Source organism: Streptomyces sp. ML-6 (assembly GCF_030116705.1).
Classification (GTDB): Bacteria; Actinomycetota; Actinomycetes; order Streptomycetales; family Streptomycetaceae; genus Streptomyces.
The window spans coordinates 2132050-2247392 of the sequence record NZ_JAOTIK010000001.1 but is presented as its reverse complement, the minus strand read 5'-3'; the positions used below and the strand labels follow the sequence as shown (position 1 = coordinate 2247392).

Here is a 115343-nt window from a genome sequence, read left to right as displayed (position 1 = left end):
GCCCGCCGGAAGGCACCCCGATGTGATCTGGGTAACATTTGCGTTTGTGTTCCGAACGTTCGGGTAGCAGCGCACGTTTATGCAGGTCAGTGTCTGTGTGCGCGGGCCGGGGCAGCCCCCGGGAAGCTGCGGCGCGGACCCTCCGGCGGCGGGGGTGCATCGGGCACACTGGCCTGATCCGCCACGACCGGGGAGTGCAAGGTGAGCACGGACATTCCAGGCGTCGACCCACTGGACGGGCTGCGCGCCCCGCAGGACCCGGACTGCGACGTCTTCCTCACCGGCACGGTCTTCCTCGACATCGTCTTCACCGGCCTGGACAGCGCCCCCGTGCGCGGCACCGAGTCCTGGGCGCGCGGCATGGGCTCCAGCCCCGGCGGGGTCGCCAACATGGCCACCGCGCTGGCCCGGCTGGGGCTGCACACCTCACTGGCGGCGGCGTTCGGCGACGACCACTACGGGGAGTACTGCTGGGACGCCCTGGAACAGGGCGAGGGCATCGACCTGTCCATGTCGCACACCGTCCCCGGCTGGCACTCGCCGGTGACCGTCTCGATGGCGTACGAGGGCGAGCGGACGATGGTCTCGCACGGCCACGAGGCCCCCGGCCCCGTGGTCCCCGACGGCGGACCGGCGTTCCCGTGCTGCCCGCCCCGGGCCCGCGCCGCCGTCGCCTCGCTCTCCCCCGGCCGCAGCGAACCCTGGGTCGCCACCGCGGCTCGCAACGGCGCCCGGATCTTCGCCGACGTCGGCTGGGACGAGACCGGCCGCTGGGACCTGGACGCCCTCGCCGACCTGGAGCACTGCCAGGCGTTCCTCCCCAACGCCGAGGAGGCGATGCGCTACACCCGCACCGACTGCCCCCGCGCCGCCGCCCACGCCCTGGCCGAACGGGTGCCGCTCGCCGTGGTCACCCTGGGCGCGGAAGGCGCGTACGCGGTGGACTCCGCGACCGGGGCCAGTGCCGAGGTGCCCGCGATCGAGGTCGAGGCGCTCGACCCGACCGGGGCGGGGGACGTCTTCGTCGCCGGTTTCGTCACCGGCACCCTGGCCGACTGGCCGCTGGCCGACCGGCTGGCCTTCGCCGGACTGACCGCGGCGCTCTCGGTCCAGGAGTTCGGCGGCTCGCTCTCGGCGCCGGGCTGGGCGGAGATCGCCGCCTGGTGGCAGCGGATCCGCACCTTCGCCGACCAGGACCCGGCGGCACTGCGGCGCTACGCCTTCCTGGAGGAGCTGCTCCCCGCCGCCGCCCGCCCGTGGCCGCTGCGCCGGGCCGTCCCGACCATCGGCTTCCGCCACCTGGCCTGAGAACCTGTCGGCCTGGGAACCACCCGGCCCGAGAACCTGCCGGTCCGAGCGCCTGCCGGGTGCGACGCGGCCCGTGCCGGGCACAGGTGTTCGCGACGGGCACGAAAAAGCCCTCGGTCTTGTCGGTGGGGAGTCGTAGGCTGGGTAATCCAGAGGTTGTCGATCGGCGAGAGCCTCGCAACGGGAGGTATGTGCAGGCCACAGAGCCGGCCCATGACTCAGACACCCACAGCCCAGACCCCTGCGCCCGGGCAGGCGCGAGCCCACTTCACGGTCCCCGCCAAGCATCCGATGGTGACCGTACTGGGCTCGGGTGACGCCCTGCTGCGCGTGATCGAGACGGCCTTCCCGGCGGCCGACATCCATGTCCGGGGGAACGAGGTCAGCGCGGTCGGGGACGCGACGGAAGTCGCCCTGATCCAGCGCCTGTTCGACGAGATGATGCTGGTGCTCCGCACCGGTCAGCCGATGACGGAGGACGCAGTGGAACGCTCGATCGCCATGCTCAGGGCGACTGAGAGCGGCGAGGGGGACGGCCAGGAGACCCCGGCCGAGGTGCTCACCCAGAACATCCTCTCCAGCCGCGGGCGCACGATCCGCCCCAAGACGCTCAACCAGAAGCGCTACGTCGACGCGATCGACAAGCACACGATCGTGTTCGGCATCGGCCCCGCCGGTACCGGCAAGACCTACCTCGCCATGGCGAAGGCGGTCCAGGCCCTGCAGTCCAAGCAGGTCAACCGGATCATCCTGACCCGGCCCGCCGTCGAGGCGGGCGAGCGGCTCGGCTTCCTGCCCGGCACGCTCTACGAGAAGATCGACCCGTACCTGCGCCCGCTCTACGACGCCCTGCACGACATGCTCGACCCCGACTCGATCCCGCGGCTGATGGCGGCGGGCACGATCGAGGTCGCGCCGCTGGCCTACATGCGCGGCCGCACGCTCAACGACGCGTTCATCATCCTCGACGAGGCGCAGAACACCAGCGCCGAGCAGATGAAGATGTTCCTGACCCGGCTCGGCTTCGACTCGAAGATCGTCATCACCGGTGACATCACCCAGGTCGACCTGCCGAACGGCACCAAGAGCGGTCTGCGCCAGGTCCAGGAGATCCTGGACGGCGTCGAGGACGTCCATTTCTCCAAGCTCACCTCCCAGGATGTCGTCCGGCACAAGCTGGTCGGCCGTATCGTCGACGCGTACGAGAAGTACGACAGCCGGGACGGCCACCGCGGCCGGGACAGTCACAACGGGAAGTAGTCGCAGCGCACCATGTCGATCGACGTCAACAACGAGTCCGGAACCGAGGTCGACGAGCAGGCGATCCTCGACATCGCCCGCTACGCGCTCGCGCGGATGCGGATCCACCCGCTCTCCGAACTCTCGGTGATCGTGGTGGACACCGCCGCCATGGAGCAGCTCCACATCCAGTGGATGGACCTCCCGGGCCCGACCGACGTCATGTCCTTCCCGATGGACGAGCTGCGTCCCCCGGCCAAGGACGACGAGGAGCCCCCGCAGGGGCTCCTCGGCGACATCGTGCTCTGCCCGGAGGTCGCCGAGAAGCAGGGCCGGGAGGCCCCGACCCAGCACTCCATGGACGAGGAGCTCCAGCTGCTCACCGTCCACGGGGTGCTCCACCTCCTCGGGTACGACCACGAGGAGCCGGACGAGAAGGCCGAGATGTTCGGCCTCCAGGCCGCGATCGTCGACGGCTGGCGCGCCGAGCACGGTCTGACCGGTCCGTCGCCCGCCCCCACCGTCTCGTGAGCGTTCCCCTGCTGACGGGCGCCGTGCTGCTCGTCGTCGGCGGCTGGCTGGCGGCCTGCGCGGAGGCGGGCATCGCCCGTACGTCGAGCTTCCGGGCCGCCGAGGCGGTCCGCTCCGGGCGGCGCGGCAGCAAGAAGCTGGAGCAGGTCGCGGCGGACCCGACCCGCTACCTCAACGTCGCCCTGCTGGTGCGGGTCGCCTGCGAGATGTCGGCGGGCGTGCTCGTCACGTACGCCTGCCTGAAGGAGTTCCCGGAGACCTGGGAGGCGCTGGCCGTCGCCATGGGAGTGATGGTCCTCGTCTCCTACGTCGCCATCGGCGTCTCGCCGCGCACCATCGGCCGCCAGCACCCGCTGAACACGGCCACGGCGGCGGCGTACGTCCTGCTGCCGCTGGCCAGGGTCATGGGCCCGGTCCCGCAGCTGCTGATCCTCATCGGCAACGCGCTCACCCCCGGCAAGGGCTTCCGCAAGGGGCCGTTCGCCAGCGAGGCCGAGCTGCGGGCGATGGTCGACCTCGCCGAGGCCGAGTCGCTGATCGAGGACGAGGAGCGCCGCATGGTGCACTCCGTCTTCGAACTCGGCGACACGCTGGTGCGCGAGGTCATGGTGCCGCGGACGGACCTCGTCTGCATCGAGCGCTACAAGACGATCCGGCAGGCGCTGACCCTGGCCCTGCGCTCCGGCTTCTCGCGCATCCCGGTCACCGGGGAGAACGAGGACGACATCGTCGGCATCGTGTACCTCAAGGACCTGGTCCGCAAGACGCACATCAACCGGGAGTCGGAGGCCGATCCGGTCTCCACCGCGATGCGGCCAGCGGCCTTCGTGCCCGACACCAAGAACGCCGGGGACCTGCTGCGCGAGATGCAGCAGGAGCGCAGCCACGTCGCCGTCGTGATCGACGAGTACGGCGGCACGGCCGGCATCGTCACCATCGAGGACATCCTGGAGGAGATCGTCGGTGAGATCACCGACGAGTACGACCGCGAACTGCCGCCCGTCCAGGAGCTGGAGAACGGCTGCTTCCGGGTGACGGCCCGCCTCGACATCGGCGACCTCGGGGAGCTGTTCGGCTTCGACGAGTACGACGACGAGGACGTGGAGACCGTCGGCGGGCTGCTGGCGAAGGCGCTGGGCCGGGTCCCGATCGCCGGCGCCTCGGCGATCGTCGACCTGCCGGACGGCCGCAGCCTCCGGCTGACCGCGGAGTCCCCGGCCGGCCGGCGGAACAAGATCGTCACGGTGCTGGTGGAGCCCATGGAGCCGCAGGAGGAGGCCGGGTGACCCCGGAGCGACTGAGGGCGTTCTGCCTGGAGTTCAACGAGAGCGTCGAGGAGTTTCCGTTCGGGCCCGAGACGTCCGTCTTCAAGGTCCTGGGCAAGATGTTCGCGCTCAGCGCGCTGGACGGGCGCCCGCTGACGGTGAACCTGAAGTGCGACCCGGACGAGGCGGTGCGGCTGCGGGAGCGGTACGACGCGGTGGTGCCGGGCTGGCACATGAACAAACGGCACTGGAACACGGTGACGGTGTCCGGGGTGCCGGACCAGGTGCTCCGCGAAATGGTCGAGGACTCCTACGACCTGGTGGTGGCGGGGCTGCCGAGGGCGGACCGGCTGCGGCTGGACCGCTGACGGCGGCCCGGCCGCGGTCACGGCACCCGGTCCGGCGCGTGGCCCCGGCCGGGGGGAAGGGCGGGGCGGGGGACGGGCCGCCCGGTTCGTATGCTCGGCACATGACTGAGAGCACCGACCTCGGCCCCGAGGACCGCAAGATCGTCACGCTGGCACGCAGTGCCCGCGCCCGCAACGGTGTGCCGGAGGGCGCGGCCGTACGGGACGAGACCGGCCGCACGTATGTCGCGGGCACCGTACGGCTGGAGTCGCTGAGGCTCAGCGCGCTGCAGACCGCCGTGGCGATGGCCGTGGCCAGCGGTGCCACCTCCCTGGAGGCGGCCGCGGTCGTCTCCGAGGCGCAGACCCCGTCCGACGAGGACCGCGCCGCCGTCCGGGACCTGGGCGGCCCGGACACCCCCGTCCTGCTCGCCGGACCCGACGGCGTGCTGCGGGTCACCGTGACGGCCGGCTGACACCGTCCCGTACGGGTACGACGGACCGTACGGGTACGACGGACCCGTACGGATACAACGACCCGTACCGCACGATGGACCCGGTACCGCACGATGGATCCGTACGCCCCGCGCCCACCCGGAGCGGGGCGTACGCGCGCCCGGGGCGACGGGGCGGAACGCCGGATCCTGCCAGCATCTGATGGGCCATCAGTCGGTGTTCCCCGCTTGCCTTGACTTCTTTCGGGCCGGGGCCGTCAATGAGCCACCGCCGGCGCACACGAGCCGCTGCGCCGCATCCGGCAGGAGGGGGCTCCATGCGTCCGACCGTCCGAAGAACCGCCGCCCGGGGCCGCCCCCGGACCGGCTGCCGCTGGGCCGCGGTGCTGGGGGCCGGGGCGCTCCTGGTCACCGGGGGCGGCGTACTGGCGGCCCCGGCACAGGCCATGCCGACCGCCTCGGCGCCGGTGGACTTCCCCACCCACTGCATCCCGCCGGACATCGCGGGCATCCCGCCGATCGACGGGACGACGAAGGCCGAGATCACCGTCGACAACTCCGCCCCCGAGGTGGGCGACACGGTCACGGTCACGTACACCGTCGTCGCACCGGCCGCGAGCAACCCGGTCGACCTGGCGCTGCCCGCCGACATCATGACGCCGACCGGCAAGGTCGTCGTCGGCGGGGCGCAGACCGCGAGCGTCACCGTCGCGGGCCCGCGGAAGAACGACCCGGTGCCCGGCAAGGGGGCCTTCCCGTCGTTCTCGATGACCGGCACCTTCGAGGTCACCGCGCCCGGACACATCACGCTCTCGCCCGGCGACTACAACATCCACACCAGCTACATCATGGAGCTGGACACCCCCTGCACGGTGACGGACCCGCCCGCCCCCGTCTCCCAGACGATCATCGCGACGGACGGCGGCGGACAGGTCAACGAGCGCACCATCCGGCTCGGCGCCGCGTCCGGCGGCGCGGGCGAGGCGGTCACCGTCACCGGCTCGAAGTTCACCCCGGGCGCGACCGTCACGCTCGCGGGCACGGCCGGTGACACCCGCACCGCCGACACCGCCACCGTCGAGGCGGACGGCTCCGGCGGCTTCAGCGGCCGGCTCACCGTCACCGACCCCGCCACCACCGGCATCGTCGCCCACGAGGGGGACACCTGGGATCCCGACCGGGGCGCGGGCCCGCAGCCCTACACCGTCACCGGTGGCGGCGGCGAGGGCCAGGAGGGCAGCCAGCGGCTCGGCACGTCCGTCGAGGCGGGCACGCTCTCCATGGTCCAGGACGGGGACGCCGTCGAGATGTCGGCGGTCGACTTCGGCCGGGGCGGCGCCTCGCGCGGCACCCTGCGGACGGTGACGGTCGAGGACTTCCGCGGCGGCCCCGCAGGCTGGTCCCTGACCGGAAAGGTCACCGACTTCACGGGCCCGGGCGGCGCCACGATCGACGCGTCCGCACTCGCCTGGACCCCGGTCTGCGCGACGAGGACCGGCAGCCCCAGCACCTGCGCGGCCGGTTCCGCAGGAACGGTCGGTTCCGGGGGCGCCACGCTGGCGTCCACCCCCGACGGCCCCCTCACCGGCGGCGTGTTCACCGTCGATGCCCGGCTCGCGCTGGACGTACCGGCGTACACCGCCCCCGGCGCGTACTCCGGCGTGCTCACCCTCACCCTCACGTGACCGAGCGCTCCCGATCGACCGGCGGTCCGGGCGCGCACCCGCCCGGACCGCCCCGTCCCGAGACCACCCGGGGGTTCCGCACCATGCGCAAGCTCTCCGTACTCCTGCTGCCCCGCGTCCTCCTGCTGTCCGGAGCCTTCCTGCTGTCCGGCACCCTCCTGCTGACCGGCGCCCACGCCGCGGACAACGGCAACTGGTCGGTCTACCCCGCCACCACCCGGGCCGGTCAGCGCCCGTACTTCTTCCTCTCCGCCGACCCCGGCGCCACGCTCACGGACCAGGTGACCGTCACCAACCGGACGGACCGGCCGCGGACCTTCCGGCTGTACGCCGCCGACGCCTACAACACCGCGCGCGACGGCGGCTTCGCCGTCCGGTCCCGCGACGAGAAACAGCGCTCGATCGGGGCCTGGGCCCGTCCCGGCCGCGACCGGATCACCGTGCGGGCGCACGGCTCGGTCACCGTCCCGGTCACCCTCACCGTCCCCGAGGACGCCGAACCGGGCGACCACCCCGGCGCGCTCGTCGCCCTGGACGAACACGTCGACCCCGCGGGCGGCGGAGCCGTCGCCGTGGGCATCCGGCAGGCCGTCGGCGCCCGCATCCACCTGCGGGTGAACGGGCCGACCATGCCCGCGCTCTCCGTGGACGACATCCGGATCGAGCACACCCGGCCGCTGGTGCCGGGCACCGGCCGGAGCCGGGCCGTCATCTCGTACACGCTCCGCAACCGGGGCAACGTCACCCTCGCCCCGAAGGTCGCCCTCCGGGCCGAGGGCCTCTTCGGCCGCACCCTGCTCGCCCGCGACCTGGAGAAGGTGCCCTCCGAACTGCTGCCCCGCCAGGAGGTCCGGCTGACCGAGCGGTGGGACGGCGCGCCGCAGCTGGAATGGGGCGAGGTCCGGCTGACCGCGACCGCCCGCGACACCCGCGGATCGGCCACCGCCACGTACTTCGCCGTGCCCTGGGCGGTCGCCGGGGCCCTGCTGGTGGCCGTCGGCGCGGCGGCGGCCCTGTGGCTGAGGGCCCGTCGGCGCCGCGCCCGCACGGCCCGGGAGGAGGCCCGACAGGCCCCGTGACCTCCCTCGGTGCGGCGGGACCGCCGGGATCGGGGACAATGGGCGCCATGAGCGTTCGACCTGACACAGAAGCCGCTGCGCAGAAGGGCGCGGACCGCGCCCCCCACCGGGCCGGTTTCGCCTGCTTCGTGGGCCGCCCCAACGCGGGCAAGTCCACCCTCACGAACGCTCTGGTCGGCAAGAAGGTGGCGATCACCTCCAACCGCCCCCAGACCACCCGGCACACCGTGCGCGGCATCGTGCACCGCGAGGACGCGCAGCTGATCCTGGTCGACACCCCCGGCCTCCACAAGCCGCGCACCCTGCTGGGCGAGCGGCTCAACGACGTGGTGCGCACCACCTGGGCCGAGGTCGACGTCATCGGCTTCTGCCTGCCGGCCGACCAGAAGCTCGGCCCCGGCGACAAGTACATCGCCAAGGAACTGGCGGCCATCAAGAAGACGCCGAAGATCGCCATCATCACCAAGACCGACCTGGTCGACTCCAAGCAGCTCGCCGAGCAGCTGCTCGCCGTCTCCCGCCTCGGCGAGGAGCTCGGCTTCGAGTGGGCCGAGATCATCCCGGTCTCCGCGGTGAAGGCGGAGCGGGAGGGCGGCGCCGGCACCGCCAGGGACGGGGGCCGGGGAGCCGGGCAGGTCGCCCTGCTGGCCGACCTGATCGCCCCGCTGCTCCCGGAGAGCCCGCCGCTCTACCCCGAGGGCGACCTCACCGACGAGCCCGAGATGGTCATGGTCGCGGAGCTCATCCGCGAGGCCGCGCTCGAAGGCGTGCGGGACGAGCTGCCGCACTCCATCGCGGTCGTCGTGGAGGAGATGCTGCCCCGCGAGAACCGCCCGGCGGACAAGCCGCTGCTCGACATCCACGCCAACGTCTACATCGAGCGACCCAGCCAGAAGGGCATCATCATCGGCCCGAAGGGCAAGCGGCTGAAGGACGTCGGCACCAAGTCGCGCAAGCACATCGAGGCGCTCCTCGGCACACCGGTCTTCCTGGACCTCCATGTGAAGGTGGCCAAGGACTGGCAGCGCGACCCCAAGCAGCTGCGCAAGCTCGGCTTCTGAGCCGCAGAGCCGTGCGGTCCTCGTCGGGCCGCGGAGCCGTCGGGCCGGGCCGGACGGGGCGGGCGTCGCCGCTCCCGCCCGGCCCGGCCCGACGGCGTCAGCCGGGAGGAGCCGACCCCGTGCCGCCGGGAGGAAGCGGCCCCGTGCCGCCGGGAGGAACCGGCCTCACGCGCCCTCCTTCAGCACGCGGGAGACCAGCGCCCGCTGCGCGTCGGTCAGCTTCGGGTCCGCGCAGTGGACCGTCCGGTCGCCGACCGTGATCCGGTACCGGAAGCCGTCCGGCACGCCCTCGGGCGGGGTCTCGTGGCCCGAGGCGAGGGCCGACTCGGCCAGCGCCTCCCACTCCGGCGCATCGGACAGTCCGGCGGTGTCGACCTCGCGCCGCCGCGCGACACCGGTGAAACCGCCGGTCCTGCTCACCTGAATCCGCATGTGCTGTGTCCTCCGTCGCCGGGCGGGGCCGCGCGGGCCGGATCGCCCTACGCGGTCGGGACGCCCACCTCCGACCACGCCTTCAGGACGGCCTCGGTCTCGTCGCCCTCCCCGAAGCGGCTGCGGGCCGCGGCGACCGTCAGCCGGGCGAAGTCCGCGAAGTCCGCGTCCACGGCCAGTTGACCACCTGTGAGCACATCGAACCAGAGCTGCCCGGCGCGTTCCCACGCATTGCCGCCGAGCGCCGTCGCCAGCAAGTAGAACGCGCGGTTCGGGATGCCGGAGTTGAGGTGCACCCCGCCGTTGTCGTCGCCGGTGTGGATGTAGTCCTCCATCGACGCCGGCTGCGGGTCCTTGCCGAGCACGTCGTCGTCGTACGCGGTGCCCGGCGCCTTCATCGAGCGCAGGGCGACGCCCTGGACGTCCGGCGCCAGCAGCCCGGCGCCGATCAACCAGTCGGCCCGGTCGGCGGTCTGGCCCAGCGTGTACTGCTTGACCAGGGAACCGAAGACGTCGGACATCGACTCGTTGAGCGCGCCGGGCTGGCCGTAGTAGCTCAGGTTGGCGGTGTACTGGGTCAGGCCGTGGGTCAGTTCGTGGGCGATCACGTCGATGGCGACGGTGAAGTCCACGAAGATCTCGCCGTCCCCGTCGCCGAAGACCATCTGCTCGCCGTCGAAGAAGGCGTTGTTGTACTTCTCGTCGTAGTGCACGGAACCGATCAGCGGCAGCCCGTTGCCGTCGATCGAACGGCGGCCGTACGCCTTGAGCAGCAGCTCGAAGGTGGAGCCGAGGCCCGCGTACGCGCGGTTGACGCTGGCGTCCTGCGTCGGGTCCTCGCCCTCGCCGCGGACCTTGGTGCCGGGCAGCCGGGTGCTGTTGCGGCAGTCGTAGAGCGTGCGGTCGGGCTTGTCGGAGACCTCGCGCTCGGCCGCGGGGGAGGCGGGCACGGTGACGACCGTGGCCATCTGGCGCCGGGTGCGGCGGGCCGCGTCGGCCTCCAGGGTGCGCCGGGCGGGATTGGCGAGATCGGGGTTGTCGGACTGGGACAGCTTGTCGAGGAGGTGGGGCGGAACGATGGTGCAGAAGACGGGGTGGAACCCGTGCTGAGTCTGAGTCGGCATACGTTCGACTGTGACACCGCGTAACGGTCATGTCACTGGAACGGTGCAAGATTGACGAAATGGAGTGATCCATCACTGTTGGACGTTTCCTGCCGCCGGTCCCGCATACTGATACGGGACCGACGCATCAGGAGCCTCTCGGCTAACCTCGTCGCATCATGCGTTTCGGGCTGCTTCTTCTTAGCTGCCGCGGCGAGGGCCTGTAGTCGTAGGCCGACCCCCTCCCCGCGGAGTCTGGTGCTGCAGCGACACAGTCGGCCGTCCCATTGGTTGGACCCCGAGGAGCCGTACGCCATGACCGCCGCAGATCCCGCCCAGACCGCCGCCGCAGCCCCTGTCGGACGCCCCACGCCGATCACCAACGCGACCCGGCTGCAGAAGCCCTCCGGGATGCCGATCCACAAGTACGGCGTCTACGAGGCCGTCGACATCCCCGACCGCACCTGGCCGGACAACCGGATCACCGTCGCCCCCCGCTGGCTGTCCACCGACCTGCGCGACGGCAACCAGGCCCTGATCGACCCCATGTCGCCGGCCCGCAAGCGCGAGATGTTCGACCTGCTCGTACGCATGGGCTACAAGGAGATCGAGGTCGGCTTCCCGTCCTCCGGCGAGACCGACTTCGCGTTCGTCCGCTCCATCATCGAAGAGGGCGCGATCCCCGAGGACGTGACCATCTCCGTCCTGACCCAGGCCCGCGAGGACCTGATCGAGCGGACCGTGGAATCCCTGGTCGGCGCCCACCGCGCCACCGTCCACCTGTACAACGCCACGGCGCCCACCTTCCGCCGGGTCGTCTTCCGCGGTTCGAAGGACGACATCAAGCAGATCGCCGTGGACGGCACCCGGCTGGTCATGGAGTACGCGGAGAAGCTGCTGGGCCCGGAGACGATCTTCGGTTACCAGTACAGCCCCGAGATCTTCACCGACACCGAGCTGGACTTCGCCCTGGAGGTCTGCGAGGCCGTCTGCGACGTCTGGCAGCCGGAGGAGGGCCGCGAGATCATCCTCAACCTGCCCGCCACCGTGGAGCGTTCGACGCCCTCCACGCACGCGGACCGGTTCGAGTGGATGTCGCGCAACCTGTCGCGCCGCGAGTTCATCTGCCTGTCCGTCCACCCGCACAACGACCGGGGCACCGCCGTCGCCGCCGCCGAACTGGCCCTGATGGCCGGCGCGGACCGCGTCGAGGGCTGCCTGTTCGGCCAGGGCGAGCGCACCGGCAACGTCGACCTGGTCACCCTGGGCATGAACCTGTTCTCGCAGGGCGTCGACCCGCAGATCGACTTCTCGCAGATCGACGAGATCCGCCGCACCAGCGAGTACTGCAACCAGATGGAGGTCCACCCGCGCCACCCCTACGCGGGCGACCTGGTCTACACCGCCTTCTCCGGCTCCCACCAGGACGCCATCAAGAAGGGCTTCGACGCCATGGAGGCCGACGCGGCCGCCCGGGGGAAGACGGTCGACGACATCGAGTGGGCGGTGCCCTACCTGCCGATCGACCCGAAGGACGTCGGCCGCAGCTACGAGGCCGTCATCCGGGTCAACTCGCAGTCCGGCAAGGGCGGAATCGCCTACGTCCTGAAGAACGACCACAAGCTGGACCTGCCGCGCCGGATGCAGATCGAGTTCTCCCGGATCATTCAGGCCAAGACGGATGCCGAGGGCGGCGAGGTCACCCCGACGCAGATCTGGGCCACCTTCCAGGACGAGTACCTGCCGAACCCGGAGAACACCTGGGGCCGGGTGCGCATCCGCAGCGGACAGATCACGACCGGCGCCGACGGCCGGGACACGATCACCGTCGAGGCGACGGTCGACGGCGCGGACACCGTGCTGACCGGCACCGGCAACGGCCCGATCTCCGCCTTCTTCGAAGCGCTGCAGGCCATCGGCATCGACGCCCGCCTGCTGGACTACAGCGAGCACACCATGAGCGAGGGCGCCAGCTCCCAGGCCGCCTCGTACATCGAGTGCGCGATCGACGGAAAGGTCCTGTGGGGCATCGGCATCGACGCCAACACCACCCGCTCCTCGCTGGAGGCGGTCGTCTCCGCGGTCAACCGCGCGGCCCGCTGAGCCGGTTCCTCCGGCGGCGGTGAGCCGCCCGGCCCGAACCCCGTCCACCCGTGTCCGGTGGGCGGGGTTCGGCCATCTCCGGGCGGTTGTCGTGATCGGGGTACTGACGCCACATCATGACTGTGGTTAACATCACGTTCACGCGGCAATGTTGCCGGAGGGGGCACCTCCCGTGCCCATGGGGCCACGGGGGAGTTACGGAGGTGTTCGACGTGCGGTCAGCCCTGGGACGACGTGCCATGAAGCTGCGCATCTGCGGCATCCGCACGGCCTGGGACCCCGTGGGCGACGGCGAGTTCTTCTGCCCCGGCTGCGGTGGCGACCGCAACTACCGCCGGGTCGTCGGCCGGCGCCGCTTCGCGGTCCTCGGCGTACCGGTGCTGCGGCGCGGCACCGTGGGCCCCGTCGTCGAATGCGCCGCCTGCCGGGACCGCTTCGGCACCGACGCCCTCGACCACCCCACCACCACCCGGCTCTCCACCATGCTCAGGGAAGCCGTCCACACCGCCGTGCTCGGCGTCCTCACGGCCGGCGGCGCCACCTCCCGCCCGGTCCTGGAGACGGCGGCGGCCATCGTGCGCGGCGCCGGATTCGAGGACTGCACCGAGGAGCAGCTGCGCACCGTCGTCGAGGTCCTCGCCGCCGACATCGGCCCCGCCCTCGACCCCACGGCCGAGGCGTGCGGAGCGGCCCTCGTCATCGAACTGCACGAGGCACTGGGCCCCCTCGCCCCGCACCTGGCCGCCGCCGGACGCGAATCGATCCTGCTGCAGGCCGCCCGGGTCGCGCTCGCCGACGGCCCCTACGGACCGGCCGAGCGCGAGGTGCTGACCACGATCGGCGGCGCGCTGCGGATCGGCGCCGAGGACACCGCCCGGCTCCTCGCCGAGGCGGCCCGCACCCCCTCCTGAGGCCCCGCCCGCCCCCGGCCTCCCCGGCCGGGCGGAGGACGGGCCGGAGAACCGTTTCCGTACCGGACAATGGACCCATGAGCTTGTTCCGGGACGACGGCGTGGTGCTGCGCACGCAGAAGCTGGGCGAGGCCGACCGGATCATCACGATCCTGACCCGCGGCCACGGCCGGGTGCGGGCGGTGGCCCGCGGGGTGCGGCGCACGAAGTCCAAGTTCGGGGCGCGGCTGGAACCCTTCTCCCACGTCGACGTGCAGTTCTTCGCCCGCGGCAGCGAACTGATCGGCCGCGGCCTGCCGCTGTGCACCCAGAGCGAGACGATCGCCCCGTACGGCGGCGGCATCGTCACCGACTACGCCCGCTACACCGCGGGCACCGCGATGCTGGAGACCGCCGAGCGGTTCACCGACCACGAGGGCGAACCCGCGGTCCAGCAGTACCTGCTGCTCGTCGGCGGACTGCGCACCCTGGCCCGCGGCGAGCACGAGCCGCACCTCGTCCTCGACGCGTTCCTGCTGCGCTCCCTCGCCGTCAACGGCTACGCCCCCAGTTTCGAGGACTGCGCGAAGTGCGGAATGCCCGGACCCAACCGGTTCTTCTCCGTCGCGGCGGGCGGCGTCATATGCGCCGACTGCCGGGTGCCCGGCAGCGTCGTACCCTCGGCTGAGGCCGTCACCCTGCTGAGCGCCCTGCTCAGCGGCGACTGGGACACGGCGGACGCGTGCGAGCCGCGTCATGTCAGGGAGGGGAGCGGACTGGTGTCCGCCTATCTGCACTGGCATCTGGAGCGCGGGCTGCGCTCACTGCGGTACGTAGAGAAGTGACACAGGCAGATCAGGCACAGGGAGCGAGACAGTTTCATGGCAGTACGCGGGATGCTCGGCGGCCGTAACCGGCGCGACTACAAGACCCCGGAGCCGCACCCGTCCGGTGCCACGCCCCCGAAGATCCCCGGCGAGCTGGTGCCCAGGCACGTCGCCGTCGTGATGGACGGCAACGGACGCTGGGCCAAGGAGCGCGGCCTCCCGCGCACCGAGGGCCACAAGGTCGGCGAGGGCGTCGTCATGGACGTCCTCAAGGGCTGCATCGAGATGGGGGTCAAGAACCTCTCGCTGTACGCGTTCTCCACCGAGAACTGGAAGCGGTCCCCGGAAGAGGTGAAGTTCCTGATGAACTTCAACCGGGACGTCATCCGCCGCCGCCGCGACGAGATGGACGAGCTGGGCATCCGCATCCGCTGGGTGGGCCGCATGCCCAAGCTGTGGAAGTCCGTCGTCCAGGAGCTCCAGGTGGCCCAGGAGCAGACCAGGGACAACGACAGGATGACGCTGTACTTCTGCGTCAACTACGGCGGCCGGGCCGAGATCGCCGACGCCGCGCAGCGCATCGCGCGGGACGTCGCGGCCGGGAAGCTGGACCCGTCCAAGGTCAACGAGAAGACCTTCGCGAAGTACATCTACTACCCGGACATGCCGGACGTCGACCTCTTCGTCCGCCCCAGCGGCGAGCAGCGCACCTCCAACTACCTGATCTGGCAGAGTGCCTACGCCGAGATGGTCTTCCAGGACGTGCTCTGGCCGGACTTCGACCGCCGCGACCTGTGGCGGGCCTGCCTGGAGTACGCCCGGCGCGACCGCCGCTTCGGCGGCGCGGTGGAGACGTCGCAGCAGCCCGCGGGGTGAAACGCGAAGGAGCCCGGGGCATGCCGCCCCGGGCTCCTCGGCGGTGTCCGCGCCGTCACTCCTTCGTGGCCGCGCACTCCGCGCACGTACCGAAGATCTCCACGGTGTGCGCGACGTTCACGTACCCGTGCTGGGAGGCGATCGTCTCCGCCCACTGCTCCACGGCGGGACCCTCGACCTCCACGGCCTTGCCGCACATCCGGCACACCAGATGGTGGTGGTGGTCCCCGGTCGAGCAGCGGCGGTACACGGACTCGCCGTCCGTGGTGCGCAGCACGTCCACCTCGCCCGCGTCGGCGAGGGACTGGAGCGTGCGGTAGACGGTGGTCAGCCCGACGGAGTCGCCGCGGTGCTTGAGCACGTCGTGCAGCTCCTGGGCGCTGCGGAACTCGTCCACCTCGTCGAGCGCCGCCGCCACCGCCGCCCGCTGCCGGGTGGACCGGCCACGTACCGGGGCCGCGTTCGTTCCACTGATCGGCGCCGTCGCCACAGCAGCCTCCTCGTGTCGCCCGTACCTGTGTCGGGCCATTGTGCCAGCCCGTCAGGGACTCAGGGCCCGACCCGGAGATCGTCCGTGGCGGGCCGGGACCCCGGTGCCTCCGCGGCCGACACCTCCAGGGTGCACTCCCGCGCCGCCGCGTCGCCGAGACGGGCGCGCCTCCTGGCCAGCGGGGTCGCGAGCGCCGTCAGGGCGACGAAGACCGCGATGGCCAGCAGCACGATCGTCGCGCCGGGCGGGACGTCCTGGTAGTACGAGGTCACGGTGCCGGCCAGGGTCACCGCCGTACCGATGGCGACCGACAGCACGAACGTCACCTTGAAGGACCGGGAGATCTGCTGGGCGGCCGCGACCGGCACCACCATCAGCGCGCTGACCAGCAGCAGCCCGACGACCCGCATCGCCACGGTGACGGTCACCGCAGCGGTGACGGCGATCAGCAGGTTCAGCGCGCGCACCGGAAGCCCGGTGACCCGGGCGAACTCCTCGTCCTGGCTGACCGCGAACAGCTGCCGCCGCAGCCCCAGCGTCACCAGCAGCACGAAGGCGGCCAGCAGGCAGATCGCGGTGATGTCCTCGGGGGAGACGGTGGCCAGGGAGCCGAAGAGGTACGAGGTGAGGTTGGCGTTGGAGCCGGTGTCGGAGAGGTTGATCAGCAGCACGCCGCCCGCCATGCCGCCGTAGAACAGCATGGCCAGCGCGATGTCGCCGCGGGTGCGCCCGTACCAGCGGATCAGCTCCATCACCACGGCGCCCGCGACGGCGACGGCCGTGGCCATCCACACCGGGCTGGTGGAGAGCAGGAAGCCGAGGCCGACACCGGTCATCGCGATGTGCCCGATACCGTCGCCCATCAGGGCCTGGCGGCGCTGGACGAGGTAGACGCCGACGGAGGGGGCGATGACGCCGACCAGTACGGCGGCGAGCAGGGCCCGCTGCATGAAGGGAGGGTCGAGGAATTCCATGATCAGCTCAGCAGTCCCGTCCGGACGGGCTCGGAGGCCGCGTGGGGGTGTACGTGGTCGTGGCCGGGCAGGGCGTGCTGGCCCAGCGCCTTCGGGGGCGGCCCGTCGTGCATCACGCAGCCGTCGCGCAGCACGACCGCGCGGTCGATCAGCGGCTCCAGCGGGCCCAGCTCGTGCAGGACGAGCAGGACCGTGGCGCCGGCCGCGACCTGTTCGCGCAGGGTCGAGGCGAGGATCTCCTGGCTGGCCAGGTCGACGCCGGCCATCGGCTCGTCCATGATCAGCAGCTCCGGCTCGGCGGCCAGCGCACGGGCGATCAGCACCCGCTGGTGCTGTCCGCCGGAGAGCGCGCCCACCGAGTCCCTGGCCCGGTCGGCGAGGCCGACGAGCTCGATGGCCCGGTCGACGGCGGCCCGGTCCGCCTTGCGGAGCAGGCCCAGCCGCGCCCGGGACAGCCGCCCGGAGGAGACGACCTCGTGGATCGTGGCGGGGACGCCGCCGGCCGCCGTGGTGCGCTGGGGCACGTAGCCCACGCGCGCCCAGGAGCGGAAGCGGCGCAGCGGGGTGCCGAACAGTTCGACGGAGCCGCCGGTGAGCGGGACCTGGCCGATGGCGGAGCGCACGGCGGTCGACTTGCCCGAGCCGTTGGCGCCGAGCAGGGCGACGACCTCGCCGCGGCGGACGGTCAGGTCGATGCCGCGCAGCACCGGGCGCGCGCCGAGCGTGGCCGTGGCGCCCCGCAGGGCTATCACGGGGTCGGACGTGGTGCTTCCGGGCTCGGGCATGGACGCCTCCGATGCTGCTGTGGCGGGAGTTAGGGGGGTCACTTCGCGCCGAGCGCCTTCTGCAGGGCCGCGAGGTTGGCCCGCATGACCTCGGTGTAGTCGTCGCCCGCGGACTTGTCCGTGATTCCTTCGAGCGGGTCCAGGACGTCGGTCCTCAGGCCGGTGTCCCGGGCGAGGGTCTTCGCGGTCCGGTCGCTGGCGAGCGTCTCGAAGAACACGGTGGTGGCCTTGTCCTTCTTCGCGATGGTGTGGATCTCGTCGATCCGGGCGGGGCTGGGCTCGGCCTCGGGGTCGACGCCGGCGATGCCCTCCTGGACGAGGCCGTAGCGCTCGGCGAGGTGGCCGAAGGCGGAGTGGGTGGTGATGAAGGTCTTGGTGGCGGTGTTCCGCAGCCCGTCCTCGAACGCCTTGTCCAGGCCGTCGAGCTCGGTGACCAGGGCCCGGGTGTTCTTGCGGTAGTCCGCGGCGTGGTCCGGGTCGGCCTTCTCCAGGGACTTGCCGACGCCCTCGGCGACCTCGGCGTACTTCACCGGGTCCAGCCAGATGTGGGGATCGCCCCCGTGTTCGTCGCCGTGTTCGTGACCGTGGTCGTCGCCCTCGGCGCCGTGCTCGTGGTCGTGACCGTCGGCGTCGGCCCCGGTGCCGTGCTTCTCCGGCGTGGTGAGCTTCGCTGCGTCGACGGCGTCCTTCGCCCCGGCCTGCTCGATGGCGTCGTCCACGGCGGGCTGGATGCCCTTGAGGTACAGGATGTAGTCGGCGTCGGTGAGTCCGCCGATCTGCCGCGGGCTGAGCTCCAGGTCGTGCGGTTCGACGCCCGGCTTGGTCAGCGTGGTGACGGAGACGTGGTCGCCGCCTATGCGCTCGGCCAGGAACTGCATCGGGTAGAACGAGGCCACCACGTCCAGTTTGTCGCCGTTCTTGCGGTCCGCGGCGTCCGAGGAGGAGCAGGCGGTGAGGGCCGTGAGCCCGAGGACGACCGCTCCGGCGACGGCGGCGGTGGGTATGAGGCGGCTTACGTTCATGACAGTCATTTTCAACAAAACTGGAAACGATTGTCAACAAGCCCGATGAGATGACCATGTGACCGGACGTGGTGACCGGCCGTGCCGGTACCGATTTGATCGGAGGGGCGGGCCCGCCGGTAATCTGAGGTATTCGCCCACCGCCTCCCGAACACCACCCCCCACCGAGGCGCTTCGCGTCACCCTTGTCCGTTTTCGTCGTCGTAATGAAGAGAGCACCGTGGCCGCCGACAAGATCGACTCCATCGTCAGCCTGAGCAAGCGCCGTGGCTTCGTCTACCCCTGCAGCGAGATCTACGGAGGCCAGCGGGCCGCCTGGGACTACGGGCCGCTGGGCGTCGAGATGAAGGAGAACCTCAAGCGCCAGTGGTGGCGCTACATGGTCACCGCGCGCGAGGACGTGGTCGGCATCGACTCGTCGGTCATCCTGGCCCCCGAGGTCTGGGTCGCCTCCGGCCACGTCGCCACGTTCACCGACCCGCTGACCGAGTGCACCTCCTGCCACAAGCGCTTCCGCGCCGACCACCTGGAGGAGGCGTACGAGGAGAAGCACGGTCACGCGCCCGCCAACGGCCTGACCGAGCTCAACTGCCCCAACTGCGGCAACAAGGGCACCTTCACCGAGCCCAAGCAGTTCTCGGGCCTGCTCTCCACCCACCTCGGCCCCACCCAGGACTCCGGCTCGGTCGCCTACCTGCGTCCCGAGACCGCGCAGGGCATCTTCACCAACTTCGGCCAGGTCCTGCAGACCGCACGCAAGAAGCCGCCGTTCGGCATCGCCCAGATGGGCAAGTCCTTCCGCAACGAGATCACGCCGGGCAACTTCATCTTCCGCACCCGCGAGTTCGAGCAGATGGAGATGGAGTTCTTCGTCAAGCCGGGCGAGGACGAGGAGTGGCAGCAGTACTGGATGGACCAGCGCTGGAACTGGTACACGGACCTCGGCATGCGCGAGGAGAACATGCGCTGGTACGAGCACCCGAAGGAGAAGCTCTCCCACTACTCCAAGCGCACCGCCGACATCGAGTACCGCTTCCGCTTCGGCGGCAGCGAGTGGGGTGAGCTGGAGGGCGTCGCCAACCGCACGGACTACGACCTCAAGGCGCACTCCGAGGCATCGGGCACCGACCTGCTCTACTTCGACCAGGAGGCCGGCGAGCGCTGGACCCCCTACGTCATCGAGCCGGCGGCCGGTGTCGGGCGCGCGATGCTCGCCTTCCTCCTCGACGCCTACATCGAGGACGAGGCGCCCAACGCCAAGGGCGTCATGGAGAAGCGCACCGTGATGCGTCTCGACCCGCGCCTGGCGCCGGTCAAGGTCGCCGTCCTGCCGCTGTCGCGCAACCAGCAGCTGTCGCCGAAGGCCAAGGGCCTCGCGGCCGACCTGCGGAAGAACTGGAACATCGAGTTCGACGACGCGGGCGCCATCGGCCGCCGCTACCGCCGTCAGGACGAGATCGGCACCCCGTTCTGCGTCACCGTCGACTTCGACACCCTCGACGACAACGCGGTGACCGTGCGCGAGCGCGACACCATGAAGCAGGAGCGCGTCTCCCTGGACCAGATCCAGGCGTACCTCGCCGCCCGCCTCATCGGCTGCTGATCCACCGCACACGCACCACGTACGAAGCCCCGGTTCCCGCGCGGAGCCGGGGCTTCGGCGCGCCCGCACCCGCCTCCGCGCCTGGGCTCACGTCCGTGCCTGGGCTCACGCCCGCACCCGCGTCCGAGCCTGCGTCCGACCGGGCGAAAAACGGGTGCGACGACGGAGCGGGCCGGGGTACGGTGCCGCCATGTCTTCGTTCTTCCAGATCTACGAGTGAGAGCGCGGCGGGTCCGACCACCCGCCGCCCACCGGACTGAACCCAGGTCGCCCCAGACCTCACTTCGCACCATGAACGGGAGAACACCGTGGCCAAGAGCCGCAACAACCTCCTCGGCGTGGGCGGACAGCGCAAGAAGCTGTCCCGCGCCGACCAGCAGGGCGTGGGCTCCGCCCGCCTCACCGACCGCAAGGCGGCGGCCGACCAGAAGCAGGAGCTGCTGCGCAGGATGCGTGAACGCGCCCAGTCGGGCACGGCCCCCGCGTCGCCGGAGGCGCAGCCGGACACCGCGGACGCCTCCGCGCAGCCGGACGCCGCCGGACAGGACCCGGCGGACCGGGGCTGACGCCTCCGCACCACCCGTACGACCGTGGGCCCGGATCACTTGATGATCCGGGCCCACGCCCTTTGCGCGGCGTTCCGCTTGCCCGACGTTCCGGGTTCACGCCACCCGGCGGACTCTCAGGACCTGGAGTCCGCCGCGGTCCGGTCCCCGGCCGGGGAGGACTTCGGTTCCAGCCGCTCCGCGGTCCGGCGGGCCGTCTCCAGCGCCCGGGGCCCGCTGGTCAGCGCCCCCACCAGCAGCACGCACAGCCCGCATCCGCTGATGATCCACCAGGCGGGCCCGCTCGCGGCCGTGAAGGCGGTGGCGTACGCGGCGCCGCGCGGCGACCCGGTGCCCGCCACCCCCGCCGCCAGCACCGCGCCGATCACGGCGACCCCGAGCGTCCCGCCGATCTGCCGGCTGGTCGAGGCGACCGCGGCCGCCACCCCGGCCTGTGCTCGCGGCATCCCGGAGACGGCGGTGTTGGTGATCGGCGCGTTCACCATGCCGAAGCCGAGCCCGAACAGCACGAAGCCGGTGAACAGCAGGGCGTCGTCCGTCTCCGCGTCGAGCACGGCGAACAGCACCCCGGACGCCGTCATGGCCACGCCCGCCACGAGCAGCGGCAGCCGGGGCCCGCGGCTGCCGACGAGCCGCCCCGAGAGCGGCGCGCAGACGAAGGTGAGGGCCGCCATCGGCAGCATGTACAGACCGGCGTGCAGGGCGCTCAGCCCGCGCACGTTCTGCAGGTACAGGGTGTTGAGGAAGAGGAACCCGCTCAGCGCGGCGAACGAGCAGACCGCGATGGCGGTGGCGCCGCTGAACGGGACGCTGTGGAAGAACCGCAGGTCGATGAGGGGTTCGGCGCGCCGGGGCTCGTACAGCAGCAGTCCGGCGAGCGAGCCCGCGGCGAGCGCGGCGAAGACCAGGATGCGGGCCGAGGTCCAGCCCGCCGAGGGCGCCTCGATGATCGCGTACGTCAGCGAGCCGAGCAGTCCGATCACCAGCAGCTGCCCCACCGGGTCGGGGCGGCGCGGACGCGGGGCGCGGGACTCCGGGACGTAGCGCCAGGTGAGCAGGAACGCGACGATCCCGACCGGCAGATTGACCCAGAAGATTGACCGCCAGCCGACCGAGTCCACCAGCAGACCGCCGACCAGCGGCCCCGCGGCCATGGAGATGCCGACGACACCGCCCCACACCCCGATGGCCCGGGCCCGCTCGCGCGGGTCGGTGAAGGTGTTGGTGATGATCGACATCGCGACGGGGTTGAGCATCGAGCCGCCCACCGCCTGCACCATCCGGAACGCCACCAGCGACTCCAGGTTCGGCGCCAGCGAGCAGAGCAGCGAACCCAGGGTGAACAGGACGAGCCCGGCCCGGAAGACCTTCCGGCGCCCGATCCGGTCGGCGGTGGAGCCCGCGAGCATCAGCAGCGAGGCCAGGACGAGGGTGTAGGCGTCGATCGTCCACTGCATGCCCGCGACGGTGGCGTGCAGCTCCTTCTGCATGGCGGGCAGGGCGACATTGAGCACGGTGTTGTCGAGGCTGACGATCAGCAGGCTCATGCAGCAGATCGCCAGTACCAACTGCCGTCGGCGGGGGCTCAACTCAGGCATACATGGATAGTACGTTTAACTAACGAACTCCGCCGGTGGGACGCGTCGCCCGGTACGCGACAATGGAGCAATGACCACGCTCGCCCCCTCGCTCCCGCAGCTCCGGATCGGCCCGCACACGGTGCAGCCGCCCGTGGTGCTGGCCCCCATGGCCGGCATCACCAACGCCCCCTTCCGCACCCTGTGCCGGGAGTTCTCCGGCGGCAAGGGGCTGTTCGTCAGCGAGATGATCACCACGCGGGCGCTGGTCGAACGCAACGAGAAGACCATGCAGCTCATCCACTTCGACGCGAGCGAGACCCCGCGTTCGATCCAGCTGTACGGAGTGGATCCGGTCACCGTCGGCAAGGCCGTCCGGATGATCGTCGACGAGGACCTCGCCGACCACATCGACCTGAACTTCGGCTGCCCGGTCCCCAAGGTGACCCGCAAGGGCGGCGGCTCGGCCCTCCCGTACAAGCGGCCGCTGCTGCGCGCGATCCTCAACCAGGCGGTCTCCAACGCGGGCGACCTGCCGGTCACCATCAAGATGCGCAAGGGCATCGACGACGACCACACCACCTACCTGGACGCGGGCCGGATCGCGGTCGAGGAGGGCGTCACGGCCGTCGCCCTGCACGGCAGGACGGCCGCCCAGCACTACGGCGGGACCGCCGACTGGGACGCCATCGCCCGCCTCAAGGAGCACGTCCCGGAGATTCCCGTCCTCGGGAACGGCGACATCTGGTGCGCGGACGACGCGCTGCGGATGATGCGCGAGACCGGTTGTGACGGCGTGGTCGTGGGGCGCGGCTGCCTGGGCCGGCCCTGGCTCTTCGGCGACCTGGTGAACGCCTTCGAGGGCCCGGGGGCGGCGTCCGGCCCGGACGCGCCCCGTACCGGCGCGGCACCGGGGCTGCGCGAGGTCGCCGACGTCATGGTGCGGCACGCGACGCTGCTGGGCGAGTGGATCGGCGACGAGGCGCGGGGCGTGATCGACTTCCGCAAGCACGTGGCCTGGTACCTCAAGGGCTTCTCGGTCGGCTCCGAGATGCGCAAGAAGCTCGCGGTCACCTCCTCGCTGGAGGAGCTGGCCGGGCAGCTCGCGGAGCTGGACCTGGACCAGCCGTGGCCGGACGGCGCGGACGGGCCGCGCGGGCGCACCTCGGGCAACAACCGCGTGGTGCTGCCGGACGGCTGGCTGAAGGACCCGTACGACTGCGCGGGCGTCAGCCCGGACGCGGAACTGGACACCTCGGGCGGCTGAGGCTCCTGGGGCGGCTGAGGCTCAGTCGAGGCTGAGGACGGCCGGGAGACGGCTGGGAGACGGCCGGTCCCGGCTGGGATCGGCTGAGATCGGCCGGGCCCCGACTGAGGCTGGTCGGGACCGGCCGAGACCGGGCCGGGAGGCAGTGTGCGGCAACGTCTCCCGAGCCTCTTCCTCCGGACCTTCTCCGGGCCTTCTCCGGGCCTTCTCCGGGCCTCCTTCTCCGGACCTTCTCCGAGCTCCCTCCGGGCCTTCTCCGGCCCCTCTGGGCACGCGGCGCCCTGGGCACCGCGTGCCTCTTCTTTTGCCCCGCTCATCTGAGCGCTTAATTCGGCTGGATTCGGCGATGGTTCGGTCCGAACGTGGCCCGAACCCGTCGGGAATGAGCATCGCACCCTGGAATCCCTCACGCTCGGCTCATTTCTGGTGATCGTTGCGTGACCTCCGCCTGTCGATCAGGCGTCCGGATGGTGACATCTGAGCATCGCCCGTAGAGTGATTCTCGCCACCCTGAGGGCTTCATTGCTCAGATGAGCGCAATTTTGAGAGCTGCATTTCTCAAATGATGGCACTGGGTGCCAGGAGGTCTCACTTTGATCGATCGACGCTTCCACTGCGTACAGTGATCAATATGCGGGAGATCGGTGACGTCACGCGTTCATGCATTCAAGAGTTGAATGCATGTCGCCGATCAGGAGGAAGATCGCGTCACTTTCGATCTGCTGGCGGACGGGTGGTTGAGACCTCATGACGCGCAAGTGGACGTACCCAGACACCTTCGATCTGGGTATGTTCCTCGCCGTCAGGGCAGCCACCGCGTCTTCGAGGAGTCGAGACCCGTGTCGGAAAACAAAGATCCCCAGGTAACCATCCCGGAGACCCAGGGCCAGAAGTTCGTCTACGACTTCACCGAGGGCAACAAGGATCTGAAGGATCTCCTCGGCGGCAAGGGCGCGAACCTCGCCGAGATGACCAACCTCGGTCTCCCCGTCCCTCCGGGCTTCACCATCACCACCGAGGCCTGCAAGGTCTACCTGGAGAGCGGCGTGGAGCCGGCGGAGCTGCGCGACGAGGTCAGCGCGCACCTCGACGCCCTCGAGACGCGGATGGGCAAGAGGCTCGGCCAGGCCGACGACCCGCTGCTGGTCTCGGTCCGCTCCGGCGCCAAGTTCTCGATGCCCGGCATGATGGACACGGTCCTCAACATCGGCCTCTCGGACGAGTCCGTGGCCGGTCTCGCCACGCAGGCCGGTGACGAGCGGTTCGCCTGGGACTCCTACCGCCGGCTCATCCAGATGTTCGGCAAGACCGTCCTCGGCGTCGACGGCGAGCTCTTCGAGGAGGCGCTGGAGGCGGCGAAGGAGGCCAAGGGCGTCACGGTCGACGTCGACCTGGACGCGGCCGACCTCAAGAAGCTGGTCGAGCAGTTCAAGAAGATCGTGACGCGGGACGCCGGGCGCGACTTCCCGCAGGACCCGCGCGAGCAGATGGACCTGGCCATAAAGGCGGTCTTCGACTCGTGGAACACCGACCGGGCCAAGCTCTACCGCCGCCAGGAGCGCATCCCCGGCGACCTCGGCACCGCCGTCAACGTCTGCTCGATGGTCTTCGGCAACCTCGGCCCCGACTCCGGCACCGGTGTCGCCTTCACCCGTGACCCGGCCAGCGGCCACCAGGGCGTCTACGGCGACTACCTGCAGAACGCGCAGGGCGAGGACGTCGTCGCCGGCATCCGCAACACCATGCCGCTCGCCGAGCTGGAGTCGATCGACAAGAAGTCGTACGACCAGCTGATGCAGATCATGGAAACCCTCGAGACGCACTACAAGGACCTGTGCGACATCGAGTTCACCATCGAGCGCGGTCGGCTGTGGATGCTCCAGACCCGGGTCGGCAAGCGCACCGCCGGTGCCGCCTTCCGGATCGCCACCCAGCTCGTCGACCAGGGCCTGATCGACGAGGCCGAGGCGCTCCAGCGGGTCAACGGGGCGCAGCTGGCGCAGCTGATGTTCCCGCGCTTCGACGAGGACGCGAAAACGGAGCTGCTGGGCCGGGGCATCGCCGCCTCGCCGGGCGCCGCCGTCGGCAAGGCCGTCTTCGACTCGTACACCGCGGTCAAGTGGTCCCGCTCCGGCGAGAAGGTCATCCTGATCCGCCGCGAGACCAACCCCGACGACCTCGACGGCATGATCGCGGCCGAGGGCATCCTGACCTCGCGCGGCGGCAAGACCTCGCACGCCGCCGTCGTGGCGCGCGGCATGGGCAAGACCTGTGTCTGCGGCGCCGAGGACCTGGAGGTCGACACCAAGCGCCGCCGGATGACGGTGGGCGGCCGGGTCATCGAGGAGGGCGACGTCGTCTCCATCGACGGCTCCACCGGCAAGGTGTACCTCGGTGAGGTCCCCGTCGTGCCGTCCCCGGTCGTCGAGTACTTCGAGGGCCGGATGCACGCGGGCGCCGACGACGCCGACGAGCTGGTCGCCGCCGTGCACCGGATCATGGCGTACGCGGACCGGGTGCGCCGGCTGCGGGTGCGGGCCAACGCCGACAACGCCGAGGACGCGCTGCGGGCCCGTCGCTTCGGCGCCCAGGGCATCGGCCTGTGCCGCACCGAGCACATGTTCCTCGGCGAGCGCCGCGAGTTGGTCGAGAAGCTGATCCTCGCGGACACCGACGTCGAGCGCGAGGCGGCGCTGGACGAGCTGCTCCCGCTCCAGAAGGCCGACTTCATCGAGCTGTTCGAGGCGATGGACGGGCTGCCCGTCACCGTGCGGCTGCTCGACCCGCCGCTGCACGAGTTCCTGCCGGACATCACGGAGCTGTCGGTGCGCGTCGCGCTCGCCGAGTCCCGCAAGGACGCCAACGAGAACGACCTGCGCCTGCTCCAGGCCGTGCACAAGCTGCACGAGCAGAACCCCATGCTGGGCCTGCGCGGCGTGCGCCTCGGCCTCGTCATCCCCGGCCTGTTCGCCATGCAGGTGCGGGCGATCGCCGAGGCCGCGGCCGAGCGGAAGAACGCCAAGGGCGACCCGCGCGCCGAGATCATGATCCCGCTCGTCGGCACGGTCCAGGAGCTGGAGATCGTCCGCGAGGAGGCCGACCAGGTCATCGCCGAGGTCGAGGCCGCCACCGGCACCCGGCTGAAGCTCACCATCGGCACGATGATCGAGCTGCCGCGCGCCGCGCTGACCGCCGGTCAGATCGCCGAGGCCGCGCAGTTCTTCTCCTTCGGCACGAACGACCTGACCCAGACGGTGTGGGGCTTCTCCCGCGACGACGTGGAGGCCTCGTTCTTCACCGCGTACCTGGAGAAGGGCATCTTCGGGGTGTCGCCGTTCGAGACCATCGACAAGGACGGCGTCGGCTCGCTGGTCCGCAGCGCCGTCGCGGCCGGCCGGGCCACCCGCCCGGACCTGAAGCTCGGGGTCTGCGGCGAGCACGGCGGCGACCCGGAGTCGGTGCACTTCTTCCACGAGGCGGGTCTGGACTACGTGTCCTGCTCCCCGTTCCGCATCCCCGTCGCCCGCCTCGAGGCGGGCCGGGCGGCGGCGGAATCGCAGGGCAGCGACAGCCGCTGACCCGACACCGCGGTCCCTGACCCGGAGCCCCGCCGGAACGCCGCCCTCACCGGCCCGGCGGCGGCTCCGGAACCCCGGAGGCGGCGACACCCTGTGCGGGGGTGTCGCCGCCTCGCTTTGTCCCGGGGCAATGCCTGTTCGGCGGTCGGCCTTTTCCCCGTCCATTCCCGGGGTTCGTTCAATCGTCGGCTCGTTCAATCACTGATTCGTTCAATGCGCAAAGACATGGGCGGGAAGGGGCCGGGACGCGGTCCATGGATCCCCACCCATGGACCGCCCCGGGGTTACCCCCGCCGGGTACGGAGCCGCACCGTCGCGCACCGCCGCCGAACGAGCAAAACCCCCCACGGCCTTCACTCGCTCTTCCGGTGGCTCCGGATACGCACCCGACGTCGTACAGCTTTTCGGGTGACATGCCCCGGGGGCGAGGCGTTTCACCTGTGGCCGAAACCCCGTGGTGACGTGCTGTTACGGGTCGCATACCCTTGGGTGGGGGGTAATTGCAGGTGCAACAAGTGGGGGCCCGGTGCTGCGTATCCATATGTCCGGAGTGGACCTTTCCAAGGTGCGGATGGCCACCCGGCCGGACGCCCTGTGGGAAACCATTCTGAGTTTTCACCGGTTGCGGGACCGTCGCGGTTCCGCGGTGTTCGGGAAATGGCGCACGGAAACCCGGCCCCGGCTGAGTGGTGAAGTACGCCTGCTGGCCGCCATGATTCCACCCCGCGGCTATTTCCCGGATTTCCTGACGCCTTCTCAGGAAGGCAGTGAGCCCTACGGCATCGACGCCGGAATGGAGGCCCTGCGCGGCACGCCGCCCGCCCGGGTCCGCGCCGAGCTCGCCCTGTTATCCGCCGAACGCCGCGACGCGGCCCGCTGGCCGGGCGGTGACGACGGGGAGCTCGCCCGGCTCGTCCGCGCCCTGCGCGGCTACCACCGCGCCGCGATCGAGCCGTACTGGCCGCACATCCGGGCCAGCGTCGAGGCCGACCGCGCCATACGCGGCCGCGCGCTCCTGGACGGCGGCGCGCACGAACTGCTCGCCTCCCTGCCGCCCATGATCCGCTGGCGGGCGCCCGTGCTGGAGGCGGACTACCCGGTGGACCGGGAGATCCGGCTGGACGGGCGGGGGCTGCTGCTCCAGCCCTCCTACTTCTGCCGCGTCACCCCGGTCGTCTACCGCGACCCGCGGCTCCCACCGGTCCTCGTCTACCCCGTCACCCACTCCCGGGCCCCCGTCTTCGCCGAGCCCGAGCCCGGCCCCTGGCTCGGCAGGCTCCTCGGAAACACCCGCTCCACCGTCCTGAACGCCATCGGCAACGGCTGCACGACCAGCGAGCTGGCCCTGCGCGCCGGAGTCTCCCTCGCCTCGGCGAGCCAGCACGCCTGTGTGCTGCGCGAGGCGGGCTTGATCCACACCATGCGGCACGGCGGCTCGGTCCTGCACACGCTGACCCCGCTGGGCGGATCACTGCTCCGGGGCGGCGCCCCGCTCGCCATGTCCTGAGCCGCACGGCCGGGCCCGCGGCGGGAACGGGGCCTCGCGGCTGGAACGGGGGCCGTGGCCCTGTGGTCGTACGGCCCGGTCCGTGGCCTCGCGGTCGGAGCCGAACCCGTGGCCCTGCGGCCGGGCCCCGGTCGGACCCGTCGGCCCGTGGCGAAAAAACTTCTGCGGATTTTCTTCGCCGACGGCGATGAGTTCCGGGAAGCCCGGCCGTCTACCTGTCGTACACGCTCGAACAACAGTGTTCCGGGCAACAACAGAGAGCGAAGCGGCCATGTCTCGGATGATCTTCGTCAACCTGCCGGTCAAGGACCTCGAAGCGACCAAGTCCTTCTTCGGCAAGCTGGGCTTCTCGTGCAACCCGCAGTTCAGCGACGAGCGCACCGCGTGCCTCGTCATCAGCGACACCATCTTCGCGATGCTCCTCTCCGAGCCGCGCTTCAAGGAGTTCACCGAGAAGGAGATCGCCGACTCCTCGAAGTCCGCCGAGGTGATCCTCGCCCTGAGCGCCGAGAGCCGCGAGGAGGTGGACCGGCTGGTCGACACCGCCCTCGCCTCCGGCGGCTCGCCCGCCAACGAGACGATGGACTACGGCCACATGTACGGCCGTTCCTTCCAGGACCCGAACCACCACATCTGGGAGGTCATGTGGATGGACCCGGCCGCCGTCGAGGCCCAGGGCTGAGGCCGACGGGGGACCGGGTCTCAGGAGGAGAGACCCGGATACGTCACCCCCGTGAGCTGCTCGGACGCCACCCAGAGCCGCTCGCTCGCCACGTCGTCCAGCGTCCAGCCCGCCCGCCGTGACGGGGCCGGCGCACCGCGCCAGCCCAGCAGACCCGGCCCGGTGAACGAATCGGGGGACGCGCCGGGCGCGGTGGCCGCGTACAGCGTGGGCAGCGCACCCATGGACGCGGGCTGGGCGATGAGCCGGTTGCCGAACCCGAACACCCGCTCCACCGCCCTGCGGTTCTCCATCCGGGCGGCGGCGGTCTGCAGGTTGGTCGACGCGTATCCCGGGTGCGCGGCGGCGGCCACCAGGCCCGATCCGGCCCTCGCGAGCCGCCGGGCCAGCTCGTGCACGAAGAGCAGATTGGCCGTCTTCGAACGGGCGTAGGCGATCCAACGGCGGTAGTTCCGCTCGCTGTTGAGGTCCCCCATGTCGATGTTCGACAGGGCGTGCAGCCCGCTGGAGACGCTCACCACCCGCGCCCCGGGCGTGTCGAGAAGCCTCGGCAGCAGCAGTCCGGTCAGGGCGAAGTGCCCGAGGTGGTTGACGCCGAACTGCCGCTCGAAGCCGTCGGCCGTCTTCCCGTACGGGAGGGCCATCACGCCCGCGTTGTTGATCAGCAGGTCGATCCGCTCGGGCACGCGCTTCGCGGCGAACTCGCGCACGGAGGCCAGATCGGCCAGGTCGAGCGGTACGAACTCCACGTCCGCGCCGGTCACGGCTGTCCGGATGCGTGATTCGGCCGCCTTGCCGCGCGCCTCGTCGCGGCAGGCGAGCAGCACCCGCGCGCCGCACCGGGCCAGCTCCCGCGCGGTGCACAGGCCGAGCCCGCTGTTGGCTCCGGTGACCACGGCCGTGCGACCGCTCTGGTCCGGGATGTCGCTCGCGTTCCAGCCCTTCCTCATGGCCCAAGCGTACGGTGGCGGGGGCCCGGCCGGACCGGTGCGGTCCGGGGCTCGCGACCGGTGGCGACCGCGCGGAACGGGACGGACGGGCGTGCGGCGCGTGCGACGCGCCGGGTGGGTGGTGCGCCGGGCGGACGGCGCGGGCGGGGGTGCGCCGGGTGGACGGCGCGGGCGGGGGTGCGCCGGGCGGACGGCGGGGCGCAAGTCCGGGAACCTCAGAACCTGCTCAACTTTCCCGCTGTGCGGCCGAAGTGGTTGGACGGGGCACGTATCGCGTCCATAAGGTCGCGCTCATGCCCGACATAACGCTCACCGCTCTGATCGTCCTCTGCCTCGCCGCCGCCGCGGCCGGCTGGATCGACGCGGTGGTGGGCGGCGGCGGGCTGCTCCTGCTGCCCGCGCTGCTCCTGGGCCTGCCCCAGGTGCCCGCCGCGCAGGTGCTGGGCACGAACAAGGCGGTCGCCATCGTCGGCACGTCGGGCGCCGCCGTGACGTACGTGCGCAAGGCGCCGGTCAAGGTCGGGACGGCCCTGCGGATCGGGCTCGCGGCCCTGGCCGGGTCGATGGCCGGGGCGTTCTTCGCCGCCGGGATCAGCAGCGACGTGCTCCGCCCCGTGATCATGGTGGTGCTGCTGGCCGTCGCGGCGTTCGTGCTGCTGCGGCCCTCGTTCGGCAGGACCGCGGACGACGACGCGCGGCGCGAGGCCGGCCGGGGCCGTACCGTCGCCGCCATCGTGCTGGTCGGCGGCGGGATCGGCTTCTACGACGGACTGTTCGGGCCGGGCACGGGCACCTTCCTGGTGCTGGCGCTGACCGCGGTGCTCCACCTCGACCTGGTGAACGCGTCCGCCACCGCCAAGATCGTCAACGTCTGCACCAACGCGGGCGCGCTGGCGATGTTCGCGTACCAGGGCAGCGTGCTGTGGCAACTGGCGGCGCTGATGGCGGTGTTCAACCTGGCGGGCGGGCTCGTCGGGGCGCGGATGGCGCTCAGCAGGGGCAGCGGCTTCGTCCGCGGCGTGCTGCTGGTCGTGGTGTTCTCGCTGGTCGCGAAGCTGGCGTTCGACCAGTGGGCGGGCTGAGGGTCCACCGGGCGGGCGCCCGTCCGTAAACCACCGGACCGGCTCCGGACGGGCGCCCGGCTGTGAACCACCGGACCGGTTCCGCACCGCCTCCCTGCCGCGGACCGCCGGACGGACTTCGGGCGACGGTGCTCAGCGCACGGCGGTCAGATGCGCGTACGCGACCACGTTGCCCTCGTACCCCGTCTCCTCCGAGAAGCCTCCGCCGCAGGTGATCATCCGCAGCGAGGCGTAGGGCGCGGCGCCGTACACCCGCTTGTCGGGGAAGTCGTCGTTCTCGTAGACCTCGATCGCGTCGAGCGAGAAGACGGCGGTGCGGCCGTCCTTGCGGACCACCTCGACCGTGCTGCCCTTCTGCAGGGCGCCCAGGTCGTAGAAGACCGACCTCCCCTGCGCGTTGTCGACGTGACCGGCGACGATCGCGCTGCCCAGGGAGCCCGGGGGAGTGCCGTCGCGGTACCAGCCGACGACGTTGCGGTTCCCGGCCGGCGGCACGTCGAGGCTGCCGTCGGCGCCGAGCCCGAGGCGCATCACCGGGGCGTCGACCCGGATGCTCGGGATGCGCAGGCGCACGGGCTCCGAGGGGCGCAGCGGCTGGGCGAGCGGCGAACCCGGCTGGAGCTCCGGCCCGCCCGCGAAGCCCTGGGCGGGGGTCGGCCCGGGCGGCACCAACTGGGTGCCGGAGCCGTTCCGGATCAGCCAGACACCGACCAGCGCGGCGATGACCAGCAGCCAGCCCTTGGCCTTCTGGGACACGGTCGTCCTCCGGGTGACGGAAACGGGAAAGGTCCCGCCCCGGCGGCACGGGGCCACCGGGACGGAACATGGGGCGGTACGGGGACGTGAATCCGTCTCCGTCAGCCGGCTCCCTGCGTGCCGCTCGCCCGGCGACGCAGGAGCCAGGCTCCGCCGACGGCGGTCACGGCGAGAACGCCGGCGCCCGCCGCGATCTGGGTGGTGTCGGACCGGACGCTGCCGCCGACTCCTGTTTTGACGTGCCCGGTCGGGCCGGTCGGGGACCAGTGGCTGGACGAGGAGCCGTCGGGCTTCGCCGGGTCCTCCTCGTCGGAAGGCCCCCAGCTCTCACGGCCGGACGACGAGGAGCTGTCGTGCCCGCCCGACTCCTCGTCCGCTTTATCTCCCTTGCCTTCCTTGTCTTCTTTGTCTTCCTTGTCTTCCTTCTCCGTCTTCTCGTCGCGGCCTCCCGCGCTCTCCTCGTCCCCGGAGGCGTTGTCGTGCACCCCCGGCAGACCGAGCCCGGAGAAGGCGTCGAAGCCGCCCGCGGAGTCGAGCAGCGAGGGTGCGTCGAGCCCGGAGAGCGCGTCGAGCCCGAACTGGGCGTCCGTGCCCGGCCCGGCGACCGCCCCGTCCGCGCCCCCCTCCTCGGCGGGCCGGGTCACCGGCTCTTCGGCGGTCCGGGACAGGGCGCTCGTCGAGCCGGTCCGCAGCGCCTCGGTGTCACCTGCGTACGCGGTCGGACCGGCGGCGAAGAGGCCGAGCGCGGCTATGGCGACCGCCGAGGCGGCGGTACCGGTCACTGGGCGGACAGGACGCATGGTGGGGTTCCTCCGGCGATGGGGGCGAGTCGGTGGGTCCTGGCTCCGAGCTAACGGGCGGGTCGCCGTCCATGCCTGCTGACACCAAGTCAGCTTTCACCCGATCGGACCGGCGCGGCAGCCTTGCCAGAACGTGATCGTGCAGGTCATGGCGGTAATCGACGGTGGTGGGAGGGGGTTTGTGCCGCCCGGCGCCGATCGGGTGACGATCCCCCCAAGGGGAGTGATGTACATCACATGCATGAGGGTGCGGGAGGCGGGCACACGTCTGACACCCCCCACGGGACGGTGCAGCAGGGCCGCCCCCGGCCGCCGCCCCCATCGGGACCGTCCCCCCAGGACCCGGTGGGGGCGGAGCCGTTCCCGGGGCGACGGGGGAAGTCGTGCCGCAACGGTCCGGGCCGCGCACTCTCCGTAACGGCAATGGTCTTTTGCTGCGGCGGCGTTTCGTCCGCGTGGCGACCTCCAGGAAGCCACGGAATCGGCTGCCGGAGACGATCGGGTGGGAGAGGCAACCCCCGTGTCCGGTCCCGGCGCGGTCGCCCGACCGCGCCGGGACGGGGTGTGTCAGACGGTGTCCCACCGCACACCGGCGTACACCCGCCCGATCCGCGCCATCAGCTCCTCGTCCACCGCGAACTCCGTGTCGTCGATCCGCCGGACCGGCGCGATGCCCTGCGAGTTGGTGAGGAACGCCGACCGGAACGCGCCCAGCCCGCCCAGCGTCACCGGCCGCCGCACGGACCCCAGCCCCGCACCGGGCAGGTCCTGCTCCAGCAGCGCCATGGTGATGCCGAGCAGACAGGGCGCGTCGGGCCACACCACCGAAGTGCCGTCCCAGAAGCCGACGTTGGTGATCGCCCCCTCCGTCACCGTGCCGTCCGGCGCGGTCAGCAGGGCCTCGTCGAAACCGGCGCGGGCGGCCAGCCGCGCGTAGTACGTCTGGCCGAACTCCCCGGGGCGCTTGATGTGCGGCGCGGTGCGGACGTACGGGACGGACATCAGGGCGTGCGGTTCGGCGGACTTCCGGGCCGGCCCGCGCACCGTCACCATGACGGTGGTCTCCGCGTCGCCCGGCGGCAGGAAGCCGTGCACCCGGACCGAGGCGTCCCGCACCCCGGCACCGTCCAGCGCGTGCCGGACCAGCCCGCGGACCCGCTCCCCGTCCAGCGGACGTTCGAACAGCTCCCGGTTCGCGGCGTCCAGCCGGGCCAGATGCAGCGCGAGACCGCGCGCCTTCCCGTCCCTGACCTGCATGGCGGTGAAATGGCCGTAGCCGAGGAAGGCCGGAATCCGAAGATCCTCCTCGGTGGCCGGACGCCCGTCGAACTCGGCGTACGGGAAGGGCGGGGGCGAGGATGGGGGAGTCGTCATGCCTCCACCGTAGAGCCGGGGCCGGGACCGGCCGGGGCGGTTCGCGGGGCGCGCACGGGGTCAGGAACACGGTGGTTCGTCGGGCGTGCCCTCGGGCAGCAGCTCGCGTTCGGCGGCGGTGTAGTCCCGCCCCGCAGCGTCGCAGAGCGCCCGGAACTGCGCCTCGGGCCGCAGGTCGAAGCTCTGTTTCACGCCCTTCGACTCGACGGTCAGACGGTGTCCGTCGAGGTGGAGCAAGCCCGGTGGCACCGGCATCGACATGTTGTTCCCACTCTCCTCCGGGTCGATGAAGTGGAGGCGCTTGTCACGAAAGGCGACCACGCGCCCGTCCGCTGTCAGACCGGCGAGCTGGTCCTCCGTCTTCCACGACACGGGGGGTGCGACCGGCTTCGCGCTCGATACGTCCCAGACCCGCGCCCGGGTATCGGTGTTGACGACCGCGAGGTGCGTGCCCGCCGGGTCGAAGGCGAACGACGCGGGGTACCGGGCGCCGGGCGGCGCCGTGGTGACGGGCATTCCGCGCAGGGGTGCGGTCACGAGCCGGGAGCCGCGCAGGTCCCACAGCAGGACCGCGTTGCGCCCGATGGTGGAACCGAACGTCGCCGTCGCGACCTGCCCGGGGTGCTTCGGCCTCGCGGCGAGCTGGATGTCCCCGAAGTGGACGTCCCCGCTGTCGCCGTCACGCGTGTCCCGGTGGATCGAGAAGGGGCGCGTCGTCACCTTCCCGGTGGCGGTGTCCACGCGGGCCAGCCGGGCATCGGTGGAGACGACGGCGATCTCGCTGCCGCCGACGCCGACCACGGCCTTGACCCGGTCGAAGTCCGGCAGTGCGTCGTTCAGGGGGGTGGACCGTGACCCGGTGCCGTCCACCGGGTAGGAACGGAGGAGCCGACCGCTCTTCCCCCACACCACCAGTCGGCGGGAGTCGGCGGTCCACACCGCTGTCCAGTCCTCCGACCGGACCGGGCGGGGGAGGCGGAAGGAACGCATCCGCTTGCGGCGGGAAGTGTCCAGGACGTGGATCCGGCCACTCGCCACCCGGGCGAGGAGCCTTCCGTCCGGAGACAGCGTCTCCACGCTTTCGTCCAGCCGACCGGGGCGGAAGCGCTCGCCGCCGACCGGTTCGGCCCGTGCTTCCAGCAGGGTCGACCCCAGGACCGCCAGGACCGTCGGCCCTTCTCCCTCCCCCGGGACGACGGCGATCTCCGGCCAGTTCCCGAAGCCGGCACTGGGAAGGCGCGTGTAGTACGTGCGGCCACCGCGCACATCGAGCAGAAGGAGCTCCACGTACTCCAGCTCCGCCCCCGTGCCCGGTTCGACGGTCACCATGTCGTAGGTGTAACGCTCGGTGGCGTCGTACTGGAAGGAGCTGGGCGCCTCGTACGTGCGCCCCGGCATCCGGCCGAGTTCCAGTGCCTTTCCGGGTTCGCCCTTCTCGGGGGCGACGAGGTTTCCGCCCTCCCGGAACCTCGCGAACCCCGAAGCGGTCACGCTCCTGGAATACAGCAGACGCCCGGACGAGAGGTCCCGCACGTCCACGGTTCCCTCGCCCTCCCCGAAAGCAGGAACGACCGCCACGGAGTCCGCGTCGGAGGTGAACGCCACATCGCCCAGGCTCTTCTCCAACGCAATCCGGTGGGTCGTCCCCGACCCGTCGTCGAGGTCGGTCCCCCATACGTCCACGAGGGCCTTGCTGCACCGGTTCCCGGCGGTGACGCACCCTTCGGCGGGGATGATCCCCAGGAGGAGCCGTCTGCTGTCGCTGCTGAAGTCCAGCCTCGTGTCCATGCCCCCTCGGAGTTCGTAGGGGCCGCTCGTCAGGACCGCGGGGCGCTTTGCGTCGTCCCCCTCCGTCCGCCACAGGCGGACGTCCCCCGTGGGGACGGCGGCTGCGACGAAGCGCCCGTCGGGGCTCGTCGCCACCCGCAGACTGCCCGCGGGGACACCACCGAGTTCCTGCGCGCGACGCTTCCCGCCCGGAGCGCCGGTGACCACGGTCAGCGCCGACTGATCGCCCGACACCTCCGATTCCACCACCAGCACCCGGCCGTCGTCGCTCGCGGTCAGACTGTCGATCCTGCCGCTCCACAGGGACGGCTGGGAACCCGTGACGTACTGCCCCCGCACGTACTGGTTCATCAGCGCCTGCCGGCTCTGCGGGGTGTCCGCCGCGTGCCACGCCGCCAGGGCCAACTGCAGTGCCGTGCCAGGGTCGTTGGGCGGACGCTCCTCCGCTGTCCGGGCGAGGAGGCCGGCCGCCTGGGTGCGCAGCTGCCGCTCGGTCTCCCGGAGGCTCCGGTACGTGGTGAACACCAGGACGACCGCGAGGGCGGTCAGCGCGGCCAGCCCCGCAAAGGCGGCCTGCCGCAGCCGGGTGCCGCGCTGCGCGTGCCGCCTGCTGAGGCGGACGTACTCCCGCTCGGCCGCCGGGATGTCGTCCGGCTCGGGGTGCTCGGCCAGCCGGCGTTCCGCCTCGGCCAGGTCCGTGCCGCCGAGGAGGCGCGCGGGCTCGCGCTGCTGGGACCGCCAGCGGTCCAGGTCGGCGCGCACCTGTTCCTGCCAGCGGCGGAAGTCGCGGGACTCGGTGAGCCAGCCCCGGAGGAGGGGCCAGTGGACGGTCAGGGCCTCGTGCGCCAGGTCGACGATCTCCTCGTGCCCGTCGCCGCCCGGCGCGTGGGAGAGGACGACGAGCTTGTCCGGGGCGAGTTTGCGCGCGAGCGCGACGAGTTCCGGGGCGAGGTCGGTCGTACGGGTCGGCCTGCGGGTGAAGGTGTCACCGTCCCCGGGGCGGGCGAGCTGGACGAAGAGCCGCCGGGCGAGGCCCCGTTCGGACTCCGGCAGTTTCTCGTGGGCGTCGTCGGCGGAGCCGACCAGCGCGCCGGCGACGCCGCCCAGTGCGTCGTACGCCGCGTGCGTGAGCATGGCCCGGCTGCGCCGCCGCCACAGCTCGGTCAGCGCGAACTGGACCAGCGGCATGCGGCCGGGCTCGTCGCCCGCGTCCGCGACGATCCGCTCCGGCAGGCCCGCCTCGAACCACAGCCCGGGCACGGCGTCGACCGGTGCGGTCACCGCCCGCCCCAGGTCCTCCGGGGTGAGCGGCGCGAGGAACCGGACGGCCTCGCTGACGAGGTCGGAGGTGTCGGCCGTGATCAGCGCGTCGAGGGACCCGGGCCGTGCCGTCGCGACGACCCGCAGGCCCTCGCCCGCCAGGCCGTTCAGCAGGCCGAGGAGCGCGCGGCCGGCCTCGGGCCCGGCGCTCACGTACTCCTCCAGCTGGTCCACGAAGAGGACGTGGCCGCCGGTGCCCCGGGCCGTCACCCGGGCGCGCAGCTCGGCGGCGAAGTCCCCATTCGCCTCCAGTAATCCCGCCAACTCCTCGGCCGCCGCCAGGCGTTCGACCTCACCCAGCTCCGGCTCCAGCACCCCGGCCAGCGCCCGCGCGACGACCGCGGCGGGGCGCACCCCCGGCACGGGCCGCAGCTCCGTCACGCCCGCCCCGGCCGCCCGCAGGCGGGGCAGCACCCCGGCGCTCACGAGCGACGACTTGCCGCACCCCGACGGCCCGGCCACCAGCGTCAGGGAACGCCCGCGGACCGCGGCGAGCAGCCGCTCGGTCTCGGCCTCCCGGCCGTGGAAGAACTCGGCGTCGTCCTCGGTGAACGCGGTCAGCCCCCGGAACGGGCACCGCGGCACCAGCGTCGCCTCGTCGACCAGATCGGCCGAGGGCAGCAGGTACGCGGTGCGCTCCTCCACGTGGGCGGCGACCGTCATGCCGACGACGCCGTTCTGCGCGCCGTCCCAGACCGGCGCCCCGCTGAAGCCCTTCACGATGCGCGGACCGGGTTCGGCGGTCTCCATCTGCACCCAGCCGGACCCCAGCCCGGCGCGCAGGGTGCCGTGGGCCCAGACGCCGTGCCCCGCGTCGGCCGGGAACCCCATGGTCCGGAAGGGGTGTTCCCATACGTCCGTCCCGTCGACCAGCGGTGCGGGCCGGGTGCCCCCGACCGGCCCGTCGAGCCGCAGCAGCGCGACATCGACACCGTTCGCCCGCCAGGACTCCACCCTCGCGCGCGCCCGGGGACGGCCGGTGACCAGGGGGAAGTCGACCTCGACGGCCCGGTCGGGCGGTTCGTCGGGCCCGGTCCCCGGCAGCCCGAGCGCCCTGGCGACGACATGCGCGCAGGTGCACAACACGTCCCCGGCGACCAGGAATCCGGCCCCGATCACCCTGCCGTCGCCCGCGTACACCCGGGCCTGCGACCCCTCCAGGACTTCGCTTCCCCGTACCACAGCCATGGACAGCCCCCGTGGTTCCCCGACAGCGATGTGCCGTACGTGTTGACTCAGCGCTTCCGAGGCAGCACGGTACGCACAACTCCCGTGCGGAGCACGTGGTTCGACGGACAGTCGGCCGACCCGGCCGCGAGTCCCGGCACCTGGTCGCGAGTCCCGGCATCCGGTCGCGAGTCCCGGCCGCGGGCCCGACCCGGACGGAACTTGACCTCAACTACGGTTGACATAAGAGCCTCTTCGCATGGAACTCACCGAAACACCCGTGTCCACCGTTTCCCCGACCGGCTCCCCCGCGCCCCTGAAGGTCGCGGTCATCGTCGCCAGCAACCGCGAGGGGCGGTTCGCCCCCGTCATCTCCGGCTGGTTCCTCTCCCGCACCGCAGGCCGCCCCGACATCGAGACCGATGTGATCGACATCGCGGAGCTCGACCTCCCGGTCGCCCTCTCCTACCGGCCCGACCCCGACGCACGCGACCGGCTCGCGGCCGTCTCGCCGAGGCTGGCGGCGGCCGACGCCTTCGTCGTCGTCACCCCCGAGTACAACCACTCCTTCCCGGCCCCGCTGAAGAACCTCATCGACTGGCACCGCGACGAGTGGCAGGCCAAGCCCGTCGCGTTCGTCTCGTACGGCGGGGTGTCCGGCGGGCTGCGGGCCGTCGAGCACCTGCGGCAGGTCTTCGCGGAGCTGCACACGGTCGGCATCCGCGAGACGGTGTCCTTCCCCAACGCGGGCGCCCTGTTCGACGACGAGGGCAGGCCCCGGGACCCGGCGGGCTGCGACGCGGCGGCCAAGGTGCTGCTCGACCAGCTGGTCTGGTGGGGGCACGCGCTGCGCGACGCCAAGGCCGTACGCCCGTACGGCCGCTGACCACGGGCGGCGCCGGGCCGTTTCCCGCACGACAATCGGGGCAGGGGCGGGGCGTCCTGCGGCGGCCCGGCCGCGACCGACCCACGAGGAGCCGAGAGTGACGACGACGCCGGCATGGCTGACCGTACTGACCACCACGGACAGCGAGGAGAAGGCCCGGGCCCTGGCCCGGGGCGCGGTGGAGGCGCGGCTCGCCGCGTGCGTGCAGATCTCCGCGCCCGTCACCTCGGTCTACCACTGGGAAAGCGCCATCGAGACGGCGAAGGAGTGGCAGCTGCTGTTCAAGACGACGGCCGAGCGGTACGACGAACTGGAGGCCCACCTCCAGGCCGCGCACGACTACGAGACCCCGGAGATCATCGCGATCCCGATCCTCCGGGGAAGCGCCCGCTACCTCGCCTGGGTCTCGGCCGAGACCGCCCCGCTCACTTCCCTGTGACGCCGGACCCGGCGGCGCGGACGGATGACGGCGCGGACGGACGGAGCCACAGGCGGACGGCGCGGCGGGCGGGGCTACTCCCCGTCCGCCGCCAGCGCCCTGTCCACCCCGGACTCCCGCGGCCCCAGGAAGTGCGGATCGGGCTTGAACAAGGCGTCCAGCGCCGCCTTCCCCGCCGCGAACACCTCCCGCGTCCCCCCGTAGTACCAGGTCGCGTCGTGCACGGCATCGACGCCGACGCCGTACGCGTCGATACCGGCGGTCCGGCACAGCGCGATCGCCCGGCGGACGTGGAACCCCTGGGTCACCAGCACCGCCCGGTCGACCCCGAAGATCTTCTTGGCCCGTACGCACGAGTCCCAGGTGTCGAACCCGGCGTAGTCGCTCACGATCCGCCGGTCCGGGACGCCCCGTTCCCTGAGGAAGGTGCGCATGGCCTCCGGCTCGTCGTACTCCTCCCGGCTGTTGTCGCCGGTCACGAGCACGACCTTCACCTTCCCGTCCCGGTACAGCTCGGCGGCGGTCCGCAGCCGGTTCGCCAGGTACGGCGACGGCCTGCCCTGCCACAGACCCGCCCCGAACACCACGGCCACCTGCTGCGCGGGCGCGTCCGCGACCGTCCTGACACGGGCGTCGGCGACGGTGTACATCCAGGTCGCGGGCGCCAGCCCGGCCACGCAGGCGAGCATCACCCCCTGCACGGCCCGCCGCTGCCCGCGCCGCGTCCGGGGCCACCCCCACCGCAACCGCCCCGGCCGCAACCGCCCGAGCAACCACCGTCCCGGCCGTCTCATCCGCATGGGAGCCCCTTCTTCCGCCGTACCGGGGGCCGCCGCCCCCACCTGATCGGACGGCCGGCGGACCCAAGGGGTTGCAAATCGGGCGGGCGGGTTCGGACGGGCGGGTTCGGGCGGCGGCCCGCGCAGCCGCCTGATCCCGCTCACCGGACCGGCCGTCTACTGTCGGAACCATGGACGGTACGCAGGGCCACGGCACGGACAGCACACAGGGCCACGGCACGGCCCCCTACGGCTCGGCGGACGCCGAGCGCTGGGACACCGAGCCGGACAAACGGCCGGGCCGCACCGCCTTCCAGCGCGACCGCGCCCGGGTGCTGCACTCCGCCGCGCTGCGCAGGCTCGCCGGGAAGACCCAGGTGGTCACCCCCGGCACCCGCGGCCGCGCCTGGGACGCCAGCCCGCGGACCCGGCTCACCCACTCCCTCGAATGCGCCCAGGTCGGCCGCGAGCTCGGGGCCGCGCTCGGCTGCGACCCCGACCTCGTCGAGACGGCCTGCCTCGCCCACGACCTGGGCCACCCGCCGTTCGGGCACAACGGCGAGCAGGCGCTCAACGACTTCGCGTCGGACTGCGGCGGCTTCGAGGGCAACGCCCAGTCGCTGCGCCTGCTGACCCGGCTCGAACCCAAGCGCTTCGTGCCCGACACCCGGACCGGCGAACTGGTCAGCGTCGGCCTCAACCTGACCCGGGCCGCCCTGGACGCCGCCACCAAGTACCCCTGGCCGCGCGGCGCGCACCCCACCGACCCCGGATCACCGAAATTCGGGGTGTACGAGGACGACCTGCCGGTCTTCGCCTGGGCCCGCAGGGGCGCGCCGCGGAACCGCACGTGCTTCGAGGCCCAGGTCATGGACTGGTCCGACGATGTCGCGTACTCCGTGCACGACTTCGAGGACGGGCTGCACGCCGGCCACATCGACCCCGGCTGCCTCTACGCCGAGCCCGAGCGCGACGAGATCTGGGCGGTCGCCATCGGCCGCTACGTCCCGGCGGACACCGACCCCGAGGAACTGGCCGAGGCCCTCGACCGGCTCATCGACCAGGACTGGTGGCCGTACGGCTACGACGGTTCCGCCGTCGCGCAGGCCCGGCTGAAGGACGCCACGAGCCAGCTGATCGGCCGGTTCTGCCTCGCCGCCGAGAGCGCCACCCGGCAGGCGTACGGCACGGGCCGCCTCGGCCGGTACGCCGCCGAGCTCGTCGTGCCCCGCGAGACCCGCAACGAATGCGCGGTCCTCAAGGCGGTCGCCGACCGGTACGTCATGCAGCGCGCCGAGCAGGAGGCGATCCGCGCCGACCAGCGGATCGTCATCGCCGAACTGGCCGCCGCACTGACCGCGCGCGCCCCGAAGGGGCTGGAGCCGCAGTTCCGGGCCCTGTTCGACGCCGCACCCGACGACCGGGCCCGCAAGCGGGTCCTGGTCGACCAGATCGCCGCCCTCACCGACGCGTCCGCCCGCTCCCTGCACGCCTCGCTCGTCCTGCACCCCTGACCGGCCGCACCGCACCGGTGCCGGCCCGACACGGTACGGGGCGGCCGGCCACCAGGACGGGCCGCCCCCGCCGCGGTTCTCACGCCGTTTCCCGGTCGACCTTCCGTCCGACGCCGCCCAGGGGCCGCTCGTCCATCAGCGCGTCGCCCAGCAGTGTCCGGCGGTGGATCACCGCGGAACCCTGCCGCTCCGAGGCGATCAGCCCCGCCTCCCGCAGCACCGTCGCGTGCCGGCTCGCCGTCGACAGGGTCAGCCGCAGCACCGCGGCCAGCTGCGTCGTCGTCATCGGCCGCTCCAGCACGTCCAGCGCGGCGGCCCGGGAACGGCCGATGAGCCGGGCCACCCCCGGCGTCCGCGAACCGGCGTCGCGCCGCGCGGCCCTGGACCGTTCCAGCCAGCCCGGCGCCGGGGACAGCGGATGGACCAGCACCTGCGGCAGCTCGGGGTCGGCCAGCATGACCGGGTAGCGCACGCAGAAGAACGCCGGGACGATCGTGAGCGGCCGCCCGTTCAGCGGCTTGTCCCGGTGCACCGGGTACGGGGCCTCCAGCAGCCGGTTCTCGTTCCGCCAGCCCAGGTCGGGGCCGTAGCTGGCCAGCAGGCCGTTGCTGCCCGAGCCCAGCGCCGCCTGCGCGCGCACCGGCCGGTCGGCCGCCACCGCGGCCCGGATGTCGTCCGCGTACGGCTGGACCGTCACCGCGTACGTGCGGCGCAGCGCCTCGCCCAGCCGGCCCAGCGCCCGCCGGTCACCGCTCGCGAGCAGCCGCGCCCCGCCCGGCATGCGGCCGGGCGGGTGGAGCAGGGAGATCTCCCGGTCCAGTTCGGCCATCGGGGTCGAAAGGACCCGGTCGATGCCGGTCTCCAGATCGGTGTCGCCCTGCCCCGGGGTCAGGAAGTCCGGGAAGAACGCGGCGTGCGGGCACAGCCGGGTCAGGGCGGCCACCGTTTCCCCCAGGCCCGCCCGTGCGATCGACGCCCGGACCTCGCGCCGCCACGGGTCGAAGGCCACCGCCGCCTGCCGGTTCTGCAACAGGTGCAGGGCGAGCACGAGTTCCCACATCGGGTCCGGGCCCGGTGCGATCCGCAGCCGGTTCAGGTCCTCGCTGGTGAAGTGGATGCGTAACATGCGCCCCCCGCGCGTTCCGTCCTCCGCGCCGCCCCGGGCCCCCGTCGGACCGCCCCCGCCGGCGCCGGATTTCCACAGTAGCCAGTCGCCCCGGCCGGGCAAACGGGATCGGGTCCGTCTGCGAGCCGCGCCGCGGGCCGCGGCCCGCGGGAGCAGACTGGGACCGGCCACCGGGGGTGACCTGATCGGGGTACACCCTCTTTCGTCATCACGCTGCGTGCGGGACGCTCGCAGTTGGCGGCGCCGCCAAGCAAGCACCGAGGAGGCATCAAGTGGTCGACGCACATCGGACGTTCGTCATCGTCGGAGGAGGGCTGGCCGGAGCGAAGGCAGCGGAGACCCTCCGGGCGGAGGGTTTCAGCGGCCGGGTGATCCTCCTCGGCGACGAACGCGACCATCCGTACGAACGGCCGCCGCTCTCCAAGGGCTATCTGTCCGGCAAGGAGGACCGCGAGAGCGTCTTCGTCCACGACACCGCCTGGTACGCGGGCGCCGAGATCGAACTGCACCTGGGCCAGCCCGTCACCTCGCTCGACCGGGCGGCCCGCTCCGTACGGCTCGGCGACGGCACCGTGGTCCACTACGACAAGCTGCTGCTCGCCACCGGGGCCGAACCGCGCCGCCTCCCCGTCCCGGGCACGGACCTGGCCGGTGTCCACCACCTGCGCCGCCTCGCCCACGCCGACCGGCTGCGCAACGTCCTGACCGCGCTCGGCCGCGACAACGGCCACCTGGTGATCGCCGGGGCCGGCTGGATCGGCCTGGAGGTCGCGGCGGCGGCCCGGGGCTACGGCGCCGAGGTCACCGTCGTCGAACCGGAACCGACCCCGCTGCACCAGGTCGTCGGCCCCGAACTCGGCCAGCTCTTCACCGACCTGCACCGCGACCACGGCGTCCGCTTCCACTTCGGCGTCCGCCTCACCGAGATCATCGGCCAGGACGGCCTGGTCCTCGCCGTCCGCACCGACGACGGCGAGGAGCACCCCGCCCACGACGTCCTCGCCGCGATCGGCGCCGCCCCCCGCACCGCCCTCGCCGAGACCGCCGGGCTCGCCATGGCCCCCCGCGCGGACGGCGGCGGCATCGCCGTGGACGCCTCCCTGCGCACCAGCGACCCGCACATCTTCGCCGCCGGCGACGTCGCCAACGTGGCCCATCCGCTGCTCGGGGCCCGGCTGCGCGTGGAGCACTGGGCGAACGCGCTGAACACCGGCCCGGCCGCGGCCCGCGCCATGCTCGGCCAGGAGGTGAGCTACGACCGGGTGCCGTACTTCTTCTCCGACCAGTACGACCTCGGCCTCGAGTACTCCGGCTGGGCCCCGCCGGGCAGCTACGACCAGGTGGTCATCCGCGGCGACGCGGGAAAGCGCGAGTTCATCGCCTTCTGGCTGAAGGACCACCGGGTGCTGGCCGGCATGAACGTCAATGTGTGGGACGTCACCGAGACCGTGCAGGGGCTGATCAGGTCCGGCCGGCAGGTCGACCCGGACGCGCTGGCGGACCCGTCGGTGCCGCTGGACTCCCTGGCCTGAGCCGTGCCCGGTACGCCGGACCCCGCCCGGCCCCCGGGCCGGGCCCGGCGTACCGGACCGGCGGGTTCCGCGGATCACGGCGCCGCGCGGTCCGGCTGTCCGCCCCCACCCGTAGAATTCACCCGTGGCAGGCAGGATCAATGACGACGACGTGAAGGCGGTACGGGACGCGGTCCCGATCGACGCCGTCGTGTCCGAGTACCTCCAGCTGCGCAACGCGGGCGGTGGCAACCTCAAGGGGCTCTGCCCGTTCCACGACGAGAAGTCCCCCTCCTTCCAGGTCAGTCCGAGCAAGGGTCTCTTCCACTGCTTCGGCTGCCAGGAGGGCGGCGACACGATCGCCTTCGTGATGAAGATCGACCACCTCTCGTTCTCCGAGACGGTCGAGCGGCTCGCCGCCAAGGCGGGTATCACCCTGCGCTACGAGGAGGGCGGGTACAACCCCTCCCACCAGCGCGGCGAGCGCATCCGGCTGGTCGAGGCGCACAAGGCCGCCGCCCGGTTCTACGTCGAGCAGCTGGAGAGCCCCGAGGCCGAGATCGGCCGGAAGTTCCTCGCCGAGCGGGGCTTCGACCAGGCCGCCGCCGCCCACTTCGGCATCGGCTACAGCCCGGCCGGCTGGGACCACCTCACCCGCTACCTGCGCGGCCAGGGCTTCAGCGACAAGGAACTGATCGCCTCCGGCCTCTCCCAGGACGGCAGACGCGGCCCCATCGACCGCTTCCGCGGCCGGCTGATGTGGCCGATCAGCGACACCTCCGGCGACGTCGTCGGGTTCGGTGCCCGCCGGCTGCGCGAGGACGACAACGGGCCGAAGTACCTCAACACCCCCGAGACCGCGATCTACAAGAAGTCCCAGGTGCTGTACGGCATCGACCTGGCGAAGAAGGACATCGCGAAGAGCAGCCGGGCCGTGGTCGTCGAGGGCTACACCGACGTCATGGCCTGCCACCTCGCCGGGGTCACCACCGCCATCGCCACCTGTGGCACGGCCTTCGGCGGCGACCACATCAAGATCCTGCGCCGGCTCCTGATGGACAACGGCAGCGCCCGGGTGATCTTCACGTTCGACGGCGACGCGGCCGGCCAGAAGGCCGCCCTGCGCGCCTTCGAGGACGACCAGAAGTTCGCCGCCGAGACGTACATCGCCATCGCCCCGGACAACATGGACCCCTGCGACCTGCGGCTGGTCAAGGGCGACGACGCCGTGCGCGACCTGGTCGAGCCGCGCACCCCGCTCTTCGAGTTCGCGCTCCGCCAGATCGTCTCCCGGTACGACCTGGAGACCCCGGCGGGCCGCGCCGCCGCGCTCGACGAGGCGGCCCCCGTCGTCGCCAAGATCAAGACGGGCAGCGTGCAGCGCGAGGTCGCCGTCCAGCTGGCCGGCTTCGTCGGCATCCTGGACCAGGAGTACGTGGTGCACCGGGTCAACCAGCTCGCCCAGTGGGCCCGCGGCCGGGGCGGCGACCGGCGCGGCCCCGCACGGCCCGCCGCGCGGGGCGGCGCACAGCACCAGGAGGTGCGGGCCCCCGTGCCCCCGTCCGGCCCCGCGCTCAACCTCCGCAGCCCCGCCCACCGCACCGAGCGCGAACTGCTCAAGCTCGCCCTGCAGCGGCCCGAGCTGGTCTCGCCCGCGTTCGACGCCTACGGGGCCGACGAGTTCACCGCCCCGCCCTATGCCGCGGTGCGCCGGTGCATCGAGGAGGCGGGCGGCGCCGAACAGGGCCTCGCAGACAGCCGCGAGTACCTGGTCCGGGTGCTCGACGCGGCCCCCGACGAGACGGTGCGCAAACTCGTCACCGAACTGGCCGTCGAGGTCTTCCACGGCAAGAGCATCGACGAGACCTACGCGGGCATGCAGCTCGTCCAGGTCCGGCTGCGCGCCGTCGACCGCCGGATCGAGGACGTCCAGAGCAGCCTGGCCCGGCTCGGCAGCAACGTCGCCCCGGACCACCTGGCCGCCGCGCAGAACGAGGTCTGGGTCCTCCAGCAGTACGCCCAGAGCCTGCGCGGCCACGGGGCCGCCGCGCTCTGACGCCCCTCGGGCCCTCCCGCGGTAATCGCCCGGTCACGGACCGGACTCAGAAAGTCCCCGCACGCCCCTCGTGACGGGGATGTGTCGTGCCCCACACTGAGGGCGGTGCCTGAGTCATCGGAACGCGACCGGTCCACCGAACGGTGGCCCGCACCCGCGGTCCGGCAGCGATCACCTGGAGGTCGCCCCCGTGCAGACCCGGACCAGAACCGAGCACATCTCGGCCATCCCCGCGCAGAACCGGGCCGTACGGCATCCGGAGGCCGCGGTGGAACCCCCGCCCGCACCGGTCGATCCGCCGGACCCGCCCGAGGCGCTCGCCGCACCGGTCGATCCGCCGGACCCGCCGGAAGCGCTCGCCGCGGACCCACCGGAGATGCTCGCGGAGGAACCCGCAACCCCGGAACCCGGGCCGGGACAGGGGGCGCGGAACCGTCCGGAGACCGGCACCACCTCCTCCGACCTCTTCCGGCAGTACCTGCGGGAGATAGGCCGGATACCCCTGCTCAGCGCCGCCGAGGAGGTGGAGCTCGCCCGCTGCGTCGAGGCCGGGCTCTTCGCCGAGGAACGGCTCGCGCGCACCCCGGACCCCGATACCCGGCTGGCCGTCGACCTCGACCGGCTGGTGGTCATGGGGCGGATGGCCAAGCGCCGCCTCATCGAGGCCAACCTCCGCCTCGTCGTCTCCGTCGCCAAGCGCTACATCGGGCGCGGACTGACCATGCTCGACCTGGTCCAGGAGGGAAACCTCGGGCTGATCAGGGCGGTCGAGAAGTTCGACTACACCCGGGGCTACAAGTTCTCCACGTACGCGACCTGGTGGATCCGGCAGTCCATGTCCCGCGCCCTCGCCGACCAGGCGCGGACCATACGGGTCCCGGTGCACGTCGTCGAACTGATCAACCGCGTCGTGCGCGTCCAGCGCCGACTGCTCCAGGAACGCGGCTGCGAACCCACGGCCGAGGAGGTCGCGGCCCAGCTCGACCTCACCCCGGAGCGGGTCGGCGAGGTCCTGCGGCTCGCCCAGGAACCCGTCTCGCTGCACGCCCCGGTCGGCGAGGAGGACGTCGCCCTCGGCGACCTGATCGAGGACGGCGACGCCGCGTCCCCGGTCGAGTCCGCCGCGTTCCTGCTGCTGCGCGAGCACCTGGAAGCGGTGCTCTCCACCCTCGGCGAACGCGAGCGGAAGGTGGTCCAGCTGCGCTACGGGCTGGACGACGGGCGGCCCCGCACCCTGGAGGAGATCGGCCGGATCTTCGGCGTGACCCGCGAACGCATCCGCCAGATCGAGTCCAAGACGCTCGGCAAGCTGCGGGACCACGCCTTCGCCGACCAGCTCCGCGGCTACCTCGACTGATGCGGCGCGAGGGCCCGCGCCACCGGTCGGCGGCACGGGCCCTCGAAGGTCGAACGGGCGGTGCGCCTAGTCGACTTCGGCGACCGCCTGGGCGAACTGCGCCGAGTACAGCCGGGCGTAGGCACCCTCGGACGCCAACAGCTCCTCGTGCGTGCCCTGTTCGACGATCGAGCCGTTCTCCATCACCAGGATGACGTCGGCGTCCCGGATCGTGGAGAGCCGGTGCGCGATCACGAAGCTCGTGCGGCCGTGCGCGAGGCGCGCCATCGCCTTCTGGATCAGCACCTCGGTCCGGGTGTCGACGGAGCTGGTCGCCTCGTCGAGCACCAGGATCACCGGGTCGGACAGGAACGCCCGGGCGATCGTGATCAGCTGCTTCTCACCCGCGCTGACCCCGGTGCCCTCGTCGTCGATCACCGTGTCGTAGCCGTCCGGGAGGGTGCGGATGAAGCGGTCGGCGTGGGCCGCCCGCGCCGCCTCCTCGATCTCCTCGCGGGTGACCTCGCGCGAGGCGCCGTACGCGATGTTGTCCGCGATCGAGCCGCCGAACAGCCAGGTGTCCTGGAGGACCATGCCGATCGACCGGCGCAGGTCGTCGCGCGACATCTTCGCCACGTCCACCCCGTCCAGCGCGATGCGCCCGCCGGTCACCTCGTAGAACCGCAGCAGCAGATTGACCAGGGTGGTCTTCCCGGCGCCGGTCGGGCCGACGATCGCGACCGTGTGGCCGGGCTCGACCTCCAGCGACAGGTTCTCGATCAGCGGCTTGTCCGGGTCGTAGCGGAACGACACCTTCTCCAGCGAGACCCCGCCCCGCAGCTTCCCGGGCCGCTCGCCCTTGCCGGGCGCGGGGTCGGGGTCCTGCTCCTCGGCGTCCAGCAGCTCGAAGATCCGCTCTGCCGAGGCGACGCCCGACTGCACCAGGTTCGTCATCGAGGCGACCTGGGTCAGCGGCATCGAGAACTGGCGCGAGTACTGGATGAACGCCTGCACGTCACCGATGGACAACGCGCCCGAGGCGACCCGCAGCCCGCCGACGACGGCGACCAGCACGTAGTTCAGGTTCGACATGAACATCATCAGCGGCTGCATGATCCCGCTGTTGAACTGGGCCTTGGAACTCGCCTCGTACAGCGCCTCGTTCTGCTCGGCGAAGTCCTTCGCGGATTCCGCCTGCCGACCGAAGACCTTCACCAGGGTGTGCCCGGTGTACATCTCCTCGATGTGGGCGTTGAGCTTGCCCGTGACCCGCCACTGCTCCACGAACTGGGGCTGCGAGCGCTTGCCGATCCTCGTCGCCACGACCACCGAGAGCGGCACCGTCACCAGGGCCACCAGGGCCAGCAGCGGCGAGACCCAGAACATCATGATCAGGACGCCGACGATGGTGAGCAGGGAGTTGATGAGCTGGCCCATCGTCTGCTGCAGCGTCTGCGAGATGTTGTCGATGTCGTTCGTCGCCCGGCTGAGCACCTCGCCGCGCTGGGCCCGGTCGAAGTACGACAGCGGCAGCCGCGACAGCTTCGTCTGGATGTCCTCGCGCAGCTGGAACACGACCCGGTTGATGATCCGGATCGACAGCCGGGTGGCCACCAGCATCAGCAGCCCGGCCCCCACGTAGATCGCCAGCGCCACCAGCAGCACGTCGCCCACCGCGCCGAAGTCGACGCCGTGCCCCGGCACGAAGTCCACCCCGGACAGCATGTCGGCGAGGCCGCTGTCGTCCTCGCGCATCCGCGCGACGGTCTCCTCCTTGGTCGTCCCCTCCGGCATCTGCCGGCCGACGAACCCGGCGAAGACCAGGTCGGTCGCCCGGCCGAGGATCTTCGGCCCGATCACCGACAGGGCGACGCTCACCGCGCAGGCCGCCAGCATCGCGTAGAGCCAGACCTTCTCCGTCTCGAAACGCCTCAGCAGCCGCTTCGAGGACCCCTTGAAGTCCATGGAACGGTCGGTCGGCGCCCCGCCCGCCATCATGCGTCCGCCAGGACCGGCCATCACGCGGCCTCCGCTTCCGTCAGCTGGGAGAGCACGATCTCCCGGTACGTCTCATTGCCGGCCATCAGTTCGTGATGGGTGCCGGAGCCGACGACCCGGCCCTCGTCCAGCACCAGGATCCGGTCGGCCTCGCGGATGGTGGACACGCGCTGGGCCACGATCACCACGGTCGCGTCGGCGGTCTCCCGCGCCAGCGCGGCGCGCAGCGCGGCGTCGGTCGCGTAGTCCAGGGCCGAGAACGAGTCGTCGAAGAGATAGATCTCCGGCCGCTGCACCAGCGTCCTGGCTATGGAGAGCCGCTGCCGCTGCCCGCCGGAGACATTGGTGCCGCCCTGCGCGATCGGCGCGTCCAGACCGTGCTCCAGGCCCTCGACGAACTCCTTGGCCTGGGCGACCTCCAGCGCGTGCCACAGCTCCTCGTCGGTCGCGTCCGGGTTCCCGTACCGCAGGTTCGTCGCCACCGTCCCGGAGAACAGGTACGGCTTCTGCGGGACGAGGCCCACGATCCTGGACAGCAGGGCCGGGTCCAGTGTCCGCACGTCCGTGCCGTCCACCAGCACCTGGCCGTCCGTCACGTCGAACAGCCGCGGCACGAGCCCCAGCAGCGTCGACTTGCCGCTGCCCGTCGACCCGATGATCGCGGTGGTCTCGCCGGGGCGGGCCACCAGGTCCACCGACCGCAGCACCGGCTCCTCGGCGCCCGGGTAGCGGAAGTCCGCGCCGCGCACCTCCAGGTGGCCGCGGGCGCGCAGCTCGCGGACCGGCGCGACCGGCGGGACCACGCTCGATTCCGTCTCCAGGACCTCCTGGATGCGCTCGGCGCACACCTCGGCGCGCGGCACCATCATGAACATGAAGGTGGCCATCATCACCGACATGACGATCTGCATCAGATAGGCGAGGAAGGCGGTCAGCGCGCCGATCTCCATGCCGCCGCTGTCGATGCGGTGGGCGCCGAACCAGAGCACCGCGATCGACGAGACGTTCACGACCGTCATCACGGTCGGGAACATCAGCGCCATCAGCCGCCCCGTGGCCAGCGCCACGTCCGTCAGCTCGGTGTTGGAGCCGCGGAAGCGCTTCTCCTCGTACTCGTCGCGGACGAAGGCGCGGATGACCCGGTTGCCGGTGATCTGCTCGCGCAGCACCCGGTTCACCGTGTCGAGCCGCTCCTGCATCGTGCGGAACAGCGGACGCATCCGCTTCACGATCAGACTCACCGAGATGCCCAGCACCGGCACGACCGCGAGCAGCACCGCCGACAGCGTGACGTCCTGGCCGAGCGCCATGACGATGCCGCCGACGCACATGATCGGGGCCGACACCATCAGGGTGAACGTCGTCAGCACCAGCATCTGGATCTGCTGGACGTCATTGGTGGTACGGGTGATCAGCGACGGTGCCCCGAACCGTCCGAGTTCGCGGGCCGAGAACGACTGGACCCGGTCGAAGACCGCGGCCCGCACGTCGCGGCCGAGCGCGGACGCGGTACGGGCGCCGTAGTGGATGGCCCCCATGTTGCAGACCACCTGGCCGATGCTGACGGCGATCATGAGGGCGCCGAACTCGAGGATGTAGCCGGTGTCCCCCTTGACGACACCGTTGTCGATGATGTCGGCGTTCAGGGTGGGGAGGTAGAGGCTGGCACAGGTCTGCAACAGCTGGAGGAGGACCAGCAGTGCGATGGGTTTCTTGTACGGACCGAGATGGGCCCGCAGGAGTTTTATGAGCACGCGTGTCTCTCGGGTGTCGGCAGAGTGCGGGAGTCGACCCATTTTCCGGCACCGTCGGCCGCGACTGCGAGCAATTTTACTCAAGACCAGGTCAAAAAAAAGACCGAGTACACAGTCGCTGGGAGCTCCGCCGCGCGCCCGGTCCTCCCGGGTGCCGCACCCCCGGTTCCAGCACGCCCGCGCGCGCTCGGCGGTGAAGGGGGGCGGAGCTGTGAGCAGGCGTTCCGGTTCCCCGCGCCCGCGCACGCTCCGCGCGTGCTCAGCGCACGGTGTCGAACGCCCCCGGATGGATCCGGTCCCGGGTCGTCACGTACTGCTGGCGCACCGCCTGCCCGACCGCCAGCTCCTCGCCCGGCTCCAGTACCTGCGCCGCGGCGCCCTGCCACGCCGGGGGGACGAGCGGATCGACCGTGCCCTGCGAGGCGCCCAGCGCCCAGGCCGCCTGCCGGGCCGCGCCCAGCGCCGCGTACTCGGCGGGCTGCGGCACGACCACCTGAGTACCGAAGAACGCGGGCGCCAGCCCCTGCACGGCGGGCAGCTCGGCCGCCGCCCCCAGCAGGAACACCCGCCGCACCTCGACGCCCCGGCCGCGCAGCACGTCGAGCGCGTCGGTCAGCGAGCACAGCATCCCCTCGAACGCCGCCCGCGCCAGGTGCTCCGGCTTCATCGACTCGCGCCGCAGCCCGCACAGCGTCCCCGCGGTGTGCGGCAGGTTCGGGGTGCGCTCGCCCTCCAGGTAGGGCAGGAGCACCAGCCCGGAGGCGCCCGGCGTCGACTTCAGCGCCAGCGCGGACAACTCCTCGATGTTCTCCAGGCCGAGCATCTCGGCGGTCCCGCGCAGCGCCCGCACCGCGTTCGACGTGTGCACCACCGGCAGGTGCATCCCGGTGGCGTCCGCGAACGACGTGATCATCCCGGCCGGGTCGGACAGCGCCTCGTGGTGCACCGCCATGACCGAACCCGAGGCGCCCAGCGACACCACCGCGTCGCCCACCCCGACCCCGAGCCCGAACGCCGCGGCCATCGTCTCGCCGGTCCCCGCGGAGATCAGCAGCCCCTCGGGCGTCGTCCCCGCGGTCCCGGAGGGGCCGAGCACCTCGGGCAGCGCGGCCCGGTGCCCGAGCGCGAGCTCCACCAGATCGGGCCGGTAGGAGCCGCTGCCCGCCGACCAGTAGCCGGTGCCGGAGGCGGCGCCCCGGTCGGTGGTGCGCCGGGCGGGGCGCCCCAGCAGCTGCCACACCAGCCATTCGTGCGGCTGCAGCACCGCGGCCACCCGCTGCGCCGCCTCCGGCTCGGTCCGCGCCAGCCACCGCAGCTTCGCCACCGGCTGCGCCGCCTGCGGCACCGAACCGACCGCCTCGGCCCAGGACTGCCGCCCGCCGAACAGATCGATCAGGTCTGCGGCGGCGGCCTGCGCCCGCTTGTCGTTGCCGACCAGCGCCGGCCGCACGGGGTTGCCCTGCTGGTCCAGCGGCACCAGGCCGTGCTGCTGTGCGGAGACGCCGATGGCCTGCACCCCCTCCAGCAGCCCGCCGCCGGCGGCCTCGCCGAGCGAGAGCAGCCAGGCCTGCGGGTCGACCTCGGTGGCCTTCGGATCGACGGGGTGCGCGGCGTACCCCCGGCGCAGTACGGCGCCGGTGTCCGCATCGCAGACGACGATGTGCGTGAAGGCGGAAGAGCTGTCCAAGCCCGCGACTATCCCCATGCACAAGATTCTGCCGCACCACCGGAGCGTTTCCGTACCGGATGACGCGGCTCGTCGAGGGCGGCCCCGGGGCCTCAGGTGTTGGAGGTGCCCCAGTCGTCCTCGGCACCGTTGCGGGTGCGGTCCCGCAGTGAACGCATCCGCTCGGCGACCGGGGCGGGCACCTTGGCGCCGACCTTTTCGCTCATCGCGTGGTACGCCTTTCCGGCCATCTGCCGCCCGTTCTGCGCGGCGGACTCGGCGGTGTTGCGCACGGCCGGGTTCCGGGCGAACCGGCGTGCGGACTCCTTCATCTGTTCGTAGCGCTCGCGCCCGGCCCGTGTCCCGATCACGTATCCGAGGGCCAGTCCGGCGATGAACGTGAGCCGGTACCGCATGGCTGCCACCCTTCCTTGCTCAGTGCGACGCTCGTGCGACGTGTGCTGTCCGACGTGTGTTGCCCGACTGCCGGAGGGCGCCGGAGATCACCCCGGGGATACCGATTGGCAAAGCACCCCCCTGCTTGCGCTAATGTATGTGTCGCAGCGAACGCGCGCCGCCCGGCATCCGCCAGGCAGGTAGGGTTCGGTGCACACGCAGCAATCCCCTGTAGCTCAATTGGCAGAGCAGCCGGCTGTTAACCGGCAGGTTACTGGTTCGAGTCCAGTCGGGGGAGCGCGATCCCCTGTAGCTCAATTGGCAGAGCATTCGGCTGTTAACCGGAGGGTTACTGGTTCGAGTCCAGTCGGGGGAGCGGAGCGGAACGGAAGAGGACCCCGAGGGGTCCTCTTTCGCATGCCGGTCGCCGTCCGACGCCGTGATGCGTGGGGGGTGCATGCGGCTCTTTCGGGGTCTGTTCCGTCCCTTCCGGAACCGGGCAGCCGTCGGCGCGGTCCTCATGGTCAGGCGAAGCCGACCATCCGGAGCGAGAGATCGTATGACCGGCTATGCTGCGGCAGACGGCGCGCACACTTGTACGCGCCACGCCGAAAAGGGGCGGTAGCTCAGCCGGTTAGAGCAGCGGACTCATAATCCGTCGGCCGTGGGTTCGAGTCCCACCCGCCCCACCTGGTATCCCCAGGCAGAATCGTTCTGACCTGGGGAAATGGTTCCGCGAGCGGATTCGTGCAGCGGCAATCGCTGCATGAGCGCTGCCCCGAACCGCCGTGAGCCCCTCCGCATGGCTTGCGTCCGCATGGCCTGTATCCGCATGGCCTGTATCCGCATGGCTTGCATCAGGGCCGATGAGCACCTTGATGGCACCCGCTCCTGCACGGTGATGTGGCGGGTCGGCGGCTCTCGAACGGGGAAGACGCAGAGGGAGACCTTCGACGGCGAGGAGGCGGCGAAACGCTCCGTGATCTCACCAAGGGGCACGGTGAGCCGCCCCAAGCTCGGCAGAGATCTCAGGTTGTGGTTGCGACCCGGGGTTTCGTGAGTTCGGCGTAGTAGGCGGCTTCGTACGCGACCGAGGGGCGTGGCCCATCCCACCGTGGAGTCTGTGGTGGTTGTACCGGTCGACGTATTCAGCGGTGGCGAGTTCGGCGTCGGACAGCGTCTTCCAGGCCCGCCGGGGTTTGATCAGCTCGGTCCTGAACAGACCGATCGTGCTCTCCACCAGGGCATTGTCGGAGGCGTCTTCGACTGATCCGATCGGGGCAGCGATGCCGGCGACGTCCAGGTGCTGCGACGACCGACTGGGTCCGGGGGACGACCCCGCGTCCAAGTGAGGGACCAACTCGCCTGACCGAACGGGGGTGTTGGTCGCGGTCATGCTGCCAGACCGCCATCTCCACAGCGTCCAGGACGAGGACCGTCGCCTTCACCCCGGCCGCGGACCAGCCGACGATCCGGCGGGAGAAGGTGTCCACGACGAAGGCGATGCGGACGACACCGGCCCAGGTCTTCACGTGGGTGAAGGCCTGGGCCCGGCAGCGGTCCGGAGCCTTGGCGACGAAGTCGCGCTCCCAGCGGTCGGGAGCCGTTCGACCTGTCCGCCGGGGAGCATGGTGATCACCTTCTTGCCGCGGACGGCGACGGTGATACCGAGTTCGCGCATGAGGCGCTCGACGGTGCAGCGGGCCACGGCATGTCCCTGACGGTTCAGCTCGCGCCAGATCTTCCGGGCCCCGTGGACGCGGCAGCCGGACGTGTGGACCTCTTGGATCCGCCCACGTAGTACGGCTCTCGTGGAGCCGCTGCCCGGCGTGTTCTCTCGGTGGCCTGACCACAGTCCGGCTGGGCGACGTGCTGCGAAGTGAACTTCGTGAACGCCTGCGACGCGCGGTCCGAGAAGAGCCGCCTCGCACCGTACGGTCCGATCCCGTATCCGGTGCAGTGTCCGTGCAGGTGGAGCTCGGCAACAGCCTGTACACCAGCGTCATGAGCGGGCGTCTCCTCCGGCGGCACGAGCGCATGCAGCTCCTCCGCCCACTCCCACCCCGGGCCGCGGAACACCGTTCGGGCCTCCTCCCGCTCCCAGCCGCTTCGCACGACCAGGCCGTAATGCGGCGCGACGGCGAAGATCACGTCGAAGCGAGACGCCGTCATGACGCCCCCAAGGAGCGCTCCGCAGCCTCGAAGCTCCCAGCGCCGGCGGTGTCCCGTCCCGGTCATGCGGCGATCCGGAAGCGGGCGGCTCAGGGAAGGGCCCGAAGAGGGCAAGGGGATTCGTCATGCGGTGGTTGCTCCAGCTCGACTGGTCCACGCGGCTGCGGGGCGTTGGCCTGGGTCGTTTTCGCTGTGGCTCGTCGAACCTGCTCGGCTTCGTGTCGTCCCCGCGCCTGCGGGGTTTGTCGGCGGCGGTTGAATCCTGGCTCTGACTCACTTCCCGTGCAGAGTCACGGAGCATGACCAGAACCGCGATCCCCGTCGCCTGGAGAGATTTGCTTAGAGTGGTGTGATGGCTCTGTTCGTTCCAGGAGGGATGAGGGATGGTGTCGGGGCTGATGCGGAGGCTTGCTGAGGCTGGCGTGGGTCGGAAGCAACTGAATGAGAATGGCTACTTGGCTCGGTAAAACCCCAGTTCAAGAAGTGTTGTCCCCGCGCCTGCGGGGATGGTCCCTGGCTGGACTCCTGCGCGGGCAAACGCGCCGGGTTGTCCCCGCGCCTGCGGGGATGGTCCGGATCTCAACCGGCGCCGCGGGGTACGCGCGATGTTGTCCCCGCGCCTGCGGGGATGGTCCGCAGGTAAGGCGCTCGCTCCCGTCTTCCAGGAAGTTGTCCCCGCGCCTGCGGGGATGGTCCGTGGGCCCAGAACGACTGCCGCCTCCGCCGAGGGTTGTCCCCGCGCCTGCGGGGATGGTCCGGCCGCCGGAGTTTCCCGCGCCACCCTCGCCCGGTTGTCCCCGCGCCTGCGGGGATGGTCCGGACGTCGCGGAGCGGTCCGGCGTCGACAAGGGGTTGTCCCCGCGCCTGCGGGGATGGTCCGGTCCCTCGGGAAGCCGTGCCACCGCAGTGTTGGTTGTCCCCGCGCCTGCGGGGATGGTCCGGCATATCTTGCGGCGATCGAGACGGCCGTGGTGTTGTCCCCGCGCCTGCGGGGATGGTCCGGCGGGTACGTGATGGCCGCCTCCTCCCTGTTCGTTGTCCCCGCGCCTGCGGGGATGGTCCGGTGACCATCCAGGCCGAGCCGCCCGACATGATGTTGTCCCCGCGCCTGCGGGGATGGTCCGGTGTGCGGTTGAGGCAATGAGTTCGGGCAGCTGTTGTCCCCGCGCCTGCGGGGATGGTCCCTGACCCCACGGATGGGATCATCAGCTACGTGCGTTGTCCCCGCGCCTGCGGGGATGGTCCCACCGCAACGGCTGGACGTCCTTGCCCTCCCACGTTGTCCCCGCGCCTGCGGGGATGGTCCGGTGTACAGGCTCCACGGCGCGCCCCCGCCGCCGTTGTCCCCGCGCCTGCGGGGATGGTCCCTTTCCGCGGCTCCGGGCGACCAGACCGGCCAGGTTGTCCCCGCGCCTGCGGGGATGGTCCGCGGCCAACGAGTGGACCTACGGCGGAATCCACGTTGTCCCCGCGCCTGCGGGGATGGTCCGGGCGTACTCGGCGACCGCAGGCCTGGAGGAGAGTTGTCCCCGCGCCTGCGGGGATGGTCCTCCGTGATCGCCACTTGACGGGGCGTAGCCTCGGTTGTCCCCGCGCCTGCGGGGATGGTCCGGTCAGATCCGGGGCGGCCACGACGGGCAGTGCGTTGTCCCCGCGCCTGCGGGGATGGTCCGATCGAACAGACCGGACCCGTCCCAACCGTCGAGTTGTCCCCGCGCCTGCGGGGATGGTCCGCCGGTCCGCTTCCTTGCCCGCGTCCACGATCAGTTGTCCCCGCGCCTGCGGGGATGGTCCGAGGTCGGCCTCGCCATACTCGCTGAGGCGGACGTTGTCCCCGCGCCTGCGGGGATGGTCCGGGCGGCGTCTTCCACGGCGACGTGCACATCGAGTTGTCCCCGCGCCTGCGGGGATGGTCCGCCGCGTCAGGGACATCGTCCTCCTCGCGGGTGGTTGTCCCCGCGCCTGCGGGGATGGTCCGTCAGAGTCTGCGGCGCCGCGGCTCACAGTTCCGTTGTCCCCGCGCCTGCGGGGATGGTCCGATGGGCGAGGCCCTGAACCGGCCGATGCCGGGGTTGTCCCCGCGCCTGCGGGGATGGTCCGGGGACGCGGGGATGACGCCCTGTTCGGTTTTCGTTGTCCCCGCGCCTGCGGGGATGGTCCGTCCTACATGGGGGAGGGCGCGGCCCGGCGGCCGTTGTCCCCGCGCCTGCGGGGATGGTCCGCCCGGCTCCGGGAGAAGCCGCGGCTCACCGACGTTGTCCCCGCGCCTGCGGGGATGGTCCGCAGCCGTGAACAACCTCCCCGAGCCGGTCCGGGTTGTCCCCGCGCCTGCGGGGATGGTCCTGCGGAGGCGCGGGCACACGGGCGCACGGACACGTTGTCCCCGCGCCTGCGGGGATGGTCCGGAGAGTGAACTCTTCCACCTCGACCTGCCCCAGTTGTCCCCGCGCCTGCGGGGATGGTCCGGACCGGTGGCCGGCCGCGCAGCTGGACACGATGTTGTCCCCGCGCCTGCGGGGATGGTCCGTGGAGGGCTGTACTCCTCTCGTGTCGCTGGTGGTTGTCCCCGCGCCTGCGGGGATGGTCCGCGCTGGGCGCGTTGCCGAACACCTCGAACCAGGTTGTCCCCGCGCCTGCGGGGATGGTCCGCCAGGCCAGATATTCCTGTCGGACGTACGGCCGTTGTCCCCGCGCCTGCGGGGATGGTCCGCCGATCCTGGCGGTCATCATCTCCGTCGGCTTGTTGTCCCCGCGCCTGCGGGGATGGTCCGTCGACTGAGGTGTCGCCATCGTCTTCCTCGCCGTTGTCCCCGCGCCTGCGGGGATGGTCCGTCAGTGGGCTTCATATCGGGCAGGTGCAGGAAGTTGTCCCCGCGCCTGCGGGGATGGTCCGTCAGTGGGCTTCATATCGGGCAGGTGCAGGAAGTTGTCCCCGCGCCTGCGGGGATGGTCCTTGGTTCAGGCTGCCGCCCAGTTCCTGGTGGCGGTTGTCCCCGCGCCTGCGGGGATGGTCCGTGGAGCCGAACCGCGTCACCGCCGCCCTGCAGGTTGTCCCCGCGCCTGCGGGGATGGTCCCTAGGGCGAGCGTGTGGGGCCAGTTGCTCATCCGTTGTCCCCGCGCCTGCGGGGATGGTCCGGGGGTGCCGTCGCCGGAGGACGTGGTCGAGGAGTTGTCCCCGCGCCTGCGGGGATGGTCCTTATCCTGTGCGTTCCTTTGCGCCACCCGTCCGGTTGTCCCCGCGCCTGCGGGGATGGTCCCCCGAGGATCAGCGCGGGGAACGCGGCGATGATGTTGTCCCCGCGCCTGCGGGGATGGTCCGAGCGGTGGCCGTTCGGTGACGAACCCGGCCAGGTTGTCCCCGCGCCTGCGGGGATGGTCCGTCCCCGCACCCGTCGGGGATATCTCGCCTGGCGTTGTCCCCGCGCCTGCGGGGATGGTCCGTACCAGAACGACGGCAACCCCAAAACCTCCGGGTTGTCCCCGCGCCTGCGGGGATGGTCCGCCGGGTTTGTCTTCGAACCGGTGAAGCGGCTGGTTGTCCCCGCGCCTGCGGGGATGGTCCGAGGGTCGAGAAGCAGTACCCCAAGGAGAGGGCGTTGTCCCCGCGCCTGCGGGGATGGTCCGCATCGCGCCGCTGGCTGCTGGCCACGCTCGGCGTTGTCCCCGCGCCCGCGGGGATGGTCCGATGACCTTCTGGCTGCGCAGGCGTTGTGGTTCGTTGTCCCCGCGCCTGCGGGGATGGTCCGCCCGGCTACTGCTACGTCGTCTCCGGCGGCATGTTGTCCCCGCGCCTGCGGGGATGGTCCTCGCGCACTACACCGATGACGGCGAGTACATCCGTTGTCCCCGCGCCTGCGGGGATGGTCCGGCCGACTGGCCTGCACGCCAACGTTCCCGAGAGTTGTCCCCGCGCCTGCGGGGATGGTCCGCGTCCCGTCCCGCGGAACGCCACCACCGCTGGGTTGTCCCCGCGCCTGCGGGGATGGTCCGATCTGCGGGGCGACTCGCCGGATTGTTTTTGCGTTGTCCCCGCGCCTGCGGGGATGGTCCGGCGTGCAGGCGGCTGGCGATCTCTTCCTCGACGTTGTCCCCGCGCCTGCGGGGATGGTCCCGGCCTGCGGGTGCAGTCCATGTCGGTGTCGAAGTTGTCCCCGCGCCTGCGGGGATGGTCCCCATTGACCTTCCGTCAGTGATCCCGGAGGAGGGTTGTCCCCGCGCCTGCGGGGATGGTCCGGTGAGCACACGGCGGATGCCGTACTGCTCGCGGTTGTCCCCGCGCCTGCGGGGATGGTCCGACCTGGGCCATCGCCCCCTCCGACAGCTACGGGTTGTCCCTGCGCCTGCGGGGATGGTCCGAGGTGGGTGACGGCTATCTGGGCCTCTTCCGGGTTGTCCCCGCGCCTGCGGGGATGGTCCTGCCTCCTCGATACTCGGGACCGGGGACCGAAGGTTGTCCCCGCGCCTGCGGGGATGGTCCGAGGTTCTGCAGGCCGTTGGCGGCTGCGGCCATGTTGTCCCCGCGCCTGCGGGGATGGTCCGTGAGCCCGGCTCGGCATCCAGGACATCGTCGTGTTGTCCCCGCGCCTGCGGGGATGGTCCCTCGACCAGGGCGCATACGTAGGTCTCTGTCATGTTGTCCCCGCGCCTGCGGGGATGGTCCGACTGCCCCTGATCGGCCAGCGGATGTCGCACGGTTGTCCCCGCGCCTGCGGGGATGGTCCCGGGTGGCACCCGCACCTGCACGTCGCCGTGCTGTTGTCCCCGCGCCTGCGGGGATGGTCCCCGGGGCGACCAACCAGGAGGAACCCATGCACGGTTGTCCCCGCGCCTGCGGGGATGGTCCGCGAGGCAGCATCTCGGCGACGCTGACCAGAAAGTTGTCCCCGCGCCTGCGGGGATGGTCCGCCGGGCCAGGAGGGGCGCTACGGCTACATGCCGTTGTCCCCGCGCCTGCGGGGATGGTCCGGAGTGTCAGGAGTCACAGCGAGAGAAAAGGCGGTTGTCCCCGCGCCTGCGGGGATGGTCCGCCAGTCCCGGACCGGCCGACGGCGGCCCACGTGTTGTCCCCGCGCCTGCGGGGATGGTCCGACCTGCGGGCCCATGGTGGCCGCCGGGTTTCCGTTGTCCCCGCGCCTGCGGGGATGGTCCGCAGGCCGTGGACCTCCTGCGCCTCCGTGGCCAGTTGTCCCCGCGCCTGCGGGGATGGTCCGCGCACCGGCGGGAGCGGCCTGTTCGGAGGATCGTTGTCCCCGCGCCTGCGGGGATGGTCCGTCGGCCGCACACGGCGCCGCAGTAGCCGAGCAGTTGTCCCCGCGCCTGCGGGGATGGTCCGCGCGGATGGGATGCCGTCCACGGTACGGGCCGGTTGTCCCCGCGCCTGCGGGGATGGTCCGGCGGGCGAGCCGCTACGTGACTTCTGAGCTTCGTTGTCCCCGCGCCTGCGGGGATGGTCCGAGCCATGTCGGCGCCCCGTCATTGCGATGTACGTTGTCCCCGCGCCTGCGGGGATGGTCCCGGAGACTTCTCGGTGAACCCCTGCTCGTCCAGGTTGTCCCCGCGCCTGCGGGGATGGTCCGCGCGGTGGAGAGTGGGCGCGAGATGCAGGCGGGTTGTCCCCGCGCCTGCGGGGATGGTCCGACCAGGGCTAGGGCCCGGACCAGGGCGGAGGAGTTGTCCCCGCGCCTGCGGGGATGGTCCGCATCTGGACGTACTTGTGTACGCGGGCCTGTGGTTGTCCCCGCGCCTGCGGGGATGGTCCGACGTACGCACCGACCTCAAGGACGACTTCCGGGTTGTCCCCGCGCCTGCGGGGATGGTCCGCACGATCCGGGCGATGTGGCGGGCAGCCCGCTGTTGTCCCCGCGCCTGCGGGGATGGTCCTGGATCACACGGCCTGCGGAGATGCCGGAGGCCGTTGTCCCCGCGCCTGCGGGGATGGTCCGTACCACTGCGACGACTGCGACGCCACGATGACCGCGCCCACGTTGTCCCCGCGCCTGCGGGGATGGTCCGCCCGGGACACCCTCGATCACGTGCTGCGCACCGTTGTCCCCGCGCCTGCGGGGATGGTCCGCCCGCAGCAGTCCGACGGGGCGAACCCGATTCGTTGTCCCCGCGCCTGCGGGGATGGTCCGAATCCCCCCGGAAACACTGACCCACGTCATAGTTGTCCCCGCGCCTGCGGGGATGGTCCGGCAGACAGCGGAAGTCGCCTCCGATAGGGGGGTTGTCCCCGCGCCTGCGGGGATGGTCCCCCGAAATCCGCAGGTGGCAGGGCCGCCGCACCGTTGTCCCCGCGCCTGCGGGGATGGTCCGTCCACCCGCGCCCGGCGCCTGGCCGCCGCGTCGTTGTCCCCGCGCCCGCGGGGATGGTCCTGCAGGGGCCCACGAGCTGTGGGGCGGCTCGCCGTTGTCCCCGCGCCCGCGGGGATGGTCCGGCCGACCAGGACCCCGCCGAATGGCTCCCCCCGTTGTCCCCGCGCCCGCGGGGATGGTCCGGCCGACCAGGACCCCGCCGAATGGCTCCCCCCGTTGTCCCCGCGCCCGCGGGGATGGTCCGGTCACGCCCTTTTCGATCTGCATCAGGGTCTGGTTGTCCCCGCGCCCGCGGGGATGGTCCGACACCCAGGTCGGGATCCTCCGTGAGCCGGAAGTTGTCCCCGCGCCCGCGGGGATGGTCCTCGTCAGCGAGGACGGCTCAGAGGTCTGGGAGGGTTGTCCCCGCGCCCGCGGGGATGGTCCGTCCGCATCGTCCTCCGCTGGTACGAGATTGACGGTTGTCCCCGCGCCCGCGGGGATGGTCCGTCGTGGAGAGCGCACACCGGCTCTTCGCCCCCGTTGTCCCCGCGCCCGCGGGGATGGTCCGCGCGAGCGTGCCCGCCTGTTCCGCAAGGGGCTGTTGTCCCCGCGCCCGCGGGGATGGTCCTCGACCTGCGTGCCGGTCTCGCGGTGCACCACCGTTGTCCCCGCGCCCGCGGGGATGGTCCGGCACTGGCCCTGATCGACGACCATGCCCGCCAGTTGTCCCCGCGTCCGCGGGGATGGTCCGCGGCAGTCGGCCGACGACGACGTCGAGGTCGAGTTGTCCCCGCGCCCGCGGGGATGGTCCGAAGAGCGGCAGTGAGGGCGGCTCGGCAGCAGCGTTGTCCCCGCGCCCGCGGGGATGGTCCGGACCACCGCGATGATCGACGCCGTACTCCCCGGTTGTCCCCGCGCCCGCGGGGATGGTCCTCTCGATCTTGATACAGGCCGGACGTCAAAGCGGTTGTCCCCGCGCCCGCGGGGATGGTCCGGTGTCGGGCAGGATGCCGGTCAGGGGTCCGGCGTTGTCCCCGCGCCCGCGGGGATGGTCCGCCCCACCGGCGGTGGGCGACGATGGCGTTCTCGTTGTCCCCGCGCCCGCGGGGATGGTCCGAGTGGTCTCGATCTGCTCGTGATCGGCGAGCTGTTGTCCCCGTGCCCGCGGGGATGGTCCGTCGAAAAGCGTGCCGCCCACGCGGAGGTGGACGTTGTCCCCGCGCCCGCAGGGATGGTCCGAGGTTCCCGTCCGTGGAGCCTGACTTCTCGATGTTGTCCCCGCGCCCGCGGGGATGGTCCGACCGTCAAGGACCAGCGCGGCCGGCCGGTGGTGTTGTCCCCGCGCCCGCGGGACGGTCCGACCTTCACCACCTGGGCGGGCGGCGCGGAGGTGTTGTCCCCGCGCCCGCGGGGATGGTCCTGCGCAGCCGGGCGGGAACCCGCGCATCAGTGTGTCGTCCCCGTGCCTGCGGGGATGGTCCCATGCACCTCGACCCGTTCTCACCGGCCAACCGGCTTGCCTCCGCGCCTGCGGGGATGGTCCGCCGTAGTACAGGCCCAGGCCCAACAGCTTCGCGTTGCCCCGCGCCCGCGGGGATGGTCCTCAGGCAGGCATGGCCTGAGCGTACTGCCGCACGTTGTCCCCGCGCCTGCGGGGACAACGTGCGGCAGTGAAGGTGGGTGTTGTCATCGCTTTCGGAGCTGATTCGGGCACCTGTAGTGGACGGTTCGGTGATGCGAAGAAGCGCTGTCGTGTGCTGGGCGTCATGTTGCCGATGCAACTGTCTGCCTCTGCGGCCTTGGAAAGCATGGGCGCGGGATCTTACTTCTTTATGCTCAAGAGTTTGGAACTTTTCTGCGACTTGGGTGGGTTGTCAGTGCTCGCCTCTACGCTCTGGTGCTCAGTCCTGAGAACAGTACGTGGAGGCACGGTGTGGACCTGCAGAGGCTGAACGGGCTCTACGAGCCGGTTGTGGTGCGGGCGTTGGAGACGCTTTGGGGGAAGTCGCGGGAGCGAGCCGGGGGAAGCACGAACCTCCTGATGGCGCACCTGCTGGATACAGCGGCAGTGGCGGAGCTGCTGTGGGACGACTTCCTCGCGCCTTCGACACGGTCGGCCTTGGACGAGGTTGCGGGTGGACCAGGGAGCGGGCGGCGGCTGTTTGTCTGGATCTGCGGGGTTCACGATTGCGGGAAGGCGACGCCGGCGCATCAGCGTTTGTGGCCGGAAGGCGCTGAGGCCGTGGAACGGGCAGGACTGACGTGGGTGGAGAGGAGTGCTGCCGCAGGGGCGAAGCAGCAGCGGCGCTGGCGCCACGACTGGGCCGGTGGGCTGATGGCGCGCGAGCTTCTGACCGATGTCGGTTGGGGCGTCGATCAGGTGGATTGGGTCTGGCCCTTGATGGCGGGGCACCATGGCGCTTTTCCTTCACTTCGGGATGTTCGGGAGCCGTCCTCCGCGAAGGGGCAGCTGCGCGGAAGAGGAGTTTGGCGTCGAGTTCAGCAGGTTCTACTCGATGTGTTCACGCGGGAGGTCGGGTTTGCGGGGCTTCGTGAGGTGGAGCCGGTGATGGTTCCGTCCCGGGCTCTCCAGTTGCAGCTCAGTGGCCTGGTGGTCATGGCGGACTGGATCGCAAGCGACGAGCGCTTCTTCGTGGGCATGGATGACCCGGTGTTGGTGAGCATGAGCGCTTCCCGCGAGCGGGCCGTCTCGGCGTGGAAGGCGCTGGGTTTGCAGGGTGGGTGGGGTGTTCTGGAAATGCCGGGGCCCGACGCGTTCCGGAACCGATTCGGATACGGACCTCGCCCCTCGCAGATGATGGTGGTCGAGACGGCACACCGGATGAGCGGCCCGGGACTTGTGGTGGTCGAAGCGCCCATGGGGGAGGGCAAGACAGAGGCGGCTCAGGCGGCGGCTGAAGTTCTCGCGGCGAGGTTCGGTGAGGATGGCGTCTTCGTAGGAATGCCGACTCAGGCGACCAGCGACCCCATGTTCACCCGCACACGTCGGTGGGTCGAGGCAGTGGACGAGCAGCTTGCCTCCAGGGTGGTGCTGCTGCATGGTAAGCGAGCGTTCAACTGGGAGTGGAAGGCTCTGCTGGAGGACGCGGGCGCGTATGCGGACGAGGCGTTCTGTGGGGTGGATGAGTTCGGGCTGGATGACGACCCGTACAGCTCGGAATCCATCACCCGGGAGATGCCGGAGCGGCAGGCGCCTGCCGAGTGGTTTCTGGGGGCGAAGCGTGGGTTGCTCGCTCCGTTCGTGGTCGGGACGATCGATCAGCTTCTGTACGCGGCTACCCGCACACGGCATGTGATGCTGCGCATGGCCGGCTTGGCCGGCAAGGTCGTGATTCTCGACGAAGTGCACGCGTGCGACGTCTACATGAGTCAGTTCTTGCGTGAGGCGTTGCGCTGGTTGGGGCAGGCTCGGGTTCCGGTGATTGTCCTTTCGGCGACGCTTGCCCCCGTGCAACGCCAAGGATTGGTCGACGCGTACTTGGCCGGCGCGGCATCCCGGGAGGAACTAAGGGCGCAGGTTCCGAAACCGTCCGGTTATCCGAGCATTACAGCGGCGTGGCTTCCGGCCTCGGGGGAGGCGCAATTCCATGTGGAGGCCACGGACAGCTGGCGTGAGGACCTTCATGTCGCGGTTCAGGTAGTACCCGAGGCAGTCCCTGGCCCGGGGTCCTCCCGTGCGGAGCGGGAGCGATTACAGGGGGAGGCGGATGCACGAGTAGGCGATCTGCTGGCGAGCGAGCTCATCGATGGGGGAACCGCGCTCGTCATCCGCAATTCCGTCGCGCGCGCCCAGAGCCTCTATGAGAAGCTGTGTGAGCGGTTCGATCACGACGAAGTGCGTCTTCTCCATTCGCGATTCACGGTTGCCAGGCGTGCCGATCTCACGGAGGAATGCCTGCGGTTGCTGGGCCCGAAAACTTCGCGGTCCAGGGGCGGCCGGTTGATTCTGGTGGCAACGCAGCTTGCCGAGCAGTCCTTTGATGTTGATGCCGACATGCTGGTCACGGACCTGGCTCCCGTTGACCTGTTGCTCCAACGGGTGGGTCGGCTGCATCGCCACGAGGGCACGTGGCGTCCGGAAGGACTGCGGACACCCAAGGTGTTCGTCACCGGGTTCGAGCCACGTGAATGCCGTGAGCCGGCATTCGTGTATGCCAGCGAGAAGATCTACGGGAGCCATCTGTTGCTGCGAACTGCTGCGGTACTGGCCGACGCAGGCGAAACGTGGTCGGTGCCGGGAGCAGTGCCCCGGTTGGTGGAGCAGGTGTACGGAGCGGATCCAGCCCTGCTTCCTGCGGTGTGGCGGGAGGCAGGTGAGGCTGCCCGGCGGGAGCAGGAAGAGCGGGACCGAAGCCGGGCCGAGGATGCGCGGCGGTTCCTGCTGACTCCGTACGGTGAGCACGAGAAGCGGACGCTGGCGGGTCTGCACCACGGCGGGTCCACGGCGGGCAGTGACGAGAGCTCCTTGCAGGCGGCGGTCCGTGACGGCGATGAATCCGTCGAGGTCGTCCTGGTGGTCCGGGAAGAGGGCGAGGAGGTCTTCCGGACGTTGGCAGGGCGTGCCTTGAGCGTCAACGGTGATGTTGCGCCGGAGGTACTGGACGAGGTGCTTGGCTCAGTGGTGCGACTGCCGTCGACGTTCACTCAAGCGGCCTCCGTTCTGTCCCCATTGCCCGGCTGGCACGGGCACCCGTGGCTGCGGCGGAGTCGTGCTCTGGTCCTGGACGCTTCACGTATGGCCCAACTTGGAGACATCACGGTTTCGTACGACGACAAGTTCGGGCTTCGGCAGGTTTGAGAGGATTCATATCCGCTTGCCTCGTGCGGAGTTGAGACCTTGGTGCGGACGAGCCGCCGGGCTCCTGCCCGGCGGCTCGGTACCCCGCGTGGCGCGGGGTCGAAGCGATTCCCGGCTCGTTGTGCAAACAGAGAAGGGGACCATCCCCTCAGCCCGGCCGTGACGTCCGATGGCTGCGGGGTCAACGGCCGGATTCTTGCACCTGGTTGTGGAGAAAGTGTGCGCACGCCCCAGCGGGGCGCTAGCTTTAAACAAAGAAGGTTCCATCTGAGGGGGGACTGATGACGCATGGCTTTTCCCTGACGGACAACCCATGGTTGCTCCTGCCGCCGGCTGCGCGAGGACCGGCGCGCGACCGGTCACTGCGCACCGCACTGCTGGATGCCCACGAGTTCGGTGACCTGGTGGTGGAGATCCCGACCCAGAGACCGGCGGTATTCCGCCAGGTTCTGCTGCCTGTGGTGCTTGATGCCTTGGGGCGTCCGGCCGACGAGCGTGAATGGATGGAGTGGTTCTCAGCTGGTCGGTGGTCGCAGGAGCAACGTCTCAAGCTTGGCGAGTACTTGGATACGCACAGTGGGCTGTTCGACCTCTTTGACCCGGTGCAGCCCTTTGGGCAGGTTGCCGGGATGCGCACTGCGAAGGACGAGACGAAGAACGCCGGACTGATTGTTGCGACTGCCGCGAATGGCAATAACGTCCCGCTGTTCGCCTCGCGTACGGAGGGGGACACCTTCTCGCTGACCCCGGCCCAGGCGGCGCACTGGCTGCTCCATACGCAGTGCTGGGACACCGCTGCGATCAAGACGGGTGTCGTGGGCGATCCGAAGGCGAAGGCAGGGAAAACGGTCGGAAATCCGACCGGGCCGCTCGGGCAGATGGGCGTGACTCTGCTGGTCGGCACAACCTTGTTCGAGACACTGTTGCTGAACCTTCCGGTTGGGGCATCGCCGACGTCGACCGATCTTCCGCAGTGGCGGAGGCGTGACCCCACGCATCCGCACTCGACCGGTACCCCGCAGTGGCAGGAACGGGTACCTGAAGGGCTCCTGGATCTGTGGACCTGGCAGGCCCGCCGGATCCGGCTCTTCCCGGAGATGACCGACGAAGGTCTGCGGGTGACACGCGTATTGGTTGCCGCGGGGGACCGCATGCCGTACACGTCCGAGACCGAGCCGCAGACCATGTGGCGTATCGAGCCGAGCGGCAGTCGGGGGACGGGCAAGAACAAACGCGGTGATTTGCCGCTGCGCCGGCCCTTGCGCCTCCAACCCGGTAAGGCCGCGTGGCGCGGACTTGACGCGCTCTTGGCGCCCGAGCGGCAATTCCGGGAGGTGGGGAAAAATACGAGTGGGTTCGCCACGAGCAAGGTTCTGGACCAGGCCGGCGCCTTGGCCCTTGACCTCGACGAGGCGTACCCGCTGCGTGTGGAACTTTCCGGTATCGCCTACGGCAATCAGTCGGCCGTCATTGACGACGTGATGTTCGACGCGTTGCCCCTGCCGCTGGCCGCACTGGGAGAGGACAGCGACGTACGCTCCGCACTTCTCGAAGTCGCGGAGCAGGCAGAGCAGTTGGCCACAGCCGTCAACCACCTCTCGGCCGATCTGCGCCGTGCTCTCGGCACCGAGCCGATCCCGTGGGACAAGGGGCAACGTCCGGGCGAGCTCGTTCTGCACGCCCTGGATCCTCTGGTGCGAAGGTTGCTGGCCGGCATGAGAGGCGTGGACGACCCGGAGCGGATCGAGGCGGGGCAGCTTGCCTGGGAACAGCTTGCCTGGCGTCGAAGCTGGGAGGTCGCCGACCGTCTCCTCCAGGCGGTACCCGTCGGGGCGTTTCTGGGGAGAAGCGTCTCCCAGGGGGAGGGGAAGCCGGAGCGGACGCACCGCGTCTCGCTGGCTGAGGCGTTCTTCCTCAAGCGTCGCGCGGAGATCCTTCACCGAGCGGACACCGTGCGAAAGGACGACGGTGCTCTTCGCGGTCAGTGAGCAGCATGTGGACCTGGGCGGCATCCGTATCCGCGACGCCCGGGTCACTGCCTTGGCCATGCCGGCCCCGAGGCGTCACGGCACGCCTTTCGCGATACAGAATCCTCACCACGTCTGGACACGATCATGACCGAAGAAGAGCCCACGAAGCCGAGGATCTGGCACCGGTACATTGCCGCGGACGGCACCTGGCGCCGCAAGGAGGGCACAGCGGCGGAGAAGCGCCCACCCGGGGAAGACCTTCAGATTCTCCGCCGGGGCTTGGGCCGTCCCGCCGGAACCGTGCTGGAGATGTTCCCGTTCTACACCTGCCCCGTCGACGACTATGCCGCGCGTCGGGGAGAAGTCTCTGCCGAGCAGGAAGCCGAACACATCGCGCTCGCTCTCTACGGACTGCACCAGCAGAGCCAGGACCGGCCGATGCACTGCGACGGAGTGGGGCTCGGCCGGGCCGTGCTCGGACTCCGGCGCCACAAACGCACCAGCGACGAAGCGGTCGACTCCCGCTTTCAGCAGGTGTTCTCCGCTACCTCCACGGACACGCTCGCGTTGCGGCTGCGTGGCTTGATCAGCCAGCTCAAGGACATCAAGGAGCCCGTCGACTACAACCGGCTGATCTCCGACATCCGCGACTGGAACCGGCCCGATTCACGCTCCCGCGTACGCCGCCGCTGGGGCCTGGACTACTACGGCTGGACGCAGGGTGCTACGGGCCGACGCACTGACGGCTGACCCTTTGCTGCCTCCGGTGTTCGCCCTGGACGCCCTTCCTGTGTGCCCACGTGAGCGCCAGTTGGCGGCCGACCGACCGCTATTCACCTACCCATGACTTGGAGCAATCCGATGACCCAGCGCCTCTACATCGACGTACACGTCGTTCAGACCGTGCCGCCCGCCAACCTCAACAGGGACGATCAGGGCAACCCCAAGGAAGCCGTCTTCGGTGGTGTGCGCCGCTCCCGGGTGTCCTCGCAGGCGTGGAAGCGGGCGACCCGTCAGCACTTCGACACGCAGGTCCCCGAGCCCGACCGCGCCACCCGCACGAAGCGCATCGCCCAGGAACTCACTGCGCGGATCGTGCGGAGCACGGGCCTGGAGCGTGACGACTCCACCCGTCTCGCCGAGGCTCTCCTCGCTCAACTCGGCTTGAGTCAGGGCAAGAAGGCCAGCGACACCGCCTACCTCCTCTTTTACGGCAACGCTCAACTGGACGCCGTCGCGGCTCTCGTGGCCGAGCGCGCCACCGACCTCGTGGCGTTGGACGAGAAGGCCTTGGCCGAGGAAGTCAAGGAACTCCCCGTCGTGGAGAGCTTCAGCACCGGGCACCCCGTGGGCGTCGCACTGTTCGGCCGTATGGTCGCCGACATCCCCAAGCTCAACGTGGATGCCGCCGTACAGGTGGCCCATGCGATCTCCACCCATGAGACGCAACTCGAGTTCGACTACTTCACCGCCGTCGACGACCAGAACGAACGGGACGAGACCGGGGCCGGAATGATCGGTACCATCGGGTTCAACTCCGCCACCCTCTACCGCTACGCCACGGTCGGGTTCGCTCAGCTCGTCGAAAACCTCGGCGGTGACACCGACGCCGCTCTCGATGCCCTCGACGGTTTTGTCGACGGCTTCGTCCTGTCCGCTCCCACCGGCTACCAGAATTCCTTCGCCCACCGCACCCGGCCGAGTCTCGTCGCCGTCGTCGTACGCACGGACCAGCCGGTCAACCTTGTTTCCGCCTTCGAGGAACCCGTGGCGACGAAGGCCGGCATCCAGGCCGAGTCCGCCCGCCGCCTCGCCGAGGCGTACACGGGCGAGGCAAGGACATGGGGCGACGCTCCGCTCTACGGAGCGGCCAGCCACATCTTCACCACTGACGAACCCCGTACCAAGGACACCGCTGAAGCCCTTGCCCGTGCCTTCGGTGAATCCGTGCCCTTCGCCGACCTGCGTACTACCTTGCGTACCCACATCACCTCCGCTCTGGGAGAAGAGGCGTGACGCCGCCCGGCCGCACCTCCGTACTCCTGCTGCGTCTCGCCGCCCCACTCCAGTCGTGGGGCGACCGCAGTATGTTCAACCGCCGCGAGACACGCCCTGAACCAACGAAGTCCGGAGTCGTGGGGCTCCTCGCCGCTGCCGCCGGGCGATCCCGGCACGCCGACGTGGACGACCTCGCCGGGCTCGGCCTCGGCATCCGGGTCGACCAGCCCGGCAGTCTCCTACGCGACTACCACACCGTCAGCGACTACCGGGGCCGACCGCTCCTTTCCGCCGCAGTGTCCGCCAACGGCGTGCAGAAGCCCACCTCACCGGCCAAACGGACGCATGTCACCCAACGCTTCTACCTCCAGGACGCCGTCTTCCTCGCAGCCGTTGAAGGCCCCGGCGAACTCATCACTGCCCTCGAACACGCCGTACGCCACCCGGCCTTCCCGCTCTCCCTCGGCCGTCGCTCCTGCGTACCCGCCCAGCCCTTGGTGCTGGGGCAACGCACCGGTGCCCTGGAAGACGTGCTGCGCGCGGAGCCCTGGCAGGTGACCAAGGCGGTGCGCAACCGGTGGGGGCGCAGGAACAGCAACGCCGCTCATGTAGATCTCCCGGCCACCCTCGACGATCCGGCCGGGGACGAGATCCGCGACGACGTCCCCCTGTCCTTCGCGCCGACGAACCGGACGTTCACCACTCGTCGTATCCGGCACACCTACCTCGCAGCTCCCACCGGACTCACCCCCGACCCGGACCACCCCCCGGCCACGGGCGGCCACGACCCCTTTGCTCTCCTCGGTTGGTAACTGACATGCCCTACCTTTCCCGCATCCGTATCAACCCCCTGCGTGCCCAGAGCCGCAAACTCTTGGCCAGTCCAAGGGCCATGCACGGCGCGGTCCAAGCAGGTATCCCCGGTGAGCCCGACCAGTCACGTACCTTGTGGCGGCTCGACCCGGACAACCCTCATCGCCCCCAACTGTTCGTCCTCACCGCGAACAGACCTGACTGGTCCCACCTGGTCGAGCAGGCGGGGTGGCCCGACGCCGACGGCGAGCACTACGCCGTGCGTGACTACGCCCCGCTCCTGCGGCAGCTCGCGCCCGGCCGCAGCTTTGCCTTCCGGCTCACCGCCAACCCCGTTCAGAACACCAACCGGCCCGACAAGCCCACCACTCGCCAGCAAGCACGCATCGACGCGGGCGATCGGCGCGGCTTCCGCCTCGGCCACCGGACTGCCGAAGCGCAGCTCAAGTGGTTCCTCACCCGCACCCTGCGGTGGGGTTTCGACATCCCCGCCGCCCCAGACCTCGACGGAATCCACGACGCGGCCGGGGAACCGCCGCGCGACATCCGCATCATCGCCCGTCGGCGCCGTTCCTTCGGGAAAGGGTCCGCCACCGGGAAGGAGGCCCACGTCGTCATGAACTCCGTCACCTTCGAAGGAAGCCTGCGCATCACGGATCCGGACATCCTCACCGAGCGGCTCCTCGGCGGCATCGGCCCCTCCAAGGCGTACGGGTGCGGACTGCTCACCCTTGCTCCTCTCCCCGAAAAGGAATGAACACCCGTGCCCGACATCTGGTGGAAGGCCGACCCCCAGGACCTGCACCGTCTCGTCGACCGTGTCTCCAGCGTCTACGTCGAGCGAAGCCATCTGGACCGGGACGAGAACGCCGTCGTCATCATCAACAAGCGGCAAACCGTCCGGGTACCTGCGGCCATGGTCGCCGTCATGCTTCTCGGCCCCGGGACACGCGTCACCCACGGCGCCATCCGCCTGCTCGCCGATTCCGGCACCACTGTGTGCTGGGTGGGTGAACAGGGTGTCCGTATGTACGCGGCTGGCCTCGGCCCCAGCCGGGGTGCCGGCCTTCTGCACCGCCAGGCATGGCTCGTCACCCGGCCCAAGGAACGCCTTGCCGTCGCCCGCGCCATGTACAGCATGCGATTTCCTGGAGAGGACGTCTCCGCCCTCACCATGCAACAACTCCGCGGACGTGAAGGCACGCGCATCCGCAAGTTCTACAAGGCCCAGGCCGCCCGGACCGGAGTTCCCTGGAACGGCCGGGTCTACAAACCTGGGGATGCGTTCGCGGCGGGTGACGACCTCAATCGCCTGTTGTCTGCAGCCAACGCTGCCCTCTATGGCATCTGCCATGCCGTCATCATCGGGCTGGGCGCCAGCCCGGGGCTCGGCTTCGTCCACACAGGCAAAGCCACATCCTTCGTCCTGGACATCGCCGACCTCTACAAGGCCGAATACACCATCCCACTCGCCTTCGACTTGGCCGCGCAGGGCCTCACCGAGGAACGCGACGCACGACTTGGGCTCCGTGATCTCATTGCCCGCGACAAGCTTCTCGGCCGCATCGTCACCGACGTGAAGAATCTGCTCACTCCCGAAGGAACGGACTTCGAAGACCCCGAGGTCAATCTCCTGTGGGATGAGCACCTGGGGTCCGTTCCGGGCGGTACCAACTATGCCGGCCAAGCTGACATGTCGGCACATGGGATGACCGACAGCCACATCGCCGTCATCGGACCTGAGCTCGACGATCCTGAAGCCGCATCATGACCGTGATTATTCTCGTCGCAGCCCCGGAGGGTCTTCGCGGGCACCTCACCCGGTGGATGGTCGAAGCCAGCGCCGGGGTATTCGTCGGCAACCCCAGCCGCCGCATCCGCGATCGTCTCTGGGAGCTTCTGGCCACTCGCATCGGCGACGGCCAAGCCATCCTCATCGAGCCAGCCGCCAACGAACAAGGATGGGCCGTCCGCACCGCAGGCCGGGATCGCTGGCAGCCTGTCGACTTCGACGGGCTGATCCTCTCGGCCCGCCCCCAGAAGCAACTAAATGAAAACAGCCCCTCCGCCCGATAAAACCCCAGCTCAACAAGTGTTGTCCCCGCGCCTGCGGGGATGGTCCGCCGACAAGGGGAACGCGGCCTGCGCCCAGTACGTTGTCCCCGCGCCTGCGGGGATGGTCCGGAAACAGACCCGGACACCCTGCGCGCCCAGTTGTTGTCCCCGCGCCTGCGGGGATGGTCCTGGGTACTGCTCCCCACCCCCTCCGCGGCAAACGTTGTCCCCGCGCCTGCGGGGATGGTCCGGGGTCCGTTCCGTTCCAGGGTCCGAGGCTGTCGTTGTCCCCGCGCCTGCGGGGATGGTCCGGGGCTGGCGCGGAGCGGCTGCCCCGACCGGACGTTGTCCCCGCGCCTGCGGGGATGGTCCGCGGGCCTCCCCGAGGCGGGGCACCGCATCGGTGTTGTCCCCGCGCCTGCGGGGATGGTCCGACGATGAACACCCGGTGCTCGCCGGGGAGGACGTTGTCCCCGCGCCTGCGGGGATGGTCCCGACGAGGTCAGCCGGGCCGACAGCCGTCGGAGCGTTGTCCCCGCGCCTGCGGGGATGGTCCTGTCGAACGAGGAGGATTTCCGGCACTCGTGGTTGTCCCCGCGCCTGCGGGGATGGTCCGGTGGGGCCGTGCAGTCGATCAGCAGCTGCAATGTTGTCCCCGCGCCTGCGGGGATGGTCCGGGCCGCTCGATGGGGTGCGGGATGTGGTCGGCGTTGTCCCCGCGCCTGCGGGGATGGTCCGCCCGAGCCGAGAACGAGCGGCTGAAGTCCGAGGTTGTCCCCGCGCCTGCGGGGATGGTCCGGGCCTGACGAAACGTTCAGGCCCGAGCGGTTGGTTGTCCCCGCGCCTGCGGGGATGGTCCCGGAGCTCTCCTGGGTGGCCGAGACCTGGGCCGGTTGTCCCCGCGCCTGCGGGGATGGTCCTTACCGATGGGCGTTTCGCCCATGAATGTGACCGTTGTCCCCGCGCCTGCGGGGATGGTCCTCGTGCGCATCTGCCCCTCTTCCTCGGCGTGGTGTTGTCCCCGCGCCTGCGGGGATGGTCCGGGGGGCGGATGTAGTGGAGGGCGGCACGATCGGTTGTCCCCGCGCCTGCGGGGATGGTCCTCTCCGAGAGGCGCACCTCACTGACCTCGTGGTGTTGTCCCCGCGCCTGCGGGGATGGTCCGACGGCACGGTGGTGCGGGACGAGGAGGGGCGGGTTGTCCCCGCGCCTGCGGGGATGGTCCGCGCTGGAGGCCCCCGGTGGAGGAGCGGCTGACGTTGTCCCCGCGCCTGCGGGGATGGTCCGAAACGGCGTACTGAGCCTGCCACCACTTCTGAGTTGTCCCCGCGCCTGCGGGGATGGTCCTTCTGAGGCGCGGCCTCTGCGGCGGGTGCTCATGTTGTCCCCGCGCCTGCGGGGATGGTCCCTCTTTCCGGTCTGCGCCGTGCCCCCGTGCCCTGTTGTCCCCGCGCCTGCGGGGATGGTCCTCGGCTGGCGGGGGGCAGCAGCTGCCGCGATGTGTTGTCCCCGCGCCTGCGGGGATGGTCCTGTGCGTCAGCGGCGGGGCCGGCCGCAACGGTTGTTGTCCCCGCGCCTGCGGGGATGGTCCAGCAGCACCGGCGCCAGCGCCTTCGCTTTCAGCGTTGTCCCCGCGCCTGCGGGGATGGTCCGGTGATCTGCGGGGCGAGAGCATGAAAGGGGGCGTTGTCCCCGCGCCTGCGGGGATGGTCCTCCGTAGCTGCGTTCGCATCCGGGCTGGGTCGGGTTGTCCCCGCGCCTGCGGGGATGGTCCGAAGCTCGACGAGTCCCGGTGCGTGTTCACCATGTTGTCCCCGCGCCTGCGGGGATGGTCCCTGAAACAGCGCCCCCTGGACTTCAGGAGTCGCGTTGTCCCCGCGCCTGCGGGGATGGTCCGTTCCACTGGGCCTGCTCCCTGGCCGACCTGGAGTTGTCCCCGCGCCTGCGGGGATGGTCCGCTTCGTGAACACCAGATTGAGGCCGTAGCCGCGTTGTCCCCGCGCCTGCGGGGATGGTCCGACCAGTTGCCTCGGCTCATCGCTTCAACCGCAGTTGTCCCCGCGCCTGCGGGGATGGTCCGACGACGGGGTACCCCCGTCCGTCCGTCCCTGCGTTGTCCCCGCGCCTGCGGGGATGGTCCTGACCGTTTCAGCCTCACGTCGGCATGATCGTCGTTGTCCCCGCGCCTGCGGGGATGGTCCGAGGTGACGCGGGGGATGGTGCAGGAGATACCGGTTGTCCCCGCGCCTGCGGGGATGGTCCGCAGTTTGTCGACGTTGGCAGGAACATTGGAGAGTTGTCCCCGCGCCTGCGGGGATGGTCCTGTGACGCAGTGCTTTTCGCGGATGCGCGCGGGGTTGTCCCCGCGCCTGCGGGGATGGTCCGGAGCGGCGGGCGGACCTGGATGCGCTCGGGATGTTGTCCCCGCGCCTGCGGGGATGGTCCGTACAACATCCCGGGCCTCGCGCTGGCCGTGCTGTTGTCCCCGCGCCTGCGGGGATGGTCCGTGGGCGGCGAAAGCCGAGCCCCAGCGGGTCCGCGTTGTCCCCGCGCCTGCGGGGATGGTCCCAAGGACGCGCTGACGTTCCTCGACCTCGACCAGTTGTCCCCGCGCCTGCGGGGATGGTCCGATGCTCACCTCCGGCCCAGCCACCGCCGAGGTGTTGTCCCCGCGCCTGCGGGGATGGTCCGATCGCGCACGGGATCGGTGCCGAGACGGTGGCGTTGCCCCCGCGCCTGCGGGGATGGTCCGATCGCGCACGGGATCGGTGCCGAGACGGTGGCGTTGTCCCCGCGCCTGCGGGGATGGTCCGGAGTGCGGGATGTGCCTCCGGTGGCTCCCCGAGTTGTCCCCGCGCCTGCGGGGATGGTCCGGACGGTGGCAAGGAAACGTGGGTCTGCTTCGAGTTGTCCCCGCGCCTGCGGGGATGGTCCGCCGATGTCTGTTGCCACGGCTAGGTAGCGTTTGTTGTCCCCGCGCCTGCGGGGATGGTCCGGTGGGCCGGTCGTGCAAGAACCGGCGCTCACCGTTGTCCCCGTGCCTGCGGGGATGGTCCGGGCCGTATCCGCCATAGCCGGCCCCCCTCGTGGTTGTCCCCGCGCCTGCGGGGATGGTCCGGCACTCGGCACGTAGGCGTAGGCGCTGCCGGGGTTGTCCCCGCGCCTGCGGGGATGGTCCTCGCTCGAAAACGAGGGAGGACGCCATGCCCGGGTTGTCCCCGCGCCTGCGGGGATGGTCCGATGCCACCGCGCCCATCGGCACCACGTACCGGGTTGTCCCCGCGCCTGCGGGGATGGTCCTCGGACATCTCGTTCGTCTTCGCAGGTCAAAGCGTTGTCCCCGCGCCTGCGGGGATGGTCCGGAAGCCCGCCCGATGGAGCGCCGCATGGTCGAGTTGTCCCCGCGCCTGCGGGGATGGTCCCCGCGGTATCGGTGCCGGTGAGGAGGTCGGTGGTCGTGTGTTGTCCCCGCGCCTGCGGGGGATGGTCCTCGCTGGAGCCCGGCCCCCTCCGACTGGCGGTCCTTGTCCCCGCGCCTGCGGGGATGGTCCGGGTTTCCCGGGCCGGTCGGCCCGGGGTGCCGGGTTGTCCCCGCGCCTGCGGGGATGGTCCGCTACTGACCTGCCGGCCCCGGCACTTCGGGGTGTTGTCCCCGCGCCTGCGGGGATGGTCCGCCTTCGGCGTCTTCCGCTGGTCTCAGCCACATGTTGTCCCCGCGCCTGCGGGGATGGTCCAATGCGGGGATCTGGCCGGGGACTTGCTCGGGCGTTGTCCCCGCGCCTGCGGGGATGGTCCCTCGGGGGGCTCCCGGTGACCGGGCCAGAACCAGTTGTCCCCGCGCCTGCGGGGATGGTCCCCGCCCCTCCCGCAGCGCGGGAGGGGCGTTGTTGTTGTCCCCGTGCCTGCGGGGATGGTCCGGTCTCCCGCAAGATGCAGCGCGCCGCCGACGAGTTGTCCCCGCGCCTGCGGGGATGGTCCGTACTCGAGGCTGAGGTCGTCGAGGATGAGTACGTTGTCCCCGCGCCTGCGGGGATGGTCCTCTGGCACTCACCGAGGACTACAGCGCCGCCCCGTTGTCCCCGCGCCCGCGGGGATGGTCCTGTTCACGGCGGCCCCACATTCGGGCGCGCAAAGTTGTCCCCGCGCCCGCGGGGATGGTCCGGCCGTCACCAACTTCGTGCTCTCGGACACCGGGTTGTCCCCGCGCCCGCGGGGATGGTCCGGAGCACCCCGTGCCCGAACCCCAGACCCTCGCGTTGTCCCCGCGCCCGCGGGGATGGTCCGTCGGAACCGCATTCGTAGAGCTCACCCGAACCGTTGTCCCCGCGCCCGCGGGGATGGTCCGTAGGTACGGGTCGAGCTCGACTCGGTCTCGGTGTTGTCCCCGCGCCCGCGGGGATGGTCCGAAGGGCTCAAGCTCCCGACGATCGTCGTAATCGTTGTCCCCGCGCCCGCGGGGATGGTCCGAGCATCAGGCCCGCGAGAATCAGCGAGGCGCCGTTGTCCCCGCGCCCGCGGGGATGGTCCGGCCGGCCCCCCGACCGGCGCGCGGAAGACGCAGTTGTCCCCGCGCCCGCGGGGATGGTCCGGCGGGGTGCACGCCGATCTGGTCGGTGGTGTAGTTGTCCCCGCGCCCGCGGGGATGGTCCGGTCGACTTCGCGTTCTCCCCTGACCCCTTGAGGTTGTCCCCGCGCCCGCGGGGATGGTCCGGCGATCGGTGCACTGCTCGACGCAGTAAGCCCGTTGTCCCCGCGCCCGCGGGGATGGTCCGGCGTCCATGTCGTCGAAGGCGGGGCCCTTGGGGTTGTCCCCGCGCCCGCGGGGATGGTCCGTACGGCCGCAAGTGACCGCCTACGGCCCGGAAGTTGTCCCCGCGCCCGCGGGGATGGTCCGGCCGACAGGGTCAAGATCCACCTCCGTGACGGGTTGTCCCCGCGCCCGCGGGGATGGTCCCATGACCATGGAGAACGTGCGGGCCTGGTCGACGTTGTCCCCGCGCCCGCGGGGATGGTCCGGCAAGCTCGGCAGTCTCACCCCCTTCGAGATGGTTGTCCCCGCGCCCGCGGGGATGGTCCTGCCGCTTAGGGTTGGAGAAGTGTTTACCTAAAGTTGTCCCCGCGCCCGCGGGGATGGTCCGATGGCCGTCACCGGGCAGGCCAAGCACCTCTGGTTGTCCCCGCGCCCGCGGGGATGGTCCGTGCGGCGGCACGATGTACAAGACGGTCGAGACGTTGTCCCCGCGCCCGCGGGGATGGTCCGCTGAGCAACAACGGCATGACCGTCACGATCACGTTGTCCCCGCGCCCGCGGGGATGGTCCGTCTAGTCAGCTCGACGAACCGGCGGGTGGATGGTTGTCCCCGCGCCCGCGGGGATGGTCCGGTCGGAAACCAACTCGACTCGGTCTCGGTGTTGTCCCCGCGCCTGCGGGGATGGTCCGTAGCAACCCGTAGCAGTTCTTAACGATTCAGCGTTGTCCCCGCGCCCGCGGGGATGGTCCGAAGTGCTGCCAGTTCATTGATGCGCCGATCGTGTTGTCCCCGCGCCCGCGGGGATGGTCCGTCGAGAACGCGGCATTCGAGTGCGAGCGGGAAGTTGTCCCCGCGCCCGCGGGGATGGTCCGACGCGGACTCCCTTGTGCTCGTTCAGGTTGACGTTGTCCCCGCGCCCGCGGGGATGGTCCACGACAGCACGGCGCGCGCCGCTCGCCCGCCAAGTTGTCCCCGCCCCTGCGGGGATGGTCCCGAGGAACCGATGCCTGACCCGTCATGCGACGTGTTGTCCCCGCGCCCGCAGGGATGGTCCGCGGTCGAGCTGGCCGAACTTGCCGGTCTGGAGGTTGTCCCCGCGCCCGCGGGGATGGTCCGTACATCGACGGCGGCGCCGACACCGACGCCGAGTTGTCCCCGCGCCCGCGAGGATGGTCCGCGGGTGCCGATGTCCGCCGAGCTGGTGGCGATGTTGTCCCCGCGCCCGCGGGGATGGTCCGGTGAGTCCGCAGTCGCCGGGGCCGTGGTTAGCGTTGTCCCCGCGCCCGCGGGGATGGTCTGTGCGAGGGCAGCGCGGGGCCGGTGGTCATGCAGTCGCCCCCGCGCCCGCCTCGGGTTCTAACGATCCCCGCAGCACCCGCGATCTGTGGGAGTTGCGAGGATTGTGGGGGTTGGGCGGGGGCGTTGGCTTGCCGGAGGTTCGTCCGGTGCATCCCCTGACATCCGCCCGAAATGTCAGGACGGGTGATGGGTGTGGGCGCTGCGGCCAGAGGTGGGGTGGAGGTTCTGGCCCGGCTTCGTCGGCCTCGGTGGTCGCGTCCAGGGCGGGGATCGCGTTGCTGCTCCGGGTTCGTCGCGCAATCGTTCCCGGTCTCTCGGTGATGGGCCTGTCCGGCTCCGGTGGCAGCGGAGTCGTCCGAGCTGCCCGCAGGGAACGCTGCAGGGTGGGCTCTTGAAGGTTTTTCTAGAAAGAATATTCAGTTCTGATCCCCCGTGGACGCTGTACGGCGTCGTGCGCCCGCTGACCTGCAAACAGCGGGCCGAGGTGGTGCGGTACTTGGGCGCGTTGGCCGGGGTGTCCTGGTCGTCGCCGATGATGTGACAACCATCGTCCGTACCGTCGTATCGCCGTGCGGTCCTCGGTGGGCCGGGCTCTTTCCCCGGCCGCCGGGTGCTGCTGATCGGCGCGGGTGTTGTGGCCGCTGCCGCCCTGCCCCTCGGGTGGGACCTGTTCGGGCGGGGTCTGTTCGGGGTGAAAAGTGCGGGGGCAAGGGTGTCTCTGCGGAGCGGAACCGGGCGGGAAAGGAGCCGAACGTGCGAACTCCCCGTCCCCTAAACGGAGCCCGGGCGCCCTCGGTGAGCCGCGGGTCTCATTCCGCCACGGCGGGGTCATTCGATGTCTGGTGTTCTTCGTCTGGCGTTCTTCCCGGACGGTGCGGTCGTTGTCACGGGGGGAACTCCGCGAGGAAGTCGTTTCCGGTGGGTGGGGGGTGGTGTCGGAGGTGTGGACCTCGGCTCCCGGGGTGTGCGGCCCCGACGGCCCCTGCCGGCGGGGCTGCCGCCCAGGGGGTGCCCGGAGAGTGACCGACAGTAACGATCTGGTGGATTTGGGTATTTCATGGCTTTTATGCTGATTGTGGCTTGTACGACTTGTTGCGCGTAGGGGGTCGACGTAGTGTCGGAAGTGCCGCTGCAGAAGCAAGGAGTGGCACAAGCATCCTCCGAAGGAGGCGAAGATGAACGTACGCAGCATCTTCGACCACAGGGACAGGGACCACGGTCGAGGCGGACGTGGATACGGACGCGGACGTGGATACGGACGTGGACGTGGACGCGGACGCGGATTCCGTGACTATGGCTACTACGACGACTACGGCTACGGCTACGGCCGGCGTGGACGTCGGTGGGGCTACTGACTCCCATCCCTGACGTCAAACCCAGCCCGAGGCAGGCTCGCGCGCATTGCGCGGGTCCGCCTCGCGGTTGTGTGGCCCGGGGCCGCGCCCGAGTGTCGCGGCCCCGGCGTCCGGGGGCGTGAGTCCGCGACCCCGGTGTTCCCGTGGATGACGCCCAGGACCTCGGTGTTCCCGTGGCCTGACGCCCACGACCCCGGGGCTTCCGTGACAGGGCGGCCACGACCTCTGTCATGACGCCCACGACCTCTGTGACGTGACGCCCATGCGCCTTCGCGGTTCGTTCCAGCGTTCAGCCCGTACCGAGGAGCCGCCCCGGGACTCGGTGACGGACATTCCGATCCGTACCGACCCCATCGGCATCCTGATGTCGTTCCGGCGCTTCTGGCCCCTGACCAAGGGGGACCGGCGCTGGCTGATCGTGATCTTTCTGTGCGCCGTTCTGGCCGCCCTGGCCGAGACCGTCACGGTCCTGCTCTTCGCCGAACTCACCGACACCGCCCTGCAACAAGGCGACGTCAGTGCCTTTTGGAAACCCGCCGGGCAGTGGCTCGCCGTCGCGGTCGCCGGTGCCGTGGTGGGGTATCTGGGCAGCTCGCTCGCGGTCTGGACCGCCGAGCGCTTCGTCCTGCGGCTGCGGGCCCGCGTCTTCGGCCACATCCAGACGCTGCCACCGCACTTCTTCCAGCGCAATCGCCGCGGTGACCTGGTGGAACGACTGACCGGCGACGTGGAGGCCATCGAAGCGCTGGTGGTCTCCGGCATCGTCGGCCTGGCCTCGGCGCTGTTCGGCACCCTCTTCTACGCCGGCGCCGCCCTGATGCTGCGCTGGGACCTGGCGCTCGCCACCTTCGTCATGGTCCCGCTGCTCCTGATCGTCACCGGCCGGTTCGCCGGGCCCCTGCGCGCGGTGTCCCGGCGCGGCCGGGCGGCGGACGGCGCCATCACGGCGGTGGTCGAGGAGACGCTGGTCAACGTCGTCATGACCCAGGCGTACAACCGGCAGCAGGACGAGGAGAACCGGCTCGCGGACAAGGCGGGGGTACGGCTGCGGACCGCCGTGAAGGCCGTCCGCCTCACCGAGTTCTACGAGCAGTTCGTCGAGGTCCTCGAAACGATCTGCGTCCTGACCATCATCGGCCTGGGGGCGTGGGAGATCTCCGCGGGCCGGATGACCCTCGGTGAACTCCTCGCCTTCGCCGCCTTCATCGGCTACCTCTACCCGCCGATCCGCTCGCTGGGACAGCTCGGCCTGACCGCCACCGCGGCGACCGCGGGAGCCGAACGACTGCTGGAGATCCTCGACTCCCGATCCTCCGTCACCGACCCGGCCTCCTCCGTGCCCGAACCGCCCCGGAGCCGGGCGCTCGGCGAGGTGGAGGCGTCCCACGTCTTCTTCCGCTACCCCCACGGCGCCGAACCCGTGCTCCGGGACCTCTCGTTCACCGCGAGCCCCGGGGAACTCGTGGTCATCACCGGCCCCAGCGGTGCGGGCAAGTCGACCCTGGCGGCGCTGCTGCTGAGGTTCTACGACCCCGACTCCGGCAGCATCCGGCTGGACGGCGTCTCCGTGGACCGGCTGCCGCTGACCTACCTGCGCCGGAACATCACGCTGTTGCCCCAGGACACGCTCGTGCTGCACGACACCATCGAGAAGAACATCGCCTGCGGGCGCACCGACGTGAGCCACCACGAGGTCGTGGAGGCCGCGCGGGCGGCCGACGCCGACGGGTTCATCCGTGCCTTGCCGGAGGGATATGACACTGTCATATCCACCGGCACGCCCCGGTTGTCCGGCGGCCAGTTGCAGCGCATCGCCATCGCCCGCGCCATGCTGCGCGACGCCCCCGTGCTCCTGCTCGACGAGCCCACCACCGGGCTGGACCGGCTGGCCGCACAGCGCATCCTCGCCCCGCTGCGGCGACTGGCCCGGGGCCGCACCACCATCGTGATCACCCACGACCTGGCCCTCGCCGCGGACGCCGACCGCGTCCTGGTCCTGGACGAGGGGCGGCTGGTGGAGTCCGGCACGCACGCCCAGCTCCTCGGCAACAGCGGCCTGTACGCCACGCTCTTCGAACGCCGCGTCCGGCAGCACGACGGGGCCGAGCCCCGGCCCGCCGAACCGTCAGGAGTCCACTGGAGCTGAGCACCGCGCCCCGAACGGGCCGCCCGCCGCAGGACGGTGACGGGCCGGGTGGGCCCCGCGCTTCCCGCCGCCCCCGCGCCGGCCGGAACCCCACGGCGGGCGCGCCCGGCCGGAAACGGGCCGCGCCCGGCGGCGGCCGGAACACCGCCCGTTACCATCCGCTGTGACCGAAACGACCGAAGGACCCGCCCGCCGCACCCGCATATTCGCCGACCTGACACCGCTGAGGACCTCTCCCGACTACCGGCGGCTCTGGTTCGGGAACACGGTCTCCTGGATCGGGCAGGGGATGACCTCGCTCGCCGTGTCGCTCCAGGTCTACGACATCACCGGATCGGCCTTCTCGGTCGGACTCATCGGCTTCTGCTCGTTCCTGCCGCTCGTCGTCTTCGGACTGTACGGCGGTGCCGTAGCGGACACCCTCGACCGGCGCAAGCTGGGGCTGGTCAGCGCGGCGGGATCGTTCGGGCTCTCCGTCGTCCTGCTCGCCGCCGCCGTCGCCGGGGTGGAACAGGTGGGGCTGCTGTACGCGGTCGTGGCCCTCCAGGCGGCCTGCTTCGCCGTCAACGCACCGGCCCGCAGCTCGATGATCGCCCGGCTGCTGCCGGCCGAGCAGCTGCCCGCGGCGAACGCCCTCAACTCCATGACCAGCACCACCGGCATGCTGGCCGGGCCGATGCTCGGCGGACTCGTCGTCGGCTGGTGGGGCTACCGGGCCGCGTACACCGTCGACGTCATCACCTTCACCGCCTCGCTGTACGCGATGTGGCGGCTGCCCGCGATGCTGCCGCAGCGCGAGGAGGGCTCGGGGCACAAGCGGGCGTCCGTCGCGGACGGGCTGCGCTTCCTGGGGGCCAGGCCCAATCTGCGGATGACCTTCTTCACCGACCTGTGCGCCATGGTGCTGGCCCACCCCCGGGCGCTGTTCCCCGTCGTCGCCGTCCTCTGGTACGGGGGCGACGCGAAGACCACCGGGCTGCTGGTCGCCGCCCCCGCACTGGGCGCGCTGCTCGGCGGGGTGTTCTCCGGATGGCTGGGCCGCGTCCGGCGCCACGGCCTCGCGGTGCTGCTGGCCGTGGCCGGCTGGGGCGCGGCCGTCGCGGTCTTCGGGCTGACCCGCCAGCTCTGGCTCGGGCTGATCTTCCTGGCGCTCGCCGGATGCGCGGACAACATATCGATGGTCTTCCGCAACACCATGCTCCAGACCGCCGTGCCGGACGAGATGCGGGGACGGCTCCAGGGCGTGTTCATCGTCGTCGTGGCGGGCGGGCCCAGGCTCGGCGACTTCCTGGCCGGATCGGTCGCCGACCTGGCCTCGCCCGGCCTGGCGGTGACCGGGGGCGGGATCGCCTGTGTCGTCGCCGTGACCCTGCTGGGGCTGCGGTGGCGCGGGTTCGCACGGTACGACGCGCAGAACCCGCAGCCATGACACCGCTGCCGGGCGGGGGAAAGGCCTTGATCGGGCCCTGTGGCCCCTGCTCGGAGGCCGTGGCGCTCAGCTCGGAGCTGTGGCGCCCCGCCCGTGACTCACCCCCGCGGCGCGTCCCCGCTTCCGTCCCCGGTCCCCTCCCCGGCCCCCTCCTGCGCCGGTGCCGCCACCGAGCGGGCGAAGCCCAGTTCCACCAGGTCCTGGGGGCGCAGCCGCAGCTGGTCCGCCGTGGCCCGCACCTCCTCCGGCGGGCGCTTCAGGATCGCCGCCGCCAGTTCCGGGGCGATGACCGAGAAGTAGCTGTCCCGGGTGACGTGGGTGTTCCCCGGGGCCGCCAGCGCCAGCGCGCCGCCCGAACCGCCCTCGCCGATCACCAGGGTGGTGACGGGCACCCGGGCCCCGGCCACGGCCGCGAAGGCGTCGGCGATGGCGGCGCCCGCCCCGGCCCGCTCCGCCGCCGCGTCGTTCGCCGCGCCCGGGGTGTCGATCAGGGTGAGCACGGGCACGCCGAGCCGGTCCGCCAGCCGGATCACCCGGGCCGCCGTGCGGTAACCGGCCGGGCGGGTCGCGGTGCCGCACTGGGCGACGTACGCCACCGAGCGGCCCTCGCGCCGCCCGAAACCGCACAGCAGCCCCGGGTCCGTGCCCCCGCAGCGGTCGCCGCGCAACGGGAGCCGGTGCTCGAAGTACGCGTCCAGATACGTCTCGGCGCGCGGCCGGGACGCGGCACGCGCCTGCCGGACCGCGTCCCAGCCGGTCGCCGGGAGACCGGCGGCGGACAGGGCCTCCGGCACCGGGGCGGGCCGGGGCGCGGACTGCGGGGCGAGCGCCCGCAGCCAGCCGGCCACCGTCCCCGGCAGCTCCCCGGGCGGGACGACCGCGTCGATCTGGCCCGCGGCCAGCTGCCCCTCCGCGGTGTACGCGTGGGGGTCCGCGTCGGCGGGCCGCACCCGGGAACCGGCGAACCCGACCTGGGCGCCCGGCAGCGCCAGGATCACGTCGGCGCCCGCGCCCAGCGTGGCCCAGCCGCCGCCGGTCGTCGGGTCGCGCAGGACCGCGAGCTGCGCGGGGCCCGCCGCCCGCAGCCGCGCCGAGGCCCCGGCCACCCGCTGGAGCTGGGTCAGCGCGACCATGCCCTCCTGCATCCGGCTGCCGCCCGTCGCGATGAGCGAGACGAGCGGCAGCGACCGGGTCCGGGCGGCCTCGTACGCGGCCACCAGCCGGTCCCCGGTGCGCTGCCCCAGCGAGCCGCCCAGGAAGCCGAACTCGAACGAGACCAGGACGCAGCGCTGCCCGCCGACGGCGGCGAGGCCGTGCACGACGGACTCCGCCTCCCCGGTACGGGCGACGGCGCGGGCCCGGGAGTCCGCGTACCCGTCCCAGCACAGCGGCCCGTCCCCGGTGCGGTCGACGCCGTCGCCGGTGAGTTCCTCGAACTCCGTGGCGATCGCCGCGATCGCCGCCCTCGCCGTCAGCCGCTCAGGCACGGAGCGACCTCTTCATGATCTTGCCGAGGTCGTTGCGGGGCAGCGCGTCCAGGTAGCGGACCGTGCGGGGTCGCTTGTGCGGGGACAGCTGGGCGGCCACGTGGTCGGCCAGCTCCTCGCCGGACGGGGGAGCGGCCGGGTCGGCCGGCACCACCCAGGCGACGATCCGCTCGCCGAGGTCCGGGTCCGGCTCGCCGGTGACGGCGGCCTCGCGGACCTGCGGGTGGTCCAGCAGCGCGTTCTCGATCTCGCCGGCGCCGATCTTGTAGCCGCCGCTCTTGATCAGGTCGGTGGCCTTGCGGCCGACGATCCGCACATAGCCGTCGGGGTCGCGGGTGGCCATGTCGCCGGTGCGGAACCAGCCGTCCGCAGTGAGCGCGGCGGCCGTGGCGTCGGGGCGGTTCAGGTAGCCGAGGAAGAGGTTCGGGCCGCGCACCTGGATCTCGCCGATGGCGCCGGGGTCGGTGAGGACGGTGCCGTCCTCCTCGACCAGACGGAGTTCGACGCCGCGCAGGGGCGCGCCGACCGTGCCGGGGCGCGGCTCGCCGTCGGCCCGTACGCCGGTGTTCATCAGGGTCTCCGTCATGCCGTACCGCTCGATGACCCGGCGGCCCGTCGCCGCCGCGATCCGCTCGTGGTCGTGGACCGGCAGCGCGGCCGAGCCGGACACCAGCAGCCGGGCCCCGGCCAGCGCCTTCGCCAGCCCGGCCGCGTCCGGCGCCGCGCCGTCGAGGGCCTCGGCGAGCCGGTGGTACATCGTCGGCACGCCGAAGAGCATGGTGCCGCCGGACGACAGCTCCCGGGCCACCCCCTCGGTGCTGAACCGGCCCAGGTGCCGCACCGAGCCGCCCCGGCGCAGCGGCCCGAGCACGCCCAGGATCAGGCCGTGCACGTGGAACAGCGGCAGGGCGTGGACCAGCACGTCGTCCCCGGTCCACCGCCAGGCGTCCTCCAGCGCGTCGAGCGACGCGGCGATCGCGCGGCGCGGCAGCACCGCGCCCTTGGGCGGGCCCGTGGTGCCGGAGGTGTAGACGATCAGCGCGGGGGACTCGGGGGAGGGCTCGGGGAACTCGGCGAACGGGCCCTCCCCGGCCGTGTCGACGTCGATGCGGTCCAGCGCGTCGAGCACCGGCGGGAGCGCGTCGCCCGCCCCGGCCAGCACCACGGCCGGGGCGCTGTCGGCCACGATGTGGGCGAGTTCGCGGGTGCCCGTCTTCGGGTTCAGCGGCACCGCGGGCACCCCGGCCCGCAGCGCGGCCACCACGGCGACCACCGTCGCGGGGGTGGGCGTGGCCCATACGGCGACCCGTCCGGCATCCGCGAGACGCCCGGCGAGCGCGGTGGAAGCGGCGGCCAACTGGTCGTAGGTCATGGCGTGTTCGCCGAATCGGACGGCTTCCCGGGTCGAACCGTCGGACGGCACAGACAGAAGAGGAGTCACCCACCGCACCCTAGCGAGGTGGCGGGCCCCACCACCCGCCGTACGTTCCGTGACACCGCGCACACGTCCCGGCCGGAGCGCGTGCGCGGGCGCACAGGCGCGCGGAACGGTCCACGGCCGTCCCGGGCCGCGGCATCGTCGCGAGGGCGCGTGCGCGGGCGCCTGGGGCGGGCGGGCCTGCTCGGCGTTCCCGGAAGAACGGTCCACGACCGTCCGGCGGCCTCACTCCCGCCGGACGGTCCGCATCCGGCCGTACGCGTACACGCATCCCGCGAGCGCCAGGTCCGACAGCAGCATGAAGCCGATCGAGTACGAGTCCTTCGCGCTGTAGATCGCCCCCATCACCAGCGGCGGCACGAAACCGCCCAGGCCGCCCGTCGCCCCGACGATCCCGGTCACGCTGCCCACCTGGGCCTGCGGCGTCACCTGGGAGACCAGGGCGAAGATGCTGCCGCTCGACGTGCCCAGGCCCGCCGCCATGCAGAGCAGCGCGATCGTGCCGCCCGGGGCCAGCGGCGGGTCGAACGCCTGGACGATCGCCATCAGGGCGGCCAGGCCGAGCGCCGCCGCCGTGACCAGGGCCGGGTGGACGCGGTCCGACAGCCAGCCGCCGATCGGCCGGAAAATGACCGTGACCAGGGCGAACCCGGCGGCCTTCGTGCCGGCGTCGGTGGGCGACAGGTCGTACCAGGTCTTCAGGTACGTGGGGAGGTAGACGCCGAACGCGACGATTCCGCCGAAGCCGATCGCGTACAGCGCGGACAGCTCCCAGGTGACCCGCAGCCGTCCCGCGCCGGCCAGCCGGCGGCCGAGGGACTCCTTCGGCACCACCCGGTCGGGCCGGTCGCCGATCAGCACCGCGGCCAGCGCCGCGTAGACCACGAGCGCCGCCGCGACCACCAGGAACGGCAGGTTGTCGCCGCGCTCGGCGATCCGCGGGGTGAAGTACCCGGACAGGGCCACCCCGCCCATGCCCATCCCGAACACCCCGAGCGCGAGACCCCGCTTGGCCGGGGGGAACCACGAGTTGACCAGCGGGATGCCGATCGCGAACGTGGTGCCGCCCAGGCCCAGCAGGAAGCCCACCGCGAGCATCGCGCCGTACGACTCCCTCGCCGGGATCAGCAGCAGCACGGGCACGACGGTGAGCGCCGAGACCAGCGGGAACATCAGCCGGGCGCCGTACTTGTCGGTGAGCGCGCCGACCGGCACCCGCCCCACCGAACCGACCAGCACCGGCACCGCGACCAGCAGCGACTGCTCGAACGAGGACAGGCCGAGCCGCTCCTTGAAGTCCCCGGCCAGCGGAGCGATCAGGTTCCAGGCCCAGAAGGTCAGCCCGAACCCGATCGTGGCCATCACGAGGTTGCGGTAGGCGGCCGCGGACGGTGCGTCGACCGGGGCGGAAGCCTGCTTGACGGCGGTATCCACCCCCTCAGTCAAGGGCGTACGGCGGTCGCGGGCCCGCCGGAATGCGCCATGCGGGGCAACGCTGCCGGGGACGGACCCCCGGCCGGCGGGCGCCCCGGCCACGCCGCGCACCGTCGCGAATCGGACAAAGCTGAGACAATCGCAGTATGGACCGGCTGGACAGGGAGATCCTCGGCATCCTCCAGGAGGACGCCCGGATCTCGTACCGCGACCTGGGCGTGCGGGTCGGGCTCAGCGCCAACGCCGCGGCCGACCGGGTGCGGCGGTTGCGCCGGGACGGCGTCATCCGGGGCTTCACCGTGATCATCGACCCGGCCGCCGACACCCGCACCGGTCTCGTCGTCTTCATCGACGTGACCCTGCGGATCGACACGACGAACGAGACGTTCGAGCGGGCGGTGCTCGCCCTGCCCGGCATCACCGAGGTGGTCCATGTCACCGGCGGCCACGACTACCTGGTACGGGCCACCGTCGCCGACACCGCGGCCCTTGACGGGCTGCTGCGCAGACTCAAGCGGGAGGCCGGAGTCGCGCACTCCAACACCCGGGTCGCGCTCAGGGCGGCGCCCGCGAGGTGAGGACCCGGGCGACGAGGAGACGGGCGGTGCCCACCGGGCCGCCGGGTTCCGGGGGCGGTGCCCACCGGGCCGCCGGACCCCCGGGTTCTCCGGGCCGCCGAGCCCCCGGGTTCTCCGGGGCGGTGCCCACCGGCGTTCTCCGGGGCGGCGCCCGCCGGGTTTCAGAGCGGTTCCTGCCAGGTGAAGGTCGCCGGGCGCGAGCCGTCCTCCTCGCGGCCGTCGTCGGCGACCGTCAGCCGGACCGCGGTCCGCCCGTCCGGGAGGGCGGCCGTCGCGTCCACCTCCACCTCGATCGCCGACACCCCGGCCCGCCGGTGCGCGGCGGCGAGGGAGCCCCGCAGCGCGGTGAGCAGCCGGCCGGCCACGGGATCCCGGACCAGGGCGTCGACCGCCCCGGTGAAGTGCACCGACGGCTGGAAGCCCAATACGACGGCGGCGCCCCCGGTCTCCCGCAGCACCCGGCCGCGAAAGGTGGCGGGCGCCTCGGCGGGCGGCTGCTGGAGGGCGAAGATCGTCGTCCGCACCTCCTGGATGGTGGAGTCCAGCTCGTCGACCGCCCTGTCGAGCAGCTCGCCCGTCTCCGGGGCGACGGCCCTGCGGCGGGTCGACTCCAGCATCATCTCGGTCGCGAACAGCCGCTGCACCACGAGGTCGTGCAGATCGCGGGCGATCCGGTCCCGGTCCTCGTACACCGCCAGCTGCTCCCGGTCGTGCTGGGCGGCCGCCAGCACCAGCGCGAGCGCGGCCTGCGAGGCGAACTGCGAGGCCAGCAACCGCTCCGTGCCCGTGTACGGGCGGGCGCCGCGCCGCCGGGGCAGGGCGAGGGTGCCGATCAGCCGGCCGCCGCTGCGCAGCGGCAGCATCATGCTGGGACCGAACCGCGACCGCACATGCGTCGTCATCCGGGGATCGGTGGCCGAGTCCTCGATGAACACCGGTTCCCCGCCCAGTAGTTGGACCAGCACGTCGGAGCCGGGCGCGATGGTCGTACCGACGAGGCCGGCCGGGTCGTCGAGCGTGGACGCGGTGACGATCTCCATGCCGCCCTCCGCGTTCGGCTGGAGGATGACCCCGGCGGACGCGTCGGCCAGCACCCGGGCGCCCTCGGCGACGGTCGTCAGCGCGTCGGCCGGGTGCCCGCCGCTCAGCAGCGCGGTGGTGACGGCGGCGGCCCCCTCGATCCAGCGCTCCCGCTGCCGGGCCGCCTCGTACAGCCGGGCGTTGGCGATCGCGATCCCGGCCTGCGAGGCCAGCGCCTTCAGCACCGCCGCGTCCGCGTCGGTGAAGAGGCCGACGCGCTTGTTGGTGAGGTAGAGGTTGCCGAAGACCTGATCGTGCACCCGGATCGGCGCCCCGAGGAAGGACCGCGCCGGCGGATGGCCCGGCGGCACCCCGCAGGCACGAGGGTCGGCGCCCAGGCCGTCGGAGCGCACCGGCTCCGGCGCGCCGACGAGGGTGCCGAGCATCCCCGAGTGTCCGTCCGGGAAGTCGCCGATGCGCCGCCGCTCGGCCTCGTCGAGACCCGAGGTGAACAACTCGCCGATGGTGCCGCGCTCCTGGTCGAGCACGCCGAGCGCGCCCTGCCGGGCCCCGGTCAGGGCGGTCGTGGTGTCCACGATCTGCTGGAGGGTGGCCCGCAGCCCGAGGTCGGTGCCGATGCTGAGCACCGCCTCCAGGAACATCGGCAGCCCGGACGTCGCGGGCGGGGGTTCCGTCTCCTCGGGCACGCGTCGCGCCCCCCTTCGTGCTCAGCAGGCGAGCGGGTCGAGGACCATCGGCTCGATCCGGCCGTCCAGCATGGCACCGAGTCCCAGTACCGCGCAGACGTCCGGCCGTTCCGCGATGTGCACCTGCATGCCCGTCGCGTCCCGCAGCATCTGGTCGAGGCCGGGCAGCAGGGCGCTGCCGCCGACCATCATGATCCCGCAGTCCACGAGGTCGGCCACCAGGTCGGGCGGGCAGTCGCGGAGGATCTTGCCGAGCCCGTCCAGGACACCGGTGAGCGGGGCGTGGATGGCCTGGCGCACGGCCGCCGTCTCGACCCGCACCGAGCGGGCCAGGCCCGTCGCCACGTCCCGGCCGTGGATCTCGGTCGTGGCGGGCCCCCGCGAGGTCAGGCCGCCGCCGCTGAGCGCCAGTTGCAGCGGGCGCACGGACTGGCTCGGCAGCATCAGGGCGTGGTGCTGGCGCAGGTACTGGATCACCGCGTGGTCGATGGCGTCGCCGCCGACCGGGATGCGTACCGCGCTCACGATCGAACCGAGCGAGAGCACCGCGATCTGGGTGGTCGCCGCCCCGCACACCATGATCATGGTCGCGGTCGGCTGCTCCACCGGCAGCCCGCAGCCCACGGCCGCCGCGATCAGGGTGTCGACCAGCTCGACCCGCCGGGCGCCGAGCCCGACCAGGGTCTCCACGGCGGCCCGCTGGGCGAGCGGATCGCTGTCGTGCGGGGTGCAGGCGGCGGCCCGCAGCCAGGGCTTGCGGCGCAACTGGCGGCGGAGCTTCTCGCCGAGCAGATGGCGGAGCATGCGCTGGGCCATCTCGATGTCGATGACGGTCCCGCCGGAGACCGGGCGGGTCACCCGGATGTAGTCGGGGGTGCGGCCCGTCATCTGCTCGGCGAGCGCCCCGACCGCGATGAGCGAGCCGGTACGCGTGTTCACCGCGGCCACGCTCGGCTCGTCCACGACGAGCCCGAGCCCCTTGACGTACACCCGGGTCCGGGCGGCCCCGAGGTCGACGGCGACATGGCAACGGCGCAGCTGCTCAAGACTGACGGTCACGGCAGGTTCTCCCGGGGGCGCGGACGGGTGGGCACCGGACGGGCTGCGACCGGTTCTCTCTCGCATGGTGCGCCCTGGGCCGCCGCGGCGCGCGCTGGGAGGCTCCGGAGGAGGGTACGGAGCTGACGCCCCGACAGGAAACGCGGCGGTACGCCCCGTCCCACCTCCCCGGTGAAGGAGCCCCTGGAGGGCCGGGCGGTCTCCTCGGCGAAGAAGCCTCCGAGGGGCCGGGCGCGGTCTCCTCGCCGAAGAGGTCGTCAGCCGCCGGAGGGGCCCGGCCGCTCGGGCAGGAGCTCCGGGCCGCCCAGCATCCGTCGCAGCAGGTCCCGCAGCAGTGCGCGGTCCCCGTCCGACAGCCGGGCCAGCGGCTCCCGCGCGAAGGTGAGCGACTCGCGCAGCTCCCGCGCGATCCGCGCACCCTGCTCCGTCGGGGCGGCCAGCTTCACCCGCCGGTCGGTGGGGTCGGGCCTGCGCTCCACCAGGCCGCGGGTCTCCAGGCGGTCGACGATGCCCGTGACGTTCGACGGCTCGCACTTCAGCTTCCGGGCGATCCGGCGCATGGGCATCGGCTCCAGCGCGAGCAGCCCGAGCACGCGGGCCTGCGCACCGGTGAGCGAGTGGGCCGCGGCGGCCTCGTCGTACTCCTCGTAGTAGCGCGCCACGACGGTGCCGATGAGCTCGACGACTTCGAGGGTCAGAGGGTCTGTTGGAGGGGTGGGCATGACACCCAGGATAGCCGGTTGCTTGACAAGGTGAAATATTTAGAAGCATGGTTGTTTCACATCATGAAGTATTTTGTCCGCCGGACCGGTGACAGGCCGAGGCGGGCCGGGCCCGCGCGGACCCGGCCCGGCGAACGCTCCGGCCCGGCCGGGCCGGAGCCCACCCCCTGAGCCATTGAGGAGAACCCGAGCCATGCCCGCAGCACTTCCCGCGTCCGGCCGCGAATGGCACCTCGTCGCCCGCCCCCACGGCTGGCCGAAGGCCGAGGACTTCGCGCTGCGCGAGGCCCCGGTCGCCGCCCCCGGCGAGGGCCGCGTCCTCGTCCGCAACCAGTACTTCTCGGTCGACCCGTACATGCGCGGCCGGATGAACGACATGAAGTCGTACGTCCCGCCCTTCAAGCTCGACCGGCCCATGGACGGCGGCGCGGTCGGCGAGGTCATCGCCTCGAACGCGGAGGGCATCGAGGTCGGCGACCACGTCCTGCACGGGCTCGGCTGGCGCGAGTACGCCGACGTCCCGGCCGAGCACGCCGTGAAGGTCGACCCGTCCGCCGCCCCGCTCTCCGCCTACCTCGGCGTGCTCGGCATGACCGGGCTCACCGCCTACGCGGGCCTCTTCGACGTCGCCTCCTTCAAGGAGGGCGACGCCGTCTTCGTCTCCGGCGCGGCCGGCGCGGTCGGCAGCCAGGTCGGCCAGATGGCGAAGCTCAGGGGCGCCTCCCGGGTCATCGGCTCGGCCGGCTCCGACGAGAAGGTCGAGCTCCTCGTGGCGGAGTACGGCTTCGACGCCGCCTTCAACTACAAGAACGGCCCCGTGGCCGAGCAGCTGAGCGAGGCCGCCCCCGACGGCATCGACGTCTACTTCGACAACGTCGGCGGCGAGCACCTCGAAGCGGCGATCTCCGCCCTCAACCCGCACGGCCGCATCACCGTCTGCGGCATGATCGCCCAGTACAACGCCACCGGGCCGACGCCCGGCCCGCGCAACCTCGCCCTCGTCATCGGCAAGCGGCTGCGCATCCAGGGCATGCTCGTCGGCGACCACGCCGACCTCCAGCCGCAGTTCGTCCGGGAGGTCGCCGGCTGGCTGGCCTCGGGCGAGCTGAAGTACCGCGAGACCACCGTCGAGGGCATCGAGAACGGCTTCGACGCCTTCCTCGGTCTGCTCCGCGGCGAGAACACCGGAAAGATGGTCGTCTCCCTCGTCTGACCGCCGCTCCGGCGCACCCGTCACGTCCCGGGCCGGGCCCGGGACGCCGCTGACAACCACGGGCGGGACCGTTTAGTCTCGTCGGCAGGCCGCCGCGATCGTGGGCGCGAGTCGCGGCGCACAGCAGGAGGAATCCGCACCATGACCATTCAGGACATCAACGTCCTCTACACCGCCGTCGCCACCGCCGAGAACGGCCGCGACGGCCGCGTCTCGTCCGACGACGGCAAGCTCGACGTCGTCGTCAACCCGCCCGTGGCCATGGGCGGCAGTGGCGCGGGCACCAACCCGGAGCAGCTCTTCGCGGCGGGCTACAGCGCCTGCTTCCAGGGCGCGCTGGGCGTCGTGGCCCGCCAGGAGAAGGCGGACATCTCCGGCTCCACGGTGACCGCCGCGGTCGGCATCGGCAAGACCGCCGAGGGCGGCTTCGGCCTGGAGGTCGCGATCACCGCGACCATTCCGAACGTCGACGCCGACACCGCGCGGGCACTCGTCGAGAAGGCCCACCAGGTGTGCCCGTACTCGAACGCCACGCGCGGCAACATCAAGGTCGAGCTGTCGGTCGCCTGACCCGTCCGCCCGTCCGCCCGTTCGCTCGCTCGCGCCGGGGGCCGCATCCCGCAGGGGGTGCGGCCCCCGGCCGTGTTCCCGAAGCCCCGGACCGCCCGGCCCCGGCTTCCTGTTCGAAGGCCCCCGCCGGTCCCAGTACCCTGACGCCATGCGTGATCTTGGGGCGGGCTTCGGCTACTTGATAAAGGGACAGCGCTGGGTCGGACGGCACGGGCGCTGGTTCGGCTTCGGGCTGCTGCCCGGACTCGTCACGCTCGTGCTGTACGTGGCGGCGTTCATCGGTCTCGGGTACGGCGCCGACGACTTGGTGGGCTGGGCGACCCCGTTCGCCGACGACTGGTCCTCGCCCTGGCAGGGGCTGCTCCGCACCACCCTGACCGTGCTGGTCTTCGGCCTCGGACTGTTCCTCGCCGTGATCACGTTCACCGCCGTGACGCTGCTGGTCGGCCAGCCCTTCTACGAATCGCTGTCCGAGCAGGTGGACCGCACCGAGGGCGGCGAGGTCCCCGAGTCCGGGCTGCCGCTCTGGCGGGAACTGTGGATCTCAGCCCGGGACAGCGTCCGGGTCCTGGTGCGGGTGGGGCTCTACTCGACGCTGCTCTTCGCCCTCGGGTTCGTCCCGGTCCTCGGCCAGACCGTCATCCCCGCGCTCGGCTTCTGCGTCACCGGCTACTTCCTCTGCGAGGAGCTGACCGCCGTCGCGCTCCAGCGCCGCGGCATGGAGCTGAGGAAACGGCTCGTGCTGCTCCGCAGCCGACGCGCCCTGGTCCTCGGCTTCGGGGTGCCGCTGGCGCTGGTCTTCCTGATCCCGTTCGTCGCGGTGTTCCTGATGCCGGGCGCCGTCGCCGGGGCCACCCTGCTGGCCCGGGACCTGGTGCGGGCCGACGGCACGGGCGGGGACGAGGAGGGCGACGGGGACCGGGCGCGGGGCGGGACCGGGGCGCCGAACCCGTACGACCCCGACCGGGATTGAGGGCCCGCCCGCCCCGCCCCCGGCTAGGCGGTGTGCACCTCCAGCGCCGTCCTGACCGCCGACTCCAACGCCCCCTCGATCCAGGCCGGCTTGACCGAGGTGTGGCAGCCCGCGAAGTGCAACGGCCCCTCGACCGACCGCGCATGGGCGAACAGTTCGGTGTGCTGGCCGGGCAGCAGCACCGACGCCTCGCCGTACGCGTACGGGTCGCGCATCCACGACTGGGTGGCGCCGACGCCCGTGTAGAACACCTCGACGCGCTGCCCGTACACGTCCTGCACCCCGGACAGGGCGAGCGGATAGCGCTCGGCGTCGTCCAGCGAGTCCCACTTCAACGCGTCGTCGGACCAGCTGTACGAGGCGAGGAGGACCCCGCCCGCGCTGCCCTCGACCGGGTGGGACGGCTGGAACATGAAGCGGTTGGGGTTGTCGGTGACCGAACCGCCGCCGATGACGTGCGCCGCCTCGGACTGGCCGCGGGCGGTGGCCCGGTGCGCCGCGTAGTGCACGCGCTGGTCGGGCGGGATGTGGCCGGGCGGCACCGAGGGGTGGGCGCCCAGCAGCGAACCGTCGGCCGGTGCCCCGCCCAGCCGGTAGGCGTCGTACAGACCGGGCTCGATCCGCTCCAGCTCGGCCTTCCAGTCCTTCTCCTCGAACTCCCACCAGCGGCGGCTGAATTCGAGCAGCACCTTGGTCGCCGCGTCGTAGTGGATCTCGGTGATCGCGCGCCGCTTGCCGTACGAGAGCAGGGGCGTGACCGGGATGTGGCGCAGCCCGGAGAACGGCACGGTGACGATCGCCCGGTCGCCGGTGAACGTCTGGCGCACCAGCGGCCTGCCGTCGCGGCCCTCGGACACCGTCTCGACCCGGACCCCGTCCTCGCCGTGGCTGATCCGGGTGGCCCGGCGGTCCAGCCGCACCAGGTCCTCGACCCGCTCGTACATCGCGTCGGCGAGGACGCCCGTGCCGCCCGGCAGCTCGAAGAACGCGGTGTCCGGGCTGATCAGGGAGGCCCCGATGAAGCTGTGCACGAAGGCGAGGTGGAGTCGGGAGGTGAGGTTCTCCACCGTGCCGACGAGGGCGACGGTGCGCTCGTCGAGCTTGGCGGCCTCGGTCAGGAACCGGAACATCGACCAGTGCCCGTACCGCTGGATCACCCGCGCCCAGCCCTCGACCAGCTCCCGGCCCTCCTTGCCCTCGAACTCCTTGCGGACCGGGGCGAACGCCTCGCGCACGATCGTCGCGGCGGGCTTGTCCTCGAACTCGGCGGGGACGCCGAACGAACGGTTGACCGCCCGGGGCTTTCGCACGTAGTCGGCCTTGCGCATCCGGACTCCGTTGACGTGGATCCAGGCGCGGTTGACGTGCCGCCCCTCGGCGTCGACGTCCACCAGGTGGAAGCGGCGGCGCTTCAGGCCGAGGCCGTCGATGAGCCCGGTGACCAGCGGATGGCTGTCGGGGATCCGCATGGCGCCGGCCTCGGCGTACTGCTTCGGGTCGGCGAAGGGCGCCTTGGCGTTCTCGTGGCCGCCCTTGCGGAAGGTCTTGATCCGGCCGCCGACGCGGTTGCCGTTGGCCTCGATGACGGTGACGGAGTGCCCGGCCCCGCGCAGCAGATGGGCGGCGGTGAGCCCGGCCGGGCCGGCGCCGACGATCAGCACCTTCTTGGGGGGCCTGCCGCTGCGGGGCAGACCCTTGGACAGCAGGATGTCGCGGTAGCGGGGGACCAGCGGCTGGTCCTGCCCGTCGCGTACGAGGATGGCGCGGGCGACGTCCAGGCAGGCGTTCCAGTCCGACGCGGCGGCCGCGGGCGCGAGCGCGGTGCCGGAGTCGGGAAGGGCGTCGGCGGCGCCCGGCGCGGCGGCGTCCGCGGTACCGGCCGCGCCCGCGGCGAGGGCGGCGGCACCGGCGGCGGCGCCGGTGAGCAGGGTGCGGCGGGAGGGCAGGCCGGACGAGGGTCCGGCGGGCTGGGAAATCATGCGGCCAACCCTGGGACCCGCCGGAGGGCGGACCACGCCCGGACGCGCGTAGACCGACCGGAAATCACCCGCAGGTGCCTTGTCGCGTTCGCCGTACTGACGCCTCCTCGGGCCGCCTCACGGGGCGGGGGAGCGCGGCGCGTCGTCCGGTCCGCCCGGCCGCAGCAGGGCCAGGAAGTCCTCGAACGCCGTGGGCATGTCCACCGATTCCGGGTCCAGCAGCCACTGGTACTGGAGCCCGTCCAGCACCGCCACGAGCAGCGGCGCCGCGCGCTCCGGCGTCAGCCCGCCCGGCAGCCGCTCGCCGTGCTCGGCGCGCAGGATCGCCGCCATGCTCGCCCGGACCTGGGTGTAGCGGCGGGTGAAGAACTCCCGCGCGGGATGACCTTCCGTCACGCTCTCGCCCAGCAGCGCCGAGAACGTCTGGACAATGCCGGGACGCATCGCGTTGTACTCGACGAGGGAGGCCAGCAGCTCGATCCGCCAGACGCCGTCGCTCCGCGTGCAGCCGCCGGTGTCCCACTGGTCCCGCTCCTCCAGCACCGCGACGAGCAGCGCCTCCTTGGTCGGGAAGTAGTGCAGCAGGCCCTGCTGGCTGAGGCCGACCCGCTCGGCGACGGCGCTCAGGGAGGCGCCGCGGTAGCCGCGTTCGGCGATCACTTCGAGAGCCGCCCGGACGATCTCCGCCCGCCGCTCCGTGCTTCTGGCCCGCGCCATCTCCCCGGCCCCTTCCGGCACGCCATCGGTCCCCGTCCCCCCGGACCGCACCGTACGCCATCCCGGAAAATGACGAAATGGTAACGAAACCTACCGATCTACCGGTCACGGGGGCGAGGATGGGAGACGTCCAGCGCAGAAAAACCCGACGAGGAGGTACGGCCGTGGCGGACACGTCCACACCCAGCAACCCCGATGCGGTCCGCGAGGCCGCGGTCGAAGCGGCGCTTGCCGCGCTGGGACTCGACGACAAGGCCCGGCTCCTGGCCGGTCAGGACATGTGGTCCCTGCCCGCGATCCCCGCCGTCGGGCTGCGCTCCCTGGTGATGTCCGACGGGCCGATCGGCGTCCGCGGCGTCTCCTGGAGCGCCGACGACCCGTCCGTCGCCCTGCCCTCGCCCACCGCGCTCGCCGCGACCTGGGATCCGGCACTGGCCCGCCGGGCCGGCCGGCTGCTCGCCCAGGAGGCCCGCCGCAAGGGGGTGCACGTGCTGCTCGCCCCGACCGTCAACCTCCACCGCTCCCCGCTCGGCGGACGTCACTTCGAGGCGTACAGCGAGGACCCGTACCTCACCGGCGAGATCGGCACCGGCTACGTGCGCGGGGTGCAGGACGGCGGCGTCGGCACGACCGTCAAGCACTTCGTCGCCAACGACGCCGAGACCGACCGCTTCACCGTCGACAACGTCGTCGCCCCGCGCGCACTGCGCGAGGTCTACCTGGCCCCCTTCGAACGGATCGTCAGGAACGCCCACCCCTGGGGCATCATGTCCGCCTACAACCGGGTCAACGGCTCCACCATGACCGAGCACCACCACCTGCAGAACACGGTGCTGCGCGACGAATGGGGCTACGACGGCTTCGTCGTCTCCGACTGGCTGGCCGCCCGCTCCACCGTCGGCGCCGCCCGCGGCGGACTCGACGTCGCGATGCCCGGCCCCAGGACGGTGTACGGGAAGGCGCTCGCCGACGCCGTACGGGCCGGGCAGGTCGAGGAGTCCGTCGTCGACGGCGCCGTGCGCAACGTGCTGCGGCTGGCCGCCCGCGTCGACCTCCTGGACGGTGCCCCGCCCGTCGTCGACCCGGCCGCCCGCCCCGGCCCCCTCGACGGCGACGACCTGGCCCGCGAGATCGCCCGCCGCTCCTTCGTCCTGGTCCGGAACGAGGCGCGCGCCGACGGCCGCGCCGCCCTGCCCCTCGACGTCGGCGCCGTCCGCCGGGTCGCGCTCAGCGGGGCGCTCGCCCGGGACGCCCGGGTCCTCGGCGGCGGCTCCGCCCAGGTCTACCCGCACCACGTCGTCACCCCGCTGGACGGCCTCGCCGCGGCCCTCCCCGACGGGACGCTCGACTACCGGGTCGGCGCCGACCCGAACGACGAACTCGTCCCCGCCCACCGGGGCTTCGAGCTCCGGGCCGTCTGCCGCGACGCCGACGGCACCGTCATCGGCTCCGCCCCGCTGCACGACGGCACCCTCCAGTGGCTCGGCGACGACCTCCCCGCCGGCGTCACCCGCGAACGGCTGCACAGCGTCGAGATCACCGGCACCTTCGTCCCGCGCGACAGCGGCGAGCACGTCTTCGGCACCCGGGGCACCGGGGCGCTCACCCTCACCGTCGCCGACGAGACCCTGTACGACGGCGTCCACCGGGTCACCGGCTCCGCCGACCCCGGCGAGGCGTTCTTCGGCAACCCCCTGGAACGCGGCCGGATCACCCTCGCCGCCGGCGAACCCGTCCACGTCTCGCTGCGCCAGGTCCCCGAGACCCTGGCCGGGGACGGACCGATCCTCGGCGTCTCGTTCTCCCTCTGCCACCTCGGCCCGCGCCGCGACCCCGACGAGCTGATCGCCGAGGCCGTCGAGGCGGCCCGCGGCGCGGACGCCGCGATCGTCGTCGTCGGCACCACCGAACGCGTCGAGTCCGAGGGCTTCGACCGCACCGACCTGAGGCTCCCCGGCCACCAGGACGAACTCGTCGCCGCCGTCGCCGCCGTCAACCCCCGCACCGTCGTGGTCGTCAACTCCGGCTCCCCGGTGGAACTCCCGTGGCGCGAGGAGGTGGCCGCCGTGCTGCTCGGCTGGTTCCCCGGCCAGGAGGCCGGCCACGCGCTGGCCGACGTCCTGCTGGGCGCCGAGGAACCCGGCGGCCGGCTGCCCACCACCTGGCCGGTCGCGCTGGCCGACGCCCCCGTCTCCTCCACCACCCCCACCGACGGCCGACTCCACTACGACGAGGGCGTCTTCGTCGGCTACCCGGCCTGGGAGAAGGCCGGCACCGAGCCCGCCTACCCCTTCGGCCACGGACTCGGCTACACCACCTGGGAGTACGAGAGCCTGGTGGCCGACCAGGACTCCGTCACCGTCCGCGTCCGCAACACCGGCACCCGGCCGGGCGCCGAGACCGTCCAGGTCTACCTGGCGCCCCGGCACGCCGACCCCGGCCGCCCCGCCCGCCGGCTGGCCGGCTTCGCCCGGGTCGAGGCGGCCCCCGGCGAGAGCGCCGACGCGGTGATCGCGCTGGAGCGGCGCGCGTACGAGATCTGGGACGAGGAGGCGTACGACTGGGTCCTGGTCCCCGGCGCGTACGAGGTGCAGGCGGCCCACTCGCTCGGCGACGTGCGCCGCACGGCGGTCGTCGAGATCGAGGAGTAACCGCCAGGAGCGGAGGAACCCCCGGGCGGCGGCCGCCCGCCGCCCGGCGTTCCCTCGTACCGTCCGGCTCAGCGCACCGAGAACCCGTACACGGTCGTCGAGACGAACTCCTCGCCCGGCCGCAGCACCGTGCTCGGGAACTCCGGCCGGTTCGGGGAGTCCGGGAAGTGCTGGGTCTCCAGCGCCACCCCGGCGCACGGGCCGAACGGCCGCCCGTCGAAGTGGTCCGCCGTGTACAGCTGGAGGCCCGGCTCCGTCGTCGCGACGGTCAGCACCCGCCCCGAGCCCGCGTCGTACAGCTCGGCCACCGGACCCGGACCGTCCGCGTCCAGCACGAAGTTGTGGTCGTAGGCCGGGCCGAGCGGACGCGGCGCCCGGAAGTCGAACCGGGTCCCCTCCACCGGCAGGAACTCGCCCGTGGGCAACGACTCGGCGTCCACCGGGGTGATCCGCCCCGCCGCGATCCGCAGCTCCTGCCCCAGCGCGCTGCCGCCGCCGGCGCCCGCCAGGTTCCAGTACGTGTGGTTGGTCGGGTTCAGCACCGTCGGGGCGTCCGTCGTGGCCCGGTACGTGATCCGCAGCGCCCCGCCCTCGTCCAGGGTGTACGCCACCGACATCGTCAGCCGCCCCGGGAAGCCCTCCTCGCCGTCCTCGGAGACCAGCAGCAGCTCGACGCCGTCACCGGCCACCTCCCGGGCCCGCCACACGCGCTTGTCGAAGCCCCTGGCCCCGCCGTGCACCTGGTTGCGCCCCTCGTTGGGCGTCACCCGGTGGGTACGCCCGTCCAGTTCGAACCGGGCCCCGCCGATCCGGTTCGCGTACCGCCCGACCAGCGCGCCGAAGTACGGCCCGGTGAACGTCTCGTACCCGGCGAGGTCCGGCAGCCCGAGCGCGACGTCCGCCCGCGCCCCCTCCCGGTCCGGCACCTCCACCGACTGCACGATGCCGCCGTACGTCAGCACCCGCACCCGCGTGCCGTCCCGCTCCAGCGTCCAGCGGTGCACCGGGGTGCCGTCCGCGAGGGTGCCGAACTCTTCCGTGCGCACAGCCGTGCCCGAACCAGTGATCATGGTCGACGACCCTACGCGGGCGGCCGGGCCGCCGTGACGTTGCGGTACGCGATCTCCGCCAGCCGCGCCTGCCCGTCCCGCCCCGGATGGAACCAGTCCCACCGGCTGAGCTGCGCGCCGGTGAACGGGTAGCCGAAGACCGCCCCGCCGTCGTAGCGGCAGCGCAGGTCCTTCGCACAGACCTCCCGGAGCACCTCGTTGTACGCCACGACCCGCTCGCGCACCGAGCCCCGCCGGGCCACCGCCGCCGCACCCATGTCGTCCGCGTCGCCCAGCATCGACCGGCAGATCCCCAGCTTCCAGATCTGCTTGCCCAGCGGGTTCCCGCGCCCCATGGACCAGAGCCGCTTCAGGTCCGGCACGCTCGACACGTACACCTGGGCCTTCGGGGCCCCGGCCCGCAGCCGGCGCATCGACATCTCGAAGGACGTGCGGAAGTCCTCCACCGGCGTCATGTGCCGGGCCGAGTCCCGGCAGGCGTCATTGGCGCCGATCATCACCGTCACCAGATCGGGTTTCTCCTCCGCGGCCAGCGCCATCTGCTCCGGCAGCTGCGCGATCCGGGCCCCCGTCTCCGCGTGGTTCCAGCTCCGGGCCGCGGCCCCCGACGCCCCCAGCAGCCGCACGGCCAGGCTGCGCACCACCTGGTCCGTGCCGGTCGCCCACGACACCTCCGGGCAGTCCGTCAGCACCGAACAGGCGTCGAAGCCCCGGGTGATGGAGTCGCCCACGGCGGCCACCGAACCGGGACTGCGGTCCCACACCGGAGCGGGCCTTGCCGCGGGCTTCCGGCCGGCCGCCCCCTTCGTCGTCCCGTCGGGTCCGGAGTCACAGCCGGACAGGGCGGCCGTGCCCAGCAGTGAGGCCACCGCCAAGGCGGCCGCCGCGGTACGCGACCGTCGGCGGACGGAACGATCCTGCATCCTCGGATCCTTTCGCTCGTGCCCCGGCGACCCCGTGTGGCACCGGTGGGAAAGCCCCGCCGCCCCGGCGGGTGAAAGCTGCGCGAATGATGTGCCCGGGACCGACCGTACGTCACACCCCGGGCGCCCCCGCGCGGTAGCTTTTCCTCGTCGAACCAGCCACGCTTCCCCGGCCCGGCTCCACTCGGGTGGCATTCCGTAAATCACACCACGTCACATACTTTCCCTTTTCAGGAGTTTCACCCCGATGCTGTTTACTGATGACGACCTCGGGAGCCGGCCGGGAAGAGGCGGCACGGGCGCGAGGCCGCTGGGGAAGGCGAACTTCGTCCCACACTGGAGGTCCCGGTGACGACACGTGGAGTTCTGTACGTTCACTCCGCACCGCGCGCGCTCTGCCCCCACGTCGAATGGGCGGTGGCGGGTGTCCTCGGGGTACGGGTCCAGCTGGACTGGATCAGACAACCCGCCGCCCCCGGCACCTGGCGGTCCGAATTCTCCTGGCAGGGCCGCCCCGGCACGGCCTCCGAGCTGGCCTCCTCGCTGCGCGGCTGGGACCTGCTGCGGTTCGAGGTGACGGCCGAGCCGAGCCCCGCCGCGGAGGGCGAGCGCTACAGCTCCACCCCCGGCCTGGGCATCTTCCACGCGGTCACCGGGGTGCACGGCGACATCCTGGTGCCCGAGGACCGGCTGCGGGCGGCGCTCGCACGGTCCGCGCGGGGCGAGACGGAACTGGCGGCCGAGATCGCCAAGCTGCTCGGCAAGCCGTGGGACGACGAACTGGAGTCCTTCCGGCACGCGGGCGAGGGCGCGCCCGTGCGGTGGCTGCACCAGGTGGTGTGAGGGCCGGAAACGGCCCGGAACGGGCCCCGGGGGGCGTGCGGCACCGGGAAACCCCCGCCGGGCGCCCCCGCAACACTCCCGTGCAACCGAAGACATCCCTCCTGCGGCCGAGGAGATCTCCTTTCGTGACCGAAGGCATCCTTCCCGCGGCGAACGAGGACCGTTGCCGCAACCGAAGAGGCCCGCCTCCCCACGAAGCGTGGGGAGGCGGGCCTCTTCATGACCGGCCGGGGGCCGCGGGTCAGACGCTGCGGAACGCCAGGACCACGTTGTGCCCGCCGAAGCCGAACGAGTTGTTGATCGCGGCGATCGAACCCTCGGGCAGCGGTCGCGGCTCGTCGCGCACGATGTCCGCCTCCACGGCCTCGTCGAGGTCGTTCACGTTGATCGTGGGCGGGGCCATCCGGTGGTGCAGCGCCAGGACCGTGGCCACGGTCTCGATGCCGCCGGCGCCACCGAGGAGGTGCCCGGTCATCGACTTCGTCGCGGAGATCGCGACGTGGTCGAGGTCGTCGCCCAGCACCTTGCGCAGGGCCTTCAGCTCGGCGACGTCGCCCTGCGGCGTCGAGGTGGCGTGCGCGTTGAGGTGCACGACCTCGGACGGCTTGAGGTCCGTCTGCTCCAGCAGGTTCTCCATCGCGGCGGCGATACCGCGGCCGGTCGGCTCGGGCTGCGCGATGTGGTGCGCGTCCGCGGACAGGCCCTGGCCCAGCACCTCGCAGTACACCTTGGCGCCGCGCGCGGCGGCGTGCTCCGCGGACTCCAGGACGACGACGCCCGCGCCCTCGCCGAGGACGAAGCCGTCCCGGCCGGTGTCGTACGGGCGGGAGGCCTTCTCGGGCTCCTCGTTGTTCTTGGACATCGCCATCATGTTGGCGAACGCGGCGATCGGCAGCGGGTGGATCGCCGCCTCCGTGCCACCGGCGAGGACCACGTCGGCACGGCCGGTGCGGATCATCTCGACGGCGTACCCGATCGCCTCGGCGCCCGAGGCGCAGGCGGAGACCGGCGTGTGCACACCGGCCTGGGCGTTGACCTCCAGGCCGACGTTGGCCGCCGGGCCGTTGGGCATGAGCATGGGAACGGTGTGCGGGGAGACGCGGCGTACGCCCTTCTCCTTCAGCACGTCGTACTGGTCGAGCAGGGTGATCACGCCGCCGATGCCGGAGGCGATGACCGAGCCCAGCCGCTCGGGCTGGATCTTCTCGTCCTCACCGGCCTTGCCGGTGAAGCCGGCGTCCGCCCACGCCTCGCGGGCCGCGATCAGCGCGAACTGCGCCGAGCGGTCCAGCTTGCGGGCGAGCGGGCGGGGCAGTACCTCGCCAGGGTCGACGGCCGCGAGGGCGGCGATCCGGACGGGGAGTTCGGCGAAACGTTCGCCCTCGAGAGGCTTGACGCCGGAACGACCGGCCATCAGACCTTCCCAGGTCGACGCCGAGTCGCCACCCAGCGGAGTGGTTGCGCCGATACCGGTGACGACCACGGTGCGATTGGTCGAGTTCACTGGAAAATCTTCTCCACGTGTAGAGGGTCGTGAATCAGCGGCGCCACCGCTGGGTGGCGACACAGGAGCCGGGGCTGATCAGCCCTGGTGCTTGAGGATGTAGTCGGCAGCGTCGCCGACCGTCTTGAGGCCCTTGACGTCGTCGTCGGGGATCTTCACGTCGAAGCGCTCCTCGGCGGCGACGACGACCTCGACCATGGACAGCGAGTCGACGTCCAGGTCGTCGGTGAAGGACTTGTCCAGCTGGACGTCCTCGACCGGGATCCCGGCGATCTCGTTGACGATCTCGGCGAGACCGCTGACGATCTCTTCCTGGGTGGCGGCCATGATGGCTCCTTCGGTGTTTATTTACAGGGTTTAGGACGTCCGGGCCGGAACGGCCTGGTGTGCCTAGGGGAGGGTAACGACCGTCGCGGCGTAGACGAGACCCGCCCCGAAGCCGATGACGAGCGCGGTGTCCCCGCTCTTCGCCCGACCGGTCGCCAGGAGCCGCTCCATGGCGAGCGGGATCGAGGCGGCGGAGGTGTTGCCGGTGGTCTCCACGTCACGGGCGACGACGACGCCCTCCGGCAGCTTCAGGGTCTTCACCATCGAGTCGATGATCCGCATGTTGGCCTGGTGCGGAATGAAGACGTCCAGGTCTTCCGGGCTGATCCCGGCCGCGTCCAGCGCCTGCTGGGCGACCTTCGCCATCTCGAAGACGGCCCAGCGGAAGACCGCCTGACCCTCCTGCGTGATCGCCGGGAACTTGATGTCGCCGTTCCGGTCGAGCGGCAGCTTCGAGACGTCGCCGATGTGGAACTCGTTCCACGGCACGGTCTGCTTGATCGTCTCGGACTTGTCGCCCTCGGAACCCCAGACGGTCGGCCCGATGGCCGGGACGTCGGAGGGACCGACCACGACCGCGCCGGCGCCGTCGCCGAAGAGGAAGGCCGTCGCGCGGTCCTCCTTGTCGGTGAGGTCGCTGAGCCGCTCCACGCCGATGACCAGGACGTACTCCGCCGAACCCTCGACGACCATGCCCTTGGCCAGGGTCAGTCCGTAGCCGAAGCCCGCGCAGCCGGCCGAGATGTCGAAGGCGGCGGGCTTGCCCGCCCCGACCTTGTGGGCGATCTCCGTCGCGATGGCCGGGGTCTGCTTGAAGTGCGAGACGGTGGAGACGATCACGGCACCGATCTGCTCGGCCCTGATCCCGGCGTCCGCGATGGCCTTGCCGGACGCCTCCACGGACATCGCGGCCACGGTCTCCTCCTCGGAGGCCCAGTGGCGGGTGGCGATGCCGGAGCGCGAGCGGATCCACTCGTCGGACGAGTCGATCGTCTCGAGGATCACCTCGTTGGGCACGACCCGGGTCGGGCGGTAGCCGCCCACACCCAGGATGCGTGCGTACGGAGCGCCCCGACTGGGCTTGATCTTCGACATGCTCTTCCGGGGCTCCTTAGGCGCTCGCGTGCTCGGAGATGAGCGCGCGGGCCGCTTCGAGGTCGTCGGGGGTCTTGAGCGCGAGCGTCTTCACGCCGGGCAGCGCGCGCTTGGCGAGCCCCGTGAGCGTGCCGCCGGGGCACGCCTCGATGAGAGCCGTGACGCCCAGCTCCTTGAAGGTCTCCATGCACAGGTCCCAGCGGACCGGGTTGGCCACCTGGCCGACCAGCCTGGAGATGACCTCGTCGCCGGTGGCCACGGCCTTGCCGTCGGCGTTGGAGACGTACGTCACGGTCGGGTCGGAGACCTCGAGCCCCGCGGCGGCCTCGCGCAGCCGGTCGACGGCGGGCGCCATGTGGTGCGTGTGGAACGCGCCGGCGACCTTGAGCGGGACCACGCGGCGCACGCCCTCGGGCATGTCCTCGGCCAGCGCGGCGAGCTGCTCTACGGTGCCGGCGGCGACGATCTGGCCGGAGCCGTTGACGTTCGCCGGGGTCAGCCCGAGCTTCTCCAGGTGCGCGACCGACACCTCGGGGTCGCCCCCGAGCAGCGCCGACATGCCGGTCTCGGTGACCGCGGCGGCCTCGGCCATGGCGAGCCCGCGGGTCCGCACCAGGCGCAGCGCGGCGTCGTCGCCGATGACTCCGGCGAAGGCGGCTGCGGTGATCTCACCAACGCTGTGACCTGCGACGACAGCCGGGGAGGCGTCGAGCGCGGCAGCAGAGAGCAGACCTGCGGCGACCAGCAGCGGTTGCGCCACCGCGGTGTCACGGATCTCCTCCGCTTCGGCCTTGGTGCCGTAGTGGACGAGGTCGAGCTCGATGGCGTCGGACCAGGCCGCGATGCGGTCTGCGGCACCGGGAAGGTCGAGCCAGGGAGTCAGGAAGCCGGGCGTCTGAGCGCCTTGGCCGGGAGCGACGAGTACGAGCACCCTCACACTCTCTCTTGTGAACGGTCCGGAGCACCCGTGGGGACAGGGACCAAGAACCGTATGGGGAATTGTTGATGTTCGACAAAAGTCTAGGACTGTGGATCTCTGGCGGCCAAGCGCCCCAGGATCAGGGCGATCCGCAACGTGAACGCCGAGCGGACATCGGAAGGCGACCATCCGGTGACGTCTGTCACACGTCGGAGCCGGTAGCGCACGGTGTTGGGGTGAACGAAGAGCATTCTGGCCGCGCCCTCCAGGCTGCTCGCCTGCTCCAGATACACACTCAGTGTTTCGAGGAGGGCGGAACCCGCTTCTTCCAGCGGTCTGTAGATCTCCTCCACCAACTGGTCCCGCGCGGCGGGGTCGCCCGCCATCGCGCGCTCCGGCAGCAGGTCGTCGGCCAGCACCGGTCGCGGGGCGTCCTGCCAGGCACCGCACGCCCTGAGCCCGGCCGCCGCGGCCTGCGCGGACCGGGTGGCCGCCAGCAGGTCGGGCACCACGGGCCCGGCGACGACGGGCCCCGCCGCGTACGGGCCGATCAGCGACTTGGCGACGTGCAGCGGGTTGTCGCTGCCGCCCGCGATGACCACGAGGCGGTTGCCGAGCACCCCGGTGAGGACCTGGAGCTTGGCGTGCCGGGCAGCCCGCCGGATCGCCTCCACGGTCAGTTCGCTGTCGCCGTCCGGGGCGGTGCCGAGCACCACGCAGACGTGCTCGGGGGAGTTCCAGCCGAGCGCCGCGGCGCGTGACACGGCACCCTCGTCGGCCTCGCCGGACAGCACCGCGTTGACCACGAGCGATTCCAGCCGGGCGTCCCAGGCCCCGCGGGCCTCGGCGGCCTGCGCGTACACCTGGGCGGTGGCGAAGGCGATCTCCCGGGCGTAGACGAGCAGCGCCTCGCGCAGCACCGATTCGTCACCGGGCGCGGCGACCTCCTCGATCGCGGCCTCCATGACCTCGATCGTGGTGCGCACCATCTCGACAGTCTGCCGCAGGGTGATCGCCCGGGTCAGCTCGCGCGGAGCGGTGCCGAACACGTCGGTGGAGATGGCCTGCGGGGTCTCCGGATGCCGGAACCACTCGGTGAACGCCGCGATGCCGGCCTGGGCCACCAGGCCGATCCAAGACCGGTTCTCCGGTGGCATCGCCCGGTACCAGGGCAGCGATTCGTCCATGCGGGCGATCGCGTTGGCGGCCAGCCGGCCGGAGGACTGCTCCAGCCGTTTCAGGGTCGCGGCATGCAGGTGGGCGTCGTTCGCAGCGGGCTGCTCAGGATCGGGTCGGGGCACGAGAACAAGACTGCCTTATCGGGCGACAGGCACGGAGGGCCGGGGCCGCCGCGGGTCGTACCGGCGGGTAGTGGCCGGGGCCGCCGCGGGGCGTAGGGGTGGGTAGTGGCCGGGGGTTCGTCCGCGCTCCCGCCCGGCTACCGTGGTCCCGTGATCTCCGTACACCGCGCCGACGACCGCTTCCAGGGCGGGGACCAGGACGCCGGCATCCTGTCCCGGCACGCTTTCTCGTTCGGCACCTTCTACGATCCGGACAACCTCCGCTTCGGTCCGGTCATAGCCGTCAACGAGGAACGGCTCGCCCCCGGCGCGGGCTTCGAGGAACACCCGCACAGCCATACGGAGATCGTCACCTGGGTCGTCGAGGGCGAGCTGACCCACCGTGACTCCACCGGTCACGCCACGGTCGTACGGCCCGGCGACCTCCAGCACCTCAGCGCCGCGTCCGGCGTGCGCCACGTCGAACGGAACGACGGCCCCGGGCCGCTGACGTTCATCCAGATGTGGCTGGCCCCGCGGGAGGCGGGCGGCGAACCCGCGTACACGATCGTCCCCGGCCTCGCCGACGCCACCGCCCCGTACGAACTCCCGGCGGCCGGTGCGACCTTCTACGTGCGCAGAGTCGCCGAGGGGGAGCGGATCGCGCTGCCGGCCGCGCCGCTGGTGTACGTGCACGTGACGGCCGGTTCGGTACGGCTCGGCGACGGCGGCGAGCTGCTGGGGCCGGGCGACTCGGTGCGGATCACCGGCGAGGAGGGGCCGGAACTGGTGGCGGCCGGGGCGGCCGAGGTGCTGGTCTGGGAGCTGTCGGCCTGAGCGGTCGGCCGTCGGTTCCGGGGCCGTGTCAGCGGGTGTCGACGAGGCCGTTCTCCCATGCCCAGGTGACGATTCCGACCCGGTTGCGGGCCCCCAGTTTGGTCTGGATGGCCGACAGGTGGCTCTTGACCGTGCTCAGGGAGATGAACAGCTCCGCGGCGATCTCCTGATTGGTCCGGCCGCGCGCGAGCGCCCGGACGACCTGGAGTTCGCGGTCCGACAGCGGCAGGGGCCGGGCGGCCCGCGACGGTGCCGGGGCGGTCGTCAGGTGCCGCAGCAGCCGGACGGTGACCGACGGCGAGACCAGTGCCTCGCCGTTGTGGGCCGCGCGGACCGCCTCGACGAGCAGCGCCGGCCCGGCGTCCTTGAGGACGAACCCTGTCGCACCGCCCCGCAGGGCGCCGTACACGTACTCGTCCAGGTCGAAGGTGGTGACCACGACGACCCGCATCGGGTCGGGCACCTGCGGGCCGGCCAGTGCGCGGGTCACCTCGATGCCGTCGAGCAGGGGCATCCTGATGTCCACCAGGCAGACGTCGGGGCGCAGTCGCCGGGCCAGGGCGACCGCCTCGGCCCCGTCGGCCGCCTCCCCGACGACCTCGATGTCGGGCTGGTCCTCCAGAATCAGCCGCAGTCCCCGGCGGATCATCGACTGGTCGTCGGCGAGCAGGACCGAGATGGTCATCGTGGCTCCCTGAGGGTGGCGGGCAGGACCGGGATGGTCATCGTGGCTCCCTGAGGGTGGCGGGCAGGGTCGCCCGCACCGACCAGCCGGTGCCGGGCCGTGGTCCGGCGCGCAGCGAGCCGCCGAGCGTCTCGACGCGTTCGCGCATGCCGACCAGACCGTAGCCGCCACGATGCGGGGGCCAGGCCGGGACCGCCGGGGCGTCGTCGGTGACCTCGACGGTGACCTCGTGCGGGTCCTGTTCGACGGTGACCGTGACGGAGCGGGCTCCGGGCGCGTGCCGCAGCACGTTGGTCAGTGCCTCCTGGACGATGCGGTAGACGGTGCTGGTCACCTCCGGTGGCCAGGCGGTGTTCCCCTCGGGCAGGCTCAGGCGCACCGTGGGGCCCTTGCGGCCGAAACGCTCGACCAGGGCGTCGAGCCCCTCAGGGCCGGGGGACGCCGGTGCGGCGTCGTCGGCGTCGTCGGTGTCGCGCAGCAGCCCGACGACGCGGCGCATCGCGGCCAGGGCCTCGATGCCGGCGGCCTCCATCTCGCCGAGGTGGTCGGCCACCTGGTCGGGGTTTCGCCGTGCGAGCACCTGGACGCCCTGGGCCTGGACGACCATGCCGGTGATGTGGTGGGCCACGACGTCGTGCAGTTCCCGGGCCAGCTCCAGCCGTTCGGCCCGGCGCACCCGCTCGGCGGCGGCCGATGCCCGCGCGTCCGACATCCGCAGCAACAGCCCGGTGCCGGCGCCGACCAGCCAGAACAAGCCGTCCACCGCCGTCACCCCCGCCAGGCCGGTGGGCGGCGGCCCGGCGGCGAGCTGACCGGCGATGATCACCACGGGCCCGGCGGCGGCCAGGGCACCGGCCGGTACCGGCGCAAGGGTCCGGAGCGCGGAGCCGGTCAGTACCGCCAACCCCAGGGCCATGGCCGGGCCGGGTTCGGCGGGAAGGTCGGAGCCGGCCACGAAGGTGGCCGCGACGGCCGCCACCGCGACGCCGACCCCCGCGACCGCCGGCCGGAGCGGCCGGCGCAGCCCCGCCCACGCCGCCAGACACACCACCGTCGCGCCGACGCTGCCCGGCACCCAGTACCAGGAGCCCCAGCTCTGTGCGATGGCGACGGCCTGCACCACGATCGCCGTCGGCAGGACGAGGCCGAGCCCGGCCATGAGGACGACCCGGTTCCAGCCCCCCGCGATGATCATGCCGGACAGGCTATCGACAAGCCGTTCGACGACGGTGCCCGGCAGGACGGCATCCGGCAGGACGGTGCCCGGCACGTCCCGGTCGTGTGCCATCGCTACCGCCGCGGTCGGCCGAGCGAGCGCGACGACGGAGCGCCGGACCCCCGGACCCGGGCGAACGCCCGCAGCGACGTCCCGGCGATCAGCCCGCCGAACAGCAGCAGGGTCGCCATGCTCGTCACGCCGGTGTACCCGCGGACCCAGGCGAACGCGATCACCGCGACGCCGCCCGCGGAGACGGCGACGGCAGGCAGCACCGGCAGCGTTCTGAGGGAGGAACCGACGAGCACGGCGAGTGCCAGTGCCGCCATGGGGGACGGCTCCTGCGGCAGGCCGCCGACCAGGGACACCCCGACGCCGAGAGCCGCGACGGCCACGCCCGCCGCCGCCGTCCACGGCCTTCCCCGCCCGCGCAGCAGCGCCAGCCCACACATCACCACCGCGACAACAGTGGTGTGGACCCAGTAGGCGCCGCCCCAGCTCACGATGAGCATGTACGTGGTGAAGGCGATGCCCAGGACGAACACGACGCCCAACCAGAGGTCGACCGGCACAGCCGGTTTCGTCGGAAACGGACCGGCGGATTTTTCATGACTGTCGGCAAGCGGCATGAGACACCTGGTTCTCGAAATCGACAGCGGACAGGAATCAACGGACAGGAATCAACGGACGGGAATCGGCGAACGCGAATCGGCGAACGCGAACCAGCGGACGCGAATCAGCCGACGGGAATCAGCGGACAGGAGTCGGCCGACGGGAGCCGGCGGACGGGAATCAGTGGGCGTGATCGCGTCAGGCGCGCCCGACGCGCCGCACGGCGATGGCGGTGAGGAACGCGCCCGCCACCAGATAGAGCCCGGTTTCGGCCCGTTGGAACGCCCAGTACCGGCTGCTGGGGTGGTATTCGACGTCCACGTGCAGGTCGAGTCCGGCCAGGCACACCGCGGTGTCACCGAACGTGCCGCCCGCGCCGGTCCTGGGCGGGGAGTCGAGGCACTCGCCGAACGCGCTCCCGCCCACCGTGCGCCCGTCGGCGGTGAGCAGCGCACTGGTCCGGCTGATCCACGCGTCGGGGGCGCCGGGCACCCGCAGGCCGCCGATGACCGGGGCGCCGGTGATGCTGCCCAGGTTCCTGGCCTGGTTGATGACGTGCGCGGTCATCGGCAGGGATGCCTTCTCCGGCTCCATGAGGTGCGGTCGTACCAGGTTCGGCACGGCGAACTGGACGGCGAGGAAGACCACGCCGGTGACGGCCATCGCCGGCAGCGTCCGGCGCACCAGCAGGCCGACGGTGGTGCCGAGGGCGAAGGCGAGGAAGGCGTAGCCGATCGGGGCGATGTTGCGGGCACCGAACTCCACTGTGCCGAACCGGTCGGAGGCGACCCGGTCGTACGGGGAGGCGGCCCAGGTGAGCATCAGGGCGGCCAGGCCGGTCAGGACCATCGCGGCCACACCGACGAACGCCATCCTGCCGAGCAGCCAGCGGCGGCGGGTCACGCTCTGGTTCCACGCCAGCCGGTGGGTGCCGAGTTCCAGTTCCCGCGCGACGAGCGGCGCCCCCCAGAACACCCCCATGACGACGGGAACCAGCCCGAGCCCGCCGGCCAGGAACAGCAGCGTGTTCCGGTAGGCGCCCTGGAACTGGCTGCCGGCCTGCGCACAGGCGGCGGGGTCGGTGCACCGGGCCCGGTAGGCGTCGTAGGCGTCCCGGATGTCCAGTCCCACGTACAGCAGGTAGAAGGCGATCACGGCGAGTCCCAAGGCGCCGACGAGCGCCTGGAGACGAAACTGCCGCCAGTTCAGCCAGATCATCGCACTCCCTCCCCGGTCACGGCCCCGGCGACGGTCCTGGCCCCGGTCCCCGCCACGGGCGCGCTCGCCCGCGACATGTAGCCGAGCACCAGCTCTTCGAGGGTGACGGGCCCGGCCCGGAACGGGATCTCCGACGGAGGGAGACCGGTACGCACCACCGCCTCATCGGACCGGGCGTGATGCTCGGCCCGGACGACCTCGACCCCGGCGGCCGGCCGGTCGAGCTCGCCGCGGGGCGCGACCAGCCGGTGGTGGGTGGCCAGCAGGTCCCGTACCTCACCGGCGACCTGGATCCGCGCGTCGCACAACACGATGAGGTGGTCACACGCCTGCTCGATGTCCCCGAGCAGATGCGACGACAGCACGGCGCTGGCGCCGAGTTCGGCGACGAACTCCAACAGGCTCACCAGAAACCCCTGGCGCGCCAGCGGGTCCAGCGCGGCGGCCGGCTCGTCGAAGATCAGCAGCTCGGGGCGCTTGGCGGCGGCGACCGTCAACGCCAGCTGCGCGCGCTGACCGCCCGACAGCCGTCCTGCCTTCTGGTCGGGGTCGAGCCCGACCTGCGCGATGCGCCGCTCGGCCAGGCCCTGGTCCCACGACGGGTTCAGGCGCGCGCCCAGCCGAAGGTGGTCGGCCACGCTGAACGACGGATACACCGGGGTGTTCTGCGCCACGAACCCCACGCGCGCCAGGTGCGCGGCGCTCGCCGCCGGAGGGGCCCCCAGCACGCGCAACGAGCCCGACGTCGGCTCCAGCAGCCCGCAGGCCAGATTCAGCAGCGTCGACTTGCCGGCCCCGTTCGGACCGACCAAGCCGACGACACGACCGGCCGGAACGTTCAGATCGACCCCGCTCAGCGCCTCCCGACGGCCGTACTTCTTCGTCAGTCCCTCGGCTCGCAGCACAGGGACGGGTTCTTCTTTTGACATGAATCCATCGTCGGGAGCAGCGCATCCCGGGTCACCGGGCGAAAGCACGACGCGCGCCGCCGGCGATCGTACTTCCGGTCGGTTCGACGCCACCGGCTCCGCAGCCGTTCCGAAGGCGAGGCCGGAGGCCGAATGCTTCCTCTGCGCGCTGACCACGAAGCGGCTCGCGGACCGGATCGCGCTGCGGGGCCACTCGGCATGGCGCGGTCCGCGCGGGGCGGGGAAACGGAAGAGGCCCGGGGCGACGGCTGGAAACCGCCGTCGCCCCGGGCCCCTTCGTCG

The 115343-nt window shown here is 71.7% G+C and carries 83 protein-coding genes, 3 tRNA genes and 3 CRISPR repeat arrays; of the genes, 46 read left to right on the top strand and 40 right to left on the bottom strand.

From position 1 onward, the window contains the following. The first annotated feature begins 201 nt into the window (after positions 1-201). From OCT49_RS09835 to era, 9 genes are all read left to right on the top strand, one after another. Entirely contained in the window at positions 202-1308 is a 1107-nt protein-coding gene (locus OCT49_RS09835) for a carbohydrate kinase family protein (protein ID WP_283851506.1), read from the top strand. A gap of 213 nt (positions 1309-1521) precedes the next feature. Next, the gene (locus OCT49_RS09830; protein ID WP_283851505.1) at positions 1522-2568 is read left to right on the top strand and encodes a PhoH family protein; all 1047 of its coding nucleotides are present in this window, start codon (positions 1522-1524) and stop codon (positions 2566-2568) included. A 12-nt stretch (positions 2569-2580) separates the two neighbouring features. Further along, entirely contained in the window at positions 2581-3078 is a 498-nt protein-coding gene (gene ybeY, locus OCT49_RS09825) for an rRNA maturation RNase YbeY (protein WP_283851504.1), read from the top strand. Then, entirely contained in the window at positions 3075-4364 is a 1290-nt protein-coding gene (locus OCT49_RS09820; RefSeq protein WP_283851503.1) for a hemolysin family protein, read from the top strand. Before ybeY ends, OCT49_RS09820 begins: the two co-directional genes overlap by 4 nt. Next, entirely contained in the window at positions 4361-4711 is a 351-nt protein-coding gene (locus OCT49_RS09815) for an MmcQ/YjbR family DNA-binding protein (RefSeq protein ID WP_283851502.1), read from the top strand. Before OCT49_RS09820 ends, OCT49_RS09815 begins: the two co-directional genes overlap by 4 nt. Positions 4712-4812: 101 nt before the next feature. Then, positions 4813-5166: a cytidine deaminase-like protein gene (locus OCT49_RS09810; protein WP_283851501.1), complete on the top strand. Its 354-nt coding sequence runs from the start codon at positions 4813-4815 to the stop codon at positions 5164-5166. A gap of 296 nt (positions 5167-5462) precedes the next feature. Beyond that, the gene (locus tag OCT49_RS09805; protein ID WP_283851500.1) at positions 5463-6830 is read left to right on the top strand and encodes a WxL domain-containing protein; all 1368 of its coding nucleotides are present in this window, start codon (positions 5463-5465) and stop codon (positions 6828-6830) included. Between the two features lie 83 nt (positions 6831-6913). Then, positions 6914-7909, top strand: coding sequence for a WxL protein peptidoglycan domain-containing protein (locus tag OCT49_RS09800; protein ID WP_283855738.1), 996 nt, complete (start codon positions 6914-6916; stop codon positions 7907-7909). A 38-nt stretch (positions 7910-7947) separates the two neighbouring features. Continuing rightward, positions 7948-8970, top strand: coding sequence for a GTPase Era (gene era, locus OCT49_RS09795; protein WP_187438508.1), 1023 nt, complete (start codon positions 7948-7950; stop codon positions 8968-8970). Between the two features lie 165 nt (positions 8971-9135). On the opposite strand, the gene OCT49_RS09790 is transcribed toward era, so the two are convergent. Both OCT49_RS09790 and OCT49_RS09785 read right to left on the bottom strand, forming a co-directional pair. Beyond that, complete coding sequence (locus OCT49_RS09790) at positions 9136-9402, bottom strand: protealysin inhibitor emfourin (RefSeq protein ID WP_283851499.1); 267 nt, start codon at positions 9400-9402, stop codon at positions 9136-9138. A gap of 47 nt (positions 9403-9449) precedes the next feature. Continuing rightward, the gene (locus tag OCT49_RS09785) at positions 9450-10526 is read right to left on the bottom strand and encodes a M4 family metallopeptidase (RefSeq protein ID WP_283851498.1); all 1077 of its coding nucleotides are present in this window, start codon (positions 10524-10526) and stop codon (positions 9450-9452) included. A 294-nt stretch (positions 10527-10820) separates the two neighbouring features. On the opposite strand from OCT49_RS09785, the gene leuA reads away from it, so the two are divergent. The 4 genes from leuA (at position 10821) to OCT49_RS09765 (ending at position 15201) form a co-directional block, all read left to right on the top strand. After that, entirely contained in the window at positions 10821-12608 is a 1788-nt protein-coding gene (gene leuA / locus OCT49_RS09780) for a 2-isopropylmalate synthase (RefSeq protein WP_283851497.1), read from the top strand. 239 nt (positions 12609-12847) lie between these two features. Further along, a complete protein-coding gene (locus OCT49_RS09775) occupies positions 12848-13519 on the top strand; it encodes a TerB family tellurite resistance protein (protein ID WP_283855737.1) in 672 nt (223 codons plus the stop codon). 77 nt (positions 13520-13596) lie between these two features. After that, the gene (gene recO / locus OCT49_RS09770) at positions 13597-14343 is read left to right on the top strand and encodes a DNA repair protein RecO (RefSeq protein WP_283851496.1); all 747 of its coding nucleotides are present in this window, start codon (positions 13597-13599) and stop codon (positions 14341-14343) included. Positions 14344-14379: 36 nt separating this feature from the next. Next, positions 14380-15201 (top strand): isoprenyl transferase, encoded by an 822-nt coding sequence (locus tag OCT49_RS09765; protein WP_283851495.1) that lies wholly within the window; start codon positions 14380-14382, stop codon positions 15199-15201. A gap of 55 nt (positions 15202-15256) precedes the next feature. Here the strand turns inward: OCT49_RS09765 and OCT49_RS09760 are convergent, their stop codons facing one another. The 4 genes from OCT49_RS09760 to OCT49_RS09745 are packed head-to-tail and all read right to left on the bottom strand — an operon-like array spanning position 15257 to position 18472. After that, positions 15257-15691, bottom strand: a complete 435-nt coding sequence (locus OCT49_RS09760) for a Fur family transcriptional regulator (protein WP_148835023.1) — start codon at positions 15689-15691, stop codon at positions 15257-15259. A gap of 59 nt (positions 15692-15750) precedes the next feature. Beyond that, a complete protein-coding gene (locus OCT49_RS09755) occupies positions 15751-16665 on the bottom strand; it encodes a metal ABC transporter permease (protein WP_283851494.1) in 915 nt (304 codons plus the stop codon). A 2-nt stretch (positions 16666-16667) separates the two neighbouring features. Beyond that, entirely contained in the window at positions 16668-17450 is a 783-nt protein-coding gene (locus OCT49_RS09750) for a metal ABC transporter ATP-binding protein (RefSeq protein WP_283851493.1), read from the bottom strand. Positions 17451-17488: 38 nt separating this feature from the next. Continuing rightward, positions 17489-18472: a metal ABC transporter substrate-binding protein gene (locus tag OCT49_RS09745; RefSeq protein WP_283851492.1), complete on the bottom strand. Its 984-nt coding sequence runs from the start codon at positions 18470-18472 to the stop codon at positions 17489-17491. A 220-nt stretch (positions 18473-18692) separates the two neighbouring features. Here OCT49_RS09745 and OCT49_RS09740 point away from each other — a divergent pair, with 220 nt between their 5' ends. Together OCT49_RS09740 and OCT49_RS09735 are read left to right on the top strand one after the other, a co-directional pair. Then, the gene (locus tag OCT49_RS09740; RefSeq protein WP_283851491.1) at positions 18693-20075 is read left to right on the top strand and encodes a glycine--tRNA ligase; all 1383 of its coding nucleotides are present in this window, start codon (positions 18693-18695) and stop codon (positions 20073-20075) included. A gap of 308 nt (positions 20076-20383) precedes the next feature. Beyond that, on the top strand, positions 20384-20641 hold the full coding sequence (locus tag OCT49_RS09735) for a DUF6243 family protein (protein WP_283851490.1): 258 nt from the start codon (positions 20384-20386) through the stop codon (positions 20639-20641). 116 nt (positions 20642-20757) lie between these two features. Here the strand turns inward: OCT49_RS09735 and OCT49_RS09730 are convergent, their stop codons facing one another. Continuing rightward, positions 20758-22239, bottom strand: a complete 1482-nt coding sequence (locus OCT49_RS09730) for an MFS transporter (RefSeq protein ID WP_283851489.1) — start codon at positions 22237-22239, stop codon at positions 20758-20760. Positions 22240-22309: 70 nt separating this feature from the next. Between OCT49_RS09730 and dusB the strand changes: the two genes are divergently transcribed. From dusB to OCT49_RS09710, 4 genes are all read left to right on the top strand, one after another. Further along, the gene (dusB, locus tag OCT49_RS09725) at positions 22310-23485 is read left to right on the top strand and encodes a tRNA dihydrouridine synthase DusB (protein WP_283851488.1); all 1176 of its coding nucleotides are present in this window, start codon (positions 22310-22312) and stop codon (positions 23483-23485) included. Between the two features lie 839 nt (positions 23486-24324). Continuing rightward, positions 24325-27063: a pyruvate, phosphate dikinase gene (ppdK, locus tag OCT49_RS09720; RefSeq protein ID WP_283851487.1), complete on the top strand. Its 2739-nt coding sequence runs from the start codon at positions 24325-24327 to the stop codon at positions 27061-27063. Between the two features lie 526 nt (positions 27064-27589). Then, on the top strand, positions 27590-28570 hold the full coding sequence (locus OCT49_RS09715) for an ArsR/SmtB family transcription factor (protein ID WP_283851486.1): 981 nt from the start codon (positions 27590-27592) through the stop codon (positions 28568-28570). A gap of 271 nt (positions 28571-28841) precedes the next feature. After that, positions 28842-29252 carry a VOC family protein gene (locus OCT49_RS09710; protein ID WP_283851485.1) on the top strand — a complete coding sequence of 137 codons (411 nt, stop codon included), beginning with the start codon at positions 28842-28844 and terminating at the stop codon, positions 29250-29252. A gap of 20 nt (positions 29253-29272) precedes the next feature. Here the strand turns inward: OCT49_RS09710 and OCT49_RS09705 are convergent, their stop codons facing one another. Continuing rightward, a complete protein-coding gene (locus OCT49_RS09705) occupies positions 29273-30202 on the bottom strand; it encodes an oxidoreductase (protein WP_283851484.1) in 930 nt (309 codons plus the stop codon). A 293-nt stretch (positions 30203-30495) separates the two neighbouring features. Here OCT49_RS09705 and OCT49_RS09700 point away from each other — a divergent pair, with 293 nt between their 5' ends. Continuing rightward, the gene (locus OCT49_RS09700) at positions 30496-31284 is read left to right on the top strand and encodes a sulfite exporter TauE/SafE family protein (protein ID WP_283851483.1); all 789 of its coding nucleotides are present in this window, start codon (positions 30496-30498) and stop codon (positions 31282-31284) included. A 132-nt stretch (positions 31285-31416) separates the two neighbouring features. Here the strand turns inward: OCT49_RS09700 and OCT49_RS09695 are convergent, their stop codons facing one another. From OCT49_RS09695 to OCT49_RS09680, 4 genes are all read right to left on the bottom strand, one after another. Further along, the gene (locus tag OCT49_RS09695; RefSeq protein ID WP_283851482.1) at positions 31417-32040 is read right to left on the bottom strand and encodes a class F sortase; all 624 of its coding nucleotides are present in this window, start codon (positions 32038-32040) and stop codon (positions 31417-31419) included. Between the two features lie 101 nt (positions 32041-32141). Next, on the bottom strand, positions 32142-32840 hold the full coding sequence (locus OCT49_RS09690; protein WP_283851481.1) for a GVDTG sorting domain-containing protein: 699 nt from the start codon (positions 32838-32840) through the stop codon (positions 32142-32144). A 567-nt stretch (positions 32841-33407) separates the two neighbouring features. After that, positions 33408-34214 (bottom strand): aminotransferase class IV family protein, encoded by an 807-nt coding sequence (locus tag OCT49_RS09685; protein WP_283851480.1) that lies wholly within the window; start codon positions 34212-34214, stop codon positions 33408-33410. A gap of 60 nt (positions 34215-34274) precedes the next feature. Further along, positions 34275-38510: an nSTAND1 domain-containing NTPase gene (locus OCT49_RS09680; protein ID WP_283851479.1), complete on the bottom strand. Its 4236-nt coding sequence runs from the start codon at positions 38508-38510 to the stop codon at positions 34275-34277. A gap of 238 nt (positions 38511-38748) precedes the next feature. On the opposite strand from OCT49_RS09680, the gene OCT49_RS09675 reads away from it, so the two are divergent. Next, a complete protein-coding gene (locus tag OCT49_RS09675; RefSeq protein WP_283851478.1) occupies positions 38749-39375 on the top strand; it encodes an NADPH-dependent FMN reductase in 627 nt (208 codons plus the stop codon). A 97-nt stretch (positions 39376-39472) separates the two neighbouring features. After that, positions 39473-39814, top strand: coding sequence for a divalent-cation tolerance protein CutA (gene cutA, locus OCT49_RS09670; RefSeq protein ID WP_283851477.1), 342 nt, complete (start codon positions 39473-39475; stop codon positions 39812-39814). A gap of 74 nt (positions 39815-39888) precedes the next feature. Here cutA and OCT49_RS09665 read toward each other — a convergent pair whose 3' ends face one another. Beyond that, positions 39889-40614 (bottom strand): SanA/YdcF family protein, encoded by a 726-nt coding sequence (locus tag OCT49_RS09665; RefSeq protein WP_283851476.1) that lies wholly within the window; start codon positions 40612-40614, stop codon positions 39889-39891. A 170-nt stretch (positions 40615-40784) separates the two neighbouring features. Between OCT49_RS09665 and OCT49_RS09660 the strand changes: the two genes are divergently transcribed. After that, complete coding sequence (locus OCT49_RS09660; RefSeq protein ID WP_283851475.1) at positions 40785-42107, top strand: deoxyguanosinetriphosphate triphosphohydrolase; 1323 nt, start codon at positions 40785-40787, stop codon at positions 42105-42107. 79 nt (positions 42108-42186) lie between these two features. On the opposite strand, the gene OCT49_RS09655 is transcribed toward OCT49_RS09660, so the two are convergent. Further along, a complete protein-coding gene (locus OCT49_RS09655; protein WP_283851474.1) occupies positions 42187-43233 on the bottom strand; it encodes a winged helix-turn-helix domain-containing protein in 1047 nt (348 codons plus the stop codon). A gap of 272 nt (positions 43234-43505) precedes the next feature. Between OCT49_RS09655 and OCT49_RS09650 the strand changes: the two genes are divergently transcribed. From OCT49_RS09650 to OCT49_RS09640, 3 genes are all read left to right on the top strand, one after another. Beyond that, positions 43506-44765: an NAD(P)/FAD-dependent oxidoreductase gene (locus OCT49_RS09650; protein ID WP_283851473.1), complete on the top strand. Its 1260-nt coding sequence runs from the start codon at positions 43506-43508 to the stop codon at positions 44763-44765. Between the two features lie 124 nt (positions 44766-44889). Further along, entirely contained in the window at positions 44890-46800 is a 1911-nt protein-coding gene (dnaG, locus tag OCT49_RS09645; protein WP_283851472.1) for a DNA primase, read from the top strand. Positions 46801-46990: 190 nt separating this feature from the next. Continuing rightward, a complete protein-coding gene (locus tag OCT49_RS09640; protein ID WP_283851471.1) occupies positions 46991-48157 on the top strand; it encodes an RNA polymerase sigma factor in 1167 nt (388 codons plus the stop codon). 66 nt (positions 48158-48223) lie between these two features. Here OCT49_RS09640 and OCT49_RS09635 read toward each other — a convergent pair whose 3' ends face one another. The 4 genes from OCT49_RS09635 to OCT49_RS09620 all read right to left on the bottom strand — a co-directional run bounded on the left by OCT49_RS09635 (position 48224) and on the right by OCT49_RS09620 (position 53970). After that, positions 48224-50155, bottom strand: coding sequence for an ABC transporter ATP-binding protein (locus OCT49_RS09635; protein ID WP_283851470.1), 1932 nt, complete (start codon positions 50153-50155; stop codon positions 48224-48226). After that, entirely contained in the window at positions 50155-51888 is a 1734-nt protein-coding gene (locus OCT49_RS09630; protein WP_283851469.1) for an ABC transporter ATP-binding protein, read from the bottom strand. The genes OCT49_RS09635 and OCT49_RS09630 overlap by 1 nt, the downstream gene beginning before the upstream one ends. A 259-nt stretch (positions 51889-52147) precedes the next feature. Continuing rightward, positions 52148-53593 (bottom strand): FGGY family carbohydrate kinase, encoded by a 1446-nt coding sequence (locus OCT49_RS09625; RefSeq protein ID WP_283851468.1) that lies wholly within the window; start codon positions 53591-53593, stop codon positions 52148-52150. Between the two features lie 74 nt (positions 53594-53667). Further along, a complete protein-coding gene (locus OCT49_RS09620; protein WP_283851467.1) occupies positions 53668-53970 on the bottom strand; it encodes a YtxH domain-containing protein in 303 nt (100 codons plus the stop codon). Between the two features lie 205 nt (positions 53971-54175). Between OCT49_RS09620 and OCT49_RS09615 the strand changes: the two genes are divergently transcribed. The 3 genes from OCT49_RS09615 to OCT49_RS09605 all read left to right on the top strand — a co-directional run bounded on the left by OCT49_RS09615 (position 54176) and on the right by OCT49_RS09605 (position 54639). After that, positions 54176-54248, top strand: a tRNA-Asn gene (locus tag OCT49_RS09615). A gap of 5 nt (positions 54249-54253) precedes the next feature. Then, positions 54254-54326 (top strand) — tRNA-Asn (locus OCT49_RS09610). A 239-nt stretch (positions 54327-54565) separates the two neighbouring features. Next, positions 54566-54639, top strand: a tRNA-Ile gene (locus tag OCT49_RS09605). A gap of 296 nt (positions 54640-54935) precedes the next feature. Here OCT49_RS09605 and OCT49_RS40065 read toward each other — a convergent pair. Together OCT49_RS40065 and OCT49_RS40060 are read right to left on the bottom strand one after the other, a co-directional pair. After that, positions 54936-55346 (bottom strand): integrase core domain-containing protein, encoded by a 411-nt coding sequence (locus OCT49_RS40065; RefSeq protein WP_502963353.1) that lies wholly within the window; start codon positions 55344-55346, stop codon positions 54936-54938. 132 nt (positions 55347-55478) lie between these two features. After that, the gene (locus OCT49_RS40060) at positions 55479-55691 is read right to left on the bottom strand and encodes an IS3 family transposase (RefSeq protein ID WP_502963456.1); all 213 of its coding nucleotides are present in this window, start codon (positions 55689-55691) and stop codon (positions 55479-55481) included. A gap of 916 nt (positions 55692-56607) precedes the next feature. Next, positions 56608-63720: direct repeats of the CRISPR family, unit length 29 nt; unit sequence GTTGTCCCCGCGCCTGCGGGGATGGTCCG. A 633-nt stretch (positions 63721-64353) separates the two neighbouring features. On the opposite strand from OCT49_RS40060, the gene cas3 reads away from it, so the two are divergent. From cas3 to OCT49_RS09555, 10 genes are all read left to right on the top strand, one after another. Continuing rightward, the gene (gene cas3, locus OCT49_RS09600; protein WP_283851466.1) at positions 64354-67239 is read left to right on the top strand and encodes a CRISPR-associated helicase Cas3'; all 2886 of its coding nucleotides are present in this window, start codon (positions 64354-64356) and stop codon (positions 67237-67239) included. A 281-nt stretch (positions 67240-67520) separates the two neighbouring features. After that, a complete protein-coding gene (gene casA / locus OCT49_RS09595; RefSeq protein WP_283851465.1) occupies positions 67521-69227 on the top strand; it encodes a type I-E CRISPR-associated protein Cse1/CasA in 1707 nt (568 codons plus the stop codon). Positions 69228-69353: 126 nt separating this feature from the next. After that, on the top strand, positions 69354-69959 hold the full coding sequence (casB, locus tag OCT49_RS09590) for a type I-E CRISPR-associated protein Cse2/CasB (protein WP_283851464.1): 606 nt from the start codon (positions 69354-69356) through the stop codon (positions 69957-69959). 111 nt (positions 69960-70070) lie between these two features. Further along, a complete protein-coding gene (gene cas7e / locus OCT49_RS09585; protein ID WP_283855736.1) occupies positions 70071-71225 on the top strand; it encodes a type I-E CRISPR-associated protein Cas7/Cse4/CasC in 1155 nt (384 codons plus the stop codon). Beyond that, on the top strand, positions 71222-72019 hold the full coding sequence (cas5e, locus tag OCT49_RS09580) for a type I-E CRISPR-associated protein Cas5/CasD (RefSeq protein ID WP_283851463.1): 798 nt from the start codon (positions 71222-71224) through the stop codon (positions 72017-72019). The genes cas7e and cas5e overlap by 4 nt, the downstream gene beginning before the upstream one ends. Positions 72020-72024: 5 nt before the next feature. Further along, complete coding sequence (gene cas6e, locus OCT49_RS09575) at positions 72025-72777, top strand: type I-E CRISPR-associated protein Cas6/Cse3/CasE (protein ID WP_283851462.1); 753 nt, start codon at positions 72025-72027, stop codon at positions 72775-72777. A gap of 6 nt (positions 72778-72783) precedes the next feature. Continuing rightward, entirely contained in the window at positions 72784-73791 is a 1008-nt protein-coding gene (gene cas1e / locus OCT49_RS09570; RefSeq protein ID WP_283851461.1) for a type I-E CRISPR-associated endonuclease Cas1e, read from the top strand. Continuing rightward, entirely contained in the window at positions 73788-74096 is a 309-nt protein-coding gene (gene cas2e, locus OCT49_RS09565) for a type I-E CRISPR-associated endoribonuclease Cas2e (RefSeq protein ID WP_283851460.1), read from the top strand. The genes cas1e and cas2e overlap by 4 nt, the downstream gene beginning before the upstream one ends. Positions 74097-74114: 18 nt before the next feature. Then, positions 74115-77498: a CRISPR direct-repeat array (repeat unit 29 nt; unit sequence GTTGTCCCCGCGCCTGCGGGGATGGTCCG). A gap of 99 nt (positions 77499-77597) precedes the next feature. Further along, a CRISPR array of direct repeats spans positions 77598-80125; the repeat unit is 29 nt; unit sequence GTTGTCCCCGCGCCTGCGGGGATGGTCCG. Between the two features lie 1617 nt (positions 80126-81742). Next, positions 81743-83626: an ABC transporter ATP-binding protein gene (locus OCT49_RS09560; RefSeq protein ID WP_502963352.1), complete on the top strand. Its 1884-nt coding sequence runs from the start codon at positions 81743-81745 to the stop codon at positions 83624-83626. Positions 83627-83789: 163 nt separating this feature from the next. Next, positions 83790-85055, top strand: a complete 1266-nt coding sequence (locus tag OCT49_RS09555) for an MFS transporter (RefSeq protein ID WP_283851459.1) — start codon at positions 83790-83792, stop codon at positions 85053-85055. A 98-nt stretch (positions 85056-85153) separates the two neighbouring features. On the opposite strand, the gene OCT49_RS09550 is transcribed toward OCT49_RS09555, so the two are convergent. From OCT49_RS09550 to OCT49_RS09540, 3 genes are all read right to left on the bottom strand, one after another. Then, positions 85154-86542: a carboxyl transferase domain-containing protein gene (locus OCT49_RS09550; RefSeq protein ID WP_502963351.1), complete on the bottom strand. Its 1389-nt coding sequence runs from the start codon at positions 86540-86542 to the stop codon at positions 85154-85156. After that, a complete protein-coding gene (locus OCT49_RS09545; RefSeq protein ID WP_502963350.1) occupies positions 86535-87992 on the bottom strand; it encodes an acyl-CoA synthetase in 1458 nt (485 codons plus the stop codon). Before OCT49_RS09545 ends, OCT49_RS09550 begins: the two co-directional genes overlap by 8 nt. Positions 87993-88205: 213 nt before the next feature. Further along, positions 88206-89414, bottom strand: coding sequence for an MFS transporter (locus tag OCT49_RS09540; RefSeq protein ID WP_283851457.1), 1209 nt, complete (start codon positions 89412-89414; stop codon positions 88206-88208). A gap of 146 nt (positions 89415-89560) precedes the next feature. On the opposite strand from OCT49_RS09540, the gene OCT49_RS09535 reads away from it, so the two are divergent. Next, a complete protein-coding gene (locus OCT49_RS09535; protein ID WP_073787381.1) occupies positions 89561-89992 on the top strand; it encodes an Lrp/AsnC family transcriptional regulator in 432 nt (143 codons plus the stop codon). Positions 89993-90153: 161 nt separating this feature from the next. Here OCT49_RS09535 and OCT49_RS09530 read toward each other — a convergent pair whose 3' ends face one another. The 3 genes from OCT49_RS09530 to OCT49_RS09520 all read right to left on the bottom strand — a co-directional run bounded on the left by OCT49_RS09530 (position 90154) and on the right by OCT49_RS09520 (position 93500). Further along, the gene (locus OCT49_RS09530; protein ID WP_283855733.1) at positions 90154-91674 is read right to left on the bottom strand and encodes a GAF domain-containing sensor histidine kinase; all 1521 of its coding nucleotides are present in this window, start codon (positions 91672-91674) and stop codon (positions 90154-90156) included. A 66-nt stretch (positions 91675-91740) separates the two neighbouring features. Continuing rightward, complete coding sequence (locus OCT49_RS09525; protein ID WP_283851456.1) at positions 91741-92778, bottom strand: rod shape-determining protein; 1038 nt, start codon at positions 92776-92778, stop codon at positions 91741-91743. Positions 92779-93035: 257 nt separating this feature from the next. Continuing rightward, the gene (locus OCT49_RS09520; protein WP_283851455.1) at positions 93036-93500 is read right to left on the bottom strand and encodes a MarR family winged helix-turn-helix transcriptional regulator; all 465 of its coding nucleotides are present in this window, start codon (positions 93498-93500) and stop codon (positions 93036-93038) included. Between the two features lie 193 nt (positions 93501-93693). Between OCT49_RS09520 and OCT49_RS09515 the strand changes: the two genes are divergently transcribed. The 3 genes from OCT49_RS09515 to OCT49_RS09505 all read left to right on the top strand — a co-directional run bounded on the left by OCT49_RS09515 (position 93694) and on the right by OCT49_RS09505 (position 96256). Further along, positions 93694-94713, top strand: coding sequence for an NADP-dependent oxidoreductase (locus OCT49_RS09515; protein ID WP_283851454.1), 1020 nt, complete (start codon positions 93694-93696; stop codon positions 94711-94713). 141 nt (positions 94714-94854) lie between these two features. Then, positions 94855-95283: an organic hydroperoxide resistance protein gene (locus OCT49_RS09510; protein WP_283851453.1), complete on the top strand. Its 429-nt coding sequence runs from the start codon at positions 94855-94857 to the stop codon at positions 95281-95283. A 148-nt stretch (positions 95284-95431) separates the two neighbouring features. Next, positions 95432-96256: an EI24 domain-containing protein gene (locus tag OCT49_RS09505; RefSeq protein WP_283851452.1), complete on the top strand. Its 825-nt coding sequence runs from the start codon at positions 95432-95434 to the stop codon at positions 96254-96256. Positions 96257-96279: 23 nt separating this feature from the next. Here OCT49_RS09505 and lgoX read toward each other — a convergent pair whose 3' ends face one another. After that, on the bottom strand, positions 96280-98235 hold the full coding sequence (gene lgoX, locus OCT49_RS09500) for an L-glutamate oxidase LgoX (RefSeq protein ID WP_283851451.1): 1956 nt from the start codon (positions 98233-98235) through the stop codon (positions 96280-96282). A 117-nt stretch (positions 98236-98352) separates the two neighbouring features. Further along, on the bottom strand, positions 98353-98952 hold the full coding sequence (locus OCT49_RS09495) for a TetR/AcrR family transcriptional regulator (RefSeq protein WP_283851450.1): 600 nt from the start codon (positions 98950-98952) through the stop codon (positions 98353-98355). A 119-nt stretch (positions 98953-99071) separates the two neighbouring features. Between OCT49_RS09495 and OCT49_RS09490 the strand changes: the two genes are divergently transcribed. After that, entirely contained in the window at positions 99072-101603 is a 2532-nt protein-coding gene (locus tag OCT49_RS09490; RefSeq protein ID WP_502963455.1) for a glycoside hydrolase family 3 protein, read from the top strand. A gap of 68 nt (positions 101604-101671) precedes the next feature. On the opposite strand, the gene OCT49_RS09485 is transcribed toward OCT49_RS09490, so the two are convergent. Together OCT49_RS09485 and OCT49_RS09480 are read right to left on the bottom strand one after the other, a co-directional pair. Beyond that, positions 101672-102673 (bottom strand): aldose epimerase family protein, encoded by a 1002-nt coding sequence (locus OCT49_RS09485; RefSeq protein WP_283851448.1) that lies wholly within the window; start codon positions 102671-102673, stop codon positions 101672-101674. A gap of 11 nt (positions 102674-102684) precedes the next feature. Then, the gene (locus tag OCT49_RS09480) at positions 102685-103596 is read right to left on the bottom strand and encodes an SGNH/GDSL hydrolase family protein (protein WP_283851447.1); all 912 of its coding nucleotides are present in this window, start codon (positions 103594-103596) and stop codon (positions 102685-102687) included. Between the two features lie 348 nt (positions 103597-103944). Here OCT49_RS09480 and OCT49_RS09475 point away from each other — a divergent pair, with 348 nt between their 5' ends. After that, positions 103945-104439, top strand: coding sequence for a DUF3145 domain-containing protein (locus tag OCT49_RS09475; RefSeq protein WP_283851446.1), 495 nt, complete (start codon positions 103945-103947; stop codon positions 104437-104439). A 241-nt stretch (positions 104440-104680) separates the two neighbouring features. Here the strand turns inward: OCT49_RS09475 and fabF are convergent, their stop codons facing one another. The 5 genes from fabF to OCT49_RS09450 form a co-directional block, all read right to left on the bottom strand. After that, positions 104681-105943, bottom strand: a complete 1263-nt coding sequence (gene fabF / locus OCT49_RS09470) for a beta-ketoacyl-ACP synthase II (protein ID WP_283851445.1) — start codon at positions 105941-105943, stop codon at positions 104681-104683. Positions 105944-106021: 78 nt separating this feature from the next. Next, a complete protein-coding gene (locus OCT49_RS09465) occupies positions 106022-106270 on the bottom strand; it encodes an acyl carrier protein (protein ID WP_124717844.1) in 249 nt (82 codons plus the stop codon). 63 nt (positions 106271-106333) lie between these two features. Then, the gene (locus OCT49_RS09460) at positions 106334-107365 is read right to left on the bottom strand and encodes a ketoacyl-ACP synthase III (RefSeq protein ID WP_283851444.1); all 1032 of its coding nucleotides are present in this window, start codon (positions 107363-107365) and stop codon (positions 106334-106336) included. A gap of 16 nt (positions 107366-107381) precedes the next feature. Continuing rightward, entirely contained in the window at positions 107382-108296 is a 915-nt protein-coding gene (locus tag OCT49_RS09455) for an ACP S-malonyltransferase (protein WP_283855732.1), read from the bottom strand. An 89-nt stretch (positions 108297-108385) separates the two neighbouring features. Continuing rightward, a complete protein-coding gene (locus OCT49_RS09450) occupies positions 108386-109585 on the bottom strand; it encodes a PucR family transcriptional regulator (RefSeq protein ID WP_283851443.1) in 1200 nt (399 codons plus the stop codon). Between the two features lie 150 nt (positions 109586-109735). Between OCT49_RS09450 and OCT49_RS09445 the strand changes: the two genes are divergently transcribed. Beyond that, complete coding sequence (locus OCT49_RS09445) at positions 109736-110401, top strand: pirin family protein (RefSeq protein ID WP_283851442.1); 666 nt, start codon at positions 109736-109738, stop codon at positions 110399-110401. 28 nt (positions 110402-110429) lie between these two features. Here the strand turns inward: OCT49_RS09445 and OCT49_RS09440 are convergent, their stop codons facing one another. The 5 genes from OCT49_RS09440 to OCT49_RS09420 form a co-directional block, all read right to left on the bottom strand. Then, positions 110430-111086, bottom strand: a complete 657-nt coding sequence (locus OCT49_RS09440) for a response regulator transcription factor (RefSeq protein WP_283851441.1) — start codon at positions 111084-111086, stop codon at positions 110430-110432. 37 nt (positions 111087-111123) lie between these two features. Next, a complete protein-coding gene (locus OCT49_RS09435) occupies positions 111124-112374 on the bottom strand; it encodes a sensor histidine kinase (RefSeq protein ID WP_283851440.1) in 1251 nt (416 codons plus the stop codon). Between the two features lie 2 nt (positions 112375-112376). Beyond that, positions 112377-112874, bottom strand: coding sequence for a metal transporter (locus tag OCT49_RS09430; protein WP_283851439.1), 498 nt, complete (start codon positions 112872-112874; stop codon positions 112377-112379). Between the two features lie 238 nt (positions 112875-113112). Next, entirely contained in the window at positions 113113-114132 is a 1020-nt protein-coding gene (locus tag OCT49_RS09425; protein WP_283851438.1) for an ABC-2 membrane transporter-related protein, read from the bottom strand. Continuing rightward, complete coding sequence (locus OCT49_RS09420; RefSeq protein WP_283851437.1) at positions 114129-115061, bottom strand: ABC transporter ATP-binding protein; 933 nt, start codon at positions 115059-115061, stop codon at positions 114129-114131. Before OCT49_RS09420 ends, OCT49_RS09425 begins: the two co-directional genes overlap by 4 nt. Positions 115062-115343: the final 282 nt, after the last annotated feature.

Excerpts from the sequence above, each read along its gene's own strand:
- OCT49_RS09460 (WP_283851444.1), bottom strand. The coding sequence starts at position 107,365 with ATGTCGAAGATCAAGCCCAGTCGGGGCGCTCCGTACGCACGCATCCTG.
- OCT49_RS40065 (WP_502963353.1), bottom strand. The coding sequence starts at position 55,346 with ATGACCGCGACCAACACCCCCGTTCGGTCAGGCGAGTTGGTCCCTCAC.
- cas2e (WP_283851460.1), top strand. The coding sequence starts at position 73,788 with ATGACCGTGATTATTCTCGTCGCAGCCCCGGAGGGTCTTCGCGGGCAC.
- OCT49_RS09830 (WP_283851505.1), top strand. The coding sequence starts at position 1,522 with ATGACTCAGACACCCACAGCCCAGACCCCTGCGCCCGGGCAGGCGCGA.
- OCT49_RS09750 (WP_283851493.1), bottom strand. The coding sequence starts at position 17,450 with ATGCCCGAGCCCGGAAGCACCACGTCCGACCCCGTGATAGCCCTGCGG.
- OCT49_RS09465 (WP_124717844.1), bottom strand. The coding sequence starts at position 106,270 with ATGGCCGCCACCCAGGAAGAGATCGTCAGCGGTCTCGCCGAGATCGTC.
- lgoX (WP_283851451.1), bottom strand. The coding sequence starts at position 98,235 with ATGATTTCCCAGCCCGCCGGACCCTCGTCCGGCCTGCCCTCCCGCCGC.
- OCT49_RS09675 (WP_283851478.1), top strand. The coding sequence starts at position 38,749 with ATGGAACTCACCGAAACACCCGTGTCCACCGTTTCCCCGACCGGCTCC.
- OCT49_RS09660 (WP_283851475.1), top strand. The coding sequence starts at position 40,785 with ATGGACGGTACGCAGGGCCACGGCACGGACAGCACACAGGGCCACGGC.
- cas7e (WP_283855736.1), top strand. The coding sequence starts at position 70,071 with ATGACCCAGCGCCTCTACATCGACGTACACGTCGTTCAGACCGTGCCG.
- OCT49_RS09480 (WP_283851447.1), bottom strand. The coding sequence starts at position 103,596 with ATGCAGGATCGTTCCGTCCGCCGACGGTCGCGTACCGCGGCGGCCGCC.
- OCT49_RS09805 (WP_283851500.1), top strand. The coding sequence starts at position 5,463 with ATGCGTCCGACCGTCCGAAGAACCGCCGCCCGGGGCCGCCCCCGGACC.
- OCT49_RS09435 (WP_283851440.1), bottom strand. The coding sequence starts at position 112,374 with ATGGCACACGACCGGGACGTGCCGGGCACCGTCCTGCCGGATGCCGTC.
- OCT49_RS09535 (WP_073787381.1), top strand. The coding sequence starts at position 89,561 with ATGGACCGGCTGGACAGGGAGATCCTCGGCATCCTCCAGGAGGACGCC.
- OCT49_RS09730 (WP_283851489.1), bottom strand. The coding sequence starts at position 22,239 with ATGCCTGAGTTGAGCCCCCGCCGACGGCAGTTGGTACTGGCGATCTGC.
- OCT49_RS09790 (WP_283851499.1), bottom strand. The coding sequence starts at position 9,402 with ATGCGGATTCAGGTGAGCAGGACCGGCGGTTTCACCGGTGTCGCGCGG.
- leuA (WP_283851497.1), top strand. The coding sequence starts at position 10,821 with ATGACCGCCGCAGATCCCGCCCAGACCGCCGCCGCAGCCCCTGTCGGA.
- OCT49_RS09810 (WP_283851501.1), top strand. The coding sequence starts at position 4,813 with ATGACTGAGAGCACCGACCTCGGCCCCGAGGACCGCAAGATCGTCACG.
- OCT49_RS09495 (WP_283851450.1), bottom strand. The coding sequence starts at position 98,952 with ATGGCGCGGGCCAGAAGCACGGAGCGGCGGGCGGAGATCGTCCGGGCG.
- OCT49_RS09440 (WP_283851441.1), bottom strand. The coding sequence starts at position 111,086 with ATGACCATCTCGGTCCTGCTCGCCGACGACCAGTCGATGATCCGCCGG.
- OCT49_RS09510 (WP_283851453.1), top strand. The coding sequence starts at position 94,855 with ATGACCATTCAGGACATCAACGTCCTCTACACCGCCGTCGCCACCGCC.
- dusB (WP_283851488.1), top strand. The coding sequence starts at position 22,310 with ATGACCACGCTCGCCCCCTCGCTCCCGCAGCTCCGGATCGGCCCGCAC.
- OCT49_RS09705 (WP_283851484.1), bottom strand. The coding sequence starts at position 30,202 with ATGAGGAAGGGCTGGAACGCGAGCGACATCCCGGACCAGAGCGGTCGC.
- ybeY (WP_283851504.1), top strand. The coding sequence starts at position 2,581 with ATGTCGATCGACGTCAACAACGAGTCCGGAACCGAGGTCGACGAGCAG.
- OCT49_RS09710 (WP_283851485.1), top strand. The coding sequence starts at position 28,842 with ATGTCTCGGATGATCTTCGTCAACCTGCCGGTCAAGGACCTCGAAGCG.
- cas6e (WP_283851462.1), top strand. The coding sequence starts at position 72,025 with ATGCCCTACCTTTCCCGCATCCGTATCAACCCCCTGCGTGCCCAGAGC.
- OCT49_RS09685 (WP_283851480.1), bottom strand. The coding sequence starts at position 34,214 with ATGACGACTCCCCCATCCTCGCCCCCGCCCTTCCCGTACGCCGAGTTC.
- OCT49_RS09700 (WP_283851483.1), top strand. The coding sequence starts at position 30,496 with ATGCCCGACATAACGCTCACCGCTCTGATCGTCCTCTGCCTCGCCGCC.
- OCT49_RS09775 (WP_283855737.1), top strand. The coding sequence starts at position 12,848 with ATGAAGCTGCGCATCTGCGGCATCCGCACGGCCTGGGACCCCGTGGGC.
- OCT49_RS09755 (WP_283851494.1), bottom strand. The coding sequence starts at position 16,665 with ATGGAATTCCTCGACCCTCCCTTCATGCAGCGGGCCCTGCTCGCCGCC.
- era (WP_187438508.1), top strand. The coding sequence starts at position 7,948 with ATGGGCGCCATGAGCGTTCGACCTGACACAGAAGCCGCTGCGCAGAAG.
- casB (WP_283851464.1), top strand. The coding sequence starts at position 69,354 with ATGACCGAAGAAGAGCCCACGAAGCCGAGGATCTGGCACCGGTACATT.
- OCT49_RS09785 (WP_283851498.1), bottom strand. The coding sequence starts at position 10,526 with ATGCCGACTCAGACTCAGCACGGGTTCCACCCCGTCTTCTGCACCATC.
- OCT49_RS09765 (WP_283851495.1), top strand. The coding sequence starts at position 14,380 with ATGGCAGTACGCGGGATGCTCGGCGGCCGTAACCGGCGCGACTACAAG.
- OCT49_RS09520 (WP_283851455.1), bottom strand. The coding sequence starts at position 93,500 with ATGCCCACCCCTCCAACAGACCCTCTGACCCTCGAAGTCGTCGAGCTC.
- OCT49_RS09485 (WP_283851448.1), bottom strand. The coding sequence starts at position 102,673 with ATGATCACTGGTTCGGGCACGGCTGTGCGCACGGAAGAGTTCGGCACC.
- OCT49_RS09655 (WP_283851474.1), bottom strand. The coding sequence starts at position 43,233 with ATGTTACGCATCCACTTCACCAGCGAGGACCTGAACCGGCTGCGGATC.
- OCT49_RS09420 (WP_283851437.1), bottom strand. The coding sequence starts at position 115,061 with ATGTCAAAAGAAGAACCCGTCCCTGTGCTGCGAGCCGAGGGACTGACG.
- OCT49_RS09515 (WP_283851454.1), top strand. The coding sequence starts at position 93,694 with ATGCCCGCAGCACTTCCCGCGTCCGGCCGCGAATGGCACCTCGTCGCC.
- OCT49_RS09620 (WP_283851467.1), bottom strand. The coding sequence starts at position 53,970 with ATGCGGTACCGGCTCACGTTCATCGCCGGACTGGCCCTCGGATACGTG.
- casA (WP_283851465.1), top strand. The coding sequence starts at position 67,521 with ATGACGCATGGCTTTTCCCTGACGGACAACCCATGGTTGCTCCTGCCG.
- OCT49_RS09625 (WP_283851468.1), bottom strand. The coding sequence starts at position 53,593 with ATGGGGATAGTCGCGGGCTTGGACAGCTCTTCCGCCTTCACGCACATC.
- OCT49_RS09635 (WP_283851470.1), bottom strand. The coding sequence starts at position 50,155 with ATGGCCGGTCCTGGCGGACGCATGATGGCGGGCGGGGCGCCGACCGAC.
- OCT49_RS09425 (WP_283851438.1), bottom strand. The coding sequence starts at position 114,132 with ATGATCTGGCTGAACTGGCGGCAGTTTCGTCTCCAGGCGCTCGTCGGC.
- OCT49_RS09490 (WP_502963455.1), top strand. The coding sequence starts at position 99,072 with ATGGGAGACGTCCAGCGCAGAAAAACCCGACGAGGAGGTACGGCCGTG.
- OCT49_RS09560 (WP_502963352.1), top strand. The coding sequence starts at position 81,743 with ATGCGCCTTCGCGGTTCGTTCCAGCGTTCAGCCCGTACCGAGGAGCCG.
- OCT49_RS09505 (WP_283851452.1), top strand. The coding sequence starts at position 95,432 with ATGCGTGATCTTGGGGCGGGCTTCGGCTACTTGATAAAGGGACAGCGC.
- recO (WP_283851496.1), top strand. The coding sequence starts at position 13,597 with ATGAGCTTGTTCCGGGACGACGGCGTGGTGCTGCGCACGCAGAAGCTG.
- OCT49_RS09680 (WP_283851479.1), bottom strand. The coding sequence starts at position 38,510 with ATGGCTGTGGTACGGGGAAGCGAAGTCCTGGAGGGGTCGCAGGCCCGG.
- OCT49_RS09690 (WP_283851481.1), bottom strand. The coding sequence starts at position 32,840 with ATGCGTCCTGTCCGCCCAGTGACCGGTACCGCCGCCTCGGCGGTCGCC.
- OCT49_RS09800 (WP_283855738.1), top strand. The coding sequence starts at position 6,914 with ATGCGCAAGCTCTCCGTACTCCTGCTGCCCCGCGTCCTCCTGCTGTCC.
- OCT49_RS09530 (WP_283855733.1), bottom strand. The coding sequence starts at position 91,674 with ATGTTCCTGGAGGCGGTGCTCAGCATCGGCACCGACCTCGGGCTGCGG.
- OCT49_RS09665 (WP_283851476.1), bottom strand. The coding sequence starts at position 40,614 with ATGCGGATGAGACGGCCGGGACGGTGGTTGCTCGGGCGGTTGCGGCCG.
- OCT49_RS09745 (WP_283851492.1), bottom strand. The coding sequence starts at position 18,472 with ATGAACGTAAGCCGCCTCATACCCACCGCCGCCGTCGCCGGAGCGGTC.